This window comes from Sporosarcina koreensis, assembly GCF_000826145.2.
Lineage (GTDB): Bacteria > Bacillota > Bacilli > Bacillales_A > Planococcaceae > Sporosarcina > Sporosarcina trichiuri.
This window is the reverse complement of sequence record NZ_LN651333.1, coordinates 1-113,031: the sequence shown is the minus strand read 5'-3', so window position 1 is coordinate 113,031 and position 113,031 is coordinate 1. Positions and strand designations below refer to the sequence as shown.

The 113,031-nt window shown below is 55.0% G+C and carries 124 protein-coding genes, 1 rRNA gene, 1 pseudogene, 3 riboswitches and 1 other annotated feature (1 of these 130 only partly in view); of the genes and pseudogenes, 95 read left to right on the top strand and 31 right to left on the bottom strand.

The genetic code is table 11. The features are described 5' to 3' along the window. From BN1190_RS00620 to yfkAB, 4 genes are all read right to left on the bottom strand, one after another. Positions 1-525, bottom strand: partial view of a GMC family oxidoreductase gene (locus BN1190_RS00620; protein WP_040285088.1) — the beginning only. The gene continues 1,221 nt to the left of window position 1, outside the view; 525 of the gene's 1,746 nt are visible here — the first part of the coding sequence; the start codon lies at positions 523-525; its stop codon lies off the left edge, out of view. Between the two features lie 11 nt (positions 526-536). Next, positions 537-1,388, bottom strand: a complete 852-nt coding sequence (locus BN1190_RS00615; protein ID WP_040285087.1) for a gluconate 2-dehydrogenase subunit 3 family protein — start codon at positions 1,386-1,388, stop codon at positions 537-539. 192 nt (positions 1,389-1,580) lie between these two features. After that, on the bottom strand, positions 1,581-2,951 hold the full coding sequence (gene guaD / locus BN1190_RS00610; RefSeq protein ID WP_040285086.1) for a guanine deaminase: 1,371 nt from the start codon (positions 2,949-2,951) through the stop codon (positions 1,581-1,583). A 35-nt stretch (positions 2,952-2,986) separates the two neighbouring features. Next, the gene (gene yfkAB / locus BN1190_RS00605) at positions 2,987-4,099 is read right to left on the bottom strand and encodes a radical SAM/CxCxxxxC motif protein YfkAB (protein ID WP_040285085.1); all 1,113 of its coding nucleotides are present in this window, start codon (positions 4,097-4,099) and stop codon (positions 2,987-2,989) included. Positions 4,100-4,340: 241 nt separating this feature from the next. Between yfkAB and BN1190_RS00600 the strand changes: the two genes are divergently transcribed. Genes BN1190_RS00600 through BN1190_RS00590 form a run of 3 tightly spaced genes read left to right on the top strand, consistent with a single transcriptional unit; the run spans position 4,341 to position 8,279 of the window. After that, positions 4,341-5,312 carry a glycosyltransferase family 2 protein gene (locus BN1190_RS00600; protein ID WP_040285084.1) on the top strand — a complete coding sequence of 324 codons (972 nt, stop codon included), beginning with the start codon at positions 4,341-4,343 and terminating at the stop codon, positions 5,310-5,312. After that, the gene (locus BN1190_RS00595) at positions 5,290-5,670 is read left to right on the top strand and encodes a GtrA family protein (protein ID WP_040285083.1); all 381 of its coding nucleotides are present in this window, start codon (positions 5,290-5,292) and stop codon (positions 5,668-5,670) included. Before BN1190_RS00600 ends, BN1190_RS00595 begins: the two co-directional genes overlap by 23 nt. Continuing rightward, the gene (locus BN1190_RS00590) at positions 5,667-8,279 is read left to right on the top strand and encodes a YfhO family protein (RefSeq protein ID WP_040285082.1); all 2,613 of its coding nucleotides are present in this window, start codon (positions 5,667-5,669) and stop codon (positions 8,277-8,279) included. The genes BN1190_RS00595 and BN1190_RS00590 overlap by 4 nt, the downstream gene beginning before the upstream one ends. 539 nt (positions 8,280-8,818) lie before the next feature. On the opposite strand, the gene BN1190_RS00585 is transcribed toward BN1190_RS00590, so the two are convergent. From BN1190_RS00585 to BN1190_RS00570, 4 genes are all read right to left on the bottom strand, one after another. Beyond that, positions 8,819-9,595, bottom strand: coding sequence for an energy-coupling factor transporter transmembrane component T family protein (locus BN1190_RS00585; RefSeq protein ID WP_040285081.1), 777 nt, complete (start codon positions 9,593-9,595; stop codon positions 8,819-8,821). Further along, the gene (locus BN1190_RS00580; protein WP_040285080.1) at positions 9,573-11,054 is read right to left on the bottom strand and encodes an ABC transporter ATP-binding protein; all 1,482 of its coding nucleotides are present in this window, start codon (positions 11,052-11,054) and stop codon (positions 9,573-9,575) included. Before BN1190_RS00580 ends, BN1190_RS00585 begins: the two co-directional genes overlap by 23 nt. Next, positions 11,051-11,620, bottom strand: coding sequence for an ECF transporter S component (locus tag BN1190_RS00575; protein ID WP_040285079.1), 570 nt, complete (start codon positions 11,618-11,620; stop codon positions 11,051-11,053). Before BN1190_RS00575 ends, BN1190_RS00580 begins: the two co-directional genes overlap by 4 nt. Before the next feature lie 264 nt (positions 11,621-11,884). Then, positions 11,885-12,532 (bottom strand): MOSC domain-containing protein, encoded by a 648-nt coding sequence (locus BN1190_RS00570; protein ID WP_040285078.1) that lies wholly within the window; start codon positions 12,530-12,532, stop codon positions 11,885-11,887. A gap of 167 nt (positions 12,533-12,699) precedes the next feature. Between BN1190_RS00570 and BN1190_RS00565 the strand changes: the two genes are divergently transcribed. The 4 genes from BN1190_RS00565 to BN1190_RS00550 all read left to right on the top strand — a co-directional run bounded on the left by BN1190_RS00565 (position 12,700) and on the right by BN1190_RS00550 (position 17,401). Continuing rightward, positions 12,700-13,368, top strand: a complete 669-nt coding sequence (locus BN1190_RS00565) for an HAD family hydrolase (RefSeq protein WP_040285170.1) — start codon at positions 12,700-12,702, stop codon at positions 13,366-13,368. Then, complete coding sequence (locus tag BN1190_RS00560; protein WP_040285077.1) at positions 13,365-14,306, top strand: BadF/BadG/BcrA/BcrD ATPase family protein; 942 nt, start codon at positions 13,365-13,367, stop codon at positions 14,304-14,306. Before BN1190_RS00565 ends, BN1190_RS00560 begins: the two co-directional genes overlap by 4 nt. Before the next feature lie 97 nt (positions 14,307-14,403). After that, complete coding sequence (locus tag BN1190_RS00555; RefSeq protein ID WP_040285076.1) at positions 14,404-16,098, top strand: DUF2207 domain-containing protein; 1,695 nt, start codon at positions 14,404-14,406, stop codon at positions 16,096-16,098. A gap of 121 nt (positions 16,099-16,219) precedes the next feature. After that, entirely contained in the window at positions 16,220-17,401 is a 1,182-nt protein-coding gene (locus BN1190_RS00550; protein WP_040285075.1) for an MFS transporter, read from the top strand. A gap of 47 nt (positions 17,402-17,448) precedes the next feature. Here the strand turns inward: BN1190_RS00550 and BN1190_RS00545 are convergent, their stop codons facing one another. Further along, entirely contained in the window at positions 17,449-19,044 is a 1,596-nt protein-coding gene (locus BN1190_RS00545) for an aspartate:alanine exchanger family transporter (protein ID WP_052461614.1), read from the bottom strand. Positions 19,045-19,237: 193 nt separating this feature from the next. On the opposite strand from BN1190_RS00545, the gene BN1190_RS00540 reads away from it, so the two are divergent. The 3 genes from BN1190_RS00540 (at position 19,238) to BN1190_RS00530 (ending at position 23,315) form a co-directional block, all read left to right on the top strand. Beyond that, positions 19,238-20,218: a substrate-binding domain-containing protein gene (locus BN1190_RS00540; protein WP_040285074.1), complete on the top strand. Its 981-nt coding sequence runs from the start codon at positions 19,238-19,240 to the stop codon at positions 20,216-20,218. A 133-nt stretch (positions 20,219-20,351) separates the two neighbouring features. Then, positions 20,352-21,875 carry a glycoside hydrolase family 32 protein gene (locus BN1190_RS00535; RefSeq protein ID WP_082023214.1) on the top strand — a complete coding sequence of 508 codons (1,524 nt, stop codon included), beginning with the start codon at positions 20,352-20,354 and terminating at the stop codon, positions 21,873-21,875. Positions 21,876-21,890: 15 nt separating this feature from the next. Beyond that, positions 21,891-23,315 carry a sucrose-specific PTS transporter subunit IIBC gene (locus BN1190_RS00530; protein WP_040285073.1) on the top strand — a complete coding sequence of 475 codons (1,425 nt, stop codon included), beginning with the start codon at positions 21,891-21,893 and terminating at the stop codon, positions 23,313-23,315. A 65-nt stretch (positions 23,316-23,380) separates the two neighbouring features. Here the strand turns inward: BN1190_RS00530 and BN1190_RS00525 are convergent, their stop codons facing one another. After that, positions 23,381-24,964 carry a sensor domain-containing diguanylate cyclase gene (locus tag BN1190_RS00525; RefSeq protein WP_040285072.1) on the bottom strand — a complete coding sequence of 528 codons (1,584 nt, stop codon included), beginning with the start codon at positions 24,962-24,964 and terminating at the stop codon, positions 23,381-23,383. 222 nt (positions 24,965-25,186) lie between these two features. Here BN1190_RS00525 and BN1190_RS00520 point away from each other — a divergent pair, with 222 nt between their 5' ends. The 47 genes from BN1190_RS00520 to BN1190_RS00300 all read left to right on the top strand — a co-directional run bounded on the left by BN1190_RS00520 (position 25,187) and on the right by BN1190_RS00300 (position 53,654). Then, positions 25,187-25,948, top strand: coding sequence for a MerR family transcriptional regulator (locus BN1190_RS00520; RefSeq protein WP_052461613.1), 762 nt, complete (start codon positions 25,187-25,189; stop codon positions 25,946-25,948). A 143-nt stretch (positions 25,949-26,091) separates the two neighbouring features. Continuing rightward, positions 26,092-26,607, top strand: coding sequence for an RNA polymerase sigma factor (locus tag BN1190_RS00515; protein ID WP_040285071.1), 516 nt, complete (start codon positions 26,092-26,094; stop codon positions 26,605-26,607). Next, complete coding sequence (locus tag BN1190_RS00510) at positions 26,585-27,205, top strand: hypothetical protein (protein WP_040285070.1); 621 nt, start codon at positions 26,585-26,587, stop codon at positions 27,203-27,205. The genes BN1190_RS00515 and BN1190_RS00510 overlap by 23 nt, the downstream gene beginning before the upstream one ends. A gap of 271 nt (positions 27,206-27,476) precedes the next feature. Further along, positions 27,477-27,620, top strand: coding sequence for a hypothetical protein (locus tag BN1190_RS14940; protein WP_179860724.1), 144 nt, complete (start codon positions 27,477-27,479; stop codon positions 27,618-27,620). Between the two features lie 64 nt (positions 27,621-27,684). Further along, positions 27,685-27,879: a hypothetical protein gene (locus tag BN1190_RS00505; protein WP_040285069.1), complete on the top strand. Its 195-nt coding sequence runs from the start codon at positions 27,685-27,687 to the stop codon at positions 27,877-27,879. Next, positions 27,876-28,112, top strand: coding sequence for a hypothetical protein (locus tag BN1190_RS00500; RefSeq protein WP_040285068.1), 237 nt, complete (start codon positions 27,876-27,878; stop codon positions 28,110-28,112). Before BN1190_RS00505 ends, BN1190_RS00500 begins: the two co-directional genes overlap by 4 nt. A 46-nt stretch (positions 28,113-28,158) precedes the next feature. After that, positions 28,159-28,389 carry a hypothetical protein gene (locus BN1190_RS00495; protein WP_040285067.1) on the top strand — a complete coding sequence of 77 codons (231 nt, stop codon included), beginning with the start codon at positions 28,159-28,161 and terminating at the stop codon, positions 28,387-28,389. A 109-nt stretch (positions 28,390-28,498) separates the two neighbouring features. Then, the gene (locus tag BN1190_RS14935) at positions 28,499-28,675 is read left to right on the top strand and encodes a hypothetical protein (protein ID WP_179860723.1); all 177 of its coding nucleotides are present in this window, start codon (positions 28,499-28,501) and stop codon (positions 28,673-28,675) included. Between the two features lie 35 nt (positions 28,676-28,710). Beyond that, on the top strand, positions 28,711-28,926 hold the full coding sequence (locus BN1190_RS00490; RefSeq protein WP_040285066.1) for a DUF4083 family protein: 216 nt from the start codon (positions 28,711-28,713) through the stop codon (positions 28,924-28,926). Next, positions 28,923-29,513, top strand: coding sequence for a peroxiredoxin family protein (locus BN1190_RS00485; protein WP_040285065.1), 591 nt, complete (start codon positions 28,923-28,925; stop codon positions 29,511-29,513). The genes BN1190_RS00490 and BN1190_RS00485 overlap by 4 nt, the downstream gene beginning before the upstream one ends. Positions 29,514-29,817: 304 nt before the next feature. Next, positions 29,818-30,681, top strand: coding sequence for an IS4 family transposase (locus tag BN1190_RS00480; protein ID WP_244898646.1), 864 nt, complete (start codon positions 29,818-29,820; stop codon positions 30,679-30,681). Between the two features lie 175 nt (positions 30,682-30,856). Continuing rightward, complete coding sequence (locus BN1190_RS00475) at positions 30,857-31,780, top strand: CPBP family intramembrane glutamic endopeptidase (RefSeq protein WP_052461612.1); 924 nt, start codon at positions 30,857-30,859, stop codon at positions 31,778-31,780. 15 nt (positions 31,781-31,795) lie between these two features. Further along, the gene (locus tag BN1190_RS00470) at positions 31,796-32,008 is read left to right on the top strand and encodes a hypothetical protein (RefSeq protein WP_040285063.1); all 213 of its coding nucleotides are present in this window, start codon (positions 31,796-31,798) and stop codon (positions 32,006-32,008) included. Positions 32,009-32,074: 66 nt separating this feature from the next. After that, a complete protein-coding gene (locus BN1190_RS00465) occupies positions 32,075-34,105 on the top strand; it encodes a phosphotransferase (RefSeq protein WP_082023213.1) in 2,031 nt (676 codons plus the stop codon). 13 nt (positions 34,106-34,118) lie between these two features. Beyond that, complete coding sequence (gene csaA, locus BN1190_RS00460) at positions 34,119-34,448, top strand: chaperone CsaA (RefSeq protein WP_040285062.1); 330 nt, start codon at positions 34,119-34,121, stop codon at positions 34,446-34,448. A gap of 188 nt (positions 34,449-34,636) precedes the next feature. Next, complete coding sequence (locus BN1190_RS00455) at positions 34,637-35,377, top strand: class I SAM-dependent methyltransferase (RefSeq protein ID WP_040285061.1); 741 nt, start codon at positions 34,637-34,639, stop codon at positions 35,375-35,377. Between the two features lie 70 nt (positions 35,378-35,447). Continuing rightward, complete coding sequence (locus tag BN1190_RS00450; protein ID WP_052461611.1) at positions 35,448-35,792, top strand: hypothetical protein; 345 nt, start codon at positions 35,448-35,450, stop codon at positions 35,790-35,792. Positions 35,793-35,859: 67 nt separating this feature from the next. Continuing rightward, positions 35,860-36,219, top strand: coding sequence for a hypothetical protein (locus tag BN1190_RS00445; protein ID WP_052461610.1), 360 nt, complete (start codon positions 35,860-35,862; stop codon positions 36,217-36,219). Positions 36,220-36,297: 78 nt separating this feature from the next. Next, positions 36,298-36,456 (top strand): hypothetical protein, encoded by a 159-nt coding sequence (locus BN1190_RS14930; RefSeq protein ID WP_040285060.1) that lies wholly within the window; start codon positions 36,298-36,300, stop codon positions 36,454-36,456. Positions 36,457-36,567: 111 nt separating this feature from the next. After that, the gene (locus tag BN1190_RS14925) at positions 36,568-36,708 is read left to right on the top strand and encodes a hypothetical protein (protein WP_179860722.1); all 141 of its coding nucleotides are present in this window, start codon (positions 36,568-36,570) and stop codon (positions 36,706-36,708) included. Between the two features lie 72 nt (positions 36,709-36,780). Continuing rightward, positions 36,781-37,659 carry an SDR family NAD(P)-dependent oxidoreductase gene (locus tag BN1190_RS00435; RefSeq protein WP_052461609.1) on the top strand — a complete coding sequence of 293 codons (879 nt, stop codon included), beginning with the start codon at positions 36,781-36,783 and terminating at the stop codon, positions 37,657-37,659. Beyond that, positions 37,646-39,193, top strand: a complete 1,548-nt coding sequence (locus BN1190_RS00430) for an AMP-binding protein (protein ID WP_052461608.1) — start codon at positions 37,646-37,648, stop codon at positions 39,191-39,193. The genes BN1190_RS00435 and BN1190_RS00430 overlap by 14 nt, the downstream gene beginning before the upstream one ends. 41 nt (positions 39,194-39,234) lie before the next feature. Beyond that, positions 39,235-39,570 (top strand): GNAT family N-acetyltransferase, encoded by a 336-nt coding sequence (locus BN1190_RS00425; protein WP_338066410.1) that lies wholly within the window; start codon positions 39,235-39,237, stop codon positions 39,568-39,570. After that, positions 39,537-39,746 (top strand): GNAT family N-acetyltransferase, encoded by a 210-nt coding sequence (locus tag BN1190_RS15355; protein WP_425313913.1) that lies wholly within the window; start codon positions 39,537-39,539, stop codon positions 39,744-39,746. The genes BN1190_RS00425 and BN1190_RS15355 overlap by 34 nt, the downstream gene beginning before the upstream one ends. A gap of 93 nt (positions 39,747-39,839) precedes the next feature. Continuing rightward, positions 39,840-40,754 carry a hypothetical protein gene (locus tag BN1190_RS00420; RefSeq protein ID WP_040285059.1) on the top strand — a complete coding sequence of 305 codons (915 nt, stop codon included), beginning with the start codon at positions 39,840-39,842 and terminating at the stop codon, positions 40,752-40,754. Positions 40,755-41,330: 576 nt separating this feature from the next. After that, positions 41,331-42,590 carry a cytochrome P450 gene (locus BN1190_RS00415; RefSeq protein WP_040285058.1) on the top strand — a complete coding sequence of 420 codons (1,260 nt, stop codon included), beginning with the start codon at positions 41,331-41,333 and terminating at the stop codon, positions 42,588-42,590. A gap of 234 nt (positions 42,591-42,824) precedes the next feature. Further along, positions 42,825-43,013: a hypothetical protein gene (locus BN1190_RS00410; protein ID WP_040285057.1), complete on the top strand. Its 189-nt coding sequence runs from the start codon at positions 42,825-42,827 to the stop codon at positions 43,011-43,013. 21 nt (positions 43,014-43,034) lie between these two features. Next, the gene (locus BN1190_RS00405) at positions 43,035-43,466 is read left to right on the top strand and encodes a hypothetical protein (protein ID WP_040285056.1); all 432 of its coding nucleotides are present in this window, start codon (positions 43,035-43,037) and stop codon (positions 43,464-43,466) included. A 46-nt stretch (positions 43,467-43,512) separates the two neighbouring features. Continuing rightward, positions 43,513-43,731, top strand: a complete 219-nt coding sequence (locus BN1190_RS00400) for a hypothetical protein (RefSeq protein WP_040285055.1) — start codon at positions 43,513-43,515, stop codon at positions 43,729-43,731. Between the two features lie 36 nt (positions 43,732-43,767). After that, on the top strand, positions 43,768-43,962 hold the full coding sequence (locus BN1190_RS00395; protein ID WP_040285054.1) for a hypothetical protein: 195 nt from the start codon (positions 43,768-43,770) through the stop codon (positions 43,960-43,962). Positions 43,963-44,017: 55 nt separating this feature from the next. Next, positions 44,018-44,296: a YesK family protein gene (locus tag BN1190_RS00390; protein WP_040285053.1), complete on the top strand. Its 279-nt coding sequence runs from the start codon at positions 44,018-44,020 to the stop codon at positions 44,294-44,296. Between the two features lie 295 nt (positions 44,297-44,591). Then, positions 44,592-44,876: a hypothetical protein gene (locus BN1190_RS00380; protein ID WP_144036059.1), complete on the top strand. Its 285-nt coding sequence runs from the start codon at positions 44,592-44,594 to the stop codon at positions 44,874-44,876. A 292-nt stretch (positions 44,877-45,168) separates the two neighbouring features. Next, entirely contained in the window at positions 45,169-45,639 is a 471-nt protein-coding gene (locus tag BN1190_RS00375) for a hypothetical protein (protein WP_040285050.1), read from the top strand. A gap of 105 nt (positions 45,640-45,744) precedes the next feature. Then, positions 45,745-46,140, top strand: coding sequence for a VOC family protein (locus tag BN1190_RS00370; protein ID WP_040285049.1), 396 nt, complete (start codon positions 45,745-45,747; stop codon positions 46,138-46,140). A gap of 55 nt (positions 46,141-46,195) precedes the next feature. Further along, complete coding sequence (locus tag BN1190_RS00365) at positions 46,196-46,399, top strand: hypothetical protein (RefSeq protein ID WP_040285048.1); 204 nt, start codon at positions 46,196-46,198, stop codon at positions 46,397-46,399. Beyond that, on the top strand, positions 46,396-46,824 hold the full coding sequence (locus BN1190_RS00360; protein ID WP_144036058.1) for a hypothetical protein: 429 nt from the start codon (positions 46,396-46,398) through the stop codon (positions 46,822-46,824). Before BN1190_RS00365 ends, BN1190_RS00360 begins: the two co-directional genes overlap by 4 nt. A gap of 3 nt (positions 46,825-46,827) precedes the next feature. Further along, positions 46,828-47,292: an NUDIX hydrolase gene (locus BN1190_RS00355; protein WP_040285046.1), complete on the top strand. Its 465-nt coding sequence runs from the start codon at positions 46,828-46,830 to the stop codon at positions 47,290-47,292. Positions 47,293-47,443: 151 nt separating this feature from the next. Further along, positions 47,444-47,746 carry a DUF2087 domain-containing protein gene (locus BN1190_RS00350; RefSeq protein ID WP_052461607.1) on the top strand — a complete coding sequence of 101 codons (303 nt, stop codon included), beginning with the start codon at positions 47,444-47,446 and terminating at the stop codon, positions 47,744-47,746. Further along, positions 47,743-48,291: a hypothetical protein gene (locus BN1190_RS00345; RefSeq protein ID WP_040285045.1), complete on the top strand. Its 549-nt coding sequence runs from the start codon at positions 47,743-47,745 to the stop codon at positions 48,289-48,291. The genes BN1190_RS00350 and BN1190_RS00345 overlap by 4 nt, the downstream gene beginning before the upstream one ends. 66 nt (positions 48,292-48,357) lie before the next feature. Beyond that, on the top strand, positions 48,358-48,594 hold the full coding sequence (locus BN1190_RS00340; protein WP_040285044.1) for a hypothetical protein: 237 nt from the start codon (positions 48,358-48,360) through the stop codon (positions 48,592-48,594). A gap of 80 nt (positions 48,595-48,674) precedes the next feature. Further along, on the top strand, positions 48,675-49,115 hold the full coding sequence (locus tag BN1190_RS00335) for an RDD family protein (RefSeq protein ID WP_040285043.1): 441 nt from the start codon (positions 48,675-48,677) through the stop codon (positions 49,113-49,115). Positions 49,116-49,968: 853 nt separating this feature from the next. After that, positions 49,969-50,211 (top strand): hypothetical protein, encoded by a 243-nt coding sequence (locus BN1190_RS00320; protein ID WP_040285040.1) that lies wholly within the window; start codon positions 49,969-49,971, stop codon positions 50,209-50,211. A 578-nt stretch (positions 50,212-50,789) separates the two neighbouring features. Beyond that, positions 50,790-50,900 (top strand): putative holin-like toxin, encoded by a 111-nt coding sequence (locus BN1190_RS15160; RefSeq protein WP_244898643.1) that lies wholly within the window; start codon positions 50,790-50,792, stop codon positions 50,898-50,900. Positions 50,901-51,581: 681 nt separating this feature from the next. Further along, entirely contained in the window at positions 51,582-51,776 is a 195-nt protein-coding gene (locus BN1190_RS15350) for a DUF6980 family protein (protein WP_082023212.1), read from the top strand. A 138-nt stretch (positions 51,777-51,914) separates the two neighbouring features. Then, positions 51,915-52,358: a GNAT family N-acetyltransferase gene (locus BN1190_RS00310; RefSeq protein ID WP_040285039.1), complete on the top strand. Its 444-nt coding sequence runs from the start codon at positions 51,915-51,917 to the stop codon at positions 52,356-52,358. A 111-nt stretch (positions 52,359-52,469) separates the two neighbouring features. Next, on the top strand, positions 52,470-52,913 hold the full coding sequence (locus BN1190_RS00305) for a GNAT family N-acetyltransferase (RefSeq protein ID WP_040285038.1): 444 nt from the start codon (positions 52,470-52,472) through the stop codon (positions 52,911-52,913). 99 nt (positions 52,914-53,012) lie between these two features. Next, positions 53,013-53,654, top strand: a complete 642-nt coding sequence (locus BN1190_RS00300) for a DUF3885 domain-containing protein (RefSeq protein WP_040285037.1) — start codon at positions 53,013-53,015, stop codon at positions 53,652-53,654. A gap of 79 nt (positions 53,655-53,733) precedes the next feature. Here BN1190_RS00300 and BN1190_RS00295 read toward each other — a convergent pair whose 3' ends face one another. The 3 genes from BN1190_RS00295 to BN1190_RS00285 all read right to left on the bottom strand — a co-directional run bounded on the left by BN1190_RS00295 (position 53,734) and on the right by BN1190_RS00285 (position 55,814). Continuing rightward, positions 53,734-54,060: a type II toxin-antitoxin system PemK/MazF family toxin gene (locus BN1190_RS00295; protein ID WP_040285036.1), complete on the bottom strand. Its 327-nt coding sequence runs from the start codon at positions 54,058-54,060 to the stop codon at positions 53,734-53,736. 3 nt (positions 54,061-54,063) lie between these two features. Beyond that, a complete protein-coding gene (locus BN1190_RS00290) occupies positions 54,064-54,300 on the bottom strand; it encodes an AbrB/MazE/SpoVT family DNA-binding domain-containing protein (RefSeq protein WP_040285159.1) in 237 nt (78 codons plus the stop codon). A 173-nt stretch (positions 54,301-54,473) separates the two neighbouring features. Beyond that, positions 54,474-55,814 (bottom strand): uracil-xanthine permease family protein, encoded by a 1,341-nt coding sequence (locus BN1190_RS00285; RefSeq protein ID WP_040285035.1) that lies wholly within the window; start codon positions 55,812-55,814, stop codon positions 54,474-54,476. 183 nt (positions 55,815-55,997) lie between these two features. Here BN1190_RS00285 and BN1190_RS00280 point away from each other — a divergent pair, with 183 nt between their 5' ends. From BN1190_RS00280 to BN1190_RS00255, 6 genes are all read left to right on the top strand, one after another. Further along, entirely contained in the window at positions 55,998-56,972 is a 975-nt protein-coding gene (locus BN1190_RS00280; protein WP_040285034.1) for an aromatic ring-hydroxylating oxygenase subunit alpha, read from the top strand. A 181-nt stretch (positions 56,973-57,153) separates the two neighbouring features. Then, the gene (gene msrA / locus BN1190_RS00275; protein ID WP_052461605.1) at positions 57,154-57,879 is read left to right on the top strand and encodes a peptide-methionine (S)-S-oxide reductase MsrA; all 726 of its coding nucleotides are present in this window, start codon (positions 57,154-57,156) and stop codon (positions 57,877-57,879) included. Positions 57,880-57,894: 15 nt separating this feature from the next. After that, a complete protein-coding gene (locus BN1190_RS00270; RefSeq protein ID WP_040285033.1) occupies positions 57,895-59,136 on the top strand; it encodes an amidohydrolase family protein in 1,242 nt (413 codons plus the stop codon). 72 nt (positions 59,137-59,208) lie between these two features. Beyond that, complete coding sequence (locus BN1190_RS00265; RefSeq protein ID WP_040285032.1) at positions 59,209-59,796, top strand: histidine phosphatase family protein; 588 nt, start codon at positions 59,209-59,211, stop codon at positions 59,794-59,796. Between the two features lie 193 nt (positions 59,797-59,989). Continuing rightward, positions 59,990-61,447: an aldehyde dehydrogenase family protein gene (locus BN1190_RS00260; RefSeq protein ID WP_040285031.1), complete on the top strand. Its 1,458-nt coding sequence runs from the start codon at positions 59,990-59,992 to the stop codon at positions 61,445-61,447. Positions 61,448-61,459: 12 nt separating this feature from the next. Beyond that, entirely contained in the window at positions 61,460-62,311 is an 852-nt protein-coding gene (locus BN1190_RS00255; protein ID WP_040285030.1) for a methyl-accepting chemotaxis protein, read from the top strand. 130 nt (positions 62,312-62,441) lie between these two features. On the opposite strand, the gene BN1190_RS00250 is transcribed toward BN1190_RS00255, so the two are convergent. Then, positions 62,442-64,067, bottom strand: a complete 1,626-nt coding sequence (locus BN1190_RS00250; RefSeq protein WP_040285029.1) for an ABC1 kinase family protein — start codon at positions 64,065-64,067, stop codon at positions 62,442-62,444. Positions 64,068-64,210: 143 nt separating this feature from the next. Between BN1190_RS00250 and BN1190_RS00245 the strand changes: the two genes are divergently transcribed. The 3 genes from BN1190_RS00245 to BN1190_RS00235 all read left to right on the top strand — a co-directional run bounded on the left by BN1190_RS00245 (position 64,211) and on the right by BN1190_RS00235 (position 66,185). Continuing rightward, the gene (locus BN1190_RS00245) at positions 64,211-64,651 is read left to right on the top strand and encodes an OsmC family protein (protein WP_040285028.1); all 441 of its coding nucleotides are present in this window, start codon (positions 64,211-64,213) and stop codon (positions 64,649-64,651) included. 105 nt (positions 64,652-64,756) lie between these two features. After that, positions 64,757-65,668: an acetamidase/formamidase family protein gene (locus tag BN1190_RS00240; RefSeq protein ID WP_040285027.1), complete on the top strand. Its 912-nt coding sequence runs from the start codon at positions 64,757-64,759 to the stop codon at positions 65,666-65,668. A gap of 73 nt (positions 65,669-65,741) precedes the next feature. Beyond that, complete coding sequence (locus BN1190_RS00235) at positions 65,742-66,185, top strand: small multi-drug export protein (RefSeq protein WP_040285026.1); 444 nt, start codon at positions 65,742-65,744, stop codon at positions 66,183-66,185. Here the strand turns inward: BN1190_RS00235 and BN1190_RS00230 are convergent. Then, entirely contained in the window at positions 66,175-66,615 is a 441-nt protein-coding gene (locus BN1190_RS00230) for a hypothetical protein (protein ID WP_040285025.1), read from the bottom strand. The two genes, BN1190_RS00235 and BN1190_RS00230, sit on opposite strands and share 11 nt — an antisense overlap. 428 nt (positions 66,616-67,043) lie before the next feature. Between BN1190_RS00230 and metK the strand changes: the two genes are divergently transcribed. From metK to speB, 5 genes are read left to right on the top strand one after another with little or no spacing between them, the layout of a single operon-like run. Continuing rightward, a complete protein-coding gene (gene metK, locus BN1190_RS00225) occupies positions 67,044-68,225 on the top strand; it encodes a methionine adenosyltransferase (RefSeq protein ID WP_040285024.1) in 1,182 nt (393 codons plus the stop codon). Further along, the gene (locus BN1190_RS00220; RefSeq protein ID WP_052461604.1) at positions 68,225-69,721 is read left to right on the top strand and encodes an aminotransferase class I/II-fold pyridoxal phosphate-dependent enzyme; all 1,497 of its coding nucleotides are present in this window, start codon (positions 68,225-68,227) and stop codon (positions 69,719-69,721) included. Before metK ends, BN1190_RS00220 begins: the two co-directional genes overlap by 1 nt. Next, on the top strand, positions 69,718-70,152 hold the full coding sequence (speD, locus tag BN1190_RS00215; protein ID WP_179860721.1) for an adenosylmethionine decarboxylase: 435 nt from the start codon (positions 69,718-69,720) through the stop codon (positions 70,150-70,152). The genes BN1190_RS00220 and speD overlap by 4 nt, the downstream gene beginning before the upstream one ends. Then, positions 70,149-71,003, top strand: a complete 855-nt coding sequence (gene speE / locus BN1190_RS00210) for a polyamine aminopropyltransferase (RefSeq protein ID WP_040285023.1) — start codon at positions 70,149-70,151, stop codon at positions 71,001-71,003. The genes speD and speE overlap by 4 nt, the downstream gene beginning before the upstream one ends. Continuing rightward, entirely contained in the window at positions 70,993-71,853 is an 861-nt protein-coding gene (speB, locus tag BN1190_RS00205; RefSeq protein WP_040285022.1) for an agmatinase, read from the top strand. The genes speE and speB overlap by 11 nt, the downstream gene beginning before the upstream one ends. Before the next feature lie 45 nt (positions 71,854-71,898). Here speB and BN1190_RS15155 read toward each other — a convergent pair. Both BN1190_RS15155 and BN1190_RS00195 read right to left on the bottom strand, forming a co-directional pair. After that, positions 71,899-72,849 (bottom strand): annotated as a pseudogene (locus BN1190_RS15155) (Na+/H+ antiporter NhaC family protein). Between the two features lie 595 nt (positions 72,850-73,444). Beyond that, positions 73,445-74,677, bottom strand: a complete 1,233-nt coding sequence (locus BN1190_RS00195) for an MFS transporter (RefSeq protein ID WP_040285021.1) — start codon at positions 74,675-74,677, stop codon at positions 73,445-73,447. Positions 74,678-75,170: 493 nt separating this feature from the next. On the opposite strand from BN1190_RS00195, the gene BN1190_RS14780 reads away from it, so the two are divergent. Both BN1190_RS14780 and BN1190_RS00190 read left to right on the top strand, forming a co-directional pair. Next, positions 75,171-75,407: a hypothetical protein gene (locus BN1190_RS14780; RefSeq protein ID WP_144036057.1), complete on the top strand. Its 237-nt coding sequence runs from the start codon at positions 75,171-75,173 to the stop codon at positions 75,405-75,407. A gap of 84 nt (positions 75,408-75,491) precedes the next feature. Beyond that, the gene (locus tag BN1190_RS00190) at positions 75,492-76,193 is read left to right on the top strand and encodes an SDR family oxidoreductase (RefSeq protein ID WP_040285020.1); all 702 of its coding nucleotides are present in this window, start codon (positions 75,492-75,494) and stop codon (positions 76,191-76,193) included. Between the two features lie 67 nt (positions 76,194-76,260). Here BN1190_RS00190 and BN1190_RS00185 read toward each other — a convergent pair whose 3' ends face one another. From BN1190_RS00185 to BN1190_RS00175, 3 genes are read right to left on the bottom strand one after another with little or no spacing between them, the layout of a single operon-like run. Further along, entirely contained in the window at positions 76,261-78,156 is a 1,896-nt protein-coding gene (locus BN1190_RS00185; protein WP_040285019.1) for a PTS fructose transporter subunit IIABC, read from the bottom strand. Further along, positions 78,153-79,082 (bottom strand): 1-phosphofructokinase, encoded by a 930-nt coding sequence (pfkB, locus tag BN1190_RS00180; protein WP_040285018.1) that lies wholly within the window; start codon positions 79,080-79,082, stop codon positions 78,153-78,155. The genes BN1190_RS00185 and pfkB overlap by 4 nt, the downstream gene beginning before the upstream one ends. Further along, a complete protein-coding gene (locus BN1190_RS00175; protein ID WP_040285017.1) occupies positions 79,079-79,828 on the bottom strand; it encodes a DeoR/GlpR family DNA-binding transcription regulator in 750 nt (249 codons plus the stop codon). The genes pfkB and BN1190_RS00175 overlap by 4 nt, the downstream gene beginning before the upstream one ends. Positions 79,829-80,255: 427 nt before the next feature. On the opposite strand from BN1190_RS00175, the gene tatA reads away from it, so the two are divergent. The 5 genes from tatA to BN1190_RS00150 all read left to right on the top strand — a co-directional run bounded on the left by tatA (position 80,256) and on the right by BN1190_RS00150 (position 84,017). Continuing rightward, the gene (gene tatA, locus BN1190_RS00170) at positions 80,256-80,453 is read left to right on the top strand and encodes a twin-arginine translocase TatA/TatE family subunit (RefSeq protein ID WP_040285155.1); all 198 of its coding nucleotides are present in this window, start codon (positions 80,256-80,258) and stop codon (positions 80,451-80,453) included. Between the two features lie 8 nt (positions 80,454-80,461). Further along, positions 80,462-81,367 carry a twin-arginine translocase subunit TatC gene (tatC, locus tag BN1190_RS00165; protein ID WP_082023210.1) on the top strand — a complete coding sequence of 302 codons (906 nt, stop codon included), beginning with the start codon at positions 80,462-80,464 and terminating at the stop codon, positions 81,365-81,367. 182 nt (positions 81,368-81,549) lie between these two features. Further along, the gene (locus BN1190_RS00160) at positions 81,550-82,914 is read left to right on the top strand and encodes an FUSC family protein (protein ID WP_040285016.1); all 1,365 of its coding nucleotides are present in this window, start codon (positions 81,550-81,552) and stop codon (positions 82,912-82,914) included. 9 nt (positions 82,915-82,923) lie between these two features. Next, positions 82,924-83,493 carry a hypothetical protein gene (locus BN1190_RS00155; protein WP_144036056.1) on the top strand — a complete coding sequence of 190 codons (570 nt, stop codon included), beginning with the start codon at positions 82,924-82,926 and terminating at the stop codon, positions 83,491-83,493. Then, positions 83,469-84,017, top strand: coding sequence for a GNAT family N-acetyltransferase (locus BN1190_RS00150; RefSeq protein ID WP_244898641.1), 549 nt, complete (start codon positions 83,469-83,471; stop codon positions 84,015-84,017). Before BN1190_RS00155 ends, BN1190_RS00150 begins: the two co-directional genes overlap by 25 nt. 38 nt (positions 84,018-84,055) lie before the next feature. Here the strand turns inward: BN1190_RS00150 and BN1190_RS00145 are convergent, their stop codons facing one another. Further along, complete coding sequence (locus tag BN1190_RS00145; protein WP_040285014.1) at positions 84,056-84,874, bottom strand: hypothetical protein; 819 nt, start codon at positions 84,872-84,874, stop codon at positions 84,056-84,058. Positions 84,875-85,060: 186 nt separating this feature from the next. Here BN1190_RS00145 and BN1190_RS00140 point away from each other — a divergent pair, with 186 nt between their 5' ends. Beyond that, complete coding sequence (locus tag BN1190_RS00140; RefSeq protein ID WP_040285013.1) at positions 85,061-85,294, top strand: YkuS family protein; 234 nt, start codon at positions 85,061-85,063, stop codon at positions 85,292-85,294. 141 nt (positions 85,295-85,435) lie between these two features. Beyond that, on the top strand, positions 85,436-85,873 hold the full coding sequence (locus tag BN1190_RS00135; protein WP_040285012.1) for a GatB/YqeY domain-containing protein: 438 nt from the start codon (positions 85,436-85,438) through the stop codon (positions 85,871-85,873). Positions 85,874-85,919: 46 nt separating this feature from the next. On the opposite strand, the gene BN1190_RS00130 is transcribed toward BN1190_RS00135, so the two are convergent. After that, positions 85,920-86,498, bottom strand: a complete 579-nt coding sequence (locus tag BN1190_RS00130) for a YdcF family protein (RefSeq protein ID WP_244898639.1) — start codon at positions 86,496-86,498, stop codon at positions 85,920-85,922. Between the two features lie 133 nt (positions 86,499-86,631). On the opposite strand from BN1190_RS00130, the gene BN1190_RS00125 reads away from it, so the two are divergent. Then, positions 86,632-87,093 carry a helix-turn-helix transcriptional regulator gene (locus BN1190_RS00125; RefSeq protein WP_040285010.1) on the top strand — a complete coding sequence of 154 codons (462 nt, stop codon included), beginning with the start codon at positions 86,632-86,634 and terminating at the stop codon, positions 87,091-87,093. A gap of 54 nt (positions 87,094-87,147) precedes the next feature. Here the strand turns inward: BN1190_RS00125 and BN1190_RS00120 are convergent, their stop codons facing one another. The 6 genes from BN1190_RS00120 to BN1190_RS00095 all read right to left on the bottom strand — a co-directional run bounded on the left by BN1190_RS00120 (position 87,148) and on the right by BN1190_RS00095 (position 92,464). Beyond that, positions 87,148-87,573, bottom strand: a complete 426-nt coding sequence (locus tag BN1190_RS00120; RefSeq protein WP_040285009.1) for a YugN family protein — start codon at positions 87,571-87,573, stop codon at positions 87,148-87,150. A 439-nt stretch (positions 87,574-88,012) separates the two neighbouring features. Beyond that, positions 88,013-88,945: a catalase gene (locus tag BN1190_RS00115; protein ID WP_052461603.1), complete on the bottom strand. Its 933-nt coding sequence runs from the start codon at positions 88,943-88,945 to the stop codon at positions 88,013-88,015. A gap of 52 nt (positions 88,946-88,997) precedes the next feature. Continuing rightward, a complete protein-coding gene (locus tag BN1190_RS00110; RefSeq protein WP_040285008.1) occupies positions 88,998-89,636 on the bottom strand; it encodes a class F sortase in 639 nt (212 codons plus the stop codon). 52 nt (positions 89,637-89,688) lie between these two features. Continuing rightward, positions 89,689-91,047 (bottom strand): copper amine oxidase, encoded by a 1,359-nt coding sequence (locus BN1190_RS00105; protein WP_040285007.1) that lies wholly within the window; start codon positions 91,045-91,047, stop codon positions 89,689-89,691. Between the two features lie 126 nt (positions 91,048-91,173). Continuing rightward, positions 91,174-91,908 carry an anti-sigma factor gene (locus BN1190_RS00100; protein ID WP_040285006.1) on the bottom strand — a complete coding sequence of 245 codons (735 nt, stop codon included), beginning with the start codon at positions 91,906-91,908 and terminating at the stop codon, positions 91,174-91,176. Next, positions 91,901-92,464: an RNA polymerase sigma factor gene (locus tag BN1190_RS00095; protein ID WP_040285005.1), complete on the bottom strand. Its 564-nt coding sequence runs from the start codon at positions 92,462-92,464 to the stop codon at positions 91,901-91,903. The genes BN1190_RS00100 and BN1190_RS00095 overlap by 8 nt, the downstream gene beginning before the upstream one ends. Positions 92,465-92,651: 187 nt before the next feature. On the opposite strand from BN1190_RS00095, the gene BN1190_RS00090 reads away from it, so the two are divergent. The 3 genes from BN1190_RS00090 to BN1190_RS00080 all read left to right on the top strand — a co-directional run bounded on the left by BN1190_RS00090 (position 92,652) and on the right by BN1190_RS00080 (position 97,533). After that, complete coding sequence (locus tag BN1190_RS00090) at positions 92,652-93,860, top strand: CDP-glycerol glycerophosphotransferase family protein (RefSeq protein ID WP_052461602.1); 1,209 nt, start codon at positions 92,652-92,654, stop codon at positions 93,858-93,860. 54 nt (positions 93,861-93,914) lie between these two features. Next, positions 93,915-94,137, top strand: a binding site (T-box leader). A gap of 69 nt (positions 94,138-94,206) precedes the next feature. Then, positions 94,207-95,646, top strand: a complete 1,440-nt coding sequence (gene proS, locus BN1190_RS00085; RefSeq protein WP_040285004.1) for a proline--tRNA ligase — start codon at positions 94,207-94,209, stop codon at positions 95,644-95,646. A 144-nt stretch (positions 95,647-95,790) separates the two neighbouring features. Next, positions 95,791-97,533, top strand: coding sequence for a methyl-accepting chemotaxis protein (locus BN1190_RS00080; protein WP_040285003.1), 1,743 nt, complete (start codon positions 95,791-95,793; stop codon positions 97,531-97,533). 32 nt (positions 97,534-97,565) lie between these two features. On the opposite strand, the gene BN1190_RS00075 is transcribed toward BN1190_RS00080, so the two are convergent. After that, on the bottom strand, positions 97,566-98,333 hold the full coding sequence (locus BN1190_RS00075; protein ID WP_082023207.1) for an HAD-IIB family hydrolase: 768 nt from the start codon (positions 98,331-98,333) through the stop codon (positions 97,566-97,568). Then, positions 98,296-99,519 (bottom strand): glycosyltransferase, encoded by a 1,224-nt coding sequence (locus tag BN1190_RS00070; protein WP_040285002.1) that lies wholly within the window; start codon positions 99,517-99,519, stop codon positions 98,296-98,298. The genes BN1190_RS00075 and BN1190_RS00070 overlap by 38 nt, the downstream gene beginning before the upstream one ends. A 289-nt stretch (positions 99,520-99,808) precedes the next feature. Here BN1190_RS00070 and BN1190_RS00065 point away from each other — a divergent pair, with 289 nt between their 5' ends. Continuing rightward, on the top strand, positions 99,809-100,381 hold the full coding sequence (locus tag BN1190_RS00065) for an NADPH-dependent FMN reductase (RefSeq protein ID WP_040285001.1): 573 nt from the start codon (positions 99,809-99,811) through the stop codon (positions 100,379-100,381). A 38-nt stretch (positions 100,382-100,419) separates the two neighbouring features. On the opposite strand, the gene BN1190_RS00060 is transcribed toward BN1190_RS00065, so the two are convergent. Continuing rightward, the gene (locus BN1190_RS00060) at positions 100,420-101,169 is read right to left on the bottom strand and encodes a cyclase family protein (protein WP_040285000.1); all 750 of its coding nucleotides are present in this window, start codon (positions 101,167-101,169) and stop codon (positions 100,420-100,422) included. A gap of 108 nt (positions 101,170-101,277) precedes the next feature. Beyond that, positions 101,278-101,385: riboswitch (SAM riboswitch) on the bottom strand. A gap of 138 nt (positions 101,386-101,523) precedes the next feature. Between BN1190_RS00060 and BN1190_RS00055 the strand changes: the two genes are divergently transcribed. From BN1190_RS00055 to BN1190_RS00010, 10 genes are all read left to right on the top strand, one after another. Continuing rightward, on the top strand, positions 101,524-101,859 hold the full coding sequence (locus tag BN1190_RS00055; RefSeq protein ID WP_040284999.1) for a DMT family transporter: 336 nt from the start codon (positions 101,524-101,526) through the stop codon (positions 101,857-101,859). Position 101,860: 1 nt separating this feature from the next. Continuing rightward, a complete protein-coding gene (locus BN1190_RS00050; protein WP_040284998.1) occupies positions 101,861-102,175 on the top strand; it encodes a DMT family transporter in 315 nt (104 codons plus the stop codon). Positions 102,176-102,254: 79 nt separating this feature from the next. Then, entirely contained in the window at positions 102,255-103,730 is a 1,476-nt protein-coding gene (locus BN1190_RS00045; protein WP_040284997.1) for a nicotinate phosphoribosyltransferase, read from the top strand. Positions 103,731-103,736: 6 nt separating this feature from the next. Beyond that, positions 103,737-104,564, top strand: a complete 828-nt coding sequence (nadE, locus tag BN1190_RS00040; RefSeq protein ID WP_040284996.1) for an ammonia-dependent NAD(+) synthetase — start codon at positions 103,737-103,739, stop codon at positions 104,562-104,564. Between the two features lie 150 nt (positions 104,565-104,714). Then, positions 104,715-105,665: an AAA family ATPase gene (locus BN1190_RS00035; RefSeq protein ID WP_040284995.1), complete on the top strand. Its 951-nt coding sequence runs from the start codon at positions 104,715-104,717 to the stop codon at positions 105,663-105,665. Then, complete coding sequence (locus BN1190_RS00030; RefSeq protein WP_052461600.1) at positions 105,662-106,861, top strand: DUF58 domain-containing protein; 1,200 nt, start codon at positions 105,662-105,664, stop codon at positions 106,859-106,861. The genes BN1190_RS00035 and BN1190_RS00030 overlap by 4 nt, the downstream gene beginning before the upstream one ends. A 5-nt stretch (positions 106,862-106,866) precedes the next feature. After that, positions 106,867-109,044: a DUF4129 domain-containing transglutaminase family protein gene (locus BN1190_RS00025; RefSeq protein ID WP_040285148.1), complete on the top strand. Its 2,178-nt coding sequence runs from the start codon at positions 106,867-106,869 to the stop codon at positions 109,042-109,044. A gap of 34 nt (positions 109,045-109,078) precedes the next feature. Continuing rightward, positions 109,079-109,180, top strand: a riboswitch (purine riboswitch). Between the two features lie 138 nt (positions 109,181-109,318). Then, entirely contained in the window at positions 109,319-110,857 is a 1,539-nt protein-coding gene (gene guaA / locus BN1190_RS00020) for a glutamine-hydrolyzing GMP synthase (RefSeq protein ID WP_040284994.1), read from the top strand. A 2-nt stretch (positions 110,858-110,859) separates the two neighbouring features. Beyond that, a riboswitch (purine riboswitch) is annotated at positions 110,860-110,961 on the top strand. Positions 110,962-111,059: 98 nt separating this feature from the next. Further along, a complete protein-coding gene (locus BN1190_RS00015) occupies positions 111,060-112,394 on the top strand; it encodes an NCS2 family permease (protein WP_040284993.1) in 1,335 nt (444 codons plus the stop codon). Positions 112,395-112,904: 510 nt separating this feature from the next. Continuing rightward, positions 112,905-113,031 (top strand): 16S ribosomal RNA (locus BN1190_RS00010); the annotation flags it as partial.

Below are 113,031 nucleotides of genomic sequence, written 5' to 3'. Positions count from 1 at the left end.
CGGCCAGTCATTGGACCGCTTGTCCCCGAGCGGATCGGGTTCGCCGGATATCCCGGCGGTCTTCTCCCACTTATCATAGTAGGGTTCCATCTCATCATAGGTGATGCCCCAATCGCGGATGAACATCCCTTCCTGGATCTTCTTCTCCCCGTAGCGCTCGATCGTCTTCGACCGGAGCTCGAAATCGATCGGTTTCCACCGGTATGTAGCCCCTGCCCAGTGGACACTGCCGCCCCCGAGATCCGTACCGGCCATCATCTCTTTACGTGTGCGGACCGGCAGCGCCTCTTCATCCAGGTTATTCCGGGAGGTGATCGTCTCCGGCGCCAGATTCTGCATCATCTCGTAACGATCCGTATATCGGAGTTCGTCTTTCACGCCGATGTAATCCTGGCGGTCGACAGGTTTTCCGCGTTCAAGGGTTACGACTTTGTAACCTGCTTTTGCCGCTTCCGCGGAAACGATGCCGCCTGCCCAGCCGCTGCCGACGACGACAACATCCACTTTCTTCAGTTTCTTGGCCATTTATATTCCTCCTATCCCCACATGTCCTGGTAATCGCGCAGGCTTTCCTGCTTCATGACCGCGAATTCTTCATCCTCGATCTGTCCGAGATACCCCATGCGCGGTCCCGGATACTCTTTCATCTTCCATCCTGCCATATTGCGGTTGCCCCCATAGACCGGGTCGGCGTAGGCGCCTTCGATCGTCGTCTGCAGCAGCAGGTTGAAGAACGCGGTGGAGTGGATACCGTTCATGCGGATCTTCCCTTCCTCCAGATCGGTGAGGATGGCATCCATCTGTTCCCCCTCGAGCTCCGCGAATTTCTTGTCGTGTTTCGAGGAAGCCTGATCCTGCATGGTCTTGATACCCTCCCGGAAGATTTCACCGCGGTTCATGCGGGTCTGATAGCGGGGGGTCGGTGCTGCCGTTTGGGTATCGGCGTTCGGCCCTTGGTTCTTCTGGTTGCGGTCCAGGTCTTCATAATAGGCGGCTTCCTGATTTTGCGGGAAGGGGCCTTTCATGTAGGCGTGTGCATTCGAACCCCAATCGCCCGCGAGCTGCCGGTCGATGAAATACGGGACGCTCAGTTCGATGGCCCCCGGGCCGTTCTTGTCTTTCGGATACAGCCGTTCCGTCGCTGCGGACAATGTTTCGAAATCGTCCGTCCTGCTGAAGAACGTCCGGGCATCCATATCATGGTTGTCATCTTTGGCTGCCGTGTCCTTGTTTCCGGTATCTGCAGGCTTTTTCACCTGGCTCGTGACCAGGCTGCCGAGAAGCCCGCCGCCGATCAGTCCTCCTGCCACGAGACCGGAATTCTTCAGGAATTTCCGCCGGCTTTCGTCCTTGGCTTGCGGGGTCTTCGGTCTTTCCGTTTCCGCCATCACGATTCCTCCTTTACCTGATGTGCTGTCAGTCTTACCTGTAAGTATAAGAAAAATACAAAGAAGCCAGCCCTGAGTGCGCTATGCATGATGAAATTCAGGCATCCGGCAAGCAAGGGCTGGCTACTATAAGCACCATACCCTCTATGTGTTTAAATAATCTCGAAGAAAGGAATAGCAGTGATTTTATTTTCAATCCATCAATCTGGAGTGGACCAACTCTCCCTGGACCCAGACCTGTCGGATGTGCTCCGGACGCACGAGGTACATCATCTTCTGGAACACATCGATCAGCGGCTCGTCCCGGTCGTAGAGCGGCAGCCGGGCGGAATGCAGGGAAGGGTCGATCCGCTGCACATCCCAAGCATAGCCTGTTTCAAGCCGTCCTACCGGCAGACTGAGACTTTCACCGCCGCCCGCTGTCGCGAGGTAGAAGGCTTCTGAGATGGTGATACGGGAATCCGGGGTGCCGCGCTCATCTGACGGAGTCCGCGGATCGACCCCGTCTTCGAGCATCCTCGACGACATGACGGCCTGGCGGGCATTGTCGAACAGGCTCGGCGAAAAGCCTCCGGAAATATCCGAACCGAGTCCGATATCCACCCCCATGCCCATGAACCGGCGGATCGGGATGACGCTGTTCGCGAAATACGCATTGGACACCGGGCAGTGGCCGATCGCCGTGCCGGTCTTTGCGAACAGGGCCGCATCCTCATCGGCGAGGAAGTTGCAGTGGGCCATGACGGACTTGTCCCGCAGCAGGCCGAAACTGTTCAGCACGAAGGCATCGTTCTCTCCGAAACGCTCCCGCACGTGATCATGCGCCCAGTCGCTTTCACTGCAGTGTGACTGCACATGTGTATCGTATTTGGCGGCGAGTTTCCCGAGGCCTTCCAGGACACTGTCCGTGCAGGTCGGCACGAACCTTGGGGTGATTACGGGGTAGACCCCCTGCTTGGTTCGCTGTCCGATCTCTTGAACGCGTTGGATGAACTCTTCGGTATCCTGCAGGGCGGTCTCAGTATTTTCATCACGATAGAACTCCGGACATTCCTCTTGGAGATCCATGACGACTTTGCCGACCAGCCCGCGCTGACCGCGGTCTGCACAGATTTCCGCCAGGCGTACGCTCGCTTCCTTATGGACGGTCGCAAAGTAGAGGGCCGTCGTCGTCCCGTTCGCGAGCAGTGTGCTGACTGCGTCAGAGTAGACGGTATCGGCGTAGCTGAGATCGCTGAATTTCGCTTCGCATGGGAACGTATAGGTGTTCAGCCAGTCGTGGAGAGGGATATCGAGTGCGGTGCCCGCCTGTGCCCATTGGGGGGCATGACAGTGCAGGTCGACGAAGCCGGGCAGCAGATAGCTGCACTCCGGGATCACCGTCAGGCGTCCGGCTGATCCGGCCTCTTCCCGCACCTGTTCATACGCGTCCTCACCGGGGTGCACGATATCGGCGATGATGCCTTGGCCGTCCACACAGAACAGGCAGTTTTGGAGAATGTCCACCTCCTGTTTGGTACGGCTTGTGAATGCGGTGGCCTGGAATACGCTGGCATAGTTCACACTGCTTCCTCCTCGGTTTGTAGTTTTTGATGCCATTATAGCAGAACGGCTTTCCGGTTCGTAAAGTCGGCTTCTTCGTAATACGCATTTTTGACGAGCAGGTTCGGCCCGAGGCAGCGGACTGCAGGGCAATGGCAGCTGACCGATTTCGATAAGGGGTGCGCCTGCCAATCGCTGTACATATCCGGCAGCGAACCGGTCTGGATATTGCCGAGTGGCGGGACGTCGCCGAAGTCCGTCACGATGACATCGCCTGTGAAGATGTTGACGTTCAGCCGTGAGCGTCCGTCCGGATCGTTCCGCATCGACACATTCGGGCTCTGCCGCAGCTGCATCAACAGCTCCTGATCGTCGGGGTCGGGGCTGCAGGCGTAGAACGGCAGCGTTCCGAATAGCATCCATGTTCCGGGATCCCGGAAGCGTAGGAGATCACGGATCGCACCGCGCGTCTCATCCAGCGACAGGACGTCCAGATCGGAGGCGAAGTCGCTCGGATACATCGGATGGATTTCGTGCCGGGCACACTTCATCTCCTGCACGACCTGCTCGTGGATCTTCTGCAGGTGGGGCAGGGTGCGGCGGTTGAGCATCGTTTCCGCCGACACCATGACGCCGAGATCGGCAAGCGCCCGGCTGTTGGCGATGAGCCGCTCGAACTGTCCCGCTTTCCGGTCGAATGACGGCTGGCGCTCCATATTGGCGAAGCCGCCTTCGGCGAAGTCTTCGACGGTTCCCCAGTTGTGGGAGATGTGGAGAACGTCGAGGTAGGGGGCGATCGCTTCGTAGCGGTCGAGGGGCATCGTCAAGTTGGAGTTGAGCTGGGTGCGGATACCTCTTTCATGGGCATATTTCAACAGCGGGAGGACGACCTGCTCAACGGATCGTTTCGAGAACATCGGCTCACCGCCTGTCAGGCTGATCGTCCGCAGATGCGGGATCTCCTCGAGCCTGCGGATCAGCAGCTCCACGGGCAGTGCATCCGGGTCTTTCGGCTGCAGCATATAGCCGACGGCACAGTGCTCGCAGCGCATGTTGCATAGGTACGTGGTTGTGAATTCAATGGAAGAGAGCACTTGGTGCCCGTGCTGGTCCACATCGAGATAGGCTTCCCAGGGATCTGTCGCGATGCGTTCGGATAATGTGGTCATTTGTCAGGCTCCTGTCTTTAGATATACAGTGTTCAGTATGCGCTTTGCCGCAAAGTGTGACAACCTTGCAGGGAAAAGACGGAATTGATCGTCCATTCGGGATGGACGCGGAGGTGAAGGGAACCGATATGTGTCCGAATTGTCGGAATGCATGTTTAATGGAACAACGGGAATGTTTTCTGTGAAACAGGGTAATAGAGTGGATACTATATGTCTACTTTACAGAAAGCAGGTGCGCGGAGTGAAAAATCTGTTGATTTCATTCGTGATCCCGTCCTACAACGAAGAGGGAAACATACAGCCGATGATCGAAGCGCTCAGCCGCACGATGACCTTTTCCCGGAACCTCTATGAAATTATTTTCGTCGATGATGGAAGCAGCGACGGTACGATGGATGAAATCCGGGATGCCGTCCTTCAGCATCCTGAAGTGGAATATATCTCGTTCACCCGGAACTTCGGGAAAGAGGCTGCAATCCTCGCGGGTCTTGAATATGCGAAAGGGGATGCCGTCATCCTGATGGATGGGGACCTCCAGCATCCGCCCGACCTCATTCCGAAGCTGATCCGAGGCTACGAAGAAGGGTATGACCAGGTCGTTGCGAAGCGCAACCGGAAGGGCGACGCGAAGCTGCGGTCGGCGCTTTCAAGAATGTATTATTGGGGCGTCAACAAGGCGGTCGACGTCGAGCTGCGGGACGGGGAAGGGGATTTCCGTCTGCTCAGCCGCCGGGCTGTCGACTCGCTTCTGCAGCTCAGTGAGGGCAACCGCTTTTCGAAAGGGCTCTATTCCTGGATCGGCCTTGAACAGAAAACGATCTGCTATGACAATGTGACACGCCAGCATGGCGAAACGAAATGGTCGTTCAAGCAGCTCCTCAACTATGCAGTGGACGGCGTGGTCTCCTTCAATACGAAACCGCTGCGTCTCTGTTTCTATGCGGGTCTCGTCAGCCTGTTCCTGGCCATCGCCTATATTGCCGTGACCCTGATCGATATCATGCGGCACGGCGTCGATGTACCGGGGTACTTCACGATCATTTCCGCTGTGCTGTTCCTCGGCGGGGTCCAGCTGCTGTCTCTCGGCATCATCGGGGAGTACGTCGGCAGGATCTACAATGAAACGAAGAAACGTCCGCATTATCTCATCCGCCGGACAAGCGCCGAAGTGAAAGGAAAACCGTTGTCCCATGCCAAAATTCGAAGTTCGTGAATTCATCTCATTCGCTGTGGTGGGCGTCATCAACACCGCAACGTATTATGCGTTCTATCTGCTTGGACTGAAAGGGCTCGGACTTGCGTACATGATTGCGCATTTCGGAGCCGTTTTCCTGAGCATGGTCATATCGTTCTTCCTGAACAGTTACGTGACCTATAAAGTGAAACCGACCTTGAAAAAGTTCCTGATCTATCCGGTCACCCAGCTCGTCAATATCGTCGTGACTGCAGTGCTGCTGTATCTGCTGGTGGACGGGCTCGGGATGAGCAGCACCATTGCGCCGCTCGCCGCCTTGATCATCACGGTGCCGGTCACATTCGTCGTCACGGGAAAGGTGCTGAAAGCGGCATGAGGGGAAAGACAACCTGGTTCCTGCTTGCGGCCGTCAGCTTGCTGGTTTCGATCGGTGCCCACGCCTTCATGCTTTCCGAGTGGCTGCATGACCGGTATCTGCTCGGTCCGAACGACGGATTGTCCCAGATGGTGCCGTTCAAGCATTTCCTGTATGAGGCGATGAAAGACGGCAGCTACTTCTATTCGGAGCGGTTCGGTTTCGGCGGGGGCACGTTCTCCCAGCTCGGCTACTACTTCTCGACATCCGCCGTCTTTCTGCTGACGGCAGCGGTCACCGTGTGTCTCGACTGGATCGGCGCTGTGCAGCCATCGCTGACATACTGGGCGGATGTGACGGTATTCGTCAGTATCATCCGCCTGACGGTGATCCAGCTGCTCGCAGCAGCATACTTCAGGATGATCGGCCTGAAGGCGCCTTACGCGTATCTCGGGGCTGTGCTGTACAGCATCAGCATCCTGTATTTCCGGCACGTCGTCTACTGGGAGTTCTTCGCGGACGCCATGCTGTTCCTTCCGCTGCTGCTGATGGGGGCGGAACGGATCATGCGCGCCGGGAAACCGGCGGTGTTCATCGTGGCGGTCGCGCTGTCGATGGCCGATAATTTCTATTTCGCCTACATCAATTTCCTTCTGACCTTCATCTACATCGTGTTCCGCTGGCTCCTGCCGATTGCGGAAGAGGAAGTGAAGAAGAAACGGCAGATTCTCCAGTTTGCCGGCGGAGGGGTTGCAGGGGCTTTGCTGAGCGCGCCGTTCTTCCTACCGGCGGTCTACGGCTACCTCAATAACTTGCGGCCTCCGTTCGAAGGGGAGATTCCGCTGTTCGAAATCCAGGAGAACTTTCTGGCAGACGGGCGTATCATCGTGCTGCCGGCATTCCTGATCATCGCCTTGCTGCTGGTGCCGCTGTACAAAGACAGACGGTTCCGGCTGTTTGCGGTCCTGACTGTTTTCTTCGCGGTCCTTCATATGAGCCCGGCAGCTGGAAGTTTGTTCAATGGACTGTCCGCGCCCCAATATAGATGGGAGCATATGCTCATGCTGACCGCGGGCGGCACGGCCGCCTGGGCTCTGCAGAATTGGAGGAAGGTCCGGCTGACTGATGCAGTGATGGCCGTCATCGGCACGGCGGGTCTGTATTACATATTCACGAAACTGGACATCCCCGGGAAACCGAGTCTGTATGCCGACAGTATGATCACCGTGATGGCGGTCATCTGCGCACTCGTGCTGCTGGCGGCCATCCGCTATTTCAAACATTGGGACATCGCCCTCTATCTAGGCGTGATTGCCGTGTCCCTGATCACGGTGAACCTGTTCCAGCAGGAGAAACTGACGCAGGACAAACCAGCTGTCGATCAGGTGAAAGGGGAAGGGATCCCGAAATCGTTCTTTACTAGCGCTGCGTACGACCTGGAACCCGTGCGCGGGATGATCCATGAACTGGCCGAAGCGGATCGGGATCCGCTCGCCCGTTTCGACTGGATGATCGGCACACGCAACAACACCCCGATCGTCCAGGATTTCCTCGGGATGAGCATCTATTCCAGCCTGCTGAACCGGGAACTCCTCGATTTCTATTGGAATGACCTGTCCATCGATATGGGACGGGAAAGTGTGAGCCGCTATGCGGGGCTCGGTGGCCGGGCCAACTTGTACAGCCTGGTGATTGGCGTCTATGCGGTACGGACGGAAGATGGCAATCCTGTGCCGTATGATTTTAAGGAAACCGACAGCCGCGGTGCCTATACAGCCTACAAAAGCGGACACCGGCTGCCGTTCATCCGCACGGCGGACAGCGTCTACACGGAACAGGAACTGGCCGATTCCCCGGCGATCGCACGGGAACACGCCATGCTGTCAGGGATCGTGCTGGATCAAGAAATATCATCCGAACCGGCTCCGGCTGCAGAGAACCTGATCAGCCACGCGGAGATCGAACCTGTCCATGCGGAGTATACGGATGGGACGCTCACCGTAACAGGCAAAACAGGGGGCCTTGATCTGCATATCAGTGACCGGGCGCTTCTGAAAGAGGATACGTACGTCTCGTTCCGACTGAAACGGACGACGGCGGACAGGGGATATCCGCTGACGGTGAACGACTACCGGACGACCCGCAAACGGGCGGATTCGATCTACCGGACCCGCATCCATGACCTGACCATCCGCATCCCGTCCGACGAAGTCATCCGAATCCGGGTGCCGGAAGGGACGTACACGCTCCGCAATCTCGCCTTGTATGCGGAAGATTATTCAGCCTTGGAACAGGCGGAACAGCGGAGTGCAGACGTTCCGGCACCCGCAGTCGACTGGGAGGGCGGCCGCCTTCATGCGGAACTTGACAACCCGGCAGGTGATCGGTATGCCGTCATGCCGGTCCCCTATGAAAAAGGCTGGCAGGCCCGCGTCAACGGGAAGCGGACCGACCTGCTGAAAGCGAATTATGCATTCACCGGCATTCCGATCGAGCCGGGGAAGAATACGATTGAATTGACCTATTATCCGCCATATTTCCGGCTGTCCGCAGCGGCCGCCGGATTGACAGCCGCCGCCCTGCTGCTGCTCTGGCTGCGCAGCCGGCGCAAGCGCCCGTATCCTCAGTGAGGATGCGGGTTTTTTGATGTACGGGGAGGTGTTGTGCAGCGCTGACCGCTCTATTCGGCTGGCGGAGCGCTCAATAGTGCTGGGGAAGTGATCAATTCGGCTGGCGGAGCGATCAATTGTGGCGGCGAAGCGATCAATTCTACCGGGTAAGCGATCAATTCCACTGGCGAAGCGATCAATTCCGCCCGCCGACCGCTCAATTTCCGCGGCTGGAGACCATCGCCGACCCTCTCAGCATGCCGCGCTTCATGCACTTCTGCAATCAAGACCAAAAGATGATTGGTCTGCTCGCTGCGCTGCGCTTTTCTGCCGGAACCGTGCCCGCGCTCAAACGGTACCAGAAGCGCTCAAGCAAGGTGACGGAACGATCAAGTCAGCTGCCGATCCGCTCAAGCAAATGGGGAACCGCTCAAGCAGTCAGTGAAACGATCAAGCAAACAGAGAAGCGCTCAAGCAGCCAGAGAACCGCTCAAGCGACCGCCGAACCGCTCAAGTCCCATACAAAAAGGACACCCCATCACGAGGTGTCCTTCACTCACTTAATATGGAAACTCCACAACGAGCCAGGCAATCAAACACAGGCTTCCAGCCATGACGGAGAGAAAGACGGCATCCATCCGGCTGTACGAGGTCGGGTAGTAATACGTCCGTTCCGCGCCCATCTGATACTGCTTCGATTCCATCGCAACTGCAATCCGCTGAGCGCGCCGGATACTCTGGGCGAACAGCGGCACGGTATAGGACTGGATCCGCTCCCCGACTCCCTTCACGCCGCGCGAGAAGGTGATGCCGCGCACCTTGAGCGCATTGTTCCGCACCTGGATCTCCTCGACGACCACCGGCAGCAGACGGATCGCGGCGATGAAGCTGTACGCATACTTCGACGGCATCCGGAATTGCTGCATCATCGCGTAGAAGAACAGCACCGGTTCGACCGTCAGCAGGAATGCGAACCCCGCGAATCCGAACGACAGGGATTTCATGCCGAGCAGCAGACCGTGCCTTACGCTCTCTTCAGATACTTTGAAAAGCCCCCATTGCCACAGCACCGTATCTCCCTTGCCGAACAGCATCATCGTCACAGCGGAAGACGCGAACGACAGCACGATCGGAATCGTTAGCAGCAGCAGCTTCTTCCATGAGTAGCCGCTGAATCCGTACAGCAGAACGGCGAACAGCACAGCGAGCCAGGCGGCAAGCGGCAAGTTCCGATTGAACAGCATGACGAGCAGCAGCACGGTGAACACGGCGAACTTCAGCGCGGGATTGACACGGAACAGCCACGTCGTCCGTTCAGGCGTGAACCAGGCGGGCATCCGCAGCACCTCCCACTGGAACGGCAGAGACAAGCCGGCCTTCACTCACGGTCCAGATATCCGTGGCAAAATGCTCGGCAATGGACAGGTCGTGCGTCACCATGATGATCGTCAGCCCGTCCCTCCGCAGCTCCTCGAGCATTTCGAGCATGACGAACGTATTGCGGGCGTCCTGGCCAAACGTCGGTTCATCCAGCAGCAGCACGTCCGTCGTCCCGGTCAGTGCAGTCGCGACACTGAGCCGGCGTTTCTGCCCGACGGACAGCTGATAAGGATGGCGCTGCCGGTCATCGGGAAGTCCGAACTTCTCCAGCAGCGCGGAAGCCCTGCGCTCCGCCTCATCCGCAGGCAGTGCCTGCATGGAGACGGTCAGTTCTGCTATCAATGAATCTGCAACGAACTGCAATTCAGGATTCTGGAAGACGAGTGACAGCCCGTCCGGCACGTTCCTCCGCCGTTTCTTCGCGACAATCTCCCGTCCCTTCACTTCCAGCAGTCCCTCCGTCTTCAGCAGCTGCATGATCGACAGCAGCAGCGAACTTTTGCCGGAGCCGTTCTTTCCGAGGACGGCAACCCACGCTCCCGCCCGGGCAGCCGCTTCCTTGGCATGGATCACCGACTTCTTGCCGCGATACCCGGAGAACGACGCCATCCTGACCGCGGCCGTGTCCCCAGGGCGGCGCCGGTCTTCCAGCAATCTGCAACAGGCGGGAGACGATACGTACTCCTCCCAGACCCCCGGATACCAGATGCCGTACCGGATCAGCTCCTCATGATACTGGCGGAATACCTCGTCCGGGCGGCCGTCCGCTAGAATCGCACCATCATCCGTGAACAGGACGACCCGGTCGATCCAGCCGGCGATCTGCTCGATCTTATGCTCCACGATCACAACGGTCCGCTCAGCAGCAGCTTTCCGGATCGATGACCAGATCTGTTCCGTGCCTTCCGGATCGAGCAGGGCGGACGGCTCGTCCAGAAACAGGACGTCCGGTTCCATCAGCAGGACGGATGCCAGAGCGAGCCGCTGCTTCATGCCTTGTGACAGTTCGAGGATCGGTGTATGGATATCCTCCAGATGAAGACCGACCCGCGACAGGACGTCCCGGATCTTCCCTTGCATCTCCTCCCGCGGCACGGCCAGGTTCTCGAGCACGAACGCGAGCTCTTCATCGACAAATGGCATGCAGAACTGGGTATCCGGATCCTGGAAGACAAAACCGGACGACGAAGGGATCTCCAGGACGTCCGCTTTCATCGGGAGTTCATAGGAATCTGGCACGATGCCGCTCGCCACCTGCAGGAGCGTCGACTTGCCGCAGCCGCTCGGCCCAAGCAGCAGCACCTTCTCCCCGCGCTTCACGGAAAACGAGAGATCCCTGAACAGCAGCTTTTCTTCGCCCGGGAACTTCAGCCGCAAGTTGCGGATCGTCACGGCTGCACTATCGTTCCTTCTCATCGGTCAAGCAGCGAGTATTCGTCTTTCGACACAGGACGTATCGATTGCGTCACGCCGGTCGCCTCCAGTGCCCGGATGATCAGCACCGCAAAAACCCCGGTGAAGATGAAGGCGCTGACCACGCGCAGGCCGTATTTCACAAAGAGCGCCCACGGTTCAAGCTCCGCGTACCCGTAAAACATATCAAGACCGAAACTCGTCGCACACGAAGCGATACCGGCAAGTCCGGCGATCGGAACCGAGAACTTCCGGTAGCGGAAAGCGGCGAACAGCAGCTCTGCCGCAAGCCCTTGTGCGAAGCCATAGATCAGCACTTCCAGCCCATGTCCGATGAACGCCGACAGAGCGGCCCCCGCGATACTCGCAATCAGTGCCGCGCCCGGTTTGCGGATCAGCAGGGCCGCGAACACCCCATTCATGAACCACATGCCGTACAGCAGCTGGCGTGCCACCGGCATCAGCGGCTTCACCACCGTATACAGATCATCCCAGAACTTCATCAGGATCCCGAACACGACGCCGACCATGATCGTGATCAGCAGGTCGGTGAACTTCAGTTTCTTCATCCGTTTCCACTCCTCTTTTCTTGTAAATCTCACAAAAAAAGACCGTCTGAAAGCGCAGACGGTCGAGTGTGGGGTCCCGGGCCCCGTTCATGATCCCTCGATCACGGCTCTCTACGCTGGCATTACCCAGATCAGATGCGGTCAGCAGCGGATTCATCTGCTATCTCAGCCTGATTCACTCAAGCACCCGTACGGTCAGTTATGTAAGTGACTCGAGTATACAACAGGTAAAAATTTCTGGCAACCCGGCAATTCCGTTTTACCTTACAGTTTGGCGAGCGCAGCATCGAGCCGCTTCCCGAATTTCCGGCGCCAGTCTTCTGCGAGTGACTCGATGGCCAGCACCCGGCGGATCCCTTCGATGTCCTCCGGCCGGTGGAAGTAGATGGTGTTCGCCTCGAGCACGGAAACACTGTTTTTACTCCGCGCCGCCAGCGAAATTGCAGAATCGGCACATATCTTCCCTTCCTGAACCACCCGGCATAAGTACCCGGTGAATCCTGTCTCGATCATCCCCTTCATGACCGGATGTCCCAGACGCTGGTCGATCGTGCTGCACGGGATACGGCCCTGCGTCACTTGGATGAACGTCTCTCCGACTTGGAAAATATCGCCGATCCGGACGTCGGCTTCCGACATCCCCTGAACGGTCAGATTCTCTCCGAACGCAGCTGGCGGCAGTTCGCAGCCGAATTTTTCATTCCAAAGTGAATAGTGCTCAGCAGGATACACACAGACCGCCCGATCCGGCCCGCCATGGTGTTTCTTATCCGCCACATCATCCTGACGGAACCCATCCGCCGTCAAATACGCTTCGCTTGCGGTCTCCTTGCAGATGCCGGTCAGCAGGCCGCGGTCTTTCGCTGTCCGGATGGTTTGCGGAAGACCGATCGCCAGGTTTGTCAATTTCATCAATGCTCCTCCTCGTCATGTACATGATTCCAAAGTATAGCAAACCCGTCCGTCAGCTGCCAGACTATTCGAAACGGAAGAAGGGGCGGAAAGGGTCGACTCGGACAGGGCTGCCGCCTATAATGAAAACAAGCAGAAGACAACATGAGCAGAAATGGGGAAATGCAGTGAAGAAAGCAGTCATTTTCGACTTTGACGGAACGATCATCGATACGGAATCCGCCTGGTTCGATATTTATCAGCAGATCTTGAAGGAGCGGCACGGATTCGATCTGACGCTGGACGAATTCGTGAAAGTGGTCGGCTCCACCGACGGCAAACTGTTCGACCGGATCGAGGAGACCCTCGGTTTCACGCTCGACCGCGCGGAGTTCCACGAACTGGTCAATGCCCGGTTCGAGATCATCCGTGAACAGCTGACACTCCGTGACGGATTCCTGGAGACCGCAAAGCAACTGGAGGCCCGCGGCATCGCCATGGCGGTCGCCAGCAGTTCCACCCGCGAGTGGATCGAGGGCTTCCTGACGAAATACGGCCTGATCAGCTATTTCCCGATCATCGTCTCCGCAGATGATGTGGAAACGGTCAAGCCGGATCCGGCCATCTACCTGACCGCCCTCGACCGGCTCGGCGTGACAGCGGATGAGGCGATCGCTGTGGAGGACTCCTATAACGGATCCATCGCGGCCATCAGCGCTGGCATCCACTGCCTCATCATCCCGAATGACGTGACGCGTTCGCTGTCCTTCCATGAAAAAGGCCAGCTGATGGAATCGTTCGCCGATTTCGATTACGCGCTGCTCGGTCAGCCGGATGACGGCGGTGCCTGCGTATGACCCGCCTGCTCGCAGTCGACGGAGGCGGCTCGAAAACGGCGTTCTCCCTGAGGGACGGAACCGGGGCGGAACTGTACGCTTCGGAAAAAGGCGGTTCCAATTGGCATGCGGTCGGGGAACCGGCATTCCGGAAGGTCATGGAAGAGGCGGCTGCGGAACTGCTGCCGTATTGCCCGGGTGGCGTCATCGACACGGCCGCCTTCGCGCTGGCAGGGACGGACACGGCGGAAGATGAAGAACGGATCACCGTGATGCTGCAGGAGATCTTCAGCAAGCACGGTCTGTCAGCCGGCAGCCTGCTGGTCGAAAATGATGCGTTCGCCGTACTGAAAGGCCTGGCGCATGACGAGCCCGGCGTCCTGCTGATTTCCGGCACGGGCGCGATCGCCTTTGCGCAGGACGAGGCGGGAACGGTCATCCGTGCAGGCGGCTGGGGCCACCGGACGGGCGATGGGGGCGGAGGCCGCTGGATGGGCATGCGGGTGATCGACGCGGTCTTCCGGGCGGCGGATGGCCGGGAGCCCGCCACCTCCCTGACCGGAAAAGTGCTGGCCCATCTCCGGATGATGTCCGTCGACGACCTGTGCAACTGGGTGAACGGACCGGCATATTCCGGGCATACGGCGGCCGGACTGACACGTGAACTTGCGGAAGCTGCCGCAGAAGGCGACCGGACAGCGATCCGGCTCGTCGACGAGGCGGCGGAGGAACTCGCAGCGATGACAGAAGCGGCCATGCGGCGTCTCGGACTTACCGGGCGGACATGCCCGATCCACTGCACGGGCGGCAACCTGCGGCATTTCGACCGGCTGTTCGGCCGGCTGACGGAGAAACTGAAGGCGAGCTGCCCGGAAGCGGACGTCATCCGTGCGGAACTGGCGCCGATCGATGTCATTGCGGAACGCGCAAAGCATCATTACAGCCGGCAGAACAGGTAATGACACCATGCGGATTCCGACCGGGTCACGTCCAGAAATGACGGAGAATTGAAACTATCGCCAAACTGGTCCGTATGTACAGAAAGAGGTGATTCCTATGAAAAAACTGATGAGCGGCCTGCTGGTGCTGGCATTGTTCCTGATGCTGCCGGTTGCCGTGTCTGCGAAGAGTTTCGACATTGAAGGCTTCGATATCGATGCCCAGCTAAAGGAAAATGGACAGGTCCATGTGACAGAGGAGCTGACATACCGGTTCAGCGGTTCCTTCAACGGGATCACACGGGCCATCTATCCGAAGAAAGGCAGCACCATCAAAGGACTCGAGGCTTCGGAGAACGGAACGGAGCTGACCGTGGAGGGCGGGGCCGGCGATTATAAGATCCACCGGAAAGCGAAGGACGAAACCGTCAAGATCCAGCTGACCTATACGATAGCCGGAGGCGTCCGGGGATACAGCGACATGGCGGAATTCTACTGGCCGTTCTTTGATGACCGCAACGAAACGGCCTTCCGGGATGTCTCCATCACGATCCATCCGCCGGCAGCGGTGCCTGCCGGGGACGTCATCGCCTTCGGATACGACGCAGCGCTTGCCGAACCGATCATCGATCAGGACGGAACGGTCACATTCCGTCTTGGCAAAGTTCCGTCAGAGAAGAACGCCGATATCCGGGTCGGCTATCCGGCCGGGCTGTTCCCGGCATTGACCACGTCGTCTCCCGCAGCAATCGGCCCTGAACTATCGAAAGAGAAGGAACAGCAGGAAGCGAAGCTGGCCCGTTATGAGAAGTTCGAGGAGATCGGCAGGACTGCGGCGCCAGTCACGCTCGGGATCGGCATCGCGGTATTCGCTGCCCTGCTGGTGAACATGGGGCGCCGAAAGAAAGCCCGGATCGAAGAAGCGGAAGATATTTATCCGGATCCGTATTTCGTCCCGGAACAGGAAATGAGCCTTCCGGCGACGCTGAAATTCACACAGGACCTGGCGAAACCGGAGTCCCTGCAGACCGCAGCGCTGCTCGATCTGATGCGCAAAGGCTATATCGCGCGGGATGGGGAGGACGGCTTCCGGATGCTCAGCCGCGCGACGGATCATGAGCATGAACGCCTGCTCTTGGAATGGCTGTTCGATGATCTCGGGGACGGCGAGACGTTCCGGTTCAGCGATATGGACGTACTCAGCAGCAAGGACAAAGCGGCTGAAAAGGCGGCGGTCGCCTACAGCAAAGCCCAGTCCGAGTGGAATACCGCGGTCTCCAAGGAGGTCAGCGAGGCGGGACTGAAAGAGAAAGCGCCCGTCTATGCCTGGGTGTCCATCCTGGCAGGACTCGCGCTAGTCCCGCTCATGATCGGCTATGCATTCTACGGTCACCCGTGGTGGCTCCTCGGGTTCATCCCGCTCGTGCTGCTGCTGATCTTCACAGGGATCTTCAACCGTCCGTATACTGTCAAAGGCTATGGGATCCGCAGGCAGTGGAAATCGTTCGCTGAACGAATGCCGCATATGACGGAAACGGATTTCTCGGATCGGCTCGACGATGAACAGCAGCGGGCGGTCATCTATGCAGTCGGTACGAACGACTTCAAGAAAGAGGACATGACTGGACTGGAAGCCGCCCCGCTGTTCAGCCAGAACCCGGCGGTCCTCCCGTATTTCGTCATCGCGGGGATTACCGCACGGCAGTTCACGCATGCCGACAAGGCGGTCGCCCACTACGTCAGCACATCGTCTGGCGGCGGGGGCGGCGGTGGAGGAGCAGGCGGCGGAGGCGGCGGTGCCGGTGCCTTCTGAGTCACCATTTGTTCACACACGCCTCAAGTCACTGAGCAATTGAATAGAGAACAGCATGTATTCCTAGTACGATAAGGAAATATACTGTTTTGAATTCAATCTATTATTGGAGCGTGCCCCTATGAAGAAAACATCCCTGACGCTTTGGCTGCTTCTCGCCAATCTGCTCATCGCGTTCCTCGGCATCGGCCTGATCATCCCGGTCATGCCGACCCTCATGAACGAACTGCATCTGTCGGGGCAGGTGGTCGGCTATATGGTCGCGTTCTTCGCGATCGCCCAGCTGCTGGCCTCCCCGCTGTCCGGCCGCTGGGTCGACTCGATCGGCCGGAAGAAGATGATCGTGGCGGGACTGCTCATGTTCAGTTTCTCTGAACTGCTGTTCGCAATCGGTCAGACACTGACCGTCCTGTTCGCATCGCGGATTGTCGGAGGCGTGAGCGCGGCGTTCATCATGCCGGCAGTCACTGCGTTCATCGCGGATATCACGACCAACGAAACCCGGGCGAAAGCGCTCGGCTATATGTCTGCGGCCATTTCGACAGGGTTCATCCTCGGGCCGGGGATCGGCGGGTTCCTTGCAGGTCTCGGAACCCGTGTGCCGTTCTTCTTCGCTGCAGGTCTCGCACTGTTCGCAGCGATCTTCTCCCTGGTCATGCTGCGGGAGCCTGAGCGGCAGTATGAGGAGTCGGGTCATCAGAAGAAGCCGGGCTTCAAGAGGATTTTCGCGCCGATCTATTTCATCGTGTTCCTCCTGATCTTCGTCCTGTCATTCGGCCTTGCGTCGTTCGAGTCGATCTTCAGCCTGTTCGTCGACCACAAGTTCGGCTTCACGCCAGCGGATATCGCGATCATCATCACGGGGAGCGGAATTGTCGGTGCTGTCGCGCAAGTCGTCCTGTTCGACCGGCTCGCCAAAAGGATGGGGGAAAAGATGCTGATCTTCTGGTGCCTGGTGTTCTCCGCGGTGCTTGTCGCAGCCATGACGGTTGTGACACACTATGCGGCGATCCTTGCTGTCACCATCGTCGTCTTCGTCGGCTTCGACCTGATCCGGCCGGCGGCGACGTCCTACCTTTCGAAGATTGCGGGCAATGAGCAGGGATTCGTCGGTGGGATGAACTCCATGTTCACAAGCATCGGCAACGTATTCGGTCCGATCCTCGGCGGCATGCTGTTCGATATCGACCTCGACTATCCGTTCTATTTCGCCACCATCGTGCTGATCGGCGGAGCGGTCCTTGCCTTCGTCTGGACACGGCGGAAGGACGCGACCAACGATCCGGTTCATCAGCCGCTCTGAGATATTGGAAAACCCCCTTTAGCCGTGTCGGGCCAAAGGGGGTTTTGCTATAGGAAGAACACGATCAGCTGAGAAGCGACCGCAACCAGAATCAGCGCGAACGGGTAGGCGGCCGCATAGGCGATCGCCGGATCCTCCGAGTCGATGAGCTGGTTCAGCGCACCGAGCGCCGGGGTGCTCGTCATCCCGCCGGACAGACCGCCGAGCGAGTGTACGACACTGAGCTTCAGCAGCTTGCGGGCTGCATAATACCCTGCAAAGATCGGTACGAGTGTGATGATGACCCCGCCGAAGATGAGTTTGACCCCTTCCGTCTGGATCACTTCCACGATGCCCGCGCCGGCTGTCGTGCCCGCACCAGCCAGGAACAGGACGAGACCGAGCTCCCGGATCACGTGGTTCGACGGACCATAATAACGCACGTGGATGGGGCCAAGTTTGCCGAAGTGACCGATGATCAGCGCGACGAACAGGGGACCGCCCGCCGTTCCGAGCGTAATTGTCCCCAGGCCCGGCAGCGGGATCGGCACCATGCCGAGCAGCACGCCGAGCAGAAGCGTTACACTGATCGAAAAGATGTCCAGGTTCGTGATGGCAAGTTTTTTACGCGCGAATAAGTCCTCCACTTCATCGAGCCGCTGTTCGGTGCTGACAATCGTCAGCACATCCCCGCGGATGAGCGGCAGGTTCGGGTTCTGGACCAGCTCGATGCCTTCACGGGTAATACGTGTAACCGTGGTGCCATGGTCTTTACGCAAACGCAGCTCCTTCAGCGTTTTGCCGACTACATCGTCGGAGTCGACCGTGACTTTGCGCAAGTGGACATTATCCGGATTCGCCAGATCGGTTTCCACAGGCTGCCCGACATATGCGGTGAGGCCTTCCAGGTTCATTTCGTTGCCGACAATGACGAGAAGGTCACCTTTCAGCAGGATGGTATCGCCGAGTGCGATCATCGTATGGCCGTCCCGGATGACCCGGCTGACGACCGCATCATATGGGGCGAAGTTCAGCTCGGCGAGGCTGCTCCGGTCCAGCATAGGGTTTGTCACTTCAAGCGTGACGAGTACCGGAGAGCCGGCTGTCCGGATCGGATTGACGGTATCCTCCAGATCTTTCTGCAAGTCGATCTTTCCGATCCGCGGCAGCAGCTGGACGAACAGCACGACTGCCAGAACCCCGAACGGATAGGCGATGCCGTAGCCGACAGATGCGAGCGGGTCATGTGTCGCCTGCAGAGCCGCCGCAAGTCCTGGTGTGCTTGTGAGTGCACCTGTCATGAGGCCGACACTGAGAGCAGGCGCCAGGTGGAACACTTTCGCAACCGCAATTGTCGCAATTACAGCGGAGACGATGATCAGCACGGACAGGATGCCGAAAATCAGTCCGCTCGTCCGCAGCATACGGAAAAACTTAGGCCCGGCCTGCAGACCGATCCCGACGATGAACAGGCTCAATCCGAAATTCTGGATGACCGGTGATATCGCGAAACCGAAATGGCCGAACACCATCGCAACGAGCAGGACGCCTGCTGCGCCGAGGTTTAGCCCTTTCACCGACAGGGAACCGAACCAGGAGCCGAGAAACAGGATTACAAACAATAAAATCAGCGGTTCATCCAATAGCGACCGCAACGTGTCCATCCAATCACCTCTGCGTGAGACTAACTATCTTTAGTATACTGCAGCAGCTATGGCAGATGCATGCATGCGGATTCCGGGAAACCTTCCGGATGGCATGGCCAGTCAAACCTCACATAGGTGCCGTTATTGTATAATGGATACACGCTTGGCTGTTCTGAGATCATTGGAAAAACATCATCAGGAGGAATCCTCTTTGAAAACCATACAAGATATTGCGAAAATCGCGAATGTATCCAAAAGCACGGTATCCCGTTACCTTAACGGAGGGTCCGTCAGCAAACCGATGCAGGAGAAGCTCGCCCGTATTATCGGCGAAACCGGCTACCGTCCGAATAAGTTCGCACAGAGCCTGAGGGCTAAACGGACAGCGATGATCGGGGCGATCGTCCCGCGGCTGACGTCCCGATCCGCCATGCAGACGCTGAGCGGGCTGGATGCGTATTTGCGTGAACGCTCCCACCAGCTGCTGATCGTCAACGCCGACTTGAGCGCCGAACGTGAGATCGAGAGCCTGTACGCCATGGCGAAACAGAAAGTGGACGGCATCGTACTGTTCGCCACTGTGATCACCGATGCCCATGTATCGGCAATCCGGGAGATCGGTATTCCCGTCATCCTGCTCGGACAGCGGTGTGAAGGAATTCCGAGCCTCGTCTATGACGATTACAAAGCCGGCCTGGAGTTGGCAGGCTATGTGGCGGCGCAAGGATACCGGGATGCTGTCTACATCGGTGTCACGCCGGAAGACGAAGCGATCGGTGTACTGCGCAGGCGGGGGATCGAAGACGGCCTGTCGGCGGGCGGAGTCCGGGTTACGGCCTATGAAACAGGATTCGAGATGGAGGCCGCTGCGCAGACGGCCGCTGAAATTTTGTCGGCACACACGCCGGACATCATCATGTGTGCGACGGACGAGATGGCGATCGGCGCCCTGAAGGCCATCCGGGACGCCGGTCTGTCAGTGCCGCAAGATATCGGTATCACCGGATTCGGCGGCTATTCACTCGCTTCAGCGGTGTCACCCGGACTGTCGACCGTCCGCTTTGCATTCCGTGAAGCAGGAGCGGAAGCCGGCTGTGCCCTTCTTGGTATACTGGCAGGTGAAGCACCGGCTGAGTGTTCGTCCCTTCAGCACGAATTACTCATACAGGAAAGCGCTGTGAAAGATAGTTGACATGCCAATAACAACTGTTTAAACTGAATTAATAAAATATTGACACTAGCAAAGAACAGTTCTGTAAGAAAGAGGAACTGTTTTCCATTCACTTATATTTGGAACCGGTTCCACACCTTGAAGGAGGGATTGCATGGCTGTTCACTGGACGAGGGAAGAGCGCTACCGAAGGCTCGACTCGGTGGACCCGAAAGAATATGACGAACTCGTCGAAGATGTCGCAAACGCGCCATGGCGGCAAAAATTCCACGTGCAGCCGCTTGCCGGGCTGCTCAACGATCCGAACGGATTCAGCTGGTTCAACGGGCAGTACCATCTGTTCTACCAATGGTTTCCGCTCGGTCCCGCACATGGTCTGAAATACTGGTATCATACAGTGTCCGACGACCTCGTGAAGTTCCGCAACAAAGGTATCGCCCTGTCTCCGGATACACGGTACGACTCGCACGGTGTCTACTCGGGCAGCGCCCTCCAGGCAGGGGACGATCTTCTGCTGTTCTATACAGGCAATACACGGGATGACAACTGGCTGAGGACGCCGTATCAGTGTATGGCGCAGATGGACGGAAAGGGAGCGTTCAGCAAGTGGGAGCAGCCGGTGATCACCGGTGTTCCGGACGGATTCACGGAGGAACTGAGGGATCCGAAACTGTGGAAAGAAGGCGGCATCTATTATTGTGTCATCGGAGCCCAGCGCAAGGACATGACCGGTGCTGCAGTGCTGTACAAGTCGGCCGATCTGCACAGATGGGAGTTCATCGGAGAGGTGAAGACAGAGCTGCAGGACTTCGGATACATGTGGGAATGTCCGGACCTGTTTTCGGTCCAAGACACCGATTTCCTCGTGTTCTCACCGCTCGGCCTGAAGCCGGAAGGGCTGCGCCGGAATAACCTGTTCCATGCGGGATACATAAGCGGAACATTCGATAGGGAAACGGGTGGATTCGAACATGGACCGTTTTGTGAGCTTGACAACGGGTTCGATTTCTATGCTCCCCAGACGATGGAATCACCTGACGGAACGCGCATCCTGATCGCCTGGATGGCGGTCCCCCAGCTGCCGTATCCGACAGATAAGGACGGCTGGGCGAATTGCATGACACTGCCGCGGGTGCTCACCATCGAAGACGGCCGCCTGAAACAGCGGCTGCCGGAATCCTGGAACAAGCCGGCGGAAGCAGCGGACCGGCTGGATGTCACGCTCAAAAGAGAGCCGGAGCTTCTGCCGTTCGGCGGAGACTGTTACGAATTGCAGGCTGTCCTGCACGAGACCACGGCGGCTGAGGTGCATATCGATCTGCGCGTACGCGGATTGGAGTACACCCGCATCACCTACGTCACGGCAGAACAGCGGCTCCTCTTCGACAGATCGAGGAGCGGGGCGCCGGTCAACGCCTCGGAAGGCCATTCGCGGACTGTCATACTCGACAGGCCCTTGCAGCAGCTGAGAATCCTTGTCGATGTTTCGAGTGTCGAAATCTTCATCAACGACGGAGACGCTGTCATGACCAGCCGGATTTTTCCCGGGCAGGACTCGACGGGGATCCGGGTGCAGGCGGATGGGGGGTCTGCACATCTGTCATTCCTCCATTGGTCACTTGACAGTATTGCATTCAAGAATGAAAGAATCCTGCATAAAGAACCGAAAACAGATTGAACAGGAGGGAATCCCATGTCAGCAGAAAACCGGAAGATTGCACAGGAAGTCATCGAAGCAGTCGGCGGCCGGGACAACATCCAGTCGGTCGCCCACTGTGCCACACGGCTGCGTTTCATCGTCCATGACCGTACAAAGATCGACGAAGAACAGATCGAATCCATCGACAAAGTGAAAGGGGCCTTCTTCAACTCGGGACAGTACCAGATCGTCTTCGGCACCGGAACGGTCAACCGGATCTTTGAGGAAGTCGAATCACTCGGTGCAACGGGCGTCACCAAATCGGACATGAAGCAGCAGACGAAAGACCGGGGCAACCCGTTCCAGCGGCTCGTCCGGACATTCGGGGATGTCTTCGTCCCGATCATCCCGGTCCTCGTTGCGACAGGTCTCTTCATGGGTCTGCGGGGCCTGCTGACGCAGGAGGCAGTGCTGTCCGTCTTCGGACTGACACCTGAATCGATTCCGGAAAACTTCATCCTGTTCACACAGGTGCTGACGGACACGGCATTCGCCTTCCTGCCCGCACTGATCGCCTGGTCGGCATTCCGCGTGTTCGGTGGAAGCCCTGTGCTCGGGATCGTGCTCGGTCTCATGCTCGTCAACCCGGCCCTGCCGAATGCGTATTCCGTCGGCAGCGGGGACGCCGATCCGATGCTGTTCTTCGGCTTCCTGCCGGTGACGGGCTACCAAGGTTCCGTGCTGCCCGCGTTCTTCATCGGATTTGTCGGGGCCAAGCTCGAGCGCTGGCTCCGCAAACGGACGCCGGAAGCGCTTGACCTGATCCTCACACCGTTCCTGACGCTGCTGATCATGATCATGCTCGGCCTGTTCGTCATCGGACCGATCTTCCATACAGTTGAAATCGGTGTCATGGCAGCGACGGTCGCGGTCCTCGGCCTGCCATTCGGCATTCCGGGTCTGCTGATCGGATTCTTCAACCAGATCATCGTCATCACAGGTGTCCATCACGTCTTCAACTTCCTGGAGATCCAGTTGCTCGCCCAGGACGGCTGGAACCCTTATAACGCGATTGTCACGGCAGCCGTTGCGGCACAGGGGGCCGCTGCTCTTGCGGTCGGACTGAAAACTAAAGACAAAAAACTGAAAGCGCTTGCGCTCCCATCCTCATTCTCTGCGTTCCTCGGCATCACCGAGCCCGCGATCTTCGGTGTGACCCTGCGCTACATGAAGCCGTTCGTCATGGGACTGATCGGCGGAGCGGCCGGCGGATTCTTCGCCTCGCTCGTCGGCCTGAAGGCGACCGGCATGGCGATCACCGTCATACCTGGCGCGCTGCTCTACCTGAACAGTCAGCTGCCGCTCTATATCGTCGCCAACCTGATCGGCGCGGTCGTCGCATTCGTCCTGACCTGGCTGTTCGGCTACAATGATTCCATGCTGAAACACACGCATGATGACCATGCGGCTGGCAGATGAAAATCCCGAACACAGAAACAGGCGATGCGGAATGAATTCCCGCATCGCCTGTTTTCATATCCGCATCATTCCGATACGAGCCGGTTCTTGCCCGCACGCTTCGCTTTGTACAGCCGTTCATCCGCTTCGCGCAATGCACTGCTGATGCTGCTGCCTGCTGTCCAGACTGACAGACCGATACTGCAGCCGATCGACACGGTCGCGCTGTCCAGCCGGAACGGTTCATTCAGCAGCCGGATCAGTTTCTCGCCCGTCAGCCTGCCCATCTTCTCGGCATCTTGCGGATCCCTGAGGACGACGACAAACTCATCCCCGCCTATCCGGACAGCGAGATCCCGGAGGCCGGCCGCCGAACGGACCCGGTCCGCCACTTGCTGCAGCAGCTGATCGCCCGCCGCATGCCCGTACGTATCGTTGACCGATTTGAAGCCGTCGAGATCCAGATACAGCACGGCGAGTGACGACGCATCCTGTTCCCGTTCCTCGAAATACGCATCGAGCGCATAGCGGTTCGGGAGCCGTGTGAGCTCATCATGCTGGGCACGGGTCTCCGCGGACGTCAGGTCGGCAACGAGCGTCCGCAGCGAATCGGACAGGATCTCGATTTCCGTGATGCCCGTGTAAGCCGGGATCTCCACGTTCTCCCCGCCGCGCAGCCGATCCGCGACGCGCGTGATCCGGTTGAGCGGCCGTGTCATCCAGCCGGCGAGGATCATGCCGGCGATAGCCGCCGCGAGGACGAGGAGGATACCGGTGACGACGAAGTACATCATCAGTTCACGGGCAGGCGCATACGCTTCCTCCACCGGCTGCCGTACGAGGATCGACCAGCCGAGACCTGGATATTCCTCGTAGCCGCGCTCCTGCATGAACCCCGTCAAATACTCCTTGCCGTCCGGCCAGACCTCGCGGGTCCAGCCAGCGTTCCCCTCACTGGCCAGCTGCAGACTGTCCGTCCCGATTGTCTTTCCGAGCATTCCATCCGGCCCGAGGATGATGTCCGACGCGGCGGGACTGATGATGAAGAACTCGACATCCTTCCGTCCCTTCAGCGTCTCCGCCATCGACGTCTTCACTTCCTTCAGCCACGTCCAGCTCAGATGGGTCGCGAGCACCCCGACCAGCTTGTCCTCCCCATTGAAGACAGGGGTGCTGATATCGACGAACTTCATCTCCTCACCGGTCGGGTTCGGCAGCAGGTCCGCCAGCAGCACCGCTTCGTGCACATCCCCGATGAACGGTTTCTCCAGTGCCTCCGTGTAGACGGGCCGCTCCGAGATGTCCACGCCTTTCAGAATATCATCCGTCGACGCAAGCACCGTGCCGTCCGGGTCCGTGAACCCGATCCAGGAAAACGACGGGAACGTCTCATTCAGCTGGTTGACGAGCCGGCTGATCGCTTCCGGATTGTCCGGCTGCTGCAGTTCGGGCAGGGTGGCGAGCAGCTGGGTCTCGCCGTACCGGGACCACATGAAGTGATCCAATTTATCCGCCATAAGATGGGCGGTCTCGCCGAGGGCGCTCCCGATCTCCGTCTCCACCTGCTTCACTGCCCGCTGACCGATGATCAGACTGAGGACAGCGATGGCGAGAAAAGCAAAAATGGCGAACGACAAAGACAACCGCGTCCGCAGCCGATGTATACTCACTATGTAAAACGCCTCCACACTGACAAGTTATGAGACTATCGTACCGAATTCCATATATGGAAATCAAGGAAGTCTTTACATGCACACCGATTATTCGGCGCCCAGATGAAATAAGTAGGCATGTTCGAAAGCGGGAAATGTTTCTCCGAGAAAAAGAAAAAGACCGGTTGACTCTCACGCTGCGTGACAGCTTACACTGAAGTCAGGAAGGAGGAAACACGCATGCACATCAAACAAGCCGCGGAGCTCGCAGGCGTCAGTGTCCGCACGCTCCACCACTACGACGAGATCGGCCTGCTGTCGCCGGACCGCGTGACGGACGCCGGCTACCGCGTCTACTCGGATGACAACCTGCGGAGACTGCAGAGCATCCTCTATTACCGGGAACTCGGATTCCTGCTGAAAGACATTCGGGCCATCCTCGGCGATCCGGCATTCGACCGGCTGCAGGCACTCGAAGACCAGCGACGCCAGCTGCTCGCCAAACAGCGCCAGCTCGCGCTGATGATTGAGACGATCGACCAATCCATCCAAGAAGAAAGAGGGGAACAGACGATGACACACGAAGAACGGTTCAAAGGGTTCGACTTCAGCCAGAACCCATACGAAGACGAAGCGAAGGAGCGATGGGGCAGCGAGACGGTGGAGAAGACGAACGCCGCCATCCAAGGATTCGGCAAGGAAGCGGAGGACCGGATGAATGAAATCTTCCGCAGCCTGGCCGCCATCCGGCAGCAGGCACCGGACTCCGGGGAAGCGCAAGCCGTGATCGGTGACTGGTACCGCTTCCTGAACACGATCGGCACGTACACGCCGCAAGCCTTTGCAGGACTCGGAGAGATGTACACGGCAGATGAGCGGTTCACACAAAACATCGACCAGTTCGGCACCGGACTCGCGGCCTTCATGCAGAAGGCGATGGCCGTCTATGCGGAACGTCTGCAAGACGGACCGGAATGCCAAGGACATCCGGCAAGGGAATAGGAAATCAGAGAACGGCCGATCTGCACAATCCATGCAGACCGGCCGATTTTTTCATGCCGGGAAGCCCAGACTGTGAAATAATGAAAGGAAAGTGTGACCAATTCCGGAAATCGATGTCTAAGTAAGTGAAGAGAGGTGAAGGGATGTCTGCAGAACAATGGTTTGACGAGCATGCGGACGCCGTCTACAGCTACATCCTCATGCAGGTGCGGAATCCTCATACTGCGGAGGAGCTGACACAGGAGACATTCATGAAAGTGGTGGAAAACGCCAGTCAATTCGAGGGACGGTCCGCCGTCAGAACGTGGATCTTCCGGATCGCCTATACAACGGCTATGAACCACTTCCGCCGGAAACAGCCGCTGCTGCATGTTCTGGGGACCGACTTCGGTCTGTCCGGCACGCATCCGTCCTCCGAAGAGGCCGTGATGCTGAGTGAACAGGAAGCGGCGTTCTATGAGGCGATCCGAAAACTGAAGAAGACCCAGCAGCAGGTGATCCTGCTGCGGCATATCCAAGGATTTTCAACGAAAGACACGGCGGCCATCCTGAACAAGTCGGAAAGCAGCGTAAAGATGACATTGAAACGCGCACTGGACGCATTCAAAGCGGAACTCGAGAAAGGGGGCATGTCCCGTGACACCTTACACAGACGATGAACTGAACCGGGAACTCGGAAATCTGCGGAAGCCGTTCGAACCGTCCCCCGCCCGGAAGCGTGCCATGCGCCAGGCGGTGTTCACAGCGAAGCAGCCCAGACCTGCGAGGCGCGTCCTGCATTGGAAGCCGCTGCTGGTCTCCTTCATCCTGCTGATCGGAATCATCTCAGCAACCACCGTCCTGATCGGCAAGCCGGGGGCCTCCGTCACTGGATGGTTCGCGAAAGATGTCACCGACTCGTGGGAAAACACGATCATGGAACAGACGAGCCGGAACGAAGTGGTCCGCTATTATATTGTGTTCCAGGAAAACAATCTGCATATCGAAAATACCAATATAGGCGAGACGTTCATGGGGAACGTCAATATCACGCAGGCGGAAGTGGAGAAGATGGCGGAAGACCACCAGGCAAAACTCGCCAAAATGACCATGCAGCCAGGCGACTATCCGGACTATACCGTCAAAAAGAAAAAAGGAATGTACACGATCACTGTTCCGGGGGAAAACGGCTTTTCCTACACACTGGAAAAGACAGCACCGCGCCTATTCACAGGAGAGGATGGCATCACCTACAGCGTCAACAACTATACAGATTGAAACTTAGCGGACGGACACCAAAAGCGGGGGTGTCCGTTTTTAATAGATTCAGATATCAAATTATAAAGAAAAGATAGATATCGGAATCTTGCGTGCTATAATCAAATAAAGAAAAGGAACGATCTGGTAAGAATGTGCGGCGATTTCCGTCACGGTTGTCAGAACGGGAAAGAACAGGGGGAGTCATTAGATAAAGCAAATTGTACTTCTGTTGGCCGTCACTGCATTGGTATTGAGTATCTGGAGCCTAAACAGTCATAGTGCTGTTGTCATGCAGTCCATGGAGCTGGCGGTCGGCCTGATGTTTGCGGCACTGGCCGTCCAATCATTCCGGAAAGGCCGGAAGCTGACAGGGGGACTGCTCGCAGCAACGGGCTGCTTTATCATCACGACCTTTGTCTATATCCATTTTTAAATGTTGACCGTGTCCAGTGAGAAGACAGCTGGCAAACCAGACCGAATAGCAGGAGGGGAAACACATGGAAATCATCCTGATCCCGCTGGTGATCGTCATGATCCTATCTGTGGAGATCCAATTGAGGCGGCTGAATAAGACCAATGAACAGATCCTGGAATTACTGAAGGAAACCAAACAGACACAGGAGCCGGCACAGCCGATGGAATCGAAAGGCACCGGCCACACGCCGCAAGGTAACAAGGAAGTGATCGAATGAAACTGCTGGCATGTATCGCAGCGGCTGTCCTGATAGGGATCCTGGCGGCGGCTGACCCGGTCGGCGCTTATGTGGCAGGCGTCAGTGTCCTCGCCATCCTCTTCCGGACCTGCCTGTATATCAGAGACCTCCATAACGAATTAGTCCCGAAACGGAGACGGGAGACCGACAAAGTCCAGGCTGCGTATGATCGGTATCTCCAAGAACGTGAACAGGGGGACCAAGAGGCCTGACCGAGAAATTGAAATGCAGCTGTTCATAGAGAGGAAGGAATGAATCATGAAAGTTTTCTTGATCACCTTTGCAGCTGTCTACCTGATCCTGTCCCTTCCCGCATTCCTCACAGCGGGCTACGTCATCGACTGGATCCCCGAAGCCGGTCTCTGGCAGAAGGTGGGGGCTTATACCGCAGAAGGCCTTGCCGCGGGTGCCATCTGGAAAACGGCTGTCGCCGGCCTGGCGGCACTGTTGCTGTCGAGCCGTTCCTGGAAACGCCGGACTGTTAGGTGAACGACTACGTCAGACCCGACCAGGATGAAACCGATGGCGGAAGCAATCCGTATAGGAACAGAACATCCAGGAAACAGCAGAACGCTTTGCAGGAAAGGACGGAACACACATGGCATCCCAACTAGTCGGCATGATCATACTCGCACTCGCAGGCTTGTTCGTACTTTATCTGGTCATCTTCAAAGCCGTCAAGGACGGCATCAACCGCTCGGTCTTAGGGCAGCAGGCGGAACAGCCGCCGCAGCCGGCGAAAAAGTCCTGGCTGGATAAGGACCTGGATAACTGAAGAACCGCAGAGAACAAAAGATGGGAGGGTCGGACATGATAGGATTCATGGTCACCTGGATCGTAGTCCTGCTGATTATCGTATGGCTTGTCACGTTCACAAAATCGATCGTCCGGATGAAAGCTGATCAGACCATCCGCGCACGTAAACTGGCGGACGTCGACCGGAAGCTGGACAGGATCCTGGAATTGATGGAAAAGGGGAATGCCGACCCGCGGCAGCCGGTAAGGGACAGCAGTGAGCAATCATGAAGACGAAGCCATTGGCAGGTTGGCTGCTGGCGGCGGCAGTGATCGTCCCTCTGATTGTCAGCCTATCTATGAAGAGCCCGCAGGAAGACGAGTATCCGAGCGGCATGATCGAAGACCAGCCGGAAACAGCTTCCGGTCCGATCGAGAATACTGGGCTGAGCAACCAGCAGACCGCGCCGGACTTCACATTGGAAACCCTGAGCGGAGAATCCGTCAAGCTCTCCGACTACCGGGGCAAGAAAGTGTTCCTGAACTTCTGGGCGTCCTGGTGCGGTCCGTGCCGGACGGAAATGCCGGCGATGCAGGAGTTTTACACGAGTCAACCGGGTAACGCGGATGTCGAGATCCTGGCCGTCAATATGACGAAGAACGAACAGACTTCAGGCAGCGTGAAGGAGTTCGTGAAGACCCACGGACTGACGTTCCCAGTGCTGCTGGATACCGAAGGAACCGTCGAGCGTACCTACAAAGTTGTGGGCTTTCCGACGACATATCTGATAGCAGAGGACGGCAGGATTGCAGGCAGTCTGAAGGGAGCAGTCCGTGATGCGGAAGAGATCTCTGCAATTATTCAAGGGATGGACTGAGCAGAGAGGAAAGAGCATGATAAAAGCAATTTTCAGGTACATCGTACTCCTTATGGTAGCCAGTACGATTGTCTTGAATGGTCAGCACATAGTAGGCCCTGCAGTTGTACTCGGAATTCTCTTATCAGGGATAGTGATTCAGCTTCTTTTCATAAAAGATAAGGATAAATGGGTTGATTAAATTTTATATACCTTGATTTACTTTGTAGGCAATAAGTGTTAGGTGCCTGTGCGCCAAACTTTCATGTTTGTTTAAACATTCACGATAGTTTCTTGCACAGGCACCATCTAATTAAAACGCATCTTGAACGTCTTCGTCAGTAAACTGAACCGGGCTGCCCGTCGCAAGCTGAAGCTTCCAAAAGCACTTCTCTCCATTGATTCCACGACGATTACAGTAGGGAAAAGTCGCTTGCCTTGGGCGCCGTATCACGGGGAACGAGCAGGGATCAAACTGCATGTCGCGTTCACGAATGAAACCGACATGCCCCTCCGTGTCGTGGAGACGGCCGGGTTGAAGCATGACGGCCCTATCGGAAAAGAGCTGGAAGATCCACGTTTCATCCTGGTCGGTGACCGAGCTTATTTCTCGATCGACAAGGTGGATGACTACTTGGAAAGTGGCCAGGATTTCGTCTTTCGCCTGAAGGACAACATCCAGTTGAATCGAAAGAAATCACTGAAAGGCAGCCGTCCGAAGGACTCGAACGTGACCGCAGATTTCACGTGTACGCTGGGGACCCCGCAGAAACAGACTCAGAAACGACACCGGGTGGTGCAGTTTCTGGACTACGAAGGCAAGAGTCTCAGCGTTGTGACAAGCCTGAAGGATGTAACGGCTCAGGAGATTGCCGATATGTACAAATCTCGCTGGGCGATCGAATCCTTCTTCCGTTGGGTAAAGCAAAATCTGAACATACCGGTTCTCTATGGAACCACGCAAAATGCCGTATGCAATCAACTCTTCGCTGCATTGATCGCCTATGTGCTCCTGAAATTCCTCCATCCGCAAGCGACCAAGGGTGTTTCAGGCAAATCCCTTTCGTTTACAGGCTTTTTGCGCCTGCTTCTTTGCGATGGGCTGCCGATGGAATGGCGTTTGGAGATCAGAAGACAACTCGAGTGGCAACAGAGAATAACGAAAGATTATCTGTATAATTTTGGCTAATCAACACGCGTGAAACAGACAAGGTCTAAGTTAGACGAATTGGATATGAAACTGGAAGAGATCAAGGAGAACATAGACGAGAAACTATCAGAGTGATAATGAAAACCTGTTTCCACCATGCGAGTACTTGGCATGAAGGAGACTCTTACATTCGACAAAAAGGAGACTCACTAATTTGAAAAACAATAAAGGACAAATCCGGGCCGGCTGGCTGATTTTGCTGGCGCTCGTCGCCATGCTGGTCGCCCAGCAGATCTTTTCGCTGCCCGGCGCCATGCTGTTATTCCTATATGAACTCCCGGCATTGACCAGCTCAGTGGAGATCGACATTTTGCAGGCATACGACGGGCATCCGTGGCTCTATGTGCTGACGCAGGGCGGCGCGGTTGTCGGCAGCATCGTCGTCACGTATATTTTCTGGCGGTTTGTGAACAAGGGGTCGCTCCGCAGTCTCGGGTTCCGCTGGTCGTTCGCGGATTTCGCCTATGGCCTGTTCCTCGGTGCCGCCTCGATCACGGTTATTTTCCTGCTGCTGCTCGTGACAGGGAATGTTTCGATGGATAACTCGTTCGGCGCACCGGCATTCAGCGCCTATACCGTCGCTTTCCTGGTCATGTACATTCTCGTCGGGCTGTCGGAAGAGATGTTCTTCCGGGGTTATGTCATGTCGACGATGCAGAGCCGCGGCAATCCGAAGTGGGCGGTCTATCTCGTGTCCGCGGTCGTCTTCAGCTTGGCGCACGGCTTGAACCCGAACGTCAGCTGGCTCGGCCTGCTGAACATCGTGTTTGTCGGTGTCCTGTTCGCGTACATGTTTCTTGAGACGGACAGTCTGTGGCTGCCGATCGGCTACCATATGACGTGGAACTACTTCCAGGGGAACGTGTTCGGGTTCGCTGTCAGCGGCACGACGCCGAACGGTATTTACAATGTCTCGATAGAGGGCGGCAATGCCTGGCTCACGGGCGGCGCTTTCGGACTCGAAGGCGGTCTGGCGGCGACGCTGCTGATCCTGATCGGGTTTGCGGCGACGTGGGTGTATGGCCGAAAGAAAAGGATGAGTGCTCGGCCTGCCGTACGAATGGAGTCGGTTTTGTAAAGGAGCGTAAGCGGAATGACCGAGAAAAAAGCATCGAAACTTGCGGAATGGCGGGAAACGTATGGTCCGTTCGCAGTGGCACTTGCCTGCTTGTACAGCGCTATGACGAACTGGGGAACCCATTGGGGCTGGACAATCTTCTTCATGCTCGGTGTCATCATATGTGGGGCCATGGGGTTCTTTACTATAAAGAGTGCGTGGCGGAAGAAGAAGGGGAGGGTCTCCTGAATACGGTACCTCCGCTTCACCCCCATTATGCGGTAAAGGAAGGTACCTAAGCGAAGGAGGAAGTCCATGAAGAGCATACATATTCTGAGTCAGTTCGGATTTGACGCAGAGAGCGAACAAGAAAGCATTTATCCGTTCTCACCTGTCTACAAGGTTGGGGATTGCATCTTGAAACGGACCCAATCACCAATCGGGAAGGCGAGACGGCTGATACAGTATACCGCTCACCTGGAAGCGGCAGGCATTCCGGTTGTCACGCCCGTCAATTTATCAACAGAAAATCCGCAATGTATCGGGGATGACTGTTATGTCTGTTATCCGTTCATCGAAGGGGCAGCTTACACAGGAACGGACCAGGAAATCATCCAGGCAGGCAGGCTGCTCGGGCAGATCCACCGGCTTGCTTCTCCCGATAATCCCTTCCACCTTCCTGTATACGATGTGTTCGACTTCAATGACCATGAAGTGGAAGAGCATCTGACGAAGATTAAGGAATTGGCTGATTGCTATGAAGTGAATCTGGATTGCGCAAGGTTGGAGACGCTTTTGTATCAAGCGGTCAGCCGGCAGAAAGCGTTGAAGGCCAGTCCATTGAAGTGGGTGGAAACCCCGCATGATTACAAAGCGAATAATCTGGTGTACCAGGAGACGCCCGTCCTGATCGACCCGGACAACGCTGCGTGGATTCCCCGGATTTTCGATTTGGCATTGGCATTGCTGTTATTCCACAATGAGCACGCGTCGGCTCCGCATCGTGTCTTCACGCCGAAGGAATGGCGGCTCTTTTTGGAGGGATACCTTACGTATCAGTCACTGACAGAAACAGAAATCGAAACATGGCACGATGCGGTGCTGCACGTGTTTCTGGATGACGTCATGTGGCTCATGGCGGAAGTCGAAGAGGATTGGCAGAGACCGGAACAGCGGGCGCTCTTTGTGAGTGTGACGAACGTGATTGCTGAACTGGATGCCTATTCCTTAGCGACATCTATAGGACAAACAGGTCGTAAGATGAAGACAGGCGGTGGGGGAATGGGGATCACGGAACAATCGGTCGCTGAGGTGCTGGAGCAATTCGGCCTGCAGGGGACTGTCTCCTCTGTACATCCCTTCATTGACTATCACAGCGAAGCTGACCAGGAAGTCAAATTCATTGCCAAAGTGGGCTTTAAAGACCGGGCGCCCCTCGTGGTGAAATTCTTGAAGGAACCGGAACATCCTCCCTCGGTGATCGAGTCGCAAAGTATATTTTCCGAGTTTTTGAGAAACTGCGGAATCAGGACGGCAAAGCGATATGAAAAGAACGGAACATACTGCTTGCCGTATCAATGGAATGGATTGGATCTCGTCGTAACAATCGAAGAGTACCTTGGGGAGGAAATCGAAGCAATCGACTTCCCGCTCACCAGAAAAATCGGGCAGCTGCTGGGGAAGATCCACACGGTCTCCGAAGAAGGCGGCTGCCGGATCGGCAAGGAGACGATCTTCAACTTCCTCGGCTACAACGAAGTCAGTGGTTACGACACGTTTTGTGAAATGAGCACTATCAGGGAACTGGATCCTCTGTTGTTTGGACGCATCAAAGGAATCTACGAAGAAAAACGGGAAGCCGTCCAACTGCTCTGGAACTCACTGCCCCGGGCGGCAACCCAAGGGGATATCTCCATCAATAATCTGACGGTCGCTGACGGGACAATTGGTATTTTCGATTACAACATCGCGGGAGACGCTACGCTCGTTGGGGACATGGTGCTGCAAGGACTGTTAACGGCAAACGAAATGCCTCTGGCAGAAGGTATATTGGAAGAAAGCCGACCTGACCTATTCCGAGTGTTCTGCGAAGGCTATTGTTCAGAAAGGGCATTGACGAAAGAAGAGAGGATGGCTGCGGAATACATGTATTCCGTATCGTCGGCCTTTTGGTTCACAGGCATTCGCTATGACGACGATTCCCTTGAACAGCTCATGGATCGTGGAGAGGACGAGCGAGCAGAGCGTAAGCTGCAAGACATCTATAATTCATTGCTGCAGGACTGCTGGGAGATCTTCGAGTCGGGGGATAGCGGTGAGTTCAACAAGAGAGTAAAAAACACATAAGAAGGTGACGCAGTTGGCGGCAATTGAAGATTTTTTGAAACTGGATATCCGTGTGGGCACCGTGCTGCAGGCGACTCCTTTTCCGGAAGCGCGAAAACCTGCGATCAAGCTGGACATCGATTTTGGGGAACTCGGCATCAAACAGTCCTCAGCTCAGATCACGAAACGATATGAACCGGACCAGCTTGTCGGCACACAAGTCGTCGCTGTCGTAAACTTCCCGTCGAGACGCATTGCCGGCTTAAAATCCGAAGTTCTGGTGATCGGTGGCGTGCCGGGTGAGGACGACGTCGTGCTGCTGCGGCCCGATCAGCCGGTTGCCAATGGAACTTCTGTTGCTTGAAATTTTCTGATGTGACTCCATGGAGCAAACCGCGTCAGTTATCCTTCTTTTCCCTGTTGGACTGATCAGTCAGTTTGGTGCCAGGGCATTTATTAAAAATAAGAAATTGGAGGCATACACTCATGGGGATGTTGAATCTCATTTCTTCCCGTACGGACTAATCAGTCAAACTATGGGAGGGACTTACAATGAACATCAACGAAGCGCAACAATTATATAAAAAGCAATTCGACCTGTACGGAAAGGAGATCGACTATCCTGAGCTGGACGAAGGGTTGGCAGCCGAGATCGTCGAGCAGATGGGCCGGCCGTTCGCGTCTGTCCTGGAACTCGGGGCAGGCAAAGGCAATCTCGCCCGATGCCTGGCGGGACGCGGAAAGTCGGTGACGACGGTGGAGCTCGTGCCGGAGATGGTGGAATACGCCCAGCAGCTTCAGACACCGGGAATCACTTCATTATGCGGCAGTTTTTACGATATCGAGCTGCCTGGTCAGTTCGATGCCGTGCTGTATATGGACGGCTTCGGTGTCGGAACCGACGCGGAACAGCTTCAGCTGCTCCGGAGAATCCACAAGTGGCTGCACACTGATGGCGCGGCTTTGATCGATATCTATCAGCCCGCGTACTGGCGGCGGACGAGCGGCAGAACGATGACGCTGCCGGGGGATGTGTCGCGAACGTATGGGTACGACGAGACGCTCGACAGAATGACGGACACGTGGTGGCCGACGGATCGTCCCGACGAAAAAATGATCCAATCGCTGGCCTGCTATTCGCCGGATGACATCCATACACTGTGCAAGCAGGCGGACTTGCAGATCGTTGCCTATTTCCCAGGTGGCGCAATGGATTTTGAAGCATGGGAGTATCACGAAGTTGCCAGTCTGGCGGAGTGTCTCAGCTATCGGATCAAAGTCGTGAAGGTATAACGACAGGAACGTGTTTTTGTCTGTGGCCTGTTGCTTTTTACGTGACGAGATTCCAGGAGGAGGCGACGAGATGAACCTGAAATGCGCGGCGTACCTATTCATTCTAGTTTCCCTGCTGAGCCTTCTAGCTGCTTGCACATCATCCGGTAAAGACTGGAACAGCAGTTTCATCGTCTGGCACGGCGATATGTATGAAGTCGGCAGCGAAACCATCCAAGAGGTTGAGGAGAAATTGGGCCAGGTGACCGTTTATTCCGATCGGGAAGCGACCTATATAGGCACGTTCTCGAACCAATACCGGAAAGGGACCAAGTTCTTCGCCATCCCCGGTGAATCGCCCGACGACATGATTGCCGTTGAAGAAGAGGGGGCGTACCGTAAAGCCGTGAACACCGGAAAGTATGGGAGGAAGTAATGTAATTCGGCGCACGGGCACCTTCTGGATAGACGGGTACACGACATGACTGGCGAGGAGGATATGCGTGGAGATGTTTCAGTGGATAGCTGTCGTGCTTATATGGGTAGTACCTGTGCTGCTGTCGTATCTGTCGTATAGAAGACTGCAGAAAGAGGAACGTCAAGAACTCAAACAGGAGATTGGAAGTCCATTGATCTTTTTCACGTACGTCCCGTTCGTGATTGGAGTGCTTCTGTTTCTTTCGGGATCGGAAGCGGTGACAGGTCTCAAAGCAGTGCAGGATGCAGGCATGGCCAGTGCGTTCTTTGGCTGGATCGTCTTGTGGATCGGAAACGTAGTCACAAAAGCAGAAAGTGCGGCCAGGAGTTTCTCCATGATCGATGTAGGCATATTTGTTTTGGTTGCTTACGTTCAACTTCTTTAAAAGGATAAGACAAGAAACGGTTCAGTACGTTCATCCGTAAGCCGATAGTTATCATATAAATGAAAAGAGGTGAAAGTCATGGGGAAATATCAATTGGATTCAAAAGGCAGACAGGCTGTGTCGAAATATCATGAAAAACGGAAACCGGATCAATTCGATAAACAGAAGCATCTCGAAAAACTTCGGACCGCGTATCTGGAGAAAAAGCGGAAACAGGCCGACGAAACGTCTGAGTGAACATCATAGGCTGGCAGCAGGATAGACGCCTGTGGTCAAGCCATCGTGTTTACTTGTACTCTCACGACATTGAACGAGGCGGGGCGGTTCCGCCAAATTGGAGGCGGCAGGATGGATTCGATCAACAGCACATGGAATCTGGGCGATATTATTTTCACCGTGCTGATTTTCATAGCATTCGCAGCATTGGCGAGGGGATTCATCCTCTGGCGGATTGCGCGCAGGCACCGGAATCGGGAAGACGGACGGTGAGGACGGAATTTTCAAGTTGTAATTGATTAATCGGAAGGCATTACGCTTCTGCTACTGGAAAGGATGAGCCCGATGCCGCGTTCACCATTCGGCCAGCCAAGTCAGCCATACACATTCGCCGAGCGGCTGCTGTTCCCGCGGACCCGTCTGCATTCCGGCAGGCTTGCGGAGGAACTGTACGGGAAGACGGTGCTGATTACCGGCGCCAGTTCAGGGATCGGTGAACAGATGGCGTATTTGCTTGGGGAGCTGCCGGTGCATCTGATTTTGGTCGCCCGGCGTACGGATCGTCTGCTCGCGGTGCAGCAAAGACTGGAAGACGGCCCAGCAACGGTGACGGTGGTGACCGCCGATCTGCGCGCACCCGACGAACTGGACCGGCTGGTAGATGTCCTCCTTGCGCTGCCGAGGGGACTGGATGTTTTCATCTCGAATGCCGGCCTGTCCATCAACCGGACACTCGCGGCGTCCCTGGATCGGTTCCACGATTTCGAACGGACGATGGCCATCAATTACTTTGTCCCCGTCCGGCTGCTGCTGGCGCTTGTGCCCCTCCTGCAGCAAAATCAGGGGCAGATCATCAATATGTCGACCATCAACGCCCGGCTGCTGCCGATGCCGGACTGGGCGGCCTATCAGGCTTCGAAGACAGCGTTTGACAGCTGGCTGCGGTCGTCGTCCGCCGAGCTGCGGCAGTCCGGCATTTCGGTCACGACCTTCTATCTGCCGCTCGTCCGGACGGAGATGATCCGGCCGACTGCTGCGTATGATCGGATGCCGGCGATGTGTCCGGTAGAGGCGGCGAAACAGATTGCGCGCTCTTTGTATACGAAACGGAAAACCTGGCATCCGTGGTGGCTGCCGGCAGGGGAACTGGCGTCGGTCCTGTTCAGGCGGCCGATTGAACACGGACTGGAACGGAGAAGGAGGACACGCGATGCCGATCGGTAAACTGGTACGGCTGCTGCAGGAGATGGGGGTGCTGAACGTTTCAGGGGCTACCGGGTTGTCCTCAGCAGTTGCCCGGCATGGGGTGAATCTGATGGTGCTGCTGGAATTCGCAGCCCGGTTGCATGGGGATACCCCGGCATTGATCGATGAGGAAGGAACGGTCAGCTATAGCGAGCTGCACCGACGCAGTGAAGGAACTGCCATGCGCCTGCAGGAGGAATTCGGCATCGGCTGTGGTCAGAAAGTCGCCTTCCTCTGCCGGAACCGGACCTCTCTCGTGACCGCGCTGTTCGCTGCTTCACGCCTGGGGGCGGATGTGTATCTTCTGAATCCGGATATGGGACATACGCAGTTGGCATTGCTGCTGGAACGCCACCGGTTCGATCTGCTGATCCATGACCAAGATTCGGAGCGGCTGGCCGATCTGCTGCCCAATCCGAAACCTGCCGCCGTTCCGATCATGGTCTGCATGCCGGCAAGTGATCGATTTCCCGCGAGGCGGCCGTGGAAACGGATGGCGGCCGGCCGTCTTGTGCTGCTGACAGGCGGGACGACCGGACTTCCGAAAGCCGTTCCTCATCAGCCGTCCCTCTTCAATTATATCGATCCCTATCTGAGCCTCCTGAAGACGATGGAGCTGGCGCGGCGTAGCAATGTCCTGATTGCTACACCCCTCTGTCATGGCTATGGACTGGCCATTCTCCTGTCGTTCGCAGCGCTTGGCAAAACGATCGTATTGAGCTGCGAATCTGGGACGGAACAGCTGAGCGCACTGATCCGCACCCATAGCGTCGAAGTGGTCACTGTCGTCCCGGTGATCGCCGAACGATTGCTGGCTCACGAGAAAGACAATCTGCGGTCACTGAAGTGCATCGCGTCCGGCGGGGCGCCGCTCCATCCGAAACTCGCCCAGGACATCAACGCGGCACTCGGTCCGGTCCTGTTCAACTTGTACGGCACATCCGAAACAGGGCTCGCCTGCATGGCGACTCCGCAAGAGCTGGCAATCGCTCCCGGAGCCGTTGGCAGGAAGGTCGCGGGCGGCCGGCTGAAACTGGTCGATCCGTCCGGGAACGAAGTCCGTACAGGCGAAACAGGACAGATCTGCATGTCCAGCAGCTGGTCGATGGCCGGCAGGAAGTCCAAATGGATAGAAACCGGTGACATGGGCTATCTGGATGGGCACGGATTGCTGCATGTGTACGGTCGGGTCGATGACATGATCGTATCTGGCGGCGAGAATGTCCACCCATCTGAGCTGGAGACCCTGCTCCGCACCCATCCGCTTATCCGGGACACTGCAGTGGTCGGGGTCCCGGATGCCGAGTTCGGCCAGCGCCTTTGCGCGGTGATCGACCCGCTTTCCGATACACTCACAACAGCAGCTGTCACCGCCTGGCTGACGGACAGAGCCGCCCGCTATCAGATGCCGAAAACGATCATCTTCCGCCAGATTCCATGCACTTCCCTCGGGAAGCCGGATAAGAAGCGGCTGCGGCAGGAGGTGGAATTGGTACTAAGTCAATGTATATAATCATTAGCAGCTGAGAACCAGGAACTTCGGGGAGGTGCGGAATGGCAATCGATAGAGAGGAAACTGCAAAATGCTCAGTCGTGCTGCGACCGATTGCGGAAGAGGATATCCCCCATGTTCTTAATTGGGCGCAAGATCACAGGTTCTGCGCGGCGAATGAATGGGATATCGACAGGTCCGAACAAGAAGTGCGGGATTGGTGGCGGTATTGTGTTCATTTGAGTAAGCCTTCATTCATCCGGCTGGGGATCGTATGGAATGGTAAATTGATCGGCTATGCAGATCTTGCCGGAATCGAAAAAGAAACAGCTGAATTGGGGATTGCCATCGGTGACAGCTCGCTATGGGGAAAGGGCAAATCGCAAGCCGTCAGATGATGAAGTATGCGGCAACCCGGCTTGGATTGGCTTACCTGACGGCCGAGACACATGAAACCAATTATCGCTCACGCAAGATGCTGTCGTCTGCAGGATTCCAGGAAAGCGGGCGAGCTGGATCGGAGTTGTACGAGGGTGTGCAGACTGCTCTTATTCAATATAGCAAAACGATTTGAGATTTTTATCACTGCTATAAATCAGTATTGCATTTACTAGGCAAATAATATTTGGTGTTCAGATCGCTAATTATCAGAGAGCAGGTACATAAAGTGATTAGAAAAGAACGAGTGTCCGTAAAAATATTGGGAGAAATTAAGGAAGATTTAGTAGGAAATATTCCTCTTTCGATTGCACTGGGATATGAACAAGAGGTGCTAGTGTTACTGACAGATGAACAACCTCCTTTGATTGGTGGTCAATTTCCCGCCACTGTTACAGAAAGGCTTTACAGTTACCAGGTGGTCCGGTTGAAAAATGACGAAAAGACGATCATTGAACTTCCTGCTGAAAGATGGAATTATCATTTCGTTCAGCCGATCGATACCGACCATGTACTGGTAGTCGGTGCTCGCTCTCGCTACCGTGGGGACGATGACATCGAAGAAAATGCACATGTATTCAATTATAGCGGACGTCTGGTCCGCACGTTCTGTCTAGGTGACGGAATTGAACATGTGCATGTGACGAGAAATCAGTCGATCTGGACAGGGTACTTCGATGAAGGGACTTGTGGCAGTTATGGCTGGGATGAGCCAATCGGCAGCAGTGGTCTGGTAGGCTGGGATCGTGCTGGTCGGAAGATGGACTCGCTGGAAGAAGACAAAGAATTTTATATCTTCGAATGTCTGGCTTTGAATAGTAATGACAAGGAGGAAATCTACTTTTTCTTCAGTATCGAGGGGATGATCGGTGTCCGGAAAGACGGGGTATCGAAATATTACGGACTGGATGATCTTAACTTTAGGTCGTTTGCTGTCAAGGGAGATGAGATAGTAGCGTATACAAGGGAAGGCGACGGAATCCTTCTAAAATTGGACCAGGACAACAAACGATGTGAGACGGTGCATCTGCTTGAATTTATTAAACCAGATGGAACGCCTATATCACCTCAAGCAGTGAGCAACCGAGAGAACATGCTGGTATTCTTGGACAACGGAGAACTGTATCTGTACGTGATCGAATGATTTGATTGTTCATAGCCTTTACTCGAAATAAATACACATGTGTTTAAATAGGGCCGACCAAGTATGCAGGGTGGTTACTCTCTTTTATAAGCTTTTGTGAAATCTATCAATGCGAGAAAATCTTGAACCGAATTATTATATCCTAAGATTGTAGACAACAGTTACAAAAATTCCCGCCCGGCGCTTGCAAGATCGACTGTGGCATGGCGGTTTTCCGCAGTGATTTGGGATACCAATCCCTCAAGGGAGTACCTTCTCTTGGGGTTTTTCGTTGTCAGCGTAATTGTGTTTTCATCGTCCCTAACCTGTAACTTGAGTTCAGAGCCTGCTTCTATCCCGCTCCGCTCTGCGGCTTCTATTGTATTATTTCTATTTCCGTACATATATACGTTGCTGGTCAATTTGATACGGACTGCAGCAAAGTATTGTTTGCAGACCGGAGAACTAGAACCGCTAGAGCTACAAAGGTCAACCTGGTATCCAATGATGGCAAGTGTTTGCCGAATTTCCTTCCAGGCTATAGTAGTAGGGACCAATACAATACGAATAGAACGAAACACACTAGGAGTGAACGACATGAAACAAGTACCGGAAACGAAAGTCAAACTGACCGATGTGAAAGACTTGATGGAAAAAGGCTATAACCTGTTAGGGGAGCTGCGCGAGGACGTCGGGGCGCCTGTCGTGAAAGCGAAGTTCCTGACAGAGGAAATTACAGCAATTTACGGGGAGGCGGCGGCTCGTCAGTTCTATGACCCGGCGAATTTCAAGCGGGAAGGGGCGATGCCGAAACCGGTGCTGAAAACACTGTTCGGTGAGGGCGGTGTCCAGACGCTGGATGGGGAGGCGCACCACCATCGGAAACATTATTTCATGGACCTCATGACGCCTGAGCGGATGGATGACTACCATGACATCCTGGCACGGCATCTGACTGCGGCGCTCGATCGGAAGCATGGCGAATTCGAGCTGTTCGGGCTGGCTAATAACGTGCTGTTCACCGCCATCTGCGAATGGGCGGGCATCAATCTGGACACGTACGATGCCGAAACGGTGGACAAGCTGGCGGAGAACCAGATCGCCATGATCAGCGGGGCGGTGACGTCGCCGATCGATCATCTCAAAGGGATCAAAGATCGGAACAAATCGGAGAAGTGGGCGAAGGAGCTGATCGAAGAAGCGCGGAAGCATCCGGTACCCGGCAAAGAGAACTATGCGCTGTATACGTTTGCGAATGCGACGGATCTGAATGGAGAGCTGCTGCCGGTGGACGTGGCGGCGGTCGAGCTGCTCAACATCATCCGGCCGACAGTCGCATTGACAGTCTGGATGACGCTGATGGGGCATGCCCTGTTCGCTGGAAAGGACATTTATAAAGAGCTGCAGTCGGATTTCGACCGGCTGCAGGATCCGTTCATCCAGGAGATGAGGCGCTTCTATCCATTCTTCCCGATGCTGCCGGCAGTCGCAGTCCGGGATGTGGAAGTGGATGGGTACGTGATCCCGGAAGACAGCTGGGTGGTGCTCGATCTGTACGGCACGAATCACGACGCGCGCACCATCGATGCACCGGATGAGTTCCGGATCGACCGGTATGCCGGCCGGGCCAAAGAGATTTCGTATGAGGAAGAATACGAAATGATCGCGCAGGGCGGCGGTTCGTTCCGGGATATGCACCGCTGTGCCGGCGAATGGATCACCCTCCACAGCATGCGGGTGTTCTCGGACCAACTGGTGAACAAGTACAGCTTTAACGTTCCTGAACAGGACTGGACCATCCCGATGGACCAGTTCCCGACGTATCCGAACAGCAAGGCTCTGTTATTCAAAGAGTGATATATACGCGTACGAAACGGCAGCCTGCCGGTTCGTACGCGTTTTCTTATGGGCATGCATATTCTTTACTGGAAAAAGATAGATAGCAACTGGAATCGTGTTACAATGGTGTCAATCGGTTCTCTGGAAAACTTCTGTTATCAGATGACAGAACAATGAAACAATATCCAATCTCCGGACGTAAGGAAAGTATACGGATGGAATATGGTACAGGAAAGGAGCCATCTGCGTTTTATGAAATATGTAATAGGATTATTTGCAGTGTTCGCTGCTTCGGTGTTCGTCAATTTAGTAAGTGAATTTGTCCTGAATGGGGCATACTCGGCCATTGCAAGCTGGCTGATTGTCATGCTATTCCTGCTCGGCGTCGTATTTTTCGCAAACGCCCGTTACTTCCTTGGAAAGGAAGAGACCCGTCACTGAACCGGAGAGGAGTACCCGACTATGAATCCGAAACCCGACAAACTGGCGGCTGCCTACCAGAGTACGTTCGACAGATTGGCGGTCTACCTGCTGGCGGTCTTCCTGTCGCCTTTGCTGTTCGGCGCGTGCATCGCGCTCTATTCGCTACTGGTGTTTGACGACTCCTGGGGTTTTGGGCCGACCGCTTTGGTGACGGCGGTGTATTCCCTGCCGTTCTTTCTGTTCCTTGCGCTGCCCGTCGCCCTGTTCATCGACTTCTCTCCGAAGACAAAGCAGCGCTCCCGCAAGATGAAGATCCTGTTCTATGCAGGTGCCGGCTGTCTGGCCGGGCTTCTCGGTGCGGTCATTTTCGGTGAGTTGTTTTCCGGAATCGACTTAGGGATCTTTGGAATTGTGGGCGGCCTGGCGTATTTCAGTGTACTGGAATTGTTGAAGCTGCTCTTTCATAAATGAGGAAGCAGCGGGCGAGATGAAAAACGTCGAGTCCTAGATTTGAGAGGTGATTATCCTGTCACAAGAAAAGAAATCGCTAGCACTTGCCAAGCTGATTCCGCTTTACTTGGTTATCTTCGCCGTCTGCTATTCGGGGACGATGCTGCTGAAGTATGTCACCCATGATGAAATGACGTGGTTCCGTACCGCCGCGTTCATGCTTGGCATTACTGGTCTGATTGCCATTTTAAAGCGGTTGCCGGGCAAACCGGCGGACCGCACGTGATTTCTGGAAGTGCATAACTGAAAAGGCGGTGGTTTCTTGAAGAGGAAAGTGATCAATACACCAGAGTCCATCTTGGTGGTCAGCTCGTTCCTGATGATTCTGTTCATTTCAGAGTTTCTTGTCTTCATTCCGAGCTTGGAGTACGTATTTGAACGGGGAACGCTATGGTATGTGTTTCCGTTCCTCACGCTGATTCTCGCACTGCATTCGTTTTCGAATCGGGAAGCCTGAAGTGTTCATTGTGGAGATACAAGAGCTTTAACCTGAAAAGGGAGGAGGAAGGCAAATGGAGGCACTAATGCTCAATGGATGGACGCCGATCCTGCTGGCTGGCATCGTGGCGATGGGGCTTGTCATCACGCTGTCCCGGAAACTGTCCAGACCGCTATTCTTCAAAATCGTGTTGGGAATTGCCGTGCTGAGCGTGGCGGCCTTCTTCATCAGCATGATCGTCATTGGCGGCTGGGAAGGGATGGGCTACTCGTTCTTGTCGGGTGCGGTCCTTCTTGGCACGCTGGTCGGCATGGCAGTCGGTGCCGTTTCCGACAGAGGTGCTGCTTCATGATCTTTTTCAAGAAGATGACCGCACGGGAGAAGGCGAATTCCGAACGGAGTGTGGGTGTAGGTTTTCTGGTCTATTTGCTGGTAACCGGTGTCAATTACTTTTACTACTTGCTGACCGATCATACGCTTCTCTCCCCGGGCATTGTGTTTTGGGCGGGGCTTATCGCTCTCTTCGGATATGATTGGTTTCTGAATAGCAGATATCGGGCGGATGGCGCAGCCAGGAATACCAGAGAGTGACCTCGGTTTCATAATGAGACACAAATAGCCGGCGCACCGGCAGATAGGGGCGTATCATGCCGAAGACAATACCAGGCAAACTTACAGTTGGATTGCTCGTCCTGTTTTTCGTTCAGGTTCTTCTAGGAGGACTCTACTTTTTCACGGCACCGCTGATGACACTGGTCGTCATCCTGGTGTCCGGTCTGATTGTGAGTTTCGTATTCATGATTGCCGGGACGATCGGTGCTGTGTTTGAGGACGGAAGCCGCAAAGCGGTGCCGCTGATTGTTGCAGCACTCGGCCTTGCGGAACTGGCGCTGTTCCTGTCCGTGCAGTTCGGTTTTTCGTTTGGGGGATGAAGGACAGATCATGAGCGTAATGGAGCTGCAGAAGGAGGACCCACATTGCGACAGCCAGTACTAAGGATACTCTGGATCCTTCCTAATATTCTGAGCTACCTGGATTTCTTAGGTATTGGCGGATGGGGGTTCATTCATCGGAAGGCATCCGGGAGATCGGCCAGTTGGAGTTGTAGACGTTGTTTCTTAGTTTGCTTTTGGCAGTCACGCTGTTCGGTACTGTCCGGATCCGATTCTGGATTTGGACTGGAAAACTGTAAGGCGGAATTTTTTAGGATCAAGGAGGGTTTCCATGGCTCAACATCTGACATTTGAAGTGCCGAGCTGCTTTGAAGATGACAGCATCCAGCTGCCGTGTGACGGAGATTATCCGTACTGGCTGCAACTGCTGGATCGATACATTTCCCGTGCGGACCGGGTGGAGATCCATTGCTGGGATGGGGAAGAGGCGGCCCTGAACGACCTTTTTGCCCAATGTTCAGAGAACGACTATGAAGTGATCCGGGAGCTCCAGATGACCCGCGTGTGCCTTGGTCTTTCCCCATCGTTGGTCGAGTATTTGCAAACGTCATCAATCGATGAGCAAAACCGGATGAAATGGTTCGCCCTTTGGCTGTTTCAGGGAGATACCTGCTTATTCTGTTCAGATCATTGGGGTGTGGAAAGTTATATCCCAAACGTTGAAATGCCGGACGTGGAAGCCATCCAGCAGATCCTCCCCGCTGATACGAACTTTCATCTGTATGAGGCGGTGAAGGACTGACGACAAAGACGAAGACGGTTACTGTTGCAAATAGGTTAATATGTGAATTAATGGTGGAGGGTGAATTGAACGTTTTCTGACTTCACACCCCAGGAGGATATGACAATGACAAAGGGTATGCTGCACCATATCGAACTGTATGTTTCCGACCTTGCACGTTCCGTTGAATTCTGGGGATGGCTGTTGGAGGAACTGGGCTACGAGCTGTATCAAGAGTGGGACGCGGGGAGGAGCTGGCGGCTGGGCGAGACGTATCTTGTCTTTGTGCAGGCGGAGGACCGGTACTTGGATGTCCCGTATCACCGAAAGCGGGTCGGTCTGAACCACTTGGCGTTCTGGGCGGACTCCCGAGCGCATGTCGATGCGCTGACAAATCAGCTCCGGGAAAGGGGTGTGCCGATCTTGTATGAATCTGCCCATCCGTATGCCGGAGGAGACTCGCATTACGCCGTCTATTTCGAAGATCCGGATCGTATGAAAGTGGAACTGGTGGCGCCGTAAAAGTGTTTCTGGAAGAAATTTTTCTTGGAGAAAAGACAAGCGAAGAGGTGAGCGCATGGAAAACAAATGGTACGCAGTGTATGCAATGATACTCGGGATTGTTTCGTTTTTTACGGGGGAACTCGTCACATTCATCATGCTTGGATTTATCCTGATGGCGTTGATTAACATCAACACGAAGTTGAAACGGAACGCGGAGCGGCCGTCCGCCTCGCCCATGCAGAATCCGCTTTCTCAAGACTGGGTTGATGAGTCGTGAGGATTCCGACAGTGCTTTACATCGTGCTGACACCTGTCACTGCCTATGCAGGCGGTATGCTCGCGTACCTATTGACGCTGCGCGTTGGATGGGAGGAGACAATTGGGGCGGAGCTCGGTTTCGTCATGTTTTGGGGGGCTGCTGTCTATTCGGTCATGGTGCCGGTTTACTTTGTGCTGATGTATGTGCTGGCCCGCCGGTCTCGCCGTCGGCTGCTTGCCCGTTCTCTGACATTCGGCTTTCTGGTTTCGCTTGTGCCAGGGCTGCTTCTGTTCCTTCCTTTTGGTCCAGAGGCCATGCTGTCAGCTGAATCTGCACTCGTTGCCGTTGCCTTCTGTACGGCGGGTCTCCTATTCGGTTTGTGCAGCTGGGCATATTGGACATATCTTAACAGGAATGTTGGGCAGACAAGGGAGGGAGTATGACAAATGGGATACATTCAAAACCTGCGCAAGCTCGTCGGTCAGGAATCGCTGCTGACGGTGGGTTGCGGCGTGATCATCGAACAGGATAGGAAGATCTTGCTGCAGCATCGGACCGATGAAGACAATTGGTGCATTCCTGGAGGTATCATGGAACTCGGAGAGACATTCGAGGAGACCGCCATCCGGGAAACCGAGGAGGAGACAGGATTGCTCGTTGGGGATCTGACACTCTTCGGACTCTACTCGGGGCTGTCCTGTTTCGTCACCTATCCGAATGGCGACCAAGCCTACAGCGTCCAGGTGATTTTCAAGTCGACGACTTACACGGGACAGCTGCATGAGGCGGATGCGGAAAGCCGGGCGCATCGATTTTTCGGCAAGGACGAATTGCCGGGCAATCTGAATCCGAGGCAGCGGCAGTTCATCCGGGATTGGGCTGAGGGAATTGCTCTTCCTGTTATCAGATGATGGAATACATACAAAAGGAGACGGCGGAGTGTATAACTGGATTATGTTAGCAGTGAACGTGGCTGCGATTGGGTTTGCGTTCACTTCTGGGAAGGGGCGTTCTGAGAAAGAGTCATCCGCGTAGACTGCGCGTAAAAAGGGGGAGCGTCTTATGCAAGCAATGACTGTGACGAACGAAGAAAAACAAAAGGTGCTGAGCAACTATTTCAAACAAGGTCTGGATGGACCGCTGTCGCAGTTTCCGAGTAAAGAAAAACGGAAGCTGATCATTCTGGAAGCGATTGCCGATAGGTTTGAAACCGAAACGCGATATACCGAAAAAGAAGTAAATGCCGTGCTCCAGACAATGTATGAAGACTTTGCCCTGATCCGGCGGGCGTTGATCGATTATGGATTCCTCGCCAGGAGTCTCGATTGTACGGAGTATTGGGTGGCGGAGGAAGAACAATCATGAATATCTTCCTGCTCGGTGTCCTGCTTGTCTTTGCAAAAACCAATTTGCAGCTGCTGGATATGGGTGTGTTCTTCTACAGCACCAATGCGGTCGGATACGCCCTGATCTGCATAGGTCTTAGGCAAATGGGGGATTCGCTCCCGCGCGTACGGCGCTTGCTGCCGGCTGCGGGATTCATGGTGCTGCACAGTATCGGGTTTGCCGTATTGAACGGCACGGGACACTCGCTGCAGACGATCGCCTTGTCGAGCGGTGCCGCGACAGCTGCCGCGCTCTTGCTTGCCGTGCTCGCAGTCACCGGTTTGGGGATGATCTTCTATATTATCCACGAAGTGTTTGTGGCAATCCAGCATGATGAGACGGTGGCTTTCACGGATATCGGATTTCTTGAAAAGATGCCCGGACTGCTGCTGTTGCTGCTGATTCTGACTACCGTGCTCTTTTTCACTGTCCCGACAGTTGCGAGTGTCCTGCTGTTGCTCTTGCTCGCTGGTGAAGTGATTTTGCTTGTCCAGTTATCCGCAAAGGTGCGGCCTGTATTTTAGGAGATCATTAGCAATACAAAACGAATCGACTGGTTGCTGACCAGGTAATACGGAAGGAGGCAGCGTATGGCTATTGTATTTGTCGGATTGGCCATATTTACGGGCTCTCTGGCCATTGCGGTATCGCTGGACAAATTGAGGGCGGTCTCGTACCGCTATGAATTCATCGCGGTTAATGAGGCGTGCCTCATCCTGTTTGATAAAAAAACAGGACAATATTGGCAGAAGCGAATGGTACGTGATGGAGACAACGAGTGGCGGAAAGAAGAGTCTCCGTTTCACGAAAAAGATCAGAAGCGGTGAAGGTGAACTCCATTCATAAGGCAGTATAAAGTGATTACGTACATAAACTGACAGCTCTCAGCTGAGGAAAGAGGTAACCCATGAACCGAACACCCGGCGGTTTCAGTGAGCGATTGTTCGCTTCGTTAGTGGACTTTTTTATCATCTTGATTCCTGCGGCTGTCCTGGTGTACTGGAAGACTGGCGAGTTTTCCTACGAACTGGTCCCGAGCACCATCTGGCAGGCCGTCGACGTCACGTACCTGACCCTGCTCCCCCTTTTGTGGAGCGGCTACACAATCGGCAAATACTTCATGAAAATTCAAATCAGGACACGAGAGGGGCAGCCTGTCACTTGGAAACATATGCTGCTGCGCGAAGTGGTGGGAAAGGCGCTGCTGATCTACGTGACGTTCGGATTGTCTGCACTCGTCAGTGTGTTCATGATCATCTTCCGGGAAGACAAACGTGCCATCCATGATTTCATTGGCGGGACAATGGTGAACTATGATGAGCGATTCAAAGGCGGGCGGATGCTGTAAGTGCGTGAGTGTGAAAGGTTTGGGAGGTGGATACCGTGCGGTTACCGAGAGGCGTTACAGGTTTTACAGACGGGAAATTGGAGTTGGAACCTATAGATGGGAAACTGTTCAAGAAAATTGGACACGACATCGCCAGGAAGCTGCAAAGCGAAGTGATCGCCTTTCAAAGTTCTGCGTACCCAGCGAATCATTACAGGCTCGATCTCCAACGGGAGGGAAGGACGCAATCCATTCTGCTGCATGACTACTTTCCGTACGCCGCGATAGCCGTATATGATGGGGAACAACGGAGAACGTTCATTTCAAGTGAAGAGGTGGCGGCGGAATTGAGGCCTTTCTACGAAGTCTTGGACACCGCATTCCTGAACGAGGCGTTCGAACCGGCATCCCATGACTTAGCCGAGTGTGAACTGAAGCAAGTACACGCTTGGCGAGCCGTGACGAATGGAGATGTGGTCTTCAACTGTTGGGATTAAGTCGTTTCATGGAGTGCAGGTTCTTGAGTATATGCATGTCTCTCCAATGAAAAATCCGTCAGAGGTGAAAGCGTTGAATTGGAATAGAATCATTAATCGCATAACCCTCATAGGTTTTCTCATCCTGCTCATCCCCTCGTGGTTCAATCCGATTTGCTTCCTGCTTTTTTGGGTGATGTTAGGAATCAATGTCATCAATCAAGTCGTTGCCAAGTCTGACGAACAAGAGAAGGTCTCTGTAATATCTATAGTCGCCGGTGTCGTAATAATCGGAGCAGGGCTATTTGGGTATATCCGATAGCTGAGCAGAACGGGGATCTCTGTGGATGTCCTTATTCTACAAACGGGCCATTGTAACGAAAGAGGAGGTGTTTAAAATGGGGATGCTAATTTCAATAGTTATGGGAATATCAACTTTCTTGGCTGCTTTTTCACTTCTCTTTGCTGTGGTGAAATTGTCATGGAAAGCTATGTTAATTAGTCTCATCGCCAGTTTACCAATTTCAACATACTTGCTTGCTCTCAACTCGCCTTTTTCATATTTGGGTTTAACACCAATACTTCTCTTGGTTTTCATGATTATATTGCGTAGACAATCTAAAAAAGTGATTACTCAATAATAGCTAGTTCTGTTAACGGTCGCGATTGTTTGCTACCACACTCTAGTTGATCGGAGCAGAAGCCGGCGACTCCTGCGGGAACAGCACGAGCCGAAGACCCTGGACTGAGCGCAGCGAGGGAAGCGGCTGAGGCCGTGCCCGCGGAAAGCGTCCGGCTGGAGCGCAGATTAACGGGTTCAAACCACTCCCCCGTTATAGGGCGGGATTGTGTAGAAGCGATCTGCGTCCATGCTGCAATCTGGACAGTAAAATAAGTAACAAAGGAGTTTTGCTTTTGGGTTTTGTATTGCTCTTTTTAAGTATATGGTTTTGTAGCTTTGCAATCGGTAGGTTGTTTAGTCGCTTTGTTAAAACTTATTGGAAGAATGACTTAGTAATATCATTTGCCCAGTCTCTAATCATTACATTAATTTTGCTTTACTTTATGTAGGTAATTGTTTCTGTCTTAAACTAACGGGCGCGATTATTGAAAACTTTTCGTCTAGCTTTTTTAAATGTTGATTAGGTGATAGAATTACAGTAGCAGCTACATAAAGCGGATGGGCGGTTGGCACTCCCTTGTGAAAGGGGGTGTTTACATGGTGACATATGAAGCAATGAACATGTTGTTCCAATTTGGAATGTTCCTCGCAGCAATGGCAACAGCGATTGTAGCGATGATTGCTCTATCCACCAATAGAAAAAAGTAACCACCCTCCGCTACGACCCAAGTAGATGAGATGGTTACTTTTTCAGTTCAAACATCTTTTCAACTGGTCAGCCGCACTTCATGCGGATGTCAGCTGCATTGACCGGGTGTTCGCGCACTCGGTCTTTTTTAGTATATCTCCACTTTACCACAGTTATGCGGATAATACACTTCTTTAAGTAATACAAATTAATGTATTCTGTTAGTGATGGAATATACCGTAATCGGGCGCGTTTGTTTGAGACCACACTCTAGTTGATCGGAGCGGAAGCCGGCGAAAGGCAAAGATGTGCTCACAACGCTTCGCTTCTGCTCGCAAAAGCCGTTCTTTGTGACGGCTTTTCCTGCGGGAACAGCCCGAGTCGAAGACCCTGGACTGAGCGCAGGCTGTAACGAAGATCAGTCTTTGCGGGAGATATGCAGCGGAAGGAGCATAGCTGCCTTAATTTCTGCAAAACCCGCAGAAATACGGCAAAGCGAACCCTTCGCTGTTCGCTTGGCTGAGGCCGTGCCCGCGGAAAGCGTCCGGCTGGAGCGCAGATTAACGGGTTCGAACCACACCCCTGTTATAGGGCGCAATTGCGGGAAACGATTTGCATTCGTGGTGTAATTGGGCGCGATTTATAAAGGAACATTACGCCATCTTCAGTAATAGATAAATCTCTTCCAGAAGGAGAAAAACATGAAAAGACACTGCTGCGAAGACATGGATTACCATGCGGATTTCAACTGTGACATACATAGCGATCCTTTTGAGTGTCCTGATAAAATATTAGTTTTCGATATTGAACATAATGACTACGGGTTGATAATCCATGATGGCGGTTCGTCGAGCATCGCTATTCATTTCTGTCCTTGGTGCGGTTCGAAATTATAACTTGCTCATCAAATGACGTACGGCATGATCATTCTCTGAATCAATGATGTCGTATGGTATGAGAACGGCAAATCGTCCTTTTCTCGAAAGTGTTGTATACTGCCACAGACATCGAAACGAAACACGAGGTGAAGGGTTATGAATTGGCAGTTGAAACGGTTTGAAGAGTTAACGAATGCAGAGCTGTACACGATCTTACAGGAGAGAACAGCGGTGTTTGTTGTGGAACAGGACTGTCCGTACTTGGAGGTGGATGGGAAGGATCCGGCTTCCTATCATCTGTTCAAAGAGGACCATGGCGAGATCCTTGCGTATTTGCGCATTGTCCCTGCGGGCATCTCGTATGAGGAAACGTCCATCGGCCGGGTGTTCGTGAAGAAGGGATACCGCCGGCAGGGGCTGGCGCAAGAACTGATGACGCGGGGACTGGAATTCGTTGAGCAAGAATTGAACGAAACGCGCGTCAAAATCCAAGCACAGGACTACTTACGTGAGTTCTATGGCTCCTTCGGGTTTCAGCCTGTTTCTGACACGTATCTGGAGGATAATATCCCTCACGTTGATATGGTGTTGCAACGTTGAAAGAGCGTCTGTCATTGCGGTCGATTGGTTTTCTTATTTACCTGGGGATACAGCCTTGAGATGTACAACCATGATGCGTAGTTTTGAATACTGATTCGAGGAGGCTGAGACATGGATATTCGCCAAGCTGGGATTGGGGATTTGGAAGAGGCAGCTGAGCTATTCAATGCATACCGGATGTTCTATGAACAACCATCGGATGCGGAAGGGGCCCGGACTTACATAAGAGACCGTCTGGTAAATGAGGAATCTGTGATATTCATCGCCCGGAAGGACGGGGCGAGCGTCGGGTTTGCCCAGCTATATCCCGTGTTTTCATCGATTGCGATGCGGAAATCCTGGATTTTGAATGACATGTTTGTGCATCCCGACGCACGGAATCTGGGGATCGGGCAGCGGCTGCTGGATTCGGTGAAGGCATACGCCGATGAGACCGGAGCGAAGAGTATTGTGCTGGAGACTGCGCCCGATAACTATGGCGCACGGAAGCTGTACGAAAAGAACGGGTATGTGCGGGACACCGGGTTTTATCACTATGAATTGAGTCTGGATTGAGCAGGGGCTGCATGCATGCGGCGATGTGGAACGTATTGACCCCTTGAGATGACGAGAATTTTGTCTCGCAAATATTGATGACCTTTGGGAGGAACACTTATGTCACTCGAGCAATTCTTGACCCGCCAGTTTCCCGGCCTGGAATTACGCAACCCGTTGTTCTATTCTTGGCCAGTCGGGATCCGCTTCGAGCTCGGTGTCAGTGACGGCACCGCCAGTATCCATGATCAGCCGGCTTATCTGCCTGGTGTCTATCACCGTGCTATCGATTTGTTCGAAGCGCTCCATGCGCCGGAGGACGATTTGTATATAGTCGTCGATGTACATGAATTCAACAGCAGCCATGCGCAGCGACGGCAATTGAATGTGTTTGCGAAGTATGTGAAGGAGCGTTCCGTGCTGTACCGGCTCCGGCAGGACACATTTTCGTCCGTCTATCTGGAAGACGATGAAGACGGATCGTACCGGAAGCACCGGTTCAGCCTTCGCTGCAGCCGTTCGGATCTCCGCTATGCAGCGCTGTTGCGGGCGATCTGCAATCAGGACATGGGCAAGCGGCCGGTTGTGGACGTGCCTGTCTATGTCGTCAACATGACGGAGCAGACGGTCTTCCACATCTATGACGACCGCGGCTGTGATGTGATCGCTGCGGAAGCGGATACGCTCCGACCGGTGTATGCGTGGTTTTCCGACTGGATTCTGGAGTACGATCGTGCGGCGGTTGATGGAGTGTTTGGCTGACAGTGACAGGTAAACTCCGCTATCTTTAATCCGTATTCTAAGCAAAGAGCATCCCGCTCATCTGCGTGGATGCTCTTTGCTATAGATAGGTCCGTATCTTTTTTAAACATTCCTGTACCACTTCATCTGGCGCCGTTTCAATGACAGACGCGTTTCTGGCGCGGAAGTCCAGACTTTTCAATTGATCTGTGATGATGACGCCGCTGGTCTTCAAGTCTTTTGGTAGTGCAACGTGGAAGCCCCATTGTCTCTTCGTATTACTGATCGGGCACACGGATGCATAGCCGGTTACACGGTTGAATTTTTCGGGTGATACCACGATGGCAGGTCTCCGTCCGGCTTGTTCCGTGCCTGTTTGCGGAGTGAAATCCAAGTAGATAATGTCTCCTCGATTCGGAATCATCATCGATCAGAGTTCTTCCTTTCCTGCGGATTCACTGAAGTATTCGGGATGAGGGTTTTCACCGATACATTGCGATAGGAGTTCATCCAGCGTATACGATGTGTCGACAGGTGTCAGAATGATTTGTTTGCCATCTTCAGAGATGTTCAATTGCGAACCATTCACAATACCATACTTTCGAGCAATTTGCTGGGGGATGCGGACGCCTATGCTACCGCCCCATTTCTGCGCTGTTGTTGGCATACTGACCCTACCTCTCCTCGTTTCCTCCATTATACCACCCCTTTGCCGGATGTATATACTTATATATATTCCCATCGAGACCTATTTGATACATGGAAAAGTGCCTGCGTACTGTTTTTAATCAATTTAATAAGCCCGGCCAGCCGCGTTGCAAACGGCTGGCCGAGCTTTTATCATTCCGCGGCTTCCGCAGGTCTTGCCTGCGGGGCCGTTTTGTCTTTCGGGATGAGCAGGTTCAGCAGGACGGTGGCGAGGGCGCCGACCGCGATGCCGGAGGACAGCAGGTAGTTGGCCCAGTCCGGGACCGTGGTAAGCACTTCCTTCGGCAGGACCGTGACGGCGATCGTCAGCAGGATTGGCACGCCGATAACGATCATGTTGCGGTCGTCGATGATGATCGGCTGGATGATCTTCATGCCGTTCGTGACGATGGCGACACAGACGATGCCGAAGATGCCGTTGATGACGGCTTCCGGGATGCAGATGATGACCGCCGACAGTTTCGGAATGAACCCGATCAGGACGAGGATGACCCCGCTCGCCATGATGACCATCCGGCTGCCGACGCCTGTAATGGCGAGCAGTCCGGCGTTCGACGAGTAGCCGGTGAGCGGCGTGCTGCCGAACAGCGAGCCGATGAAGCAGCCGAGCCCTTCGCCGAACGACGCGCGGTTCAGGCGTTTTTCATCGAGCTCTTCGTCGGTGATCTGGGAGACGACGAACCACGTGCCGGTCGTCTCGAGCAGGATGATGAGGTAGACGAGCATCATCGTGATGATGGCGCCAATGTCGAACACCGGCTTGCCGAATGGCATGAGCGTCGGCAGTGCAATCCAGGCGGCGTCTTTCACGGGCGAGAAGTCGATCGGATTGAAGAAACTGGCGGCGATCGATCCGGCGACGATTGCGAGAATGACGGACACGAGACGGAAGAACGAACCGAACCGCGGCAGTCGTTTGCCGAGCACCATGCAGACGACGAGGACGGCTGAGGCGATCGATGCGACGATGACGTTCTGGCCGATGGTGCCTTCCGCAAAATAGATGTTGTTCAAACCGACAGGCATGAGCGCGATGCCGACGATAATGATGACCGTGCCGCCGACGAGCGGGGGAACGATCTTGCGGACGGTTTTCGCGAAGATCTTCATCGGATAGCCAAGCAGGGCGATCAGGATGGCACCAGGGATCAGGCTGCCGACGATCGCGCCGAGTCCGAGTTTGCCGCCGATTGCCGCGATGGCGCCGATCGGGACATAGGACGGTCCCTGGACGACCGGCAGTTTCAAGCCGAATCCGGTCTGGATAAGCGTGGCAATACCGGTGGCCAGGAAGCACATCTGGACGAAGAATGAGGTGTTTTCCGTACTGAGCGACAGCAGGCCGGCGATGATGATCGGCGCGATGTAGAGGTCCATCGCGAGAACGTGCTGGAGACCGAGACCGATCGCTTTCGGGTAGCTGACTTTGTCGTTCACTCCGATGAGGAGACCATCTGGACGTTTCTTGGACAACAGGAACACTCCTTCGTTCGTTTTTGTTTGGGTATAGGTGGAGTATAAAGAATTGAAATTGATTTGTACAGGTTAAATACGAACATTTTTTAAATTTAACTTTAAATAGTTCGTTTTATGGTTGACCTGCCCGAACGGATTCCGTACACTGGAGGCAGATCATGACGAAAAGGGGACGGTACCATGTTGAAGGATCGAGCGCTCGAAGAGGAATGGCTGGTGGCCTGCCGGTCGCAGGATGTGCAGGACGCACCGATACAAGTTGTGCTGATGGGGGAGCGTCTCGCGATTTTCCGAAACAGTACGGGCGTGCATGCGTTCAAGGACTTATGCATCCACAGAGGGGCGGCGCTGTCGCTCGGGGAAGTGAAGAACGACTGTCTCGTCTGCCCGTACCACGGCTGGGAGTATGAGGAGGAGGGCGACTGCGTCAAAATTCCGCAGCTGCCGGAAGGGAAGGCGATTCCGAAGAAGGCGAAAGCGACGGTCTATTCGTGCGTGGAGAAATACGGCTTCATCTGGGTGAACCTTGCGGGCAATGAACCGCCGTTTTTCGATTATCCGGAAATGGAGACGGACGGCTGGCGCAATGTCATCTGGGGACCGCAGGAAGCGGAAGCGCTGCCGCCGCGCATCGTGGAAAACTTTCTCGATGTCGGCCATTTGGCGGTCGTCCACCAGGGGTATCTCGGGGAGGAAGCGCACCGGGAAATCGAGCCGTACAAGATGCACGAGGAGGGCGAGCGGATCTGGTCGGATGAGATCCGGATCTTCCAGCCCGATGCGGACGGAACGGGTGTCTCGAAGTATGTGTACTATACGTATGAGATCGTGCGCCCGCTGACGGTGCGTTTCACGAAGCGCGATGCGGAGAATGATACACACATGACGATCTTGCTGACGGTGCGTCCGCTGTCTGATACGCATTCCGTCGCGTACGGAGTTCTTTCATTCGACTATGACACCGGCCAGACGGATGACGAGATTATCGAGTTCCAGAACCTCATCTTCTCCCAGGACAAGCCGATCGTGCAGAACCAGAAGCCGGAGGAACTGCCGCTCGATCTGCAGGTGGAACTGTCGCTCGTGTCCGACCGCGTGAGTATTGCGTACCGCCAGTATCTGAAGAAGAAAGGTGTCGTGCTTGGCACGGCGTAAGGATTGTTGGAACCTTATATCGCTATTGAAAAGCTGCCGCTTGCCGGCGGCTTTTTTTGCATGCCGTATCCCGCGATTCAGCCTGTCCCGTGCGCTGTGGTACACTGTGTGGAAGGGTTGAAACTGCTGCTGCGGGGGAACGGACATACTATAGAAGTGAATGGAAAAAGGGGTGGGTGTGATGAAACGGAAACCGCTGATCTGGCTGCTGCTCGGATTGATTGTACTGCTCGGGGCGTGCGGGAAAGAGGCGGGACGGGCAGCCTCTGTGCCTGAACCGGAGGACGGCTATCAGCTGAAGGATGACGTGAAGAATATCAACGAGCATCTGGATTACAGTGACAGCGATCTGCACAAGATCTACTTCGCCGGAGGCTGTTTCTGGGGAGTGGAAGCGTATTTCGCAAGACTGTATGGCGTGGAGGATACGGTGTCCGGCTATGCGAACGGGACAGGCGCCGATCCGACGTATGAGGAGGTCATCCAGGGAGACCGGAAATTTGCGGAAACCGTGGAAGTCACCTATGATCCAGAGCGGATTTCGCTCGAGTCGCTCGTCGACCATCTGTTCCAGGTGATCGATCCGACGACAGAGAACCAGCAGGGGAATGACCGGGGCGTGCAGTATCGTTCGGGAATTCATTACACAGATGACACGGAAAAAGCAATTGTGGAAACAGCGGTGAAGGACGAAGCGCAGTATTACAAGGAGAAGATCGTGACGGAAGCGGTGCCGCTCGAGAACTTCTATCCGGCAGAAGAGTTCCACCAGGATTATCTCGAGAAGAATCCGAACGGCTACTGCCACATCAACCTGCATGCGCTCGACGGCATGACAGTCGATCCGATTGCGAAAGACGAAGAGATTGTGAAGCATCTGAGTGAACCGAAAGAAGAGACGAAGTGATGGAGGGAATTGACGATGTCAGAGACATTGCTGGTGAAAAATGCAAGAATCCGGGACGATGAGGAGCTGATGGACCTGCTCATGGAGGACGGCATCTTCCTGAAGATCGGTGTGCAGCTGGAGGAAGACGCAGACCGGGTGATCGACTGCAAAGGGAAGGTCGTATTGCCAGGCCTGATTGAATCACACATTCATCCAGATAAAGCCTTCCTGGAAGATCGGAAGCCGAATATTTCCGGCACATTGGATGAAGCGATCCGAAACACCGGTGAGCTGAAGAAGGAATATACGTATGATGATGTCTACAACCGTTCCGAGAAAGTGATCGAATGGGCGATTGCCAAGGGGACGACAATCATGCGGGCGCATCCCGACGTCGATCATATCGAGGAACTGCTCGGTGTGGAAGTGCTGCTGGAATTGAAAGAGAAATACCGCGACAAGATGGATCTGCAGATCGTCGTGTTCCCGCAAGAAGGAATTTTGAAATCAGAAGGAACTCTGGAGCGGATGGAACAAGGATTGAAGATGGGGGCGGATGTCGTCGGCGGCTGTCCATACAATGAAAAATCGATTGAGGACTCCTATCAGCATCTGGAGTACGTGTTCAACCTGGCGCAGAAATACGATGTGCCGGTCGATATGCACGTCGATTTCGCCGATCATACGGACGATCCGCGGTATATGCTGACGGAGCGGATCTGTGAGATGACGGTCGAACGCGGCATGCAGGGGCGCGTGGCGCTCGGGCATGTGACGACACTCGGGTCGATCGATCCCGATGAAGCCGCGAAGCTGTTCGATAAGATTGCGGAAGCGGGCATTACGATCATGCCGCTGCCGGCGACGGATGTCTATTTGAACGGCCGGCAGGATACGCACAATGTGCGCCGGGGGATGGCACCCGTGAAACGCCTCCAGCAGCATGGGGTCAATGTCGTGTTCGCATCGAACAATATCCGCAATGCGTTCACGCCGTTCGGCAACGCGAATCTGCTGCTGGTCGGGTATCTGCTGGCGGAGACGCAGTATTTGGGTTCGCAGGAAGAACATCGGAAAGTGCTCGACATGATCACGGTGAATGCAGCAAAGTGCCTCGGCATCGAGAAGACGTACGGACTGCGGGAAGGGTGCCAGGCGGACCTCGTCGTGCTTGATTCGGAACGGCTGAGTGACGTCGTGCAGGATCAGCCGATCGCGAACATCGTCGTGAAACGCGGGAAGGTCATCGTCGACCAGCGGATCACCCAGGCATGATGAATTAGTTTGAAAACTTTCTGCCTTGTGGTAAAGTGATAGCCATTACAATGACGGACAGGGGGCTGCTGAATGACCACTATCGGATTTGTGAGGCACGGTGTCACCTCGTGGAACAAGGAAGGGCGCGCCCAGGGGAGCACGGACATCCCGCTCGACGAAGACGGGGTGGAGATGGCGCGCCAGATTGCGGACCGGCTGTCAGCGGAATCATGGGACGCGCTCTATACGAGTCCTTGGAAACGGACGCGGCGGACGGCGGAACTGATCGGCGAGAAGGTGCCGGAACTTGACATCGTGACAGACGAGCGGCTTCGGGAACGCGCCGGCGGCCTGATCGAAGGGACGACGGAAGCGGAGCGCCAGGCGAAGTGGGGCCCGGACTGGAAGCAGCTCGATCTGCAGGGCGAGACGCATGACAGCGTCATTACACGCGGCATGTCGTTCGTACGGGACATGCAGCGTTTGTATCCGGATGGCCGGGTGCTCGCCGTGAGCCACGGAGGGTTCATCAAACGGCTGCTGTCGGAACTGTTGCCGGGGACGTCGTACACCGAGCCTCTCGGCAACACGTCGATCACGATCGTGCGGATCGGTGAGGACGAAACTGTCTGTGAGCTGTTCAACTGCACCGAACACTTGCAGGAACTGAAACTATGAGACCGGCACGCCCTCGGGCGGCCGGTTTTTCACATGCAGGAACAGCAGCATCCGTTCCGGTGTCAGGAGCCGGAAGCATGGGAAAGAGGTGCCTGGGACGACTCTTTGAAAAAAAAGTGAAGATATTACTAATTTTATCCGATGATGGGTCGATATACATATAGGTGATAATGAAAATAGAGGGAGTTTTGACATGACACTTGTACAAGAACTAAGTCAGCAATACATTGCGGGAGAGTGGCGGGATGGACGCGGAACCACTGAGATGGTGAATCGCAATCCATTCAACCAAGCACAGCTCGCAGTCAACCGGGGAGCTTCTAAAGAGGATATCCATGAAGCTTACACAGCGGCAGCGGAGGCTCAGAAGCGATGGGCATCGGTGAATCCATATCAAAAGAGGGATGTACTTGAAAGGGCGGTTTCCTATATTGAGCAACATGAAGAGGAGATTACAGCTCTCATCATAGAGGAACTTGGCGGAACACGTTTAAAAGCAGCGTTTGAAATCGGACTCGTCAAAAATATGATCAAAGAAGCAGCGACCTTCCCTCTCCGGATGGAAGGGAAGATCCTCCCTTCCGTGGAAGACTTCAAAGAGAACCGGCTGTACCGCATTCCAGCGGGTGTCGTAGGAGTCATCAGCCCGTTCAACTTCCCGTTCTTCCTGTCCATGAAATCGGTCGCTCCTGCACTGGGCGCCGGCAACGGTGTTGTGCTGAAACCCCACGAGCAAACTCCCGTCAGCGGTGGAACGTTGATAGCCAAAATCTTTGAGGAGGCTGGAGTTCCGGAAGGACTCTTGAATGTCGTCATTGCGGATATAAGTGAAATCGGTGATACCTTTGTCGAGCACCCGATTCCCAGGATCATCTCTTTCACAGGGTCTACGAAAGTAGGGAGTCATATTGGTCAAATGGCCATCAAGAACTTCAAGAAGCCATTGCTGGAACTTGGCGGCAACAGTGCGTTCATCGTCTTGGAGGATGCAGATCTGGAATACGCTGTCCAAGCGGCGACATTCAGCCGTTTTACACACCAAGGGCAGATCTGCATGTCGGCCAACCGGATCCTGGTGCAGCGGTCCATCTACGAACCATTCATGGAAAAGTTTGTGGCCAAGGTGTCAGGGTTAAAGAGCGGGGACCCGCGGGATCCTGAAACGGTGATTGGTCCTGTCATCAACGTGCGCCAGGCGGAAGGCCTTGCCGCCATTATCCAAGATAGTGTGGAACTTGGAGCGACGCTGGCGCTGAGCGGGACGATCGAAGGGACCCTTGTGGAACCGACCATCCTGTGTGATGTCACAGCGGACATGCCTGCGGCTACTGAGGAACTGTTCGGACCGGTCGTTTCGGTCATCCCGTTCGATACGAAAGAGGACGCCATCGCGCTTGCGAACGATACACGCTTCGGGTTGAGCGGTGCCATCCATACATCTTCTGTCGAAGAAGGAGTCCAAATGGCGAAGCAGATCCATACAGGTATGATCCATGTCAATGATGTGACCATCAACGATGAACCGATCGTAGCATTCGGCGGCGAGAACCAATCCGGGATTGGCCGGCTGAATGGTCAATGGAGTCTGGACGAATTCACGACATTGAAATGGATTTCAGTAAATTACGGGCAGCGGCAATTCCCTTACTAAGGAGTGGATGTTATGAGAACAGACATCAAAACCAACCATGAAATACTGCAGGCTTTTGTCACCATTGCCCCTTACCTGAAACGTCTCTTGCAAGATGACATGACCATAGGGGTCTACGATACGGAGAAGTTGCTTGTCAATGTCCCGGGGGAGACGTTCTCTTTGGGCGTGAAACCGGGAGATCCCCTCGCCCCTGGGGATATTATCACGGCGGCGCAGAAGTATAATGAGGATCGTTCGGAAATGGTTCCGAAGGAGATCTTCGGTTTTCCGTTGAATGCCCGCGCCATCCCCCTGCATGATGAGAGGGGGCAAGTGATTGGCGGTGTCGGCATCGGAACCAGTATGGAGAGATCGAATAACTTGTTCGAAGTGGCGGAAAGTCTCTCCGCAATAGTGGAAGAAACTGCAGCGTCCCTAGAGGAAATTGCCAAGTCGGTAGCCGGTTTAGCCGAACAAGTCGACTCGACCACCTCCGTTCTGGATGAAGTGAGCGGGGATGCTGAAGAAATCGGGAAGATTTCCACAGTGGTCCGCGGCTTGTCGGACCAGAGCAACCTGCTCGGTCTCAATGCCGCCATCGAGTCTGCACGGGCAGGCGAGCACGGAAAGGGATTTTCCGTCGTAGCGGACGAAATCAGGAAGCTCGCAACGAACTCGAAAGAGAATGTTGGACAGATCGATCAAGTGACAAAATCCATCACTGCGTCCATCAGTCACTTGCACAAGTCCTTCAGTGACATCAACGAATTCACATCGAGTCAAGCAGCCGCCATCCAGGAAATTTCAGCTACAGTCCAAGAAATCAGCAAGAGTGCAGCCAAGTTATCTGAGATGGCTCACTCCTCACTGGCGGATTCATAAACAGCAGGGCCATCCATTTAGAGGGATGGCCTGTTTTTGTATGCATACCCGTGGTCCTCCCTTCCATATCATTCTTGCACCCTGGCGGCTGATGGGTTTGAGGGGGGTTCTATAATAGGACTGCCCTCGGTCATTTCCCTTTCACGTTGAATACCCACAGACTCAGCAGCAGGACGCCGCACGAGGCCAGCAGCAGCGGCAGGTGTTCCGTAAATACGGCCACAAATGCGGCCCCGAGGGACACGGCGCCGAAGACACCGGCGAATGCGCGGCTCTGCAGCCGGACGTCCTGCTTCGCCCGGACGGCATCCCGGCGCTCGGTGTATTCCCGGAGGCGACGGGGCTCGTCCAGGTACGCGTCGATCCTGCCGGGAAGCGCACGCAGCTGCCCGGCAGCGGACAAGCCTGCCGCACGAAGTGATTTCCAATCGAAGCCGTCCGGGCCGCCGAACCCCGACTTGCGGCGCGCCCATTCGACGACGCGCTCCTTGCCGATGCCGAGCAGGTCGACGTCGAGATCGAGGATGTGCAGGACGCCGACGAAGACGGACACCGCCCGGCCGAGGAAGGCGAACTGGGCGGGCATCTGCACGGGCTGCGTCCGTACGATGCCCATCAGATCCTCGAGCAGCCGTTCGACGACGAAACCGTTCATGTCGTTCAGTTCATCCGATTCATACGCTTTCATGACACGTGCAATCGCGCCCGCCAACACGGTCCGATCAGCATCCGGCAGCAGGAAATGGAGCTGCTCCAGCCCGTCCAGCACCCTGTCGTACTGATTGAAGATGACCCCTTCGATGATCAGGAACATCGAATCGGCCTCCTCCGGCGAGATCGTGACGACCATGCCGAAGTCTAGCAGGACGAGCGTGCCGTCTGCCTGCACCATCAGGTTGCCGCTGTGCGGATCGGCGTGGAACTGGCCGCCTTCGAGGATCTGTTCGAGGAACAGCAGGAACAGCCGCTCGGCGAGCTCCCGCCTGTCGATGCCGTGCTCCTCGAGATAGGCGGTGTCCGTGATCCGCACGCCTTCGATCCATTCCATGACCAGCACCCGGCGCGTCGTATAGTCATCGAAGTACACCGGGAAGCGGACACCTTCCATATCAGGGAAGCGCGCGGCGAAGATACGGCCGTTCTTCATCTCCTGGATGAAGTTCAGCTCAGCACCGATGACGTCGGTCATTTCGACATACAGCAGGTCGAAGTCGATCTGTTTCGTGAATGCGGTGAACCGTTTCGCGAGCCAGATGACGATCTTGACCGCTTTGAAATCGGCCGCGAGGATCCGCTCGATATTCGGCCGCTGGATTTTGATGGCGACCTCACTGCCGTCCAGCAGCTTCGCCTTGTACACTTCACCGATCGACGCAGACGCGACCGGTGCGCTGCTGACGTCACTCAACAGCTCCCGGTGATCGCGTCCCCATTCCGCATCGAGCAGGGCCATGGCGTCTTCGGAAGGGACCGGTGTCACCTGGTCGGTCAGCCCTTCCAACTCTTCCAGGAACGAAGGCGGCATGATGTCCGCCCGCGCAGCGAGGAACTGCCCGAGTTTGATCATCAGACCGCCGAGATCGAGCGCGGTCCGTTTATAGGCCCTGGCCTGTTTCGTGACGAGCCGTTCCCATTGCTCTTGCACATCCGGCGTGAACCGGCCGCGGTGGCGGCGCTGAAACCGGTTCACCTGAATGAAGAACGTGACAGCCATCGTCACGATGCGGATGATACGGTACCAGGCAGTGTTTTTCATGGGCAGTTCCTCCTTCAGAAATATTCATTATGCTACGTCCCCTATTCCCTTCCTGCATGAGTAGAAACCGCGCGCAGCGGGTACATACGGGGTGTGACCGGACAGGTCTGAAACAGACGATGATTCAGAAAGAGGGGTTGTAAATGGCAGAACATGAATTTCACCTGACAGCTGTCTGGCCCGGCGGCCGGAACAGTGCAGGTTATATCGAAGCGGGCAACTTGAAGACGAAGATCTCGATCCCGTCCGCGATGGAAGGGCCGAACGTCGGCACCAATCCGGACGAGATGCTGCTGGGGGCGGCAGCGACCTGCTACCTGATCACGCTTGCTGCAATGATCGAGCGGACCCATCTGCCGCTTGCGGAGCTGTCGCTTGAGTCGGTCGGATCCGTTGATGTGACACGCGGCATCTATACGTATAAGAAAATCGTGCATCGGCCGAAAGTGTCGCTGCAATCTGGCGCGTCGGAATCCGATTACGAGAAACTGAACGTGCTCGTCATGCAGGCGGAGAAGAACTGCATGATTTCGAAAGCCATCAAAGGCAACGTCGAAGTCGAAGTGGAACCCAATATCAAGTAACACGGCAGCAGGGGCCCCCTGCTGTTTTTCTTCAATTCCATGCGATTCGCATTTTGCGCACCAACTTGCTAGAATGGATAAAACCAAATGGAAGGATGATGGAGATTGAGCGAGACACTGTCGAAGAAAGACGTAATCTATGCGTTCAGCAGCGAACATCAGCCGGTGAAAAAAGTGGACGCCGGCACGACCATTGAAATCGAAACGTATGACTGCTTCAAAGACCAGGTGCAGTCACCGGAGACGAAGATCAGCGGCATCGACTGGGATGCCATCAATCCTGCGACCGGTCCTATCTACGTGAATGGCGCAGAACCTGGTGATGTCCTGAAAGTGACCATCAAGAAGCTCGAGATCGGGAATCAGGGTGTCATGGCGACTGGTCCAGATCTCGGCGTGATGGGCCATCGGCTGACGGAACTCGAATCGAAGATCATTCCGATCGAAAACAACCGGGCGAAATTCAACGACAAACTGTCGCTTCCGCTCAATCCGATGATCGGTGTGATCGGCGTAGCGCCTGCAGGTGATCCAGTCTCCTGCGGAACACCGGGATCTCACGGCGGCAACATGGATACGAAACTGATCACGGAAGGCGCAGTCCTGTACTTTCCAGTTTCCGCGCAAGGCGCGCTGTTCGCACTCGGCGACTTCCATGCGGCGATGGGCGACGGGGAAGTCTGCGTATCGGGCATTGAAGTGCCGGGCCGCGCCACGGTTACGCTAGATGTCGTGAAACAGACGGAGATCCGCCATCCGCTGCTTGAAAACGAGAGCGGCTTTACGTATCTTGTCTCCGCCAATACACTCGATGAGGCAGTGAAGACAGCCGTGGAAGAGACTGCGGATCTGCTTGCAGACCGGACAGGCTTGAGTCTGGCCGATGTGACGATGCTGCTCAGTGCAGTCGGGCAGGTGCAGGTGAGCCAGGTCGTCGATCCGCTCGTCACTGTCCGCTGCTTCGTGCCGCGATACGTGCTGGAGACGTATGGGGCTGTGCTGTTTACAGGGGAATGATTGAAGAAGGATGCCAGAGCCGCTGGTCGGGCTGGCATCTGTTTCTGTGCAGAAAATGATAGGAGGAACTGTCATGCTCGAATACATACTGGTCTTTCTCGGTGCGGCGGTGCCGGCGCTCGAGATTGCGATCGTCATCCCGGCGGGCATCATCCGTGGCTTGTCGCCGTTCTGGGTGATTCTGCTCGCGTTTGCAGGGAACCTGCTCACGGTGCTGCTGCTGATCCTGCTGTATCAGCGGATCGAACAGTGGTACAGACGCCGGAAAGGGGAAGAAGGGGACGGCCCATCCAAACGGCAGCTGCGCGGCCGGAAGATCATGGACAAATACGGGGTGGCAGGACTTTCGCTCGCTGGGCCGATTCTGATCGGTACGCATATAGCGGCTTTTTTCGCCTTGCTGTTCGGCGCGTCCAAGCGGAAGACGATTCTCTGGATGGCGGCCAGCATCGCGTTCTGGTCACTTGTTTTCGGAATCGCGACAGCGATGGGATTTTCCTTTTTCGTCAAAGATTGAAGACTTTTGTGATGAATGTCAGAATCGGTGCAACGAGGACACCGTAAATAACGAAGATAGCGGCGAACGTACCGAAAATATAGATCATCCGGTGTTTTTCATACGCTTTCGTTTCAGGTGGTTCGATCATATGGAAATTCCGCTTTTTCCCGCACTCCTCGCAGCGGAGCCGAAAGGTCACTTCTTTCGTGACCTCGTACTTATTGAACACGGTTTTCTCCGTGCGGCGTTCCCTCCGCTTGAAGGACAGACCGGATGTTTCGGCATAAGGGATCGTCTTCTTATGCGGGCAGCCGGTGGACTCGAATTGCAGCGCCAGGCCATTGAACCAGCCTTTTTGGCGCAATGTCTTTTTGTACAAAATGATTCCTGCAATCCCGACAATCACGATGGTCAGCGGGAATGCGGAAATCATCAAAATGAGCTTCATAACGGAAATATCCCCTTTTTCATATAGTCTGCAAATCGCTTTTCCCAGTCTAGCAATCAGGGAGGACAATGTCCATACGAGCCATGCAGGGTGAAAGGCGAGTGAATGTTTTCAGTAAGAAACCCATTTGAAGAAAAAGAGAGAAATTAATTTCGTAAATCGATTGACATTGAAAAAATAATCGTTTACCATTGTTTTCAGCATAAATAAAGTCATTCTTATTAGTAGCCGCGGAGACGAGGGGTCGACGATGCGGTGGCAAATCTGTCCGGAAACGCCGGGCAGGGCGCCCAACCTGAGCGCAGTTCCGTTAAAGGGCTGTGAACAATAAGAGGATAAGCAGCTGATGCAGATCGAAGCTTTCCTTAGGTTGTAGGGAGAGCTTTTTTTGTGCTCCAAAACACATTTTTTGTAAGGAGCGGATAACAATGGCTGAACAGATTTTATTTACATCGGAGTCGGTGTCGGAAGGGCATCCTGACAAAATTGCAGACCAGATCTCAGATGCGGTACTGGATGCGGCGCTTGCACAAGATCCGTTTTCACGGGTGGCCTGCGAAGTGTTCACAACGACAAACACGGTCATCGTCGGCGGGGAAATCACGACGAACGCCGTTTTGGATATAGAAGGGATTGCCCGGCGCACACTGCTGGACATCGGTTATACAAATGACGAACTCGGCATCGACGGCAGTTCATGCAATGTGCAGGTGCTCGTGCACACGCAGTCACCGGACATCGCGATGGGGGTCGACACGTCCAGCGACACGAAGGAAATCGGAGCGGGCGACCAGGGCATCATGTTCGGGTTCGCTACGGACGAGACGGACAGCAGTATGCCGCTTGCAATCGAACTGGCGCATGCGCTCGTCAGAAAAGCATCGGTCCTCCGGAAGAACGGCCAGTTCCGCTGGGCGCGTCCGGATATGAAATCCCAAGTGACGATTGACTACACAGCGGAAGAAACGCCGAAAATCCATACGATCCTCATGTCCATCCAGCACGACGGGGACTTCGACAAGGAAGCATTCGAAGCCTATGTGAAAGAGGAGATCATCGGACAGACAGTGGCTGAGTTCGGTTTGAGTGGTGAGTACCGTGTCCTCATCAATCCGACAGGACGGTTTGTCACGGGAGGCCCTCACGGGGATGCAGGCTTGACAGGACGCAAGATCATCGTTGACACATACGGCGGGGCAGCACGCCACGGCGGCGGTGCATTCTCCGGGAAAGACTGCACGAAAGTCGACCGATCAGCGGCCTATGCGGCGCGCTATGTCGCGAAAAATATCGTAGCGGCAGGACTTGCGAACAAGTGTGAGATCCAGCTGTCGTATGCAATCGGCGTGAGTGAGCCGATCAGCATCGCAATCGATACGTTCGGTACAGGCAAAGCGCCGGATGCGGAACTGCTGCGTGCGGTGCGGGAAGTCTTCAATCTGACGCCTGCAGGCATCATCAGCATGCTCGATCTCCGGACACCGCGTTATCAGGCGACGGCGGCTTACGGCCATTTCGGACGCACGGAACTCGATCTGCCTTGGGAGCGTAAGGACAAGGCGGAAGCACTGATGCAATCGGTCTTCGGTGCAGTCGGAGCCGGGTGCTGATGACATCCGTCCAAGAGACTGTCAAGGGACGGCCGTGTATCACGCAGCAGGACGCACCCTTGTTGGAGGCATTGACGGCGTATGCCCGCTCCGGTGCTGTGCCGTATGACGTGCCCGGCCATAAGATGGGGGCGCAGGACACGCCGTTCCGGCAGGCGATCGGGGAACAGGCGCTGAAACTCGACGTCAACTCCATGCCGGAACTCGACTTGCTGAGCCATCCGAAATCTGTGATCCGGGACGCACAGCAGCTCGCGGCGGAGGCATTTGGTGCGGACCATGCATTCTTCCTCGTGAACGGTACGACAACGGGAATCCACGCAATGATCCTCGCTGCCTGTAAGCCGGGCGAGACGCTGATCGTTCCGCGCAACGCGCACAAATCCGTTATGGATGGCATCATCCTGAGCGGCGCTGTCCCTGTGTTCATGCAGCCGGAAGTGGACAGACACTTCGGCATTTCACATGGCGTTTCTGTTGAAAGTGTGGCCGCTGCGCTTGCCGGAAATCCGGAGGCGGCAGCACTGCTGATCACCTACCCGACGTACTTCGGCTCCATGACGGACTTGGCCGCGATCTGCCGGCTTGCCCATGCGGCAGGCGTTGCGGTGCTGGTCGACGCGGCACATGGAGCGCATCTGCGTTTCGTGGACGGTCTGATGGATCCGATCGAAGCAGGAGCCGATCTGGTGACTGCCAGCATGCACAAAACAGGCGGGTCGCTGACACAGAGCTCGCTGCTGCTGCAGCAGGGTGCGCGCATCCCGGCGGAGCGGGTGCAGAAAGTGACCGGCATGCTGCAGTCGACGAGTGCGAGCTATCTGCTCATGAGTTCACTTGACGCAGCCAGAAGGGAACTGGCGCTGCACGGCAGCGGACAATTCCACCGGCTTCAGCCGATTGCGGAAGCGGCAGTGAACGCGATCGAAGCGGGCGGCCGTTATGAAGTGCTCGGCTGCGCGGACACGGAAGGCCGGTTCGGCCAGTCCCACGACTGGACGAAGCTCGTCATCCGGGTGAACGGCCTCGGGCTTACCGGTTTTGAAGTTTACTCACTATTGAAACGACGGTACGGCATACAGATGGAGCTCGCGGAAGGCTATGTGGTCATGGCGGTCCTCACGGCTGCCGATACCGAGGCTTCCATCAGCCGTCTCGTCGCGGCGCTGCAGGAGATTGAACGCGAGGACCGGACGGAGTATGTGCTCCGCTCGGACTGGACGGTTGCAGAAACGGCACCGGCCCTTGCGATGTCCCCGCGGGATGCTTTCTACGCACAGCACGAAACAGTTCATATAAAGGAAGCGGTCGGCCGGATCAGTGCCGATACGCTGATGATCTACCCGCCGGGGATCCCATTGGTCATCCCGGGAGAACGGATCACACATGATGTGATGCAGCAGTACAGCTACTACGAACAAGCCACGGGTGCCGTATTATCCGGTGCGAAAACAGCCGGCAGCGTGACTGTCGTTAAAGGGGGAACCGAACAATGAGTTTGGAATTATCGGCGCTTGGCCGCCACGTATTGATCGAGTATTATGGATGCCCGAGTGAAATTATCGAGAATAACAAAGTGATTGAGCAGTTCATGAAGGAAGCGGCGGATTACTCCGGTGCGACAATCGTGGAGTCAGTGTTCCATCACTTCAATCCATACGGTGTCTCAGGCGCAGTCATCATCGCGGAATCCCACCTGACAATCCACACATGGCCGGAATACGGCTTTGCATCGGTTGATGTCTATACATGCGGCGACTCCGTGAGCCCGTGGAAAGCGGCGGAATACCTGGAACAGAAACTGCAGGCGACGAAGACGGAATCATTCGAAGTGCCGCGGGGGATGGTCGAGAAAATCAAGCAGTTCGCAGAGCGGGATATCGAGGAAGTCACTGTGAAGCCGGCGTTGGCGGGTGTCAACGGATGAACTGGTATACCGAGCAGTGGAGCGATGACTGCAAGTTCTCCATCGGCTACCACAAACAGCTGCACAGTGAAAAATCGCCGTTCCAGCAGATCGACTTCTATGAAGGGGACGATTTCGGCACCTTTTTCACACTAGACGGTCTCATGATGGTCAATGAAAAAGATGAATTCATCTATCACGATATGATCGTCCATCCGGCATTTGCGACAAATCCCTCCATTAAGAATGTCCTCGTCATCGGCGGCGGGGATGGCGGAACGGCACGTGAAGTGCTCCGCTACCCTGGGGTCGAACGGGTCGTACTTGCGGAAATCGATGAGCGCGTCTTCCGGCTCTGCCAAGAATACCTGCCCGTGACGGCTGCCGGTGTGGAGGAGGATCCGCGCATGGAACTCGCATTCGGCGACGGGCTCGCCTATGTCCAAAATGCGCCGGATGCGTCATTCGATCTTATCCTCGTCGACTCGACGGATCCCGTATCGGTCGGTGAAGGGCTTTTCACGACGGCGTTCTACCAGGAATGCTACCGGGTGCTGAACGACAAAGGGATCCTCATCAACCAGCATGAGTCCCCGTATTTCGCAGAGTACGCAGACAACATGAAGAAAGCCCGGAGGAAGATCAAAGACATCTTCCCGGTCGCCCGTGTCTATCAATACCATATGCCGACCTATCCATCTGGCCACTGGCTGTTCGGGTTCGCATCGAAAGCGCTCGATCCGCTGAAGGATGCGGAGAAAGACGCCTGGAACGCACTCGGACTGAAGACGAAGTATTACAATACGGACCTCCATTCCGGTGCGTTCGCCCTGCCGAGTTATGTGCGGGAGGCGCTCGACCATGACGAATAAAGAGCTGTGTACGAATGCCTTCATCGGCTGCGAGACGCCGTATGCCGAGGCGGACGTCGTACTGTTCGGTTCGCCATTCGACGGGACGGTCAGTTTCCGGCCGGGCACCCGGTTCGCCGGGCAGGCGATCCGTCCGGATTCCTACGGGCTCGAGACGTACTCGCCGTATTTGGATAAAGACCTCGACAATGTCCGTGTGTTCGACGGCGGTGATCTCGAGCTGCCGTTCGGCAACACGGAACGCGTACTCAAGACGATCGGAGAATACAGCCGCGACGTGCTCGCGGACGGCAAGAAGTTCCTGATGATCGGCGGCGAGCATCTCGTGAGCCTGCCGGCGATCCGGGCGGCGTATGAGCGGTACCCGGATCTGCACGTCATCCACATCGACGCGCATACCGACCTGCGGGATGACTACATGGGCGAACCGCTGTCGCACGCCTCTGTCATCCGCCGCTGCCATGATTTCCTCGGCGACGGCCGGATCTTCCAGTTCGGCATCCGGTCGGGCATGAAGAGCGAGTTCGAGTGGGCAAAGGAACACACCCATCTCGAGAAGTTCACGCTAGATACGCTTGCGGAGATGGTCGATGAACTGCGCGGCAAACCGGTCTATGTGACGATCGATCTCGACGTGCTCGACCCGGGCACCTTCCCGGGCACCGGAACGCCGGAACCCGGCGGCATCACATTCCGTGAGCTGCTGACGGCGATCGGCGAGCTGCAGGGCTTATCGAACATTGTCGCAGCAGACGTAGTCGAGCTGTCCCCGCAGTACGATCCGTCGGGGGCTTCGACGGCCGCTGCCTGTAAGACGATCCGCGAGATGCTCCTGACCTTATGTGACTGACACAAAAACACCCGCACAGCCGGCTTCCGGTGTGCGGGTTTTCATTTACAAAAAGAGGCCCATACCCAGGTAGATGAGTGCGCCGATCCCGCCCACAACAAGGCAATATGGGATCTGCGTCCGCACGTGGTCGATGTGATCGACCGCCGCGCCTGTGGAGGCCAGGATGGTCGTATCGGACAGCGGCGAGCAATGGTCTCCGAAGACGCCACCGCCTGCGACAGCAGCGACCGTCGCAAGGACGAGTGTCGTGATGTCGCCGCCCGCGAACTGGATGGCGACCGGGACGGCGATCGGAATTCAGATGTCGTACGTTCCCCAAGAAGACCCTGTCGAGAATGAGATCAGACCGGCCAGCAGGAAAGTCAGCACCGGCAGCAGTCCCGGGCTCAGCCACGATTCGGAAATGCTGACCAGGTATTCCGCTGTGCCCATCTGCTCGCTCAGCGCGTTGATGGTGTAGGCGAAGATGAGGATCATGACAGCCGGCATGATCCCTTTGATGCCGCTGATGGCGGTATCCATAATGTCGGATGTCGGGATGCCCTGGATCCGCATGACGAAGCCGAGCACGACGATGGCAGCAAGGAACGCTTCCATCGTCTTTGTCGTGCCGAGGGCGAAGAACGTACCCATCGCAATGCCGACGATGATGATGACGGGCAGGAAGAAGTTCCAGAAAATGCTGAGTGTGCGATCTTTGTAAAACGGCCGGATATCTGTCAACTCTTTGGAAACAATCGGCTTGGATCCGTCGCGGATGACTTTGCCTTCTTTCATGGCACGCTCCTCTGCGGTTTTCATCGGACCGAAGTCTTTCAGGATGCCGGAAGCGATGAGTCCGACCATGAGGATAGAGAGAATGGCATAGAAGTTGAACGGGATGGACTTGGTGAAGACGGACATCGCAGCGACTTCACTGTCGATCGGTCCCATGCTCATCAGGAGCCCGGCGATGAAAACCGCCCAGCCGGTGAACGGGACGATGACGGCCATCGGAGCGGACGTCGAGTCACATATGTAGGCAAGCTTTTCGCGCGAGATCCTGGCCCGATCCGTGATCTTGCGCATAGTCGTACCGACAAAAACAGGACTGAAGGAGTCGCTGAAGAACACGAACATCCCCATTCCCCACGTACTCATTTCCACCTTCTTCCGCGTCATCTTCCGGCGTTCCGCAAGTTTCGCGAAACTGTCGATGGCACCAGTGCGCTGGAAGAACGCGATCAGAACACCGATGAACAGCTCCAACAAAAAAATCCAGGCAAAGTCTTCGTTGCCCAGCGACGTTTTCATGAGGTCCGGAAAGCCGAGTAGCCCGTCCCCGTTCAGCAGCACCCCGATCACACAGGCGGCGGCCAATGCCAAAATCGTATTGCGCGTCACGAACGCCAGCGTGACGGCGATGACTGGCGGAATGATTGATAAGATCCCCAATAGCAGTTCCTGCCTTTCTCCCTGTCTGTAGGACAATATTATAAAAACTCTCATTATTTTCCCTATTCTCTCAGATTTAAACAAGTATTCTGACAGGACATCGCAAAAAAAGACCGGCCCCTTGGCAGCAGAGGCCGGTCTTTGACAATTCGATTCAGTTTACTTCTGCAACAGCAGCCGGTGCGGCGACCGGTGATTTGGCGCTGGCTTTGTGCGACAACGTCAGCATGAAGCCGAATGAGACAAGGAACAGGATCGCCAGGTAGACCATTGCGACAGTCATGCTGTAGTGCTGAAGGATGTAGCCGACGAGGATCGGCGACAATCCGCCTGCTGCCCGGCCGAAGTTGAAAATCGTGTTTGTTGCGGTCGTACGGATTTCAACAGGGTAGAAGCTGCTGATGAGCGCCCCGTAGCCTGCGAACATGCCGTTCGAGAAGAATCCGACGATGGCACCGCCGATCAGGACACCCGCTGCGCCGGCAGCGAAGCTGTACAGGAAGACGGCAGCGGCAGACGCGAGCAGGAAGATGCCGTATGCCTTCTTCGCGCCAAGCCGATCCATGATCTGCCCGAACGTCAGCATGCCGGCGATCATTCCGACGGCCGTGCTGATCGTCCAGATGGCGGAGCTGGAGACGGACAGACCCTGCGACTGCTGCAGCATGGACGGCAGCCAGATCATGAGGCCGTTGTAGCCGGCGATCTGTACGGTTGCCATGACGGCGAGCGCGATGGTGGTAAAGGCGATCCGCGGAGAGGCGACGAGCAGGCGCAATTTTCCTGCGTCCTTTTTCGTTTGCGCTTTTTTCATTTTCTGCGCGGCGAGCCATTCCGGCGACTCCTTCAGGTTGCGGCGTACGAAGAATGCGAAGATGACCGGGATGATCCCGACGAAGAACAATGCACGCCAGCCGAATGCCGGCAGAATGAGTGCGCTCAGCAGAGCAGCCAGGATGACGCCGTATTGCGCGCCGACGCTGACATAGGAGGACGCACGGCCCTGTTTGTTCTTCGGCCATGCTTCCGCGACGAGCGCCATGCCGATACCATACTCACCACCGGCGCCAAGCCCGGCGATGAAGCGGTAGATGTAGATCTGTTCAATGTTCGTGGCGAGACCGGTCAGTGCTGTGCCGAGGGCGAACAGCAGGATGCTGTACGTGAACACTTTCACACGGCCGAATTTGTCGGCCAGAATGCCGAAGACGACGCCGCCGAGCAGCATGCCGATATTGGTGACAGAGGAGATGAGTCCGCCGGTGGCGAAGTCGATGCCGAAGTCCGCGATGATCATCGTCATCGCGAATGAGATGAACATGATATCCATGCCTTCGAGGGTGAGACCGGCGACTGAAGCGACAACTGTTTTCTTTTGATAATTCATGTGGGGTTCCGCCTTCCTGTTATGGGGATATCCAGAAGAATGGAACCGCAGCTGCCTGCGATGGCCATCCTCTTTCTGCGTCTCACGGGACGCGGGTTAAAAGAGTGCAGCACGTGCACGAAAAAAAGCCCTGACCGTCGACAGAGGACGGTCAGGGCAGACTACAGCAAAATATAGAGAACAGGGTGATCCTGTCTCGCAGTCCGATTCCCTTCCCGGCCTCTCTGGACCGTCTTAAAGGAGCAATTTAATTGTTTTCATCCTACCAGACGGATTGCCGGAGCACAACTGTTTTTTCTTGAACTCCTGTAAGTTTGAGTTTTCTGGCATCCAGCGAGCGCGGGAAATTGTGTCCGGATGCCGATAAATTCGGCGAAGTGTCCGATAACGGCGCTGAAGTGTCCGATATCCATGCGCGTTTGTCCGATATCTCCAGCCAAATGTCCGATACTTCACACGAAACGTCTGATACCGCCCGGCAGCAGCAGATGGCTTGTCCGTTTTCTGCGCGTCGGGGGAGAGCCGCTTCGGCCTTTGCAGGCAGCCGCGTGCAAGGGCACCCCACAGCAAACGAGCCGCAGGCGAGCACAAGTCATCCCTTGAATTGTGCCCGGATGCCGATAAATTCGGCGAAGTGTCCGATAACGGCGCTGAAGTGTCCGATATCTCCAGCCAAATGTCCGATACTTCACACGAAACGTCCGATACCGCCCGGCAGCCGCAGTCCTGAATGCCCCCCCCGCAAGCAGGAGCGCCCCTGTCATCCGCCGCACTATGATACACTCTCCACAACGACGGAAAGGAGTGGAGTTCCATGAAACAACTGACAGGGAAGACCGCCATCGTCACCGGGGCGAGCGGCGGGATTGGTGAAGGGATTGCCCGGGAGCTCGCCGCACAAGGGGCGAACGTCGTGATCGCTGCGCGCAGTGAGGACAAATTGATGGCGATCGCTGAACAGCTCGTGCAAGCGGGCGGATCCGTCCATGCCGTGAAGACGGATGTCGCGAGCCGGGACGAAGTCGAAGCGCTTGCCGCCGAGGCGGCGGACCGGTTCGGAGGGGTCGACTTTTATGTTAACAATGCCGGCCAGGTGCTCGAAGGCACGGTCCGTTCGGGCAAAACAGACGAGTGGGAGCAGATGATCGACGTCAATGTCAAAGGCGTGCTGTACGGCGTCAATGCTGTCCTGCCCGCGATGCTCGCAAAAGGCAGCGGCCACATCATCAATATCGCCTCCGTATCCGGAACCGAAGTGACCAAGACGAGCACCGTGTACAGCGCGACGAAGTTCGCTGTGCGGGCCATCTCGATGGGACTGGAGAAGGAGCTCGCGAAAACCGGCGTCCGTGTCACCAACATCTCGCCGGGTATGGTCGACACACGGCTCGGTGAGCAATACGACTGGGGCGAGCGGAAGAAGCTGCAGACCGCGGATATTGCAAAGGCGGTCGTGTACGCCGTCACACAGCCCGATTATGTCAATGTGAATGAAATCACGATTCGGCCCGTCTGACGGCGCCCGATCCATCACGAAAACCCGCATGCCCCGTCACTCCGGGATATGCGGGTTTTCCTATTCTTTAAGCAGGTACCGGTTTTTTCACCAGGCCGAGCAGAACAGCCGAGACAACCGCACCGATAATTACCGACAGGAGGTAGAGCATCCAGCTGCCGTCGACAAGCGGGAAGACGAACACGCCGCCATGCGGTGCCTGCAGTCCGATATTGAACGCCATCGACAGGCCGCCTGCGATTCCGGCGCCTGCCATGACACACGGGATGACACGGAGCGGATCGGCAGCAGCGAACGGGATTGCCCCTTCGGTGATGAACGACAGTCCCATGATGTAGTTCACTTTCCCGGCTTCCCGCTGCTGCTGGGAATACTTGCGCCGGAACACCGTCGTCGAAATCGCGATGGCGAGCGGCGGTACCATCCCGCCGGCCATGATGGCCGCCATCGGCTCATACACACCGCTTGCAATCAGTCCGGTACCGAACAGGTAGGCCGCTTTGTTGATGGGCCCGCCCATGTCGATTGCCATCATGAGGCCGAGGACGACGCCGAGCAGGACGGCATTGCCTGTGCCAAGACCCGTCAGCCATGCGGAGATTGCCGTGTTCAAGGCACTGAACGGGGTATTGACGACGTAATGCATGATCAGGCCGGTGATCGCGATACCGAGCAGCGGATAGAGCAGGATCGTCTTGATGCCGTTCAGGGAAGCCGGCATCGGCGCGAGCCACTTCTTCAGCCCGACGACGAGGTACCCGCCGAGGAAACCTGCAATGATGCCGCCAAGGAAGCCGGCATTGCTAGTCGCAGCCATCAGTCCGCCGACCATGCCGGGTGCGAAACCGGGACGATCCGCGATGCTCATCGCGATGAACCCGGCCAAGACCGGAATCATGAGGGTGAACGCATTGCCCCCGCCGATCGTATTGAGCGCAGCTGCAAACGAGTTGTACGTGGGATCATTCGGATCAGCCGAGTTCGGACCGAACAGGAAGCCGAGCGCAATCAGGATCCCGCCGCCGATAACGAACGGCAGCATATTGGACACGCCGCTCATGAGATGCTTGTAGATCGTCGCCCCGATGCCTTTCTTCCCGGCACCTTCAGCAGCTCCTTCACCATCGCCGGCTTGCTGCCGATAGACGGGAGCGTCCTGTTTCACCGCCCGCTCGAGAAGCTCCTTCGGCTTGCGGATGCCTTCCGCGACCGGAACTTCGATGACATGCTTCCCGGCGAAGCGGCCCATGGAGACATTCGTGTCGGCCGCGACGATGACGGCGGTTGCCCGCTCGATCTCTTCAGCAGTCAGGATATTCTGCGCGCCGCCGGAGCCGTTCGTCTCCACCTTGAACGGGATACCCAGTTCTGCGGCTTTGTTCTTCAGGGAATCGGCGGACATATACGTATGCGCAATGCCGGTCGGGCAGGCCGTGACAGCGACGACGAACGGTTTGCTGCTGTCTGCAGGCACTTCCGCTGCCGGCTGTTCCTGCGGCTGCTCATCAGGTTCATCATGCGCATCGATCAGCGCCAGCACTTCGTCTTTCGAAACGGCTGAAAGGAGCTCGGCACGCACCTTCTCGTTCATCAGGACGGTCGACAGGCGTGCGAGCGCTTTCAAATGCATGCGGTTCGCGCCATCCTCCGCGGCGATCATGAAGAACAGATGTGCAGGCTGCCCATCCAATGACTCATAATCCGCGCCGGCAAGCGACCGCCCAAAAGCGATGGCCGGTGTCCGGACGGCCGCCGTCTTCGCATGCGGGATGGCGACACCATCTCCGATCCCGGTGGTCGTCTGGGCTTCCCGTGCCAGGATCGCCTCTTTGAAAGCGGCCGGATCGGCAAGTTTACCAGCCCGGTCGAGCACGCCGGTCAGTTCGTCGATGACCGCCTGTTTTCCTGTCCCTTTCAGATCGAGCTCAATCGTCTCAGCTGTCAGCAGTTCTGTAATCCTCATTTCCTGTCCCCTCCTTCAAATTGGGTGACCGTGATCCGCGGTATGAGAGCGGCCGCTTCCTCCGCCGTACAAAGTCGATCCGAGAATGCTGTGGCACTGCCTGCCGCAATGCCGGCACGGAATGCTTCGGCAGCCGACTTTCCGGCGGCCGTGGCCGCGAGGAATCCGGCCACCATCGAGTCGCCTGCACCGACAGATCCGCGAACCCGGCCGGCCGGCGCATTTGCAAGGTATGTCTCTTCGGCGCTGACGTACACGGCGCCTTCACCGGCGAGCGAGACGATCACCTGTTCAGCCCCTTCATCGATGAGCGTCCGGGCATGGAGCGCTGCCTCTTCCTTCGTCCGGATGGCCGTCCCGATGAGCGCGGCAAGCTCGTGATGGTTCGGTTTGACGAGCAGTGGTCTGTATTTCAGCGTCTTCCGCAAAGCACTGCCCTCAGCGTCCACAGTGAACCGGCAGCCGGCTGTGCGGCAGATGTCCGCAAGCTGTTCGTATGCGTCCGCCGGCAGGGAAGCCGGGATGCTGCCTGACAGCACCAGCACATCGCCGGCCGCCATGCCGCGCACCTGATCGGCGAGTTTCCGGAACTGCAGCTCACTGATTGCAGGTCCGGCTGCATTGATTTCCGTCTCCTGTCCGGCGCGGATCTTGACATTGACGCGTGTGTCCCCGTCAACGTGGATGAAATCGGAACGGACACCTGAGTGGGCCAGCAGCCGTTCAAGCTCCCGGCCTGTGAAACCGCCCGTAAAACCGAGAGCGGTCGCATCACCGCCGAGGGATGTCAATACTTGGGCGACATTGTTGCCTTTGCCGCCCGGCAGATATCGGGCTTCCGCCGCTCGGTTCAGCGAGCCGGCAGCCAGTGAATCGAATGAAAGCAGGTAGTCGAGTGATGGATTGAGTGTCACTGTATAGATCATGGGGAAGTCACCATCCGTTTCAGGGATTCCGGGAATGATTGCAGCGTTTCCAGACTGCCGTGCGTCGACAGGACCGTCACCTCATCCAGTTCTGCAAAACGGGCGAACGAAACTTCGAAGAATTTCGAAGGGTCCGCAAGTGCATACGATTCACGGGAGAGCGACAGCGCCATCTCCTTGACGGCCGCTTCCTCTTCGTCCGGCGTGGTCAGCCCATATTCCGGATGCAGAGCATTCACGCCGAGGAAGCATTTATCGAACCGGTATCGGGCAAGTGCAGAGAGTGCTCCGCGGCCGATCAGTGCCTTGGTGGACGGCTTAGCGGTGCCGCCGGTCAAAATCGTCTTACAGCCCGCCTCCAGCAAGGCGTCCAGATGGGTGATTCCGTTGGTCACCACGGTGATGGCCGGCGGCAGATGACGGATCATTTCATAGACGGTGGAGCCGGCGTCCAGGTAGATCGTATCGTCCGGCTGTACGAGTGAAGCGGCAAGGCGTCCGATGCTCTGTTTTTCCTGAAGGTTTTTGGAGGTTTTCTCGGCCATCGATGATTCTGCCAGTTTCCCTTGCAGACGTGAAGCACCGCCATGCACCCGTTTCAGCCGCTTCCGGTGCTCCAGCTCGATCAGATCCCGCCGGATGGTCGATTCCGACGCTCCGATATTCTCTATCAGTTCCTGGAGGCGGATGACCGGGCGTTCCTCGAGGAGCTGCAAAATCTTTTTGTGACGTTCCTGTTCCAGCATTCCGGGTCCCTCCTTCATGGGTTACCTGCTGATCCTGCCTCTATTATATCCATGGAAAGTTCAGAAATCAATCTTTTGCGATCAAAAACGTTCAAAAACATTCAAATTATTTTACCGGTAAACTAGTTCGTTTTTCGAAATAGTTATTGACGCAAACGGATAAGTTTGATAAAATTGCCCAATCATTCGACATGAAACGACATCGGCGATGCAGCTGGAATTTTGCGGCCGCTGGTGCTGTGCCGAGTGTCTGAACGCGCGTGCAGGCGGGCATACTGCTGAACAGCGGCAGCCGTGCCGATCCGCCGGGAAAAGAATGATAAATATCTTGGCAGCGTGTGTTCATCCTGTAAAACAGGGTAAAGGATAAATAACTTTGCTGCTTGCCGGCAGACCGGCCAAGCGCAGCAGGAAGGGGAGGAAGAAGATGAACTTAGCAGCAATCGGAGTACCCGGGCTCATTATTATCTTGGTTATCGTACTGATTTTGTTCGGTCCCCGCAAATTGCCGGAAGTCGGTTCCGCAGTCGGCAAGACGCTTGCGGAGTTCAAGAAATCCGCAAAAGATATCATGGATGATGATGAAAAGGCAGATGTGAAGAAACCCGCTGAAACAGAGAAGTAGGTGATACGATGAAGCCGAAAAACGAGGACACTCATAACCGGGCAAGCACAGAGGATCAATTGAACCAAAAGGACGCGGAAATCACTGCCGAGCTGAAATCTGAGGCGCTGGACGAGCAGGAACAGAAAACTCCGGCCGTCCCATATACGGATGAGAATGGCTATCCGACCAACATCCCTCCGGATCGTTCACCGGAAGGGCCTGGCGACGATGAGTCGAATTTGGTCGAGCATCTGACGGAACTCAGGAAGCAGCTCATTAAGAGTGTGGCCGTATTCCTGCTGTTCTTCGTGGCCACATTCAGTACCATCAACTTATGGTTCTCATACGTTACAAGGGGCTATAAGCTGATCGTGCTCAGTCCGATGGAAGTTGTGTCGTTCTACACAACTATCTCGGCGGCTCTCGCCTTTGGGCTGTCGGTGCCGTTTCTCTGCCATTTCCTCTGGCAGTTCGTGAAACCGGGCCTTACGGAGAAAGAAAGCCGTTTTCTGAGCTTGTACTCGCCGGTCATCTTCCTGCTGTTCGCAGGCGGCCTTGCGTTCGGTTACTTTGTCGTCAATCCGCTCAGCTATAATTTTCTTATCACCCTCGGGAAGATGAATTTCGATGTCATGGTAACTGCACAGGAATACGCACGCTTTCTCCTGATGACCACCATGCCGATCGGACTGCTGTTTGAACTGCCGGTCGTCGCGCTGTTCTTATCGGCCATCGGTATTCTGACATCAGGCACATTGAAGAAGGTCAGGAAATGGTCGTACATCATACTGGCCGTCGTGTCAGCCCTGATCACACCGCCGGACTTTTTCAGCCAGCTGATCATCCTCATACCGATGATCGCCTTATATGAAGCCAGTATCTTTCTCGTCACCCGGACCGAGCGCCGGGTTGCCGAAGCGGATGCTGTTTAATCGCACTGGGCTATTGGCTCAGTGTTTTTTTGTATGCTGTCACGATATCGAAATAATTTTTCTCCTTTTTGAAGAACATTGAGCAGCCCTCATCGTCTTTTAGATAGTTAAGTGTTAAAATTACTGTTTGAAATTCAAAGCGGCAGTACATCATTCAACTATTGATGGAGAGGAAATCACAGATGGACAAAAAGAAAATCATTGGGGACCCATTACTATTTGGGGGGATCATGGCGTATATCCTGCTGTTCGGCCAGCTCTTCGGCCAGCAGAATATCCTGATCGGCGTATCCACGATCACTGCGATGCTCATGCTGCTGGAACGGGACCTCACCATCCATCCGGTGGCCAACACCGTAAAATTTGCAGGGCTCAACTTGCTGACGGGGCTCGCTGCGTTCGCGGCGGGGTTCTCGGTATGGGCAGCTGTGCCGATCCATTTCGTCATGATGTTCATCATCAGCTACACGCTGATCTTTAATCTGAAAAAACCGCTGTACTTGCCGTTCTCGCTGCAGTATCTGTTCCTGCTGGCAATCCCGGTGACAGCATCCGAATTGCCGCTTCGACTCGTTGCTCTTGTCGCAGGAGCTGTCTCGATCATGGGGCTGCAGATGCTCGCAAACCGGAAGCGGCTGACGAAGAATAGCGACCCGCTGGTCAAGACAATCTGTACGGCGTTGATTTCGAAAATGGATAAAAAGATTGCAGGGGAAGCGGCGGATGATGAAAACGAAAACATCCGGAAATCGATCGGCTCCCTCCGTTCCATGATTTACGATCAGCGGGAGGAAGATTACTATCTGACCGAGGAAGGACGCCTTCGCCTCAATATCTCAGCAGCCCTCGAGAAAATCGATACCTTGCTCGACTCTCTGGAACCGCGGCATGATGCAGGCGGGGTCGTTGCGAATGTCCGTGCGCTGCTCAGTCATATCGCGGACAGTGAAGGGAAGGTGATCGACGCAGCCGCCATAAGCCGGGAGTCCGAGCAGATTCTGGAGAGCTACCGTTCCAATCCGCCGGAATCCTCCGTCCAGCTGAGATTGCTGAATAACGTCGATTATTTGACGGACAGCCTGCTGGCCCTTGAGGAGCTGGCACCCGAGATACGGAAGATCACCCGCAAGTTCGAAGAGATACCGCTGAAGTTCAAGAAGCTGACACTCGGTTCCGCACCGAACCATGTGACGTCTCTGAAGCTGTCCTATGCAGTGCGTATGGCGACCGGGATCGCGATTTCAGGCTTCCTCATGGATTATTTCGAACTGGCGGAAGGCCGGTGGATGATGTTTACGGTCCTGTCCGTCATCATCCCGTTCTATGAACAATCCCATAAGAAGATGAGGGACCGGATCTTCGCGACCATTGTCGGTGCGATCCTCGTCTGGATCGTCTTCACCCTCTTTCCGTCGAATCCGGTACGCACCGGTCTGCTGCTGCTGGCCGGCTACTTGATGAGTTACGTGAAAGTGTACAGATACAGCACCATCCTCGTGACGTTTTCGGCAATCGGTTCGGTGGCGCTCATCACGAATGAGACGTAGTTCCTGACGGTGGAGCGGCTGCTGATGGTGCTTGCGGGTGTCGGTATCGCACTTCTGGTGAACCGATTCGTCTTCCCGTATAAGTTGACGGATGCCAATGACCATCTGGAGGAGATGTCGACGGATACTCTGACCTCCATGCTGGCGGAGGCCAAAGACGCTGTTGCCGGCCAGACAGCGGCGGGCAGCCACAGTGTGAAGAACCTGCTGATCATCAGCACGATGATCGAAGAGCGGGCGCGTGTCAACCTGCAGACGGCCGGCCAGGAAGCCCCGGATGAACTGTTCGCACCGCGTCGGCTTGCAGCCAATACGATGTACGAGCTGCTGATGTGGAAAGAGCTTCACGGAATACGTCCGGATATGACAGAGCAGGCAGCCGAGATCCTTGCCGGCATGCAAGAGACGTGGTCGGAGCACAAGTCATTCGCGGAGATGACAGACCAGATCCGGCAGCGCCTTCTGTCCGAACCGGTTCTGGAGAACAAAGTGATCCTCAGTATCTTGATGGAACTGGGGACGAAGTTTGACCGCATTGTGACGGATCGCCTGGATTGGCAACTCAGCCGGCAGGCGTAACGTCAGGGAAGTGTGATCGCACGAAAGCGCAGCAGGCCTGCGCCGTGCAGCAGAAAGGGTTGAAAGTCATGGATCTGCACATTCATGACGTAACAGCAGAGAACTACCGGGAGATCCTGGCACTCCACGTGGCGGAATCCCAGAAGGAGTTCATCGAAACACCGTATGAATGTCTGGAAGACGCGGTGGCGTGGCGGCAGTTCCGTCCGGTGGGCCTGTATGCAGGCGGTGTGCTCGTCGGCTTCGCCATGTACGGTTTCTTCGAAGGAGAAGGACGGAATGGCAGACTGTGGATCGATCGTCTTCTGATCGACGAACGCTACCAGGGGAGAGGGTATGGCAAGGCATTCATGGCCCTCCTGACAGAACGGGTGCTGGAAGAGTACGGCGGACAGCCGATCTATCTCAGCGTCTACCCGGATAATGCGCCGGCGATAGGCATCTACGAGAAACTCGGCTTCCGTTTCACGGACGAGCGTGACGTGAACGGCGAGCATATTATGAGGCGGGATTGGAACGGCTGATTCTTCTGTAAACAGGGCTTTTCTGCGAGGAGAGGCTGTCAGTTTGGCCTGCCGGCATCCTCATCGCTTGCTTTGTTTTCCTTATGATCTTCATCCTCATGGCGGTCTTGGTTTTTCCCTTGATCTGTTTTATCCAGCTCTTCTTCTTCCTGTTCCGCCTCGTCCTCCATCTTTTCCGCCTCCGCTTTGACTTCCCGCGCAGCGGTCCGTTTCTCACTCATCTTACTCAATTTCTTGATGACATGCTTTTCGGCAGCTGCCTGATCAGGGGCGTCTTCAACTTCCTGTTCCAGTTTCTCTTCGGCTTCCTCGATCTTTTTCATCTCCCGGTCGTAATCCTCTTCCATCTGTTCGGTGCTCGGAATCAGATTGTCGCGGTTGTAATCGACCCGTTTGCCGTATCGCAGCAATTCGTAGATGATCATGCCGTTGTTCGGTTTTCCGTTATTCATGATCATCGGGATGGCATCGAACAGCACATAGAAAAACGCATAGAAGATGAACCGGTTCCAGAATCGGGCCATATCTTCCATATAGCCATTTGCAATGAGTGCATTTAGTCCGAGAGCAACTATCATATTTGTAATGATGGGCGCCGCATAGATCATAATATATTTTGCATTGCTGGGATTTCTGATTTTATCGAATGAGAACCAGCTGTATAAATGATAATATTTCCGGATATCAAAAATGCCGAATTGGATCAGACGGGGGCCAGCCCCGACTGTCAGACGCGGATTGCGGACCCCTAAAAACAGAGTGATCAGCAAATAGCCGCATTCACGGATGAAGATGACAACCGGCATGATGATGAATGCGGAGATTACCAATGCACCGAGATCTGCTAAACCGAACATACTAATCACTTCCTTCACATACTTAGTCAATGGATACCCTTACGGACGAGGTGTGAACCTGTTCACAAGGACACAATTTTTACACTGGCTTCCTGGTACGTAGGAAACAGGTTTAGTTCGCTGCCGGAAGGGAAAGACAGTACTATGACGATAAGATAATGATTAGTTCTAAGGAGGAATCAGGCAATGGCTAAAATTGCAGTGGAAAAACCGTTTGACGATGTGAAGAAAGCGCTTGAGGAAAAAGGGCACACAGTGACAATGTGTGAATCCGACGAAAAACTGAGCGGCTACGATCTTGGAGTTGTCCGCGCACTGAGCGATGTCAACGTCGACCAGTACGATTTCCCGGTAATCAGTATCGAAGGGAATTCCGTGGATGACGTCGTGGCAGACGCTGAAAAGCGCCTCGCACGCTGATAAGTGAACATACGAAGCACAGTCTCTCCGGAGACTGTGCTTTTTGCTGCAGCCGGCAGTACATCGGACATTGTCCGTGCAACAGGCCGGGCGGATTCGGTATACTGAAGGGGAACGACACTATTGAAATGAGGGATCCGTATGTCGGAGTTGAAAACACAATTGCTGGCTGACATGAAGACAGCGATGAAAGAAAAGGACACCGTCAAGAAAGGTGTCATCAACCTTCTGCGCGCCGGGATTCAAAACCAGGAGCTGACACTCCAGCGGGAATTGACGGAAGAAGAGGAACTGAAAGTCGTCCAGCGCGAACTGAAGCAGACAAAACAGTCGCTCGAAGAAGGGGAGAAAGCAGGCCGCGAAGATATTATCGCAGCGGAGAAAGAGAAAATCACTGTCATCGAGAACTACTTGCCGAAACAGCTGTCAGCTGAAGAAGTCAAGGAGCTTATCCCAACGCTCGGCATAACGAAAGAGACGCCGATGGGGCAGGCAGTAGGGACTGTCATGAAGGCGGCAGCAGGCCGGGCAGAAGGAAAAGTCGTTTCGCAGGCGGTCAAGGAGTATTTGAACAGCTGAATACCCAAAAACGCAGCGGGACGCGGAAGAGCGCTTGCTGCGTTTTTTATTTCCCGGCGACCCATGTCTTCAATAGAGCGAGCCGCTCGCGTATGTCGGTTTTCACTTTGACAGACTGGGGAGTTTCGGCAGGCACTGCGTCCCAATCCAGTCCGATCCTCTTGGCGAGTATCCCGGCACGCGCAACATGATAATCGCTCGTGATCAGCGTCACCTTCGACTGGCCGGCCGGCAGAAGCCGTTTGGAATTCACGAGATTCTCATATGTGGACGTGGACTGGTCCTCGACGAGCAGACGCTCCTCCGGAAGCCCGCGGGTCACTAAGTAGTCCCGCATGGCGGCGCCTTCACTGACACCCTCATCCGGCCCCTGCCCGCCTGACAGGACCAAAATGACTCCAGGATGCTTTTCCGCATAGTCGAAGGCAGCCTCCAGACGGTACTGCAGCGACTTAGATGGAACAGTTCCGTTCACTTTCGCCCCGAGGATGATTGCGTAGGCGCTGCTCCCATCCGCTGCATTCCGTACCGCTTTCTTCATGGTGTACCCCGTACTGAACCAGCAGGCTGCAAGCACCAGAACACCCGCACAGCCGACCACCATAATCCATTTCCCCTTCGACATGTTAAACGCCCCGTTCCTCTAATGTATGCCATTCTGCTGCAGTTCATTACAAGACGCTGTCTGATGAAGGAAGTTGCCGAATTTTGATTAACAGACCGGTATCGTGTAAAATTACACATAGCGAGGTGGAGCTATGAACCAGGAACAGATCATCGAGCAGATTTCCCGCAGGACACTGCTCATCAGGACCGAGGCAGGCTATTCACAGGAGACAATGGCGGCCGTCCTTGGTATGTCGAAAAAAACGCTCGTCCAGATCGAGAAGGAACGGACGCTTGCAAGCTGGACAACAGTCGTGGCGATGATCGCTCTGTTTTCGGACAGCGAGATCATCCAGTCACTCTTAGGGGACGCGCCGCTGGAAGTCGTCCGTACGGTTGCCCATAACGGGCTGGACCGCCCGAAAGGCAAGACGCTCGGCGGAAAAGTATGGTGGCGGGGGATCGAGCAGGAGGGGCAATACCGGATCCAGCAAAATCTGATCAGCCAGCATTACCGCATTCTGGACGCAGACGATTACGTCTGGTTCAGTACGTTTGACGAGGAGGAGGCGCTCGAACGCTTCCGGGAACTGCTGAAAAATCAAGGAGCCTGACAAAAAAACTGCCTTCTCCAAGCGACGGAGAGGGCAGTTTTGCTATGTAACCGATTAGCCGACCGTGGCGAACGTGACATCGTCTACGATCCGATCCAGTTTTTTGCCGGCTTCCGTGGCGAATTCCTCTTTGCGATCGATTGGCGCGTCTTTGTCTTCGGGCGCTTGGAACTGCTCCAAACCTGAGACAGTCATCGTTGCACTCTCTTCTTGGTCTAGCCCGATATTCATGACGTGCTTGATGAGGAATGGTGTCCCGAATTGAATGACAGCATTATTGGAATCCAGTTCACCTTGCAGCACTTTGAACGGCACACGCAAGTAGATCGTGATTTCCTTCCGCTTGTACAGAATGGTATCGAATGTGCCGTGATCGTATTCCCAGCCGCCGCCGAGTTCCATACCTTCTGCGTTAAATAATTTCTGGGCATCTCCAAATATGCTCATTGTTCCTTCGATTTTGCTTTTCAAAGCGATCAAGGGAATCCCTCCTAGTCTCAAATACAGTTTAATAATCTTACCGTACCCGTAAAGAGTTCACCCGAAACCCTGCAGGCCCTATGAGGTATTGTATGACCGGCCGGGGAAGAGCAGTACCGCAGGCTGCAGGTCTATCTTCTTGGTGCAGAAGAAAACGGGTGCGAATGTCGGTTAAGCGGTGTTTATCTTCCTGGCGCAGCGGAATTCGGACGCGAGTGTCGGTAAAACGGTGTTTATCTACCCGGTACAGCGGAATTCCAGCGCGAGTGTCGGTTAAGCGGTGTTTATCTTCCTGGTGCAGCGGAATTCATGCGCGAGTGTCGGTAAAGCGGTGTTTATCTTCCTGGCGCAGAAGAAATCCGGAAAAACTGCCGGGTTCACGGTAGTCATCGGTCCACGGAAGTCATCGGTCCGCCGCACGTGAAAACCGGAACAGCCGTCAGAACGGCTGTTCCGGTTTTCGGATATTCCGCTCCGATTGCCGCCGTCGCAGGGATTCCTGGTAGACGGGTGAGCGGTATTTCAGTACCGGATCATCCGAGCAGCCGAAACCGGGCGCTTCCGCTGTCGGATCGAATACGAGATCCTCGGCGTTGTCCTGGCGCTTTTCGCCAAGTGTCAGCACGCCGACATCGATGACCGGACGTTCATCGGGCCAAACTGCAGACGGATCGTCCGTGGGATCCTCGGGTGAAGCGAGTGTCATCAGCAGCCGGAACCGGACAGGGCCGTCCGCCATGCGTTCGAGCAGCTCGAGTTCCATGTCACCGGTGGAGAAGGGCAGCGACCACTCTGTCCTCGCGGGGACCCACGTGAAGCGGACAGGCTGCCCGGTTCCTCCTGCCGTGGACAGGATATAGGCATGCAGCGCCCAGAACTGTGTCAGCGCAAAGCTGGATGGGGTCTTCAGTTTCTTCAGCAGGGCCGGTACGGTATGCAGTTCGGTGTCCTCCCGCAGCAGCTCGAGACGTTCCCTGAACGGGATTTCCTTCATTCCGAGCACCTGGATCAGCCGCATGAAAGCTTCCGGTGTCTTCGTCGGGAAAACCGGGGCATTCACCATGACAAGTGAGACCGGCCTGACGGATGGCTGAGGGAACTGCACGGACATCCCTTTGATGGGGACGAACCGCTCCTTCTGATCAGGCATGGGCGCACTGTGTGAAAACCGCACAGTGACATCGACCGTCCCGCCACTCAAAAAGTCTGCCTGGGTGAACGGTTCAGCATTTCCATTCGGGGTGAACTGTGCACGTAAACCGATCCCTTTTGCATGCGCCCGGCGGAAACCGGGGAACCGGCCTGCGATGTTCTCGATGATCGTGACAGCTTCCTGCGGGGAAGGTGAGTTTGAAACACGGTTGGATTGCATAGGGGGACATCTCCTTTTCCTCATTGCTGACCTATACCCGTGCCGGCTGTTTTCAATCCGCCTGCCCGTTCTCTTTGAGTTCCGTGTAGACGACGAGCCGTTCTTCATGGGTTTTCGCCTGGCGGTTGAACTCCCCCGTGCAGGTGATCAGGTTCAGCCGGCTGCCATAGGAGAAGCCGAAAATGTCTTGGATGGGTGCGGCATCCCTCGGATATGTTTCCGACCGTGTAACTGAAAAGGTCATCTGTTCCCCATCTTCCCCGCTCACGATGACCTCGTCGCCCTGTTTTAGCTTATCGAGCTTGTAAAAGATTGCAGGACCGGTCAGCGAGTCGATATGGCCGGCCATGACGGCGCTTCCCTGACTGCCGGGCAGGGTGCCGGGTTCGAACCAGCCGACGTGGTTCACATCCTGGGGGACGCCCATCTGGCCATTCGGAAGGGTGCCGACCGATTCGATGTCCGTGCGGATGCCGAGTTCAGGAATCTCAATCGAAGCAGGAACGATCCCGCTGTCTTCTTTCTTCAGCAGTTTCCCTTCCGCACTCGGCGCAGGGACGGACTGGGAGCTGCCGGTATCCGCTGCTGGAGCTTCAGCGGAAATTTCCCCAGGGACGGAAGCTTCCTGCTGACTGCATCCTGCGGCAATCATTCCTGCCAATACAGCGGAAAGCACAATCTGCCGTTTCATGTAACTCACTCCTTTCTGAAACAAAAAAGAGGGGAATCTTCCCCCTCTCCGGTTACTCGTTCCGTGCTGTGTTTGCCTTGCGGATTACGACTGCACCGGCCGCTATCGTCAGCAGAAGGCTGATGACGAGCCACATCGGTGTCTGATGGTCGGCGGACTGGCTCATGCCGCCGAGCCCCGTTTTCGGCATATCGGCAGGCATATTGCCGGCGAATTTATCGGGGAACTGATCGACGATCGCGCCTGTCATCATCGTTCCTACACCGAACATATGGGAGTATGCTTCATGGATATCGTCGTAAGCGCCTTCATAGTCACCGTCATGATACTTGTTGAATGCAGCCAGCAGCTGGTCGACGTGCACTTTGAGCCCTTCTTCGAGGTCCGCTGCTTTCAGACGCCCTTCTGTCGCCGATTCCAGCATGGCGGCCTGCTTCATACGGTAGTCGTCGAGGTTCGCGACCGCTTTTTGGCGCCCTTCCTCATCATCCGCGGCAGTCGCCTTGACATAATCGACGAAGTAGCCGATGTGACTGCTCCAGATTTCATGGAACTGCTGGGCGCCCTCTTTGCCGTAGACCGACTCGATCGATTTTGTCAGGTCTTCGGTGTTGCCGTTCAGCTCTGCAGCTGACGCATCGAAATCTTTCGCTCCGTCAATGCCTTTCTGCATGGCGAGAATTGCCAAAGCCGCATGTGTGGAGAACTGGTTATTCAGCTGTTCGCGCAGATCAGCTGCGGGCGTATCGACGGACTGATTGTCGAACTTGTCCGGGAACTGATCGGTGATCGCCCAGGCAATCCCTTTGCCGGGTTCGAACATATGCATCATGGATTCCGTGATTTCGTCATAGGTTTTCTCGAAGTCACCTGCATTGTAATTATCGAATGCCCAGATCAGCTGATCGACGTGCATCTTCAGTCCTTTCTCGAGGTCGGACGCTTTCAGGCGGTTCTCTGTCGCTTTGGACAGGAACTCGGCATTCTTCACGCGGTAGCCGTCGAGGTTCTTGACGGCTTCCTTACGGCCATCTTCGTCGTTTGCGGCCGTCGCTTTCACATAGTCGACAAAATAGCCGATATGACTGCTCCAGATTTCCTTGAACTGCATTCCGGCTTCCTCTCCGTAGACCGAAGCGATCGCGGCCGACAGTTCGTCCGTGTTTTCGTTCAGCTGCCCGGCGGCTGCGTCAAAATCTTTCGCCCCGTCAATGCCTTTCTGCATCGCCACAATTGCAAGGTAGGCGTGTTCCGACAAAATCGAGTCCAGTGCCGCTCTCAGGTCAGTCGCTTTGTTGGAGACGCTCATCGGCGCCTCACCATGGCCGTGGTCCGCTGCACTTGCGACAGCTCCCATAGGAAGCAGGAGGGAAACACTCAATGGAATTGCTGCTAGTTTTTTGTAGTTCATCGTAATCTCTCCTTTTCTGTTTTGTATACAGCTAACGGGAGGGATCTGCAGATGGATCACTTTTGTGCGGGAAAACTTCGGAGAAATAAAAAAACCGCCAGTATCGGCGGCTTTCGGAGTACAGGTTTACAGGCTGCCTGCGAGAATGATGGGACCTTCCGGTGCAGGGAGTCCTTCTTCTTTTTCGATTGTGATAGCGACTGTATCGAACGACAGCACCTCACTGCCGAGCGGATGTGTGATCGTGCCGCTGCCATCCCCGGAGGACTGGAACGCCCCAGACGGTTTCGGTGCCCCGTCGTCAAGAATCCATACTTGGAACAGCTCTCCTTCTGATAGCTGCGGAAGGTTTTCCGCATCGACAACAAGTTCCCGGATGTTCCCATCGGACAGGACCAGGGCGACGGCATTCGACTGATTGCCCACTTCTTGCGGCGCAAGCATCGCTTTCCCGGCAATTTCCCAGTTCCGTTCTTCGATAGGAGGACTGGCGGAGCGATCGGCTGTCGCCAAATACGCATTGGTCATCAGCGACGCGACCAGTGCAGCAGCCAGAATAGGAATGGCCGGTCCGCGACGCTTTTCAGGGAACGCCGTTACAGTTCCCGCTTTGAGGCTGGGTTCACCTGCGGATTGAGCCTCAGGTTCTGCATCGATCGCAGCGAACACGTTCGATTTCAAACCGGCAGGGACGCCGATTTCGTCGGAAAGGTAGGGCAGTCCCTCTGTCAGACTGCGCAGTTCATCGAGTTCCGCGCGGCAGGCAGGGCACTCAGACAAATGCTGTTCGAACTCAGCGGTCTCTTCAGGTGTCAGTGCGCGGTTGAAGTAATCGATCAGCCGGCTGCAGTTTTCATTCATACGGCGTCCCTCCTTCCTTGGTAATGAACCCTCTCATTTTTTTCAATGCCAGCCGGATGCGGCCTTTCACCGTGCCGAGCGGCAGCTCACAATGGTCGGCGATCTTCTGCTGACTCATTCCCTTGAAATAGAATAATTCAATGATTTCCCGCTGATCCGGTTTCAGTTCCCGGACAGCTGTGCGGATCTCCGTCTGCTGTTCGTGCCACTCGGCCGTCTTTTCGACACTGCCGGGCTGCTCGAGCAGGGCATCCTTTTCAATCATCGGTTCGTGATCATGGCGCTGCAGGCGCCGCAGCTCATCGATCGCTTTGTTGCGCGTCACCGTCAGCAGCCAGGACGAAAATGCTCCTTTGTCCGGCTCGTACACGGCGGAGCCGTTCCAGATCTTCACAAAGACATCCTGCACCACTTCCTCTGCGATTTCACGGTCCGAAGCGATCCGGTATGCGAACGAAAAGACGAGCTTTTCATATCGGTCGTACAGCAGTTCGAAAGCCCGGCGGTCTTTCGAAACGGCGAGTCCATATAATGTTCCGTCGTCTGTAGGTTTCATCCGAAGCCTCTTTTCCATACTTTTCACCTAGAATACCATAATACGATAAATGCCGCGCGAAGAGCCGTCAGTAAGCTAACGGAATGAAAACGAAAACCGATCATTGTCCGGAAAGAAAAGTGGTTTCCGGGTGTGCAGGAAAGGGTATATGACTAACTAAAAAGTGCAGTCAGGGGGAACTGGTTTTATGGAACTGAAACGCAAGAGACCCTTTCAAGGGCTGACGACATTCATCAAAACCGCCGGCGCTTATCTGGCTGCCGGGCTATTGCCGCGTCGTGTGAAAAAACCGATCATCCTGGTCGGCGGCAATCTGGGCGAGAAATACGAAGACAATGCGGCTGCCTTCCATGAGTATCTCATGGCCAACTTCCGGGAGCGGTACAGCATCCACTGGATGTACGACCCGGACACCGATTATGTGGAAAAGAAGGGGATCGAAGATGGGGTTCCGCTTGGCAGTTTCCGCAATTACCTGCTGTTTTTCCGGGCGGCCTACACGGTTCATGGCCATTCACTCATGTATGACATCGCGCCGGGAATTGATAAGTACATATTCTGGAACAAGAAAACGACGATGGTGCATATCAGCCATGGCATCGAATGCTTCAAGAAGATCCTCATCATGCCGGAGGATGTGCCTTTGCTGGAACGATGCGACGTCTTCAATTGCGCTTCGCGGTATGAACGCGGCATTAAACGGGATGAGTGGGGGATGCCGGAACAGAAGCTGCCGGTGACCGGTATGGCACGGTTCGACCGGCTGCCGTACAACTCGCCGGCTGAGAAGGTGCGTGACATCCTTTTCATGATGACATGGCGGGAAACACTGATGGATTTGTCTGAAGAGGACTTCATGGCGAGCGACTATTTCCGGGCGACGGAGGGGCTGCTGAAGAACGCGGAATTCCAGCGGCTGCTGGCGGATCACGACGCCAGACTGAAGGTCGTCCTCCATCCGTTCATGAAACGGTTTGAAAACCACTTCAAACGGCTCGGCATCGACAGCACGCGGATGGAATTCCGGACGTTCGACGACATTTCCATCCGTGAGGAGATCCACCGGTCTGATATGCTCATCACCGATTACTCGAGCATCTTCTGGGATTTCGTCTATATGAACCGCCCTGTCATCTTCTTCACATTCGACCAGGAAGCGTTCCTCAAGATGCGGGGGTCCTATCTCGACCTGGACAAGGATCTCCTCGGATATAAGGCGCGCATTATCGAAGAAGCGGCCGGTGCACTTGCAACCGTACTGGACGGCGGAAACCCGGGGAACCCGAGATTTCCGGAACTGTCCGAGTACGTCGATTTCACGGACGGAAAAAATTGCGAGCGTCTTGCCTTCCATATGTTTGCGAAGGACGGACACGCCGCGCCTGCGGTACGGTGAGGAGCTGCTGTCCGGCATTGCCGGAGCACCATTTGTTTGGTATAGTAGAGGAAATAGTGATCGCTGAAGCGGCCAAGTAGACCGGAATCGTGATACAGAAAGCAGGACATGCGCTGAGAGTCCTGCCACTTCAACCGGCTCGAACCCTACCGCGGAGATGCCGTGCAAACACGGCCGGTTCGTCCCGTTACGAAACGACAGAGGGAAAGTCAGCCGGAATACCCTGACTTTCCGAACGAAGGTGGTACCGCGTCAGACACACAGTGACGTCCTTGCAACAGGACAGCGCTGTGTGTTTTTTTGCGCCGGAAACTTCAGCGGCCAACATGGAACAGGAGGAGCAGCTATGACAAATGAGCAGCAGAACGATTTTTCAAAGTGGTACATTGACACAATCCAGAAAGCGGACCTGATGGATTATACACCCGTCCGCGGATGCATCGCCTTCAAACCGGATGGCTTCGAAATCTGGGAGCACATCCAGGATGAGATGGACCGCCGATTCAAGGAAACCGGCCACCGCAACGCCTACTTCCCGATGCTGATCCCTGAATCATTCTTCCAAAAAGAGAAAGACCACATCGAAGGCTTCTCGCCGGAACTCCCGTGGGTGACAGAAGCGGCAGGCGAGCAGCTGGAGGAGAAGCTGGCCCTCCGTCCGACATCCGAGACGATGATCGGTCATCTGTACAGCGACTGGATCAAGAGCTACCGTGATCTGCCTGTGCTCATCAACCAATGGGCAAACGTCTTCCGCTGGGAAAAGAAGACACTTCCGTTCATCCGGACGTCCGAGTTCCTCTGGCAGGAAGGGCACACCGCCCATGCCGATGAGGAAGAGGCACGCCACGAAACGATGCAGATGCTCAACATCTACAAGGAAGTCGTGGAGGAGCTGCTTGCGATTCCGGTCTATGACGGTCAGAAGACCCCGTCCGAACGGTTTGCGGGAGCCGTCGACACCTATTCCATCGAAGCGATGATGAAGGACGGAAAGGCTGTGCAGGCAGGGACATCCCACTACCTCGGCACAAAGTTCGCAGAAGCATTCGACATCAAATATCTGACAAAAGAGAACCGCCACGAATTCGTCCATACGACATCGTGGGGAACATCGACCCGTCTGATCGGCTCTGTCATCATGGTCCATGGCGACGAGCAGGGTCTCGTCCTCCCGCCGCGTGTGGCGCCGACACAAGTCGTTCTGATACCGGTCGGTCCATGGAAAAAGAACCCGGCCATCATGGAAAAACTTGACGGTCTGTTCGCGGAACTGAAAGCCAAAGGCATCCGTGTACGTCTTGATGATTCCGATCAGTCTCCTGGCTACAAGTTCAACGAATGGGAGCTGAAAGGTGTGCCGCTCCGCATCGAACTCGGACCGCGCGATCTGGAAAGCGATCATGCGATGGTGAAGATGCGCGACGAAGACGGGAAAACCGCGCGCCCTCTTGAAGGTCTAGCCGAAACGATCGAACAGGAACTCACGGCGATGCAGACCCGCCTGCTTGAAAAAGCCCGCAAGTTCCGGGACGAGAACTCCCACACGGATATCGACACGCTGGATGAGCTGAAACAGCATATCGAAACGTCCGCTGAAAAAGGCGAAATCCCGGGCTGGATCTTGGCCGGCTGGTGCGGCGACGATGCGTGCGAGGAACATGTGAAGGAAGAGACAAAATTTACGACACGCAACATCCCATTCAACCCGCCAATGGAAAAACAGTCATGCATCAATTGCGGAAAAGAAGCGAAGCACACCGTCTGGTTTGCCCGCGCATACTGATCCGCCTGCAGCGCACCGTCCTCTTCAGGGACGGTGCGCTTTCAGTTGACCGGCCGGCGGTGCCTATCCGCCGAACCATTAAAAAACGTGAAATCAGTCATAAATGCTCACCTCCGGCCGATATAGAGGGCAGAAGGGGAGATAATGACGAATCTAAAGATGAAAATCCGGACAAAACTCGTCCTGATCTCAGCACTGCTGCTGGTCGTTCCGAGTCTGATCATCGGATTGAGCGGCTACATATTGGCGAAAAACAGTTTGAATGATATCGGTTCCACCGGTCTCCAGAACGACGTCACGATGGCGATCGATCTGCTGGAAACACTGCAGGACAGAGTGGACAAAGGCGGTCTGACACTGGAAGAAGCTCAGGAACAGGCGAAAGAGCAGCTGATTGGTCCGATGCAGAGCGACGGGACACGGACGATCGAGTCGAAAGTCGACATGGGGGAATACGGCTACTTCTTCGTCCTGGGTGACGACGGAACGGCACTGGCCCATCCTGTCAAAGAAGGCGAGGATCTGAGCGGTTCGAAGACAGAGGATGGCATGATGACGACACTTGAGACCATCAAGACAGCGCAAAAGGGCGGCGGTTTCCTGACGTTCGACTTTGCCGTGCCGGGCACGGACAAGACTGCGCCGAAAATCGTCTATGCGCAATCATTTCCGGAGTGGGGCTGGAACGTGGCAGCCGGCTCCTACCTGATGGATTTCAACAGTGAGTCGAAAACACTGCTGACGGTGCTCGGCGTCGTACTGGCTGTATCGCTGATCCTCGGCGGACTGCTGATCATCTGGTTTTCCGGCCACCTGTCAAAACCGCTTGCCCGCATCACGCGGCACGTCGCCGATGTGGCGAAAGGGGACTTGTCCGGGGAATTGGGTGCTGTCCGCAACCAGGATGAAATCGGTGAACTGGCACTCTACACGAACCAGATGTCCGGCAACCTGAAAGAGATGATCGATCAGGTGTCGAACGCATCCATGCAAGTCGCAGCAACGTCGGAAGAACTGTCGGCAAGCAGTGAAGAGACGAGCCGTTCCGTCGAACACGTTTCGGAATCGATCCAGCAGCTTGCGGAAGGCATCGACGGACAGCTCGGCCAGACGGAAACTGCGAACGAAGCAGCCCTGCACCTGTCAACTGACATGGAGCGTGCGGCGGAAGAGATGGAACAGGCAGGACAGACTGTAGGTCTCACGGTGAATCTTGCGTCCGACGGAACAGAATCGGTTACACGCGCTGTGGACCATATGATGACGATCCAGACCGAAACGGATGCGGCGTCCGGATATGTCAACGAACTTGGAAACAAATCCGCTGAAATCGGTAAGATTGCAGGGCTGATCACTGATGTCGCCGAACAGACGAACCTCCTTGCGCTGAATGCTGCGATCGAAGCGGCGAGAGCCGGGGAAAATGGCAGAGGATTTGCTGTCGTGGCGGATGAAGTCCGGAAACTTGCGGAACAGTCGTCAAATGCCGCAGCTCAGGTAGGTACCCTGATCCGGGCGATCCAGCAGGATATCGGGCACTCAGTGTCTGCAATCGTACGGGGGAACGAAGCGGTCAAACTGGGAACGGGGCTTGTGGAAGAAACCGGCGCGCTTTTCAGCAAGATTTCAGAGTCCATCCAAAGTATTTCAAGCCAAATTGAAGGTGTATCGGAAAGTACCATGCGGAACAGGGAAGAATCCACCCGCATGGCGGAAGTCGTCGGACAGACGGCAGCCATCGCGATGCAGTCCGCAAGTCATGCAGAGACGATCGCTGCAACTGCCGAAGAACAGACGGCGTCCATGGAAGAAATCGCAGCTGCCTCGGAAACGCTTGCGAAAATGGCGGAAGGGCTTCAGGAATCCGTTCGTAAGTTTACATTATAAGCAACAGGTAAAAAGCTGTCCGGACAAGTCGATCACGACTTGCCGGACAGCTTTTTCGGTTTATATTCGGTGGAGTCCGCTGATCCATAAAAATATTGCCAGGCATCGCAGATACCGCCTGCACAGTGCCGGTCCGCCCGGTACAGGGTCTGCCGATCGGATATCGCCTGCAGTTCAGGATGTGCATTGCCGACAATGACGGACGGCCACTCACGATCAAGCATATCGATATCATTTCCGGAATCTCCGGCGACAAGCAGACGGACATCCGGACGCGCGTATGTCCGGATTACATAATCCAGCGCATTCCCTTTTCCGGCCCCCTTCGGCAGCACATCCACGTCCCGATTGGAACTGAAGATGAATTCGTGAGGAATCGCCTGCTTCTCCAACGCTTGCCGGAACTGACGGACAGCAGCTGTATCGCCTTCCGTAGTGAACGACACGCGCCGGTCATCCGGCAGGTTCTGCAGCTGCAGGGAAGGGAAACGTCTCGCGCAAGTTTTCACGGAATCAGGATTCCAATCCGCTGTCATCTTTTCCTGCCATGCGCGGTCTTCCTTCCAGTCAGGCATGTGCCAGATGGCTGTCCCGACATCTGATATGACAAGATCCGGTATCGGCAGGTGTTCGGCTGCCATCAGTTCCTTCACGGAATCCGCATGACGGCCGGTTACGTAGATCAGCGAGACGCCTCCCGTTTCCTGCTTGAGAAGAATGGTCAGTTCCTCAAGTTCTTCAGGCATGCCGACCAGCGTATTGTCAAGATCGGTTGCCAACATATGTGTCTTTGAGTGCATAGCCGGCTCCTTCGTATAATTTATCCACTTTTCTCGCGATACGTGTCCAGTCGAAATTCTGCTTAGCGAATTCTGCAGCTTTCCGGCCGAGCTGTCTGGCGATATCGGGTCGTTTTGCCAATAATCCCATTGCGGAGGCGAGTTCCTTCACATTGCCGGGAGCCGTCTGTAACCCTGTTTTCTGATCCAGCACGATGTCGCCGAGTCCGCCTACTTTGGATGCGATGACAGGGCTTCCGCAGGCCTGTGCTTCCGCAGCGACCATACCGAACGATTCGTAATAGGAAGGGACGATGACGGCGAGACTGTCACGGAACTCCTTAGCCAGACGGTCTTGCGGCTGGCAGCCGAGAAACTCTACGTGGTCCTCGATCCCCTGTACCGCCTTCTTCAATTCCTCTGAGATCGGCTGCTTCGTAACCGGGTCCACCTGCTTTTCATCCCCGCCGATGACACGGAGCTTAACTGGGGAGGAGAGAAGGTTGGAATGGGACAGCAGCTTGAATGCGCGGAGCAGCGTATAGATGCCTTTTGTTTTCTCCAGACGCCCGGCGAAGGTGAATGTCATCGGCTGGAGGGGAGAAGGCTTGTCAGGCGTGAACGCACTGTCCACACCGATCGGAATGACCGAGATGGGGGCAGGCTGTTTCACGGACGACTGGATCAGCGCCTTCTCCGTCAGTGAAGTGGCGATGACTGTAGTGGCGGAAGCGAGAATCTCCCGTTCCGCTTTCAGACGGCGTGCTTCACGCACACCCGTTGCTTGTTCTTTTGCAACGGCGAGCGAATGGGAAGTATGGAACCAGGGTATGGAATGCATTTCAGTAAGGCGTATTCCGAGAAGCCCGGAGAGCCAATAGTGGGTATGCAGAATATCATATCGGGAAAAATCCTGCAGAGTCAGCATTTCAGCAAGAAACGCGGGAAGGAGCTGTATCATTTTCGTTTTTGCGACGAACCCTTTCCGGCCGGCAGCCACCCGGATGACACGGCAGCGCTGTCCGAACGATTCGAATTGAGGAGCCGTTTCGTCAGCCCAGTGTGTAAACACATCGACAGAATGCCCGCGGGCATCCAGTGCCAAAGCCAGCTGCTTCACGTAATTATTCTGTCCTCCAGCCTGACTTGTCCCCAGGGATGCCAGCGGATCGCCATGGTCTGAAATCATACAGATTGTTTTTGCCATATTACACTCCTCCAATATATATAAAAATCGTTAACATTAAAAATAAGCGTAATAGTTTAATACCCTATGTTAAGGGAATGTAAACATATTTTTAATAGAAACCATTTAAATCTTCTTAACGATAATGTAAAAGACAGAAGAAGTGGGCCGAAAATCACCATCCCGGGCAATATTGTGGAGGGAGTGCGGATAAATCTGCGGAGGATGAGCAAAATAGTTATGGCAGCCCGAAAAACGTGATACGATAAAATATGTTGAAATAAAGATAAATCAAAAGGAGTTTTCCACTATGCCAATTCGTGTAAAAGCGATCATCGGAAGTACAAGTTCGGCTTCCTACAATAGACGTCTTATCAATTTCATGCAGAAACGCTATGCGGACAAGCTTGACATTACACCCGTGTCCATTAATGATGTCGAAATGTTTTCCGTCGATATCGAGAACGATCCGCCGTCAGGTGCTCGCGCGTTCAAGGAAGATGTCAAAGATTCGGACGCTGTCCTCTTCGCCGTACCGGAATACAATTTCTCCATTCCGGGCGCTTTGAAGAATGCCCTCGACTGGCTGTCCCGCGGCGGGGAAGCGACATTGCGCGATAAGCCGGCATTCATCGTCGGTTCCTCGATGGGCGTGTTCGGAAGTGTGCGGGCGCAGATCCACTTGCGGGAGATCCTGTCCAATCCCGGCCTTTCACCGCTCATCCTCCCGAATAACGAAGTGTACATCGGTTCGATCCATAACAAGCTGAGCGAGGACGACGAGCTTACGGATGAGCCGACTGTCGCATTCCTCGATTCGGTCGTCAGCAATTTCGTCGATTTCTATGAGCGCATGACGGAAATCCACGGAAAGAAAGCATAACAAAAACGCTCTGCCGATGATCGGGCAGAGCGTTTTTGTTATGGCAGGATGGCGAACGATCGTACAGGGAAGCCGGACGCTTTTTCAGGCTTCGGCACGATGTTGAAGATGACAGCGCCGCGCGTCGGCAGTTTGTCGAGATTGGTCAGCAGCTCAACCTGATACGTATCCTGTTCCAGGACATAATATTCCCCATGGAGGGCGCCGTTTCTCCTGAAATCCGCGGCTGAATCGGTATCGAACGTTTCATGACCGACCGCTTTCACACCGCGTTCCTCGAACAGGAATTTCAGTGCATCCAGACCCCAGCCGGGAATCCGGTTATTCCCGTCCTCGTCTTTGTTGCAAAAAGCGGCTTCATCCGGCCAGCGTTTGCTCCAATCCGTCCGCAGTGCGACGAACGTACCCGATTCGATCGGGCCATTTGCTTCTTCGAATGCGAGAAGGTCCTGCTTCGAGCAGGTGAAATCATGGTCTGCTGCCGCTTTCTCCGATTGATCGATGACAATCAGCGGCAGCACAAGTTCTTTCAGTTCCAGTTCATTCAGGTACCGTGTGTCGCGTACGAAGTGGATCGGTGCGTCGATATGGGTGCCGTATTGGCCCGCGAACGAAAATTGCTGGGCGAAGAACCCGTCATCATGGCTGAACAGCGTCTTGAACTCGGCGTTCTCGAACATGAAGAAATGAGGGGAGTCCGGACCGAACGTATGCGTCAGATCCACCCACTCTTTCGATTTCAATGCTGCCAGTGCAGTCAGTACATCAGTTTGTGTTTGTGTCGTCATCTCAAATCCCGCCTTCATCGTTTATTGCCGGCAACCCGGCTGCTGTTGAATGAAAAAAAGAAGACCCCCAAGCAGATGAGGGTCTTCTCTGAATACACAGTATGTCAGCTCTCATCTTCGGAGCGCAGTCGGCACTCCCTGGAGTTAGCACCTCGGCCGTTACGGCTGGTTGCTGAGATATCATCGGGCCAGTCCCTCCATCTCTCTGAATGAGAAGTTTATTAAATTGTTCGAAAACTGTAAATAGATAGTATCATGCGCGGCGGAAGAAAGCAACAATGATTTTACAGTTGTCCTGTTGAGAAGTTTGGTATACTCCTCTATAGCAAGGAAAGAGGGACGGAGGTTTTTCAGTTGGCTTGGATCTATGTGGTTCTTGCAGCGGTCGTTGAAGTGTTCTGGGTCGTCGGACTCCGCCATGCAGACACACCTCTTGAATGGGCAGGAACAGCGCTTGCCATTGTCTTCAGCTTTTTCTTCATCATCAAAGCATGCGAAACGATTCCGTCAGGGACTGTCTATGCGGTGTTCACAGGCAGCGGGGCGGCGGCAATCGTGCTGGTCGATACTCTTGTATTCGGCACACACTTGAAGCTGGTCGGCCTGCTGTTCATCGGGCTGATCCTGGTCGGGGTGATCGGCATCAAGCTGACAACCGGTCCGAGTGATGCGGAAGAGGGAGGTGCATGAGGTGGCGTGGATATATCTCGTGATCGCAAGCTTCGGTGAAATTTTCGGAGTCATGTGCATCAACTGGTTCATACAGAAGAAGACACTGGGACGGCTTGCTCTGCTGATCGTGTCATTCGGCGGGGGATTCGTTTTCCTGTCGCTGGCGATGCGGTCGATTCCGATGGGGACTGCGTATGCAATCTGGACAGGGCTCGGTGCTGCCGGTGCCGTCCTGATCGGCATCCTGCTGTTCGGGGAATCCGCAGGCTGGAAACGAATGCTGTTTCTGGCATGCATCATTGCAGGTGCAACCGGCCTGAAACTGTTCAGTTGAAGCAGTTAGGAAATCGGTTGAAAAGGGTAAAGGGATGGACAAGCATTCCTACAGAACAAATCGGAAGAGGCGAATAGACGTGAGCTCAAAGTATACAGATGACAGCTGGGCACTACATACAGATCTATATCAGATCAATATGATGGAAACGTATTGGGCTGAAGGCATCCATGACAAGAAGGCGGTCTTCGAGCTGTATTTCAGGAAACTCCCCTTCGGCAACGGGTATGCCGTTTTCGCAGGACTCGAGCGGGTGCTCGATTATTTACGCAAGCTCCGGTTCACTGACAGCGATATCGATTACTTGAAGGAAGAGCTGCATTATAAGGAGGATTTCCTCGACTATCTGAGAGGCGTCCGATTCACGGGGGATCTGTATTCCATGAAGGAAGGGGAAACCGTCTTCGGCAACGAGCCGATCATGCGCGTGGAGACGACGCTGGCTGAAGCGCAGCTGATCGAGACGGCACTCCTCAACATCGTCAATTACCAGACGCTGATCGCGACGAAAGCGAGCCGTATCAAGCAAGTGGTGAAAGACGAGCAGGTCATGGAGTTCGGCAGCAGGAGGGCCCAGGAGATGGATGCGGCTGTATGGGGGGCCCGGGCCGCTGTGATCGGGGGCGTCGAAGCGACGAGCAACGTGCGGGCCGCCAAGCTGTTCGGGCTGAGGGCGAGCGGAACGCATGCGCATTCCCTTGTCCAGGCTTACAAAAGCGAATACGAGGCGTTCCATGCGTATGCGGAGCGCCACCGGGATTGTGTCTTCCTTGTCGATACGTACAATACGCTCAAAATCGGTGTCCCGACGGCAATCCAGGTCGCAAAGGAGCTCGGGGACCGCATCAACTTCATCGGAATCCGGCTGGACAGCGGGGATATCGCCTTCCTGTCGAAGGAAGCCCGGCGGATGCTGGACGAAGCGGGATTCCATGACGCCAAGATCGTCGTATCGAACGATCTGGACGAATACACCATCCTGAACCTGAAAGCGCAGGGAGCTCAGGTGGATGTCTGGGGCATCGGGACGAAACTGATCACCGCCTACGATCAGCCGGCTCTGGGCGCTGTCTATAAGCTTGTTGCAATCGAAGGGGAAGACGGCGAATTTATCGATACCATCAAAATATCATCCAATGCAGAGAAAGTGACAACGCCGGGCCGCAAGAAATTATTCCGTATCATTGACAGGGAGAACGGCAAGGCGGAAGGTGACTACATTACGTTGTACGATGAAGATCCGGGAACCGAGAAACGCATCAAGATGTTCCACCCTGTCCATACGTTCATCTCCAAGTTCGTCACGAATTTTGAAGCCCGCGACCTGCATGAGAAAGTGATCGAGCAGGGCAAAGTGGTTTACAGCCTGCCGACGGTGGAAGAGATACAGCAGTATGCAAAAGACAGCCTCGGTCTTCTGTGGGATGAGTACAAACGCTCGCTGAATCCGGAGGAATATCCGGTCGATCTCAGTCAGAAGTGCTGGGACAACAAGATGCGCAACATTGCGGAAGTCCAGGAGATGATCCAGGACTTCATTGAACAAAAGGAGTGAAGGAAGATGGATGAACTGCAAAAACAGATTATCGAAGAACTGCATGTCAAGCCGAAGATCGATGCGTTCGGGGAAGTCCGTGTATCCGTCGATTTCCTGAAAGAGTATTTGAAGAAGAATACGTTCCTTGAAGGCTATGTGCTCGGTATCTCAGGCGGTCAGGATTCGACACTTGCCGGGAAACTCGCGCAGATGGCGGTGGATGAACTGAATGAGGAACTGTCCACGGACCGCTACAAGTTCGTTGCTGTGCGCCTGCCGTACGGTACCCAGTTCGACGAAATCGACTGCCAGGATGCTCTTCATTTCATCCAGCCGACTGTCACATACACTGTCAATATCAAGGAAGCGGTCGATGCAAGCCGGCGGGCGCTCGATGCAGCAGGTGTCACTCTCACCGATTTTGAAAAAGGCAATGAAAAAGCGAGGGAGCGGATGAAAGTCCAGTACTCGATCGCCGCATCCCGCCACTGTGCGGTCATCGGGACGGATCACGCTGCTGAAGCGATCACAGGCTTCTATACGAAATTCGGCGACGGTGCCGCCGATGTCACGCCGCTCACCCGGCTCAACAAACGGCAGGGAAAGGAAATGCTGCGGGTTCTCGACTGCCCGGAACACCTTTACAACAAAGTGCCGACAGCAGATCTTGAAGAAGACAAACCGGCACTTCCTGATGAAGTCGCGCTGGGCGTCAGTTACACGCAGATCGATGATTATCTTGAAGGAATCCCTGTATCCGAGGAAGCGAAGAAGATCATCGAAGGGCACTATCTCCGCTCCAAGCATAAGCGTCATATGCCTGTCACGGTGTTTGATGACTTCTGGAAATAATATAGGGCGGACCTCTCTGTTTTTGCAGAGAGGTTTTTCTATGTCTTTTGAATTCAGTATGTTTCGTGAATTAGTTTGTCCGTCGACGGCTATTCCGGTATGATGAAGGGAATGAATGCTATCATAAGGAAAACGCAGGGAGGATACAGCATGTCCCATAAAGAGAAAATCGATGCAATCCTATCGGGTATCGAACGGACGATCGTCGGAAAACGTGAAATCAGTGAACTGAGTCTTACGGCTCTCCTGGCAGGCGGCCACGTGCTGCTGGAGGACGTGCCGGGCGTCGGGAAAACGGTCATGGTGAAAGCGCTCGCTGCATCGATCGGTGCGGAGTTCAAGCGGATCCAGTTCACCCCGGACCTGCTGCCGTCCGATGTGCTCGGGGTGTCCATCTATAATCCGCAGGCGATGGAGTTTGAATTCCGTCCGGGACCGATCGTCGGCAACATCGTACTGGCTGACGAAATCAACCGGACGTCTCCGAAGACACAGGCTGCTCTTCTTGAAGGGATGGAAGAAGCTGCCGTGACGGTCGATGGCCGGACACTGCCGCTCCCTGAGCCGTTCTTCGTCATGGCTACACAGAATCCGATCGAATATGAAGGGACCTATCCTCTTCCCGAAGCGCAGATGGACCGGTTCCTGTTCAAGCTGAAGATGGGGTATCCGTCCAGGACAGACGAAATCGAAGTGCTGTCCCGTGCGGAAGCCAAAACGGGAATGGCGCCGTTCATGTCTGTCATCGGACTGGACGAGCTCCGCGGCTTACAGGCAGCGGCGGCCGATGTCCTTGTCGATTCGACGGTCAAAACATACATTGTCGATTGTGCGGCTGCCACCCGTGCCCACCATGCCGTCTATTTGGGAGTCAGTCCGCGCGGCTCCCTCGGACTGATGAGAGCCTGCCAGGCATATGCGCTGCTGCGGGGACGCAGCTACGTGACGCCGGATGATGTGCAGTATCTGCTCCCGTTCGTATTCGGGCATCGCCTGATTTTACAGCCTGATGCCCAGTACGGTGGAAGGACTGTCGAGAGTGTTCTGGAGGATGTGCTGGCGCAAGTGCGGGTGCCCATCGTGAAGGCAAGCACTGTATGATGCGCAGGAATACTGTACTGGCAATTCAGATGCTGTTCGTCGCGGTACTCATCGGCGGCGCCTTTGTATTCGCGAAGTTCCAGGGCGGCATGGTGAGCTGGACGGTTCTTTACTTCCTGCTGCCATTCGCCTTCTATTCGTTCTGCATTGCACTCTATCCCGCGGGCCGGATGTCAGTCACCCGGCAGATGGAACAGCCGCTTATCAGTGTCGGGGAGAAGACGGCAGTGAAACTGACTGTCAGGCGGGCCGGCAGGTTTCCTCTTCTGTACTTGCTGATCCGGGAGTTTGAGGAGACCGGCACTCTGACACAGGGCCGGACCGCGCGCCTGGTCGTTCCGGGTTTCCGAAAGGAATTTGATCTTAACTACGAACTGATGGGGACGGCCCGCGGGGAACATTTCTTTCCGTCCATCCAGCTCGAAGTGGCGGATTTTTTCGGCTGGATCCGGAAAAAGGCGGTGGTCGCAGCGGATGGTGCTCAGTCGTACCTGGTCTTTCCGGAAACCGCGCGGGTGAACTATGTGCCCATCGGTTCCAATCATGAGCAAGGGACGGCGGAGTCGCCTTTTTCACTCATGAAAGAGACGACCATCGCAACGAGTGTACGGGAATACCAGCCGGGCGACCGGGTCTCCTGGATCCACTGGAAATCCTTCGCCCGCACCCAGACCTTGATGACAAAGGAATTTGAAAACAAACGAGGTGAGAAGGCGGTCCTGCTGCTGGATGCACGGGAATCGGAGACATTCGAAGAACAGATCCGGTTTGCGGCGTCTGTTCTGAAAGAAGCGGCCGACCGCCACTCGGACCTGGCGTTCGTGACAACGGATGCAGCCAGTCCGGTCATCCGTACAATAACCGGAGGCGGGGAGCTGAAGAAGGCGCTGACACTGCTTGCCCGAATGAAACCGCTGGCAAGCGATGACGGAAAGACGCCGAATTACACATCTGCCCTGCAGGGGACGGGTGCGGTGGTGGTCATCTCGGGGAATCCCGATCCACTGTTTCTCCAGCCTGTTCTCGCTGCTGCGGGCATGCAGCCGGTATACTGTTTTGTAATCCGGAAGACAGCTGGCGACCTGCCGGAAACGGTGTCTGAACAGGTGAAGAAAGTGAAGTCGCTCGGTGTGCATGTCCGGCTGCTCAGCTCGGCTGAGTTCGACCGATCGTTCCAGGAGGTGGCCCGCACGTGAAGGAGATGCAGATACAGAAACCGGTGCTGGTTTTTTTATACATCCTGGCATTTTTCCTGACGATCGAATGGCTGCGGCCGATCGCCGAATTGACGGAGACCGGGCACATCAGCCACTTTTATGGATTCGTTGCTCTTTGCATGCTGTTCGCCCTGCTCAGGATTCCCGTATGGATCGGTGCCCCTGTGAAGATCGTATACATATTCCTGTCTGTCCAATCCGTTTTCTATGGCGGGGACTTCCTGACAACGGAAAATTTCGGGAAGACGGCGGAGGATCTTGCGGGGAGCCTGAAGCTGATCTGGTCGGGAGAATGGATGGAACTGTCCTATCTGTTCAGAACTGTCCTGTTTTTCATCCTCCTCTGGATGATCACCTATCTGCTCCGGTTCTGGATGGAATACCGTAAATCGATCTTCCTGTTCTTCGGGATGACCGTCCTGTTTCTGGCCGTGGTCGATACGTTCACGGATTTTGACGCTTCCTACGCCGTGCTCCGTGTGATGGTGATCGGGTTGTTCCTGCTCGGAATCCTGTTCCCGCTGCGGTTCGCAGGGAAGACGAAGACAGAGTTCTCTGTACGCCAACTGCTTGCGATCATGCTGCCGCTCGGCCTGGCACTGGCAGCAGCGGCCTTGTTTGCACTGCTTGTGCCGGTCAAGGAACCAGCCTGGCCGGATCCAGTTCCGTTCATCCGGTCTGCGGCGGGGTTGGGCGGCGAAGGAGAGGGAGCAGCAGGGGGTGTCTCCAAAGTCGGCTACGATCCCGACGATACGCAGCTCGGCGGCCCGTTCCGGCAGGATGACACGCTCGTCCTCGAAGCCTATACGGACAGCCGTCAATACTGGGTGATGGAAACGAAAGATACGTATACGACGAAAGGGTGGGTGCAGTCCTCCGGCAGTGGCTATCCGGAATTCACAGGTGAGTATTCAAGTCTGATCGGAAGCCAGGTACTCGAGCCTCCCAATCAGCGTGCAGATATCGAACTGTACGAACCGCTGCCGATCCTGCCGCACCCTTATGGATTTAATAAGATCCAGACCGCGGAGATGATGCCTTACCGGCAGGAAGTGAATACGCAGCAGCTGTCCTTGATGACTGCTGAAGTCCCTTCACCTCTTACGTACCGGACGGAATTCGAGGAACCGGTCTTCAGCCTGAAGGCGCTGCGCGACACCCGGATGGAGGATCTGCAGGCTGATATGCTGGAATTGCGTCCGTATCTGCAGCTGCCTGCCGAACTGCCTGCACGGGTGAGCGACCTTGCAGCCGAGCTGACGAAAGACGCACCGAGCGTCTATCAGAAAGCGCAGGCGATCGAGCGGTATTTCGGGCGCAGCGGATTCGTGTATTCCCGCGATAATGTCGCAGTCCCGAAGGAGGACGATGACTATGTGGATCAGTTCCTGTTCGAGACGAAACGCGGGTACTGCGATAATTTCAGTACGTCCATGGTGGTCATGCTGCGGTCTGCCGGCATCCCGGCGCGCTGGGTGAAAGGATACGCGCCCGGCGAGCTGAAGCGGGATGAAGACCGGAAGAGGTATTACAGCGTCACGAACAATCAGGCGCACTCCTGGGTGGAAGCCTACATGCCCGGTTACGGCTGGATGCCATTCGAGCCGACAATCGGTTTCAACGGCGTATCAACTATCACTTATGATATCGAAGCAGCAGAAGACGACAGACAGCAGGAAGAAGAACTGAAACGGCCTGAACTAGACAAGAAAAAAGAAGAAGCACAGACAGCGAAGCGGAAGAAGTCCGCGGCCGGGGGCTTGTTGGATCTGGTGCCCGACTGGATGAAATCCGGCGTGACGCTTGCGTCTGCAGGTGCCGGGATTGCTGCTGCCGTTTCACTCGGATTATGGTTCACGCGTAAAAAATGGCTGCCCCGGCTTCATGTCCGCAGAGCGAGGAAGCAGTCTGGCGGTTGGCGGCAGTTCGAGAAGGAATACAGCCTGCTGCTCCGGCAGCTGGAGCGGATCGGCATCACACGTCCTCCCGGCGTGACTCTCGCGGCTTATGCCGGGGAAGTCGACCGCCTGCGCGGAGACACGGCGATGAGTGAGTTGACCCGGACGTATGAACAGGGCCTATATGGGAATGAAAAGCAGGACTTGAATTGGCCACAGTTGCGCGAGATGTGGGAAGATTTAATCATCAATACATGTGGTTGATTTTTCGGCTGGCGGGAAGTAGAATGAGAGCAGGAAAAGAAATAAGGAATGCTCTCATATAGGTCCGATAATAGGGTTCGGATGTTTCTACCAGGCTACCGTAAACAGCCTGTCTATGAAAGCGAAGGCAGCTGCGGGGTTTCTGCAGTCTGTTTTCGTGATTTCATGGATATCTATATAGTAGGAACTGAAGACGCGCAGGAAGGATCCCCTTTCTTTCGCGTCTTTGCTGTTTTTGTGGGTATACTGAAAATAAAAAGAAGAGGTGGATTACATGTCAGCAGCTCCATTGTTATCTGAACAGGAAAAAATCGTCGTTTTGGATTTAGGCAGCACGCACAACCAGCTCATCACACGTGTGATCCGGGATTTGGGCGTATACAGCGAGCTCTACCCGCACACTGCAACTGCTGAGGAGATCCGTCACATGAAAGCTGCAGGTATCGTCCTGTCGGGCGGCGATGTGAAGATGGACGCAGACATCGATCCTGACATCTTTACACTCGGCGTTCCAGTACTCGGTATCGGATCAGGCCTCGAAGTGCTGGCGGAACGTTTCGGCGGTACTGTGGAGTCGATGGAAGCGCACGGTGCAGCAACCACAATTACACCGGAAGACGCATCATCCCTCTTTGCGGGTGTGAACGGATCGTTCTCCGCACATATCGGCGGCACAGTGAAAGTCGCTTCATTGCCTGAAGGTTTCCGGGCAGCAGCGAAAGATGAGCACGGTCACATCACTGCGATTGAAGATGCCGATAAGAATCTTTATGGTGTCCAATTCCACCCGGAAACAGACAGCACGGAAAACGGCGAAGATATTCTCCGGACTTTCCTGAAGGACATCTGCAAACCGGGCGCTGAGTGGACAATGGACCGCTTCATCGAAGTGGAAATCGAAAAGATCCGTGAACAGGTCGGGGACCGCAACGTATTGTGCGCATTGAGCGGCGGTGTCGACTCTTCTGTCGTAGCGACCCTGATCCACCGGGCAATCGGCGATCAGCTGACATGCATCTTCGTCGACCACGGCCTTCTCCGTAAAGGGGAAGTGGAAAGTGTCGTCGATACGTTCAGCAACCAGTTCCATATGAACTTCATCAAGATCGACGCACGCAAGCGGTTCCTGGACAAGCTTGCCGGCGTGGATGATCCTGAGCAGAAACGTAAAATCATCGGTAACGAATTCATCCGTGTGTTCGATGAGGAAGCGGCAAAACTCGAAGGAATGGATTTCCTTGCACAAGGAACGATCTACGCGGACATCATCGAGAGCGGAACAGCGACCGCTGAAGTGATCAAGTCCCACCATAACGTCGGCGGCCTGCCGGAAGATCTTGAATTTGAACTGATCGAACCGCTGAAGGCGCTGTTCAAAGACGAAGTCCGCAATGTCGGAAAAACACTCGGTCTTCCGGAAGAGATCTACAACCGCCAGCCATTCCCCGGCCCGGGGCTCGGCGTGCGTGTCCTCGGTGAAGTGACGGAAGAAAAGCTCGCTATCGTCCGTGATGCCGACTATATCCTCCGCGAAGAGATCAAGAACGCCGGACTCGACCGTTCGATCTGGCAGTATTTCGCAATCCTGCCGGGCATCAAGAGCGTCGGCGTCCGTGACGGGAAACGTTCGTACGACCATGCGATCGGTCTCCGTGCAGTCCATTCTTCGGATGGCATGAGTGCCGACTGGGCGCAGATCCCTTGGGAAGTCCTCGAGAAGATCAGCTCCCGCATCACGGCTGAAGTGGACCACGTCAACCGCGTCGTCTATGATATTACCGCGAAGCCACCGGGCACCATCGAGTGGGAGTAAAACTGAACTGAATAGATGATTGTCGTATATCCTCGGGGATAAGGCCCGAAAGTCTCTACCAAAGCACCGTAAATGCTTTGACTACGATGAATGGAACGTTCCCGGCGGGAGACCGCCGACCGTCCATTCTGAAGAGTGGGAAGAGCGTGCGGCATGAATTGCGGCACGCTCTTTTTAATCCAAACAGATAGGACGGTTGATGATGAAAAAGTATTTCGAGTTCGACAAGCTGGGAACGAATTATCGCAGGGAGATCATCGGGGGGCTGACGACATTCCTGGCGATGGCATACATACTCGCAGTCAACCCGCTGGTGCTGTCCCTGGACGGGGTACCGGATATTCCAGACGCCATGCGGATGGACAAAGGGGCGGTCTTCGTAGCGACTGCATTGGCAGGAGCGGTCGGTTCACTGTTCATGGGGCTGATTGCACGATATCCGATCGGCCTTGCACCAGGCATGGGGCTGAATGCATTCTTTGCATTTTCCGTCGTGCTTACGTACGGCATTCCTTGGCAGACTGCGCTCACAGGCGTGCTGTTCTCAGGTCTGATCTTCATCGTCCTCTCACTGACAGGTCTGCGTGAACTGATCATCAATGCTATACCAGCTCAGCTGAAATATGCAGTGGGGGCAGGGATCGGCCTGTTCATCACGTTCCTCGGTCTGCAGAATGCGAACATCATCGTGGCAGATCCGAATACACTCGTGACTCTCGGCGATCTGTCGCAAGGCCCGGTTCTGCTCGCGATTTTCGGCTTAGTGATCACAGTCATCATGATGGTCCGCGGTATCAAGGGAGCTATCTTCTATGGAATGATCCTGACAACTGTCGTTGGGATGCTTGTCAGTCTGATCGACGTGCCGCACGCAGTCGTTTCAAAAGTACCTGATGTCTCTCCGACATTCGGGGCTGCCTTCGAAGCGATTTTCCAGCACCCAGGCGACTTGTTCACCACACAGTTCCTCGTCATCATCATCACATTCCTGTTCGTCGATTTCTTCGATACAGCAGGTACACTGGTCGCTGTTGCAACCCAGGCGGGACTCATGAAGGACGATAAACTGCCGCGCGCAGGACGTGCACTGCTGGCGGACTCCCTCGCGACCGTGACGGGCGCGATCTTCGGGACGTCAACGACGACTTCCTACATCGAATCCACTGCAGGAGTCGCTGCAGGTGCGAAAACCGGATTCGCTTCAGTCGTGACGGGACTGCTGTTCCTGCTCGCGCTGTTCTTCTCGCCGCTGCTCTTCGTCATAACACCAGAGGTGACAGCGCCTGCACTTATCATCGTAGGCGTGCTGATGGTGTCGAACCTCGGTAATATCGAGTGGACGAAATTCGAAATGGCTGTACCGGCATTCTTCACAGTCATCGCCATGCCGCTGACATACAGCATCGCAACCGGAATCGCAATCGGCTTCATCTTCTATCCGATCACGATGCTTCTGAGCGGACGGAAGAAAGAGATCCATCCGATCATGTACGCGCTCATGGTCCTCTTCATCTTGTACTTCATCTTTATTAAGTGATAGTGAATCCGCTGGCGCCCTTCGTGAAAAGGGCGCCAGCGTTTTTGTTGTTGTGAATTTATTGTTGTAATCGAAGGGTTTGCGGACTGTTATTTTGGGTAAAGTAAGGGTTGAGTAATTATTTTCGCTAAAAGTGTTGACTTCTAACCGACCGCTTGGTATAGTAATTAAGCAGTCGGGAACGCGACTTACTAAAACGCCTTCCAGACAACATGAACCTTGAAAACTGAACAGCAAAATGTCAACGAATTAACGTTTGGGAAGCCGACCCCGTCGGCGGAACAGACAAAACCAGATCAACAGATCTGATAGACATCTTAAATGATGCCAGCAAAAATTGAGCAATCAATTTTCTGTATGCGTTTTTCTCTTATTGAGTGAACGTATCTGGCAGCCGAGGCGCATTGCAGTGCTAGGAAGTGATCGAGAGAAGGAAGGAGCGTACTTCGGTACGTGACTGACTGAACGAGTGAAACTGACGACGCAATGCATTGTGCATCGGCTGCCAGATTTATGGAGAGTTTGATCCTGGCTCAGGACGAACGCTGGCGGCATGCCTAATACATGCAAGTCGAGCGGATCAATGGGAGCTTGCTCCCGGCGATCAGCGGCGGACGGGTGAGTAACACGTGGGCAA

Excerpts from the sequence above, each read along its gene's own strand:
- BN1190_RS00615 (WP_040285087.1), bottom strand. The coding sequence starts at position 1,388 with ATGGCGGAAACGGAAAGACCGAAGACCCCGCAAGCCAAGGACGAAAGC.
- yfkAB (WP_040285085.1), bottom strand. The coding sequence starts at position 4,099 with ATGACCACATTATCCGAACGCATCGCGACAGATCCCTGGGAAGCCTAT.
- BN1190_RS00595 (WP_040285083.1), top strand. The coding sequence starts at position 5,290 with ATGCCAAAATTCGAAGTTCGTGAATTCATCTCATTCGCTGTGGTGGGC.
- BN1190_RS00590 (WP_040285082.1), top strand. The coding sequence starts at position 5,667 with ATGAGGGGAAAGACAACCTGGTTCCTGCTTGCGGCCGTCAGCTTGCTG.
- BN1190_RS00585 (WP_040285081.1), bottom strand. The coding sequence starts at position 9,595 with ATGCCCGCCTGGTTCACGCCTGAACGGACGACGTGGCTGTTCCGTGTC.
- BN1190_RS00580 (WP_040285080.1), bottom strand. The coding sequence starts at position 11,054 with ATGAGAAGGAACGATAGTGCAGCCGTGACGATCCGCAACTTGCGGCTG.
- BN1190_RS00575 (WP_040285079.1), bottom strand. The coding sequence starts at position 11,620 with ATGAAGAAACTGAAGTTCACCGACCTGCTGATCACGATCATGGTCGGC.
- BN1190_RS00570 (WP_040285078.1), bottom strand. The coding sequence starts at position 12,532 with ATGAAATTGACAAACCTGGCGATCGGTCTTCCGCAAACCATCCGGACA.
- BN1190_RS00560 (WP_040285077.1), top strand. The coding sequence starts at position 13,365 with ATGACCCGCCTGCTCGCAGTCGACGGAGGCGGCTCGAAAACGGCGTTC.
- BN1190_RS00555 (WP_040285076.1), top strand. The coding sequence starts at position 14,404 with ATGAAAAAACTGATGAGCGGCCTGCTGGTGCTGGCATTGTTCCTGATG.
- BN1190_RS00550 (WP_040285075.1), top strand. The coding sequence starts at position 16,220 with ATGAAGAAAACATCCCTGACGCTTTGGCTGCTTCTCGCCAATCTGCTC.
- BN1190_RS00545 (WP_052461614.1), bottom strand. The coding sequence starts at position 19,044 with ATGGACACGTTGCGGTCGCTATTGGATGAACCGCTGATTTTATTGTTT.
- BN1190_RS00535 (WP_082023214.1), top strand. The coding sequence starts at position 20,352 with ATGGCTGTTCACTGGACGAGGGAAGAGCGCTACCGAAGGCTCGACTCG.
- BN1190_RS00530 (WP_040285073.1), top strand. The coding sequence starts at position 21,891 with ATGTCAGCAGAAAACCGGAAGATTGCACAGGAAGTCATCGAAGCAGTC.
- BN1190_RS00520 (WP_052461613.1), top strand. The coding sequence starts at position 25,187 with ATGCACATCAAACAAGCCGCGGAGCTCGCAGGCGTCAGTGTCCGCACG.
- BN1190_RS00515 (WP_040285071.1), top strand. The coding sequence starts at position 26,092 with ATGTCTGCAGAACAATGGTTTGACGAGCATGCGGACGCCGTCTACAGC.
- BN1190_RS14940 (WP_179860724.1), top strand. The coding sequence starts at position 27,477 with ATGCAGTCCATGGAGCTGGCGGTCGGCCTGATGTTTGCGGCACTGGCC.
- BN1190_RS00505 (WP_040285069.1), top strand. The coding sequence starts at position 27,685 with ATGGAAATCATCCTGATCCCGCTGGTGATCGTCATGATCCTATCTGTG.
- BN1190_RS00500 (WP_040285068.1), top strand. The coding sequence starts at position 27,876 with ATGAAACTGCTGGCATGTATCGCAGCGGCTGTCCTGATAGGGATCCTG.
- BN1190_RS00495 (WP_040285067.1), top strand. The coding sequence starts at position 28,159 with ATGAAAGTTTTCTTGATCACCTTTGCAGCTGTCTACCTGATCCTGTCC.
- BN1190_RS14935 (WP_179860723.1), top strand. The coding sequence starts at position 28,499 with ATGGCATCCCAACTAGTCGGCATGATCATACTCGCACTCGCAGGCTTG.
- BN1190_RS00490 (WP_040285066.1), top strand. The coding sequence starts at position 28,711 with ATGATAGGATTCATGGTCACCTGGATCGTAGTCCTGCTGATTATCGTA.
- BN1190_RS00485 (WP_040285065.1), top strand. The coding sequence starts at position 28,923 with ATGAAGACGAAGCCATTGGCAGGTTGGCTGCTGGCGGCGGCAGTGATC.
- BN1190_RS00470 (WP_040285063.1), top strand. The coding sequence starts at position 31,796 with ATGACCGAGAAAAAAGCATCGAAACTTGCGGAATGGCGGGAAACGTAT.
- BN1190_RS00465 (WP_082023213.1), top strand. The coding sequence starts at position 32,075 with ATGAAGAGCATACATATTCTGAGTCAGTTCGGATTTGACGCAGAGAGC.
- BN1190_RS00455 (WP_040285061.1), top strand. The coding sequence starts at position 34,637 with ATGAACATCAACGAAGCGCAACAATTATATAAAAAGCAATTCGACCTG.
- BN1190_RS00450 (WP_052461611.1), top strand. The coding sequence starts at position 35,448 with ATGAACCTGAAATGCGCGGCGTACCTATTCATTCTAGTTTCCCTGCTG.
- BN1190_RS14930 (WP_040285060.1), top strand. The coding sequence starts at position 36,298 with ATGGGGAAATATCAATTGGATTCAAAAGGCAGACAGGCTGTGTCGAAA.
- BN1190_RS14925 (WP_179860722.1), top strand. The coding sequence starts at position 36,568 with ATGGATTCGATCAACAGCACATGGAATCTGGGCGATATTATTTTCACC.
- BN1190_RS00435 (WP_052461609.1), top strand. The coding sequence starts at position 36,781 with ATGCCGCGTTCACCATTCGGCCAGCCAAGTCAGCCATACACATTCGCC.
- BN1190_RS00430 (WP_052461608.1), top strand. The coding sequence starts at position 37,646 with ATGCCGATCGGTAAACTGGTACGGCTGCTGCAGGAGATGGGGGTGCTG.
- BN1190_RS00425 (WP_338066410.1), top strand. The coding sequence starts at position 39,235 with ATGGCAATCGATAGAGAGGAAACTGCAAAATGCTCAGTCGTGCTGCGA.
- BN1190_RS15355 (WP_425313913.1), top strand. The coding sequence starts at position 39,537 with ATGGGGAAAGGGCAAATCGCAAGCCGTCAGATGATGAAGTATGCGGCA.
- BN1190_RS00415 (WP_040285058.1), top strand. The coding sequence starts at position 41,331 with ATGAAACAAGTACCGGAAACGAAAGTCAAACTGACCGATGTGAAAGAC.
- BN1190_RS00410 (WP_040285057.1), top strand. The coding sequence starts at position 42,825 with ATGAAATATGTAATAGGATTATTTGCAGTGTTCGCTGCTTCGGTGTTC.
- BN1190_RS00405 (WP_040285056.1), top strand. The coding sequence starts at position 43,035 with ATGAATCCGAAACCCGACAAACTGGCGGCTGCCTACCAGAGTACGTTC.
- BN1190_RS00390 (WP_040285053.1), top strand. The coding sequence starts at position 44,018 with ATGGAGGCACTAATGCTCAATGGATGGACGCCGATCCTGCTGGCTGGC.
- BN1190_RS00380 (WP_144036059.1), top strand. The coding sequence starts at position 44,592 with ATGCCGAAGACAATACCAGGCAAACTTACAGTTGGATTGCTCGTCCTG.
- BN1190_RS00375 (WP_040285050.1), top strand. The coding sequence starts at position 45,169 with ATGGCTCAACATCTGACATTTGAAGTGCCGAGCTGCTTTGAAGATGAC.
- BN1190_RS00370 (WP_040285049.1), top strand. The coding sequence starts at position 45,745 with ATGACAAAGGGTATGCTGCACCATATCGAACTGTATGTTTCCGACCTT.
- BN1190_RS00365 (WP_040285048.1), top strand. The coding sequence starts at position 46,196 with ATGGAAAACAAATGGTACGCAGTGTATGCAATGATACTCGGGATTGTT.
- BN1190_RS00355 (WP_040285046.1), top strand. The coding sequence starts at position 46,828 with ATGGGATACATTCAAAACCTGCGCAAGCTCGTCGGTCAGGAATCGCTG.
- BN1190_RS00350 (WP_052461607.1), top strand. The coding sequence starts at position 47,444 with ATGCAAGCAATGACTGTGACGAACGAAGAAAAACAAAAGGTGCTGAGC.
- BN1190_RS00345 (WP_040285045.1), top strand. The coding sequence starts at position 47,743 with ATGAATATCTTCCTGCTCGGTGTCCTGCTTGTCTTTGCAAAAACCAAT.
- BN1190_RS00340 (WP_040285044.1), top strand. The coding sequence starts at position 48,358 with ATGGCTATTGTATTTGTCGGATTGGCCATATTTACGGGCTCTCTGGCC.
- BN1190_RS00335 (WP_040285043.1), top strand. The coding sequence starts at position 48,675 with ATGAACCGAACACCCGGCGGTTTCAGTGAGCGATTGTTCGCTTCGTTA.
- BN1190_RS00320 (WP_040285040.1), top strand. The coding sequence starts at position 49,969 with ATGGGGATGCTAATTTCAATAGTTATGGGAATATCAACTTTCTTGGCT.
- BN1190_RS15160 (WP_244898643.1), top strand. The coding sequence starts at position 50,790 with ATGGTGACATATGAAGCAATGAACATGTTGTTCCAATTTGGAATGTTC.
- BN1190_RS15350 (WP_082023212.1), top strand. The coding sequence starts at position 51,582 with ATGAAAAGACACTGCTGCGAAGACATGGATTACCATGCGGATTTCAAC.
- BN1190_RS00310 (WP_040285039.1), top strand. The coding sequence starts at position 51,915 with ATGAATTGGCAGTTGAAACGGTTTGAAGAGTTAACGAATGCAGAGCTG.
- BN1190_RS00305 (WP_040285038.1), top strand. The coding sequence starts at position 52,470 with ATGGATATTCGCCAAGCTGGGATTGGGGATTTGGAAGAGGCAGCTGAG.
- BN1190_RS00300 (WP_040285037.1), top strand. The coding sequence starts at position 53,013 with ATGTCACTCGAGCAATTCTTGACCCGCCAGTTTCCCGGCCTGGAATTA.
- BN1190_RS00295 (WP_040285036.1), bottom strand. The coding sequence starts at position 54,060 with ATGATGATTCCGAATCGAGGAGACATTATCTACTTGGATTTCACTCCG.
- BN1190_RS00290 (WP_040285159.1), bottom strand. The coding sequence starts at position 54,300 with ATGCCAACAACAGCGCAGAAATGGGGCGGTAGCATAGGCGTCCGCATC.
- BN1190_RS00280 (WP_040285034.1), top strand. The coding sequence starts at position 55,998 with ATGTTGAAGGATCGAGCGCTCGAAGAGGAATGGCTGGTGGCCTGCCGG.
- msrA (WP_052461605.1), top strand. The coding sequence starts at position 57,154 with ATGAAACGGAAACCGCTGATCTGGCTGCTGCTCGGATTGATTGTACTG.
- BN1190_RS00270 (WP_040285033.1), top strand. The coding sequence starts at position 57,895 with ATGTCAGAGACATTGCTGGTGAAAAATGCAAGAATCCGGGACGATGAG.
- BN1190_RS00265 (WP_040285032.1), top strand. The coding sequence starts at position 59,209 with ATGACCACTATCGGATTTGTGAGGCACGGTGTCACCTCGTGGAACAAG.
- BN1190_RS00260 (WP_040285031.1), top strand. The coding sequence starts at position 59,990 with ATGACACTTGTACAAGAACTAAGTCAGCAATACATTGCGGGAGAGTGG.
- BN1190_RS00255 (WP_040285030.1), top strand. The coding sequence starts at position 61,460 with ATGAGAACAGACATCAAAACCAACCATGAAATACTGCAGGCTTTTGTC.
- BN1190_RS00250 (WP_040285029.1), bottom strand. The coding sequence starts at position 64,067 with ATGAAAAACACTGCCTGGTACCGTATCATCCGCATCGTGACGATGGCT.
- BN1190_RS00245 (WP_040285028.1), top strand. The coding sequence starts at position 64,211 with ATGGCAGAACATGAATTTCACCTGACAGCTGTCTGGCCCGGCGGCCGG.
- BN1190_RS00235 (WP_040285026.1), top strand. The coding sequence starts at position 65,742 with ATGCTCGAATACATACTGGTCTTTCTCGGTGCGGCGGTGCCGGCGCTC.
- BN1190_RS00230 (WP_040285025.1), bottom strand. The coding sequence starts at position 66,615 with ATGAAGCTCATTTTGATGATTTCCGCATTCCCGCTGACCATCGTGATT.
- metK (WP_040285024.1), top strand. The coding sequence starts at position 67,044 with ATGGCTGAACAGATTTTATTTACATCGGAGTCGGTGTCGGAAGGGCAT.
- BN1190_RS00220 (WP_052461604.1), top strand. The coding sequence starts at position 68,225 with ATGACATCCGTCCAAGAGACTGTCAAGGGACGGCCGTGTATCACGCAG.
- speD (WP_179860721.1), top strand. The coding sequence starts at position 69,718 with ATGAGTTTGGAATTATCGGCGCTTGGCCGCCACGTATTGATCGAGTAT.
- speE (WP_040285023.1), top strand. The coding sequence starts at position 70,149 with ATGAACTGGTATACCGAGCAGTGGAGCGATGACTGCAAGTTCTCCATC.
- speB (WP_040285022.1), top strand. The coding sequence starts at position 70,993 with ATGACGAATAAAGAGCTGTGTACGAATGCCTTCATCGGCTGCGAGACG.
- BN1190_RS00195 (WP_040285021.1), bottom strand. The coding sequence starts at position 74,677 with ATGAATTATCAAAAGAAAACAGTTGTCGCTTCAGTCGCCGGTCTCACC.
- BN1190_RS00190 (WP_040285020.1), top strand. The coding sequence starts at position 75,492 with ATGAAACAACTGACAGGGAAGACCGCCATCGTCACCGGGGCGAGCGGC.
- BN1190_RS00185 (WP_040285019.1), bottom strand. The coding sequence starts at position 78,156 with ATGAGGATTACAGAACTGCTGACAGCTGAGACGATTGAGCTCGATCTG.
- pfkB (WP_040285018.1), bottom strand. The coding sequence starts at position 79,082 with ATGATCTATACAGTGACACTCAATCCATCACTCGACTACCTGCTTTCA.
- BN1190_RS00175 (WP_040285017.1), bottom strand. The coding sequence starts at position 79,828 with ATGCTGGAACAGGAACGTCACAAAAAGATTTTGCAGCTCCTCGAGGAA.
- tatA (WP_040285155.1), top strand. The coding sequence starts at position 80,256 with ATGAACTTAGCAGCAATCGGAGTACCCGGGCTCATTATTATCTTGGTT.
- tatC (WP_082023210.1), top strand. The coding sequence starts at position 80,462 with ATGAAGCCGAAAAACGAGGACACTCATAACCGGGCAAGCACAGAGGAT.
- BN1190_RS00160 (WP_040285016.1), top strand. The coding sequence starts at position 81,550 with ATGGACAAAAAGAAAATCATTGGGGACCCATTACTATTTGGGGGGATC.
- BN1190_RS00145 (WP_040285014.1), bottom strand. The coding sequence starts at position 84,874 with ATGTTCGGTTTAGCAGATCTCGGTGCATTGGTAATCTCCGCATTCATC.
- BN1190_RS00140 (WP_040285013.1), top strand. The coding sequence starts at position 85,061 with ATGGCTAAAATTGCAGTGGAAAAACCGTTTGACGATGTGAAGAAAGCG.
- BN1190_RS00135 (WP_040285012.1), top strand. The coding sequence starts at position 85,436 with ATGTCGGAGTTGAAAACACAATTGCTGGCTGACATGAAGACAGCGATG.
- BN1190_RS00130 (WP_244898639.1), bottom strand. The coding sequence starts at position 86,498 with ATGTCGAAGGGGAAATGGATTATGGTGGTCGGCTGTGCGGGTGTTCTG.
- BN1190_RS00125 (WP_040285010.1), top strand. The coding sequence starts at position 86,632 with ATGAACCAGGAACAGATCATCGAGCAGATTTCCCGCAGGACACTGCTC.
- BN1190_RS00115 (WP_052461603.1), bottom strand. The coding sequence starts at position 88,945 with ATGCAATCCAACCGTGTTTCAAACTCACCTTCCCCGCAGGAAGCTGTC.
- BN1190_RS00110 (WP_040285008.1), bottom strand. The coding sequence starts at position 89,636 with ATGAAACGGCAGATTGTGCTTTCCGCTGTATTGGCAGGAATGATTGCC.
- BN1190_RS00105 (WP_040285007.1), bottom strand. The coding sequence starts at position 91,047 with ATGAACTACAAAAAACTAGCAGCAATTCCATTGAGTGTTTCCCTCCTG.
- BN1190_RS00100 (WP_040285006.1), bottom strand. The coding sequence starts at position 91,908 with ATGAATGAAAACTGCAGCCGGCTGATCGATTACTTCAACCGCGCACTG.
- BN1190_RS00095 (WP_040285005.1), bottom strand. The coding sequence starts at position 92,464 with ATGAAACCTACAGACGACGGAACATTATATGGACTCGCCGTTTCGAAA.
- BN1190_RS00090 (WP_052461602.1), top strand. The coding sequence starts at position 92,652 with ATGGAACTGAAACGCAAGAGACCCTTTCAAGGGCTGACGACATTCATC.
- proS (WP_040285004.1), top strand. The coding sequence starts at position 94,207 with ATGACAAATGAGCAGCAGAACGATTTTTCAAAGTGGTACATTGACACA.
- BN1190_RS00080 (WP_040285003.1), top strand. The coding sequence starts at position 95,791 with ATGACGAATCTAAAGATGAAAATCCGGACAAAACTCGTCCTGATCTCA.
- BN1190_RS00075 (WP_082023207.1), bottom strand. The coding sequence starts at position 98,333 with ATGCACTCAAAGACACATATGTTGGCAACCGATCTTGACAATACGCTG.
- BN1190_RS00070 (WP_040285002.1), bottom strand. The coding sequence starts at position 99,519 with ATGGCAAAAACAATCTGTATGATTTCAGACCATGGCGATCCGCTGGCA.
- BN1190_RS00065 (WP_040285001.1), top strand. The coding sequence starts at position 99,809 with ATGCCAATTCGTGTAAAAGCGATCATCGGAAGTACAAGTTCGGCTTCC.
- BN1190_RS00060 (WP_040285000.1), bottom strand. The coding sequence starts at position 101,169 with ATGACGACACAAACACAAACTGATGTACTGACTGCACTGGCAGCATTG.
- nadE (WP_040284996.1), top strand. The coding sequence starts at position 103,737 with ATGGATGAACTGCAAAAACAGATTATCGAAGAACTGCATGTCAAGCCG.
- BN1190_RS00035 (WP_040284995.1), top strand. The coding sequence starts at position 104,715 with ATGTCCCATAAAGAGAAAATCGATGCAATCCTATCGGGTATCGAACGG.
- BN1190_RS00030 (WP_052461600.1), top strand. The coding sequence starts at position 105,662 with ATGATGCGCAGGAATACTGTACTGGCAATTCAGATGCTGTTCGTCGCG.
- BN1190_RS00025 (WP_040285148.1), top strand. The coding sequence starts at position 106,867 with ATGCAGATACAGAAACCGGTGCTGGTTTTTTTATACATCCTGGCATTT.
- guaA (WP_040284994.1), top strand. The coding sequence starts at position 109,319 with ATGTCAGCAGCTCCATTGTTATCTGAACAGGAAAAAATCGTCGTTTTG.
- BN1190_RS00015 (WP_040284993.1), top strand. The coding sequence starts at position 111,060 with ATGAAAAAGTATTTCGAGTTCGACAAGCTGGGAACGAATTATCGCAGG.